102 protein-coding genes, 1 tRNA gene, 1 pseudogene and 1 riboswitch (2 of these 105 cut by a window edge) are annotated in these 114,927 nt (G+C 61.8%); of the genes and pseudogenes, 29 read left to right on the top strand and 75 right to left on the bottom strand.

All coding sequences use genetic code 11. From position 1 onward, the window contains the following. From NCG91_RS08410 to NCG91_RS08430, 5 genes are all read right to left on the bottom strand, one after another. Positions 1–314 carry the beginning of a ribose-phosphate pyrophosphokinase gene (locus tag NCG91_RS08410; RefSeq protein WP_034753270.1) on the bottom strand. The gene continues 637 nt to the left of window position 1, outside the view, so the window shows 314 of its 951 coding nt (coding positions 1–314); the start codon lies at positions 312–314; its stop codon lies beyond the left edge, outside the window. A 150-nt stretch (positions 315–464) separates the two neighbouring features. Beyond that, positions 465–541, bottom strand: a tRNA-Gln gene (locus tag NCG91_RS08415). Between the two features lie 78 nt (positions 542–619). After that, complete coding sequence (gene ispE / locus NCG91_RS08420; RefSeq protein WP_251349372.1) at positions 620–1,504, bottom strand: 4-(cytidine 5'-diphospho)-2-C-methyl-D-erythritol kinase; 885 nt, start codon at positions 1,502–1,504, stop codon at positions 620–622. Then, positions 1,501–2,139, bottom strand: a complete 639-nt coding sequence (locus NCG91_RS08425) for an outer membrane lipoprotein LolB (protein ID WP_251349373.1) — start codon at positions 2,137–2,139, stop codon at positions 1,501–1,503. Before NCG91_RS08425 ends, ispE begins: the two co-directional genes overlap by 4 nt. A 73-nt stretch (positions 2,140–2,212) precedes the next feature. Continuing rightward, a complete protein-coding gene (locus NCG91_RS08430; protein ID WP_251349374.1) occupies positions 2,213–3,997 on the bottom strand; it encodes a tetratricopeptide repeat protein in 1,785 nt (594 codons plus the stop codon). 167 nt (positions 3,998–4,164) lie between these two features. Here NCG91_RS08430 and mutM point away from each other — a divergent pair, with 167 nt between their 5' ends. Genes mutM through NCG91_RS08455 form a run of 5 tightly spaced genes read left to right on the top strand, consistent with a single transcriptional unit; the run spans position 4,165 to position 10,540 of the window. Beyond that, entirely contained in the window at positions 4,165–5,001 is an 837-nt protein-coding gene (mutM, locus tag NCG91_RS08435; RefSeq protein ID WP_099665715.1) for a bifunctional DNA-formamidopyrimidine glycosylase/DNA-(apurinic or apyrimidinic site) lyase, read from the top strand. 22 nt (positions 5,002–5,023) lie between these two features. Beyond that, the gene (locus NCG91_RS08440) at positions 5,024–6,925 is read left to right on the top strand and encodes a dynamin family protein (protein ID WP_251349375.1); all 1,902 of its coding nucleotides are present in this window, start codon (positions 5,024–5,026) and stop codon (positions 6,923–6,925) included. Between the two features lie 38 nt (positions 6,926–6,963). Beyond that, positions 6,964–8,127 carry an A/G-specific adenine glycosylase gene (gene mutY / locus NCG91_RS08445; protein WP_251349376.1) on the top strand — a complete coding sequence of 388 codons (1,164 nt, stop codon included), beginning with the start codon at positions 6,964–6,966 and terminating at the stop codon, positions 8,125–8,127. After that, on the top strand, positions 8,127–9,920 hold the full coding sequence (locus NCG91_RS08450) for a sensor histidine kinase (RefSeq protein ID WP_251349377.1): 1,794 nt from the start codon (positions 8,127–8,129) through the stop codon (positions 9,918–9,920). The genes mutY and NCG91_RS08450 overlap by 1 nt, the downstream gene beginning before the upstream one ends. After that, a complete protein-coding gene (locus NCG91_RS08455) occupies positions 9,917–10,540 on the top strand; it encodes a response regulator transcription factor (RefSeq protein ID WP_251349378.1) in 624 nt (207 codons plus the stop codon). Before NCG91_RS08450 ends, NCG91_RS08455 begins: the two co-directional genes overlap by 4 nt. 122 nt (positions 10,541–10,662) lie before the next feature. Here the strand turns inward: NCG91_RS08455 and NCG91_RS08460 are convergent, their stop codons facing one another. The 10 genes and pseudogenes from NCG91_RS08460 to pilM form a co-directional block, all read right to left on the bottom strand. After that, on the bottom strand, positions 10,663–13,884 hold the full coding sequence (locus NCG91_RS08460) for a molybdopterin dinucleotide binding domain-containing protein (RefSeq protein ID WP_251349379.1): 3,222 nt from the start codon (positions 13,882–13,884) through the stop codon (positions 10,663–10,665). A gap of 10 nt (positions 13,885–13,894) precedes the next feature. Continuing rightward, positions 13,895–15,007 (bottom strand): NrfD/PsrC family molybdoenzyme membrane anchor subunit, encoded by a 1,113-nt coding sequence (gene nrfD, locus NCG91_RS08465; protein ID WP_251349380.1) that lies wholly within the window; start codon positions 15,005–15,007, stop codon positions 13,895–13,897. 3 nt (positions 15,008–15,010) lie between these two features. After that, positions 15,011–15,721 carry a sulfate reduction electron transfer complex DsrMKJOP subunit DsrO gene (gene dsrO / locus NCG91_RS08470; protein WP_099665722.1) on the bottom strand — a complete coding sequence of 237 codons (711 nt, stop codon included), beginning with the start codon at positions 15,719–15,721 and terminating at the stop codon, positions 15,011–15,013. Positions 15,722–15,963: 242 nt separating this feature from the next. Then, positions 15,964–17,142: a deoxyguanosinetriphosphate triphosphohydrolase gene (locus NCG91_RS08475; protein WP_435526475.1), complete on the bottom strand. Its 1,179-nt coding sequence runs from the start codon at positions 17,140–17,142 to the stop codon at positions 15,964–15,966. After that, a complete protein-coding gene (gene aroKB / locus NCG91_RS08480; protein ID WP_251349708.1) occupies positions 17,102–18,721 on the bottom strand; it encodes a bifunctional shikimate kinase/3-dehydroquinate synthase AroKB in 1,620 nt (539 codons plus the stop codon). The genes NCG91_RS08475 and aroKB overlap by 41 nt, the downstream gene beginning before the upstream one ends. Before the next feature lie 102 nt (positions 18,722–18,823). Beyond that, positions 18,824–21,034, bottom strand: coding sequence for an Ig-like domain-containing protein (locus NCG91_RS08485; RefSeq protein ID WP_251349382.1), 2,211 nt, complete (start codon positions 21,032–21,034; stop codon positions 18,824–18,826). Between the two features lie 112 nt (positions 21,035–21,146). Next, a pseudogene (locus NCG91_RS08490) lies at positions 21,147–22,472 on the bottom strand (type IV pilus secretin PilQ); the annotation flags it as partial. Positions 22,473–22,564: 92 nt separating this feature from the next. Next, complete coding sequence (locus NCG91_RS08495; protein ID WP_251349383.1) at positions 22,565–23,596, bottom strand: pilus assembly protein PilP; 1,032 nt, start codon at positions 23,594–23,596, stop codon at positions 22,565–22,567. A 15-nt stretch (positions 23,597–23,611) separates the two neighbouring features. Then, positions 23,612–24,160, bottom strand: coding sequence for a PilN domain-containing protein (locus NCG91_RS28000; protein ID WP_285817089.1), 549 nt, complete (start codon positions 24,158–24,160; stop codon positions 23,612–23,614). Continuing rightward, complete coding sequence (gene pilM, locus NCG91_RS08505; protein WP_251349384.1) at positions 24,157–24,789, bottom strand: pilus assembly protein PilM; 633 nt, start codon at positions 24,787–24,789, stop codon at positions 24,157–24,159. Before pilM ends, NCG91_RS28000 begins: the two co-directional genes overlap by 4 nt. Before the next feature lie 301 nt (positions 24,790–25,090). On the opposite strand from pilM, the gene NCG91_RS08510 reads away from it, so the two are divergent. Then, positions 25,091–27,436 (top strand): penicillin-binding protein 1A, encoded by a 2,346-nt coding sequence (locus tag NCG91_RS08510; RefSeq protein WP_251349385.1) that lies wholly within the window; start codon positions 25,091–25,093, stop codon positions 27,434–27,436. A 66-nt stretch (positions 27,437–27,502) separates the two neighbouring features. Here NCG91_RS08510 and cyaY read toward each other — a convergent pair whose 3' ends face one another. Continuing rightward, positions 27,503–27,832 (bottom strand): iron donor protein CyaY, encoded by a 330-nt coding sequence (cyaY, locus tag NCG91_RS08515; protein ID WP_251349386.1) that lies wholly within the window; start codon positions 27,830–27,832, stop codon positions 27,503–27,505. Between cyaY and lptM the strand changes: the two genes are divergently transcribed. After that, complete coding sequence (gene lptM, locus NCG91_RS28005) at positions 27,831–28,055, top strand: LPS translocon maturation chaperone LptM (protein ID WP_099378447.1); 225 nt, start codon at positions 27,831–27,833, stop codon at positions 28,053–28,055. The genes cyaY and lptM overlap by 2 nt on opposite strands. Here the strand turns inward: lptM and msrQ are convergent. The 5 genes from msrQ to NCG91_RS08545 form a co-directional block, all read right to left on the bottom strand. Next, complete coding sequence (msrQ, locus tag NCG91_RS08525; protein WP_251349387.1) at positions 28,052–28,705, bottom strand: protein-methionine-sulfoxide reductase heme-binding subunit MsrQ; 654 nt, start codon at positions 28,703–28,705, stop codon at positions 28,052–28,054. The two genes, lptM and msrQ, sit on opposite strands and share 4 nt — an antisense overlap. Before the next feature lie 9 nt (positions 28,706–28,714). Then, the gene (gene msrP / locus NCG91_RS08530) at positions 28,715–29,692 is read right to left on the bottom strand and encodes a protein-methionine-sulfoxide reductase catalytic subunit MsrP (RefSeq protein ID WP_099665732.1); all 978 of its coding nucleotides are present in this window, start codon (positions 29,690–29,692) and stop codon (positions 28,715–28,717) included. A gap of 84 nt (positions 29,693–29,776) precedes the next feature. Then, positions 29,777–30,928: a c-type cytochrome biogenesis protein CcsB gene (gene ccsB, locus NCG91_RS08535; RefSeq protein WP_034753239.1), complete on the bottom strand. Its 1,152-nt coding sequence runs from the start codon at positions 30,926–30,928 to the stop codon at positions 29,777–29,779. Between the two features lie 49 nt (positions 30,929–30,977). Further along, positions 30,978–33,074 (bottom strand): cytochrome c biogenesis protein ResB, encoded by a 2,097-nt coding sequence (locus NCG91_RS08540; RefSeq protein ID WP_251349388.1) that lies wholly within the window; start codon positions 33,072–33,074, stop codon positions 30,978–30,980. A gap of 184 nt (positions 33,075–33,258) precedes the next feature. After that, positions 33,259–33,930 carry a c-type cytochrome gene (locus tag NCG91_RS08545; protein WP_251349389.1) on the bottom strand — a complete coding sequence of 224 codons (672 nt, stop codon included), beginning with the start codon at positions 33,928–33,930 and terminating at the stop codon, positions 33,259–33,261. A gap of 186 nt (positions 33,931–34,116) precedes the next feature. On the opposite strand from NCG91_RS08545, the gene yihA reads away from it, so the two are divergent. After that, positions 34,117–34,854, top strand: a complete 738-nt coding sequence (gene yihA, locus NCG91_RS08550) for a ribosome biogenesis GTP-binding protein YihA/YsxC (RefSeq protein ID WP_077398853.1) — start codon at positions 34,117–34,119, stop codon at positions 34,852–34,854. 79 nt (positions 34,855–34,933) lie between these two features. On the opposite strand, the gene NCG91_RS08555 is transcribed toward yihA, so the two are convergent. The 5 genes from NCG91_RS08555 to NCG91_RS08575 form a co-directional block, all read right to left on the bottom strand. Next, positions 34,934–35,821, bottom strand: a complete 888-nt coding sequence (locus tag NCG91_RS08555; RefSeq protein WP_251349390.1) for a hypothetical protein — start codon at positions 35,819–35,821, stop codon at positions 34,934–34,936. Positions 35,822–36,092: 271 nt separating this feature from the next. Continuing rightward, positions 36,093–39,203 carry an efflux RND transporter permease subunit gene (locus NCG91_RS08560; RefSeq protein WP_251349391.1) on the bottom strand — a complete coding sequence of 1,037 codons (3,111 nt, stop codon included), beginning with the start codon at positions 39,201–39,203 and terminating at the stop codon, positions 36,093–36,095. Beyond that, positions 39,200–40,372, bottom strand: a complete 1,173-nt coding sequence (locus NCG91_RS08565; protein WP_251349392.1) for an efflux RND transporter periplasmic adaptor subunit — start codon at positions 40,370–40,372, stop codon at positions 39,200–39,202. The genes NCG91_RS08560 and NCG91_RS08565 overlap by 4 nt, the downstream gene beginning before the upstream one ends. 87 nt (positions 40,373–40,459) lie before the next feature. Then, positions 40,460–41,818 carry an ATP-binding protein gene (locus NCG91_RS08570; RefSeq protein ID WP_099665736.1) on the bottom strand — a complete coding sequence of 453 codons (1,359 nt, stop codon included), beginning with the start codon at positions 41,816–41,818 and terminating at the stop codon, positions 40,460–40,462. Next, a complete protein-coding gene (locus NCG91_RS08575; RefSeq protein WP_251349393.1) occupies positions 41,815–42,543 on the bottom strand; it encodes a response regulator in 729 nt (242 codons plus the stop codon). Before NCG91_RS08575 ends, NCG91_RS08570 begins: the two co-directional genes overlap by 4 nt. A 186-nt stretch (positions 42,544–42,729) precedes the next feature. Here NCG91_RS08575 and NCG91_RS08580 point away from each other — a divergent pair, with 186 nt between their 5' ends. Then, positions 42,730–43,266, top strand: a complete 537-nt coding sequence (locus NCG91_RS08580; RefSeq protein WP_251349394.1) for a Spy/CpxP family protein refolding chaperone — start codon at positions 42,730–42,732, stop codon at positions 43,264–43,266. A gap of 71 nt (positions 43,267–43,337) precedes the next feature. Here NCG91_RS08580 and dsbD read toward each other — a convergent pair whose 3' ends face one another. From dsbD to creB, 33 genes are all read right to left on the bottom strand, one after another. Continuing rightward, on the bottom strand, positions 43,338–45,287 hold the full coding sequence (dsbD, locus tag NCG91_RS08585; protein WP_285817090.1) for a protein-disulfide reductase DsbD: 1,950 nt from the start codon (positions 45,285–45,287) through the stop codon (positions 43,338–43,340). A gap of 173 nt (positions 45,288–45,460) precedes the next feature. Continuing rightward, positions 45,461–45,853, bottom strand: a complete 393-nt coding sequence (gene rplQ, locus NCG91_RS08590) for a 50S ribosomal protein L17 (RefSeq protein WP_034753219.1) — start codon at positions 45,851–45,853, stop codon at positions 45,461–45,463. A 133-nt stretch (positions 45,854–45,986) separates the two neighbouring features. Further along, positions 45,987–46,964, bottom strand: coding sequence for a DNA-directed RNA polymerase subunit alpha (locus NCG91_RS08595; protein WP_008444343.1), 978 nt, complete (start codon positions 46,962–46,964; stop codon positions 45,987–45,989). 106 nt (positions 46,965–47,070) lie between these two features. Beyond that, the gene (gene rpsD, locus NCG91_RS08600) at positions 47,071–47,694 is read right to left on the bottom strand and encodes a 30S ribosomal protein S4 (RefSeq protein WP_010394478.1); all 624 of its coding nucleotides are present in this window, start codon (positions 47,692–47,694) and stop codon (positions 47,071–47,073) included. Positions 47,695–47,952: 258 nt separating this feature from the next. Beyond that, positions 47,953–48,357, bottom strand: a complete 405-nt coding sequence (gene rpsK / locus NCG91_RS08605; RefSeq protein ID WP_010394475.1) for a 30S ribosomal protein S11 — start codon at positions 48,355–48,357, stop codon at positions 47,953–47,955. Between the two features lie 17 nt (positions 48,358–48,374). Then, on the bottom strand, positions 48,375–48,740 hold the full coding sequence (gene rpsM / locus NCG91_RS08610) for a 30S ribosomal protein S13 (RefSeq protein ID WP_046681666.1): 366 nt from the start codon (positions 48,738–48,740) through the stop codon (positions 48,375–48,377). A gap of 14 nt (positions 48,741–48,754) precedes the next feature. Then, positions 48,755–48,868: a 50S ribosomal protein L36 gene (gene rpmJ, locus NCG91_RS08615; RefSeq protein ID WP_010394471.1), complete on the bottom strand. Its 114-nt coding sequence runs from the start codon at positions 48,866–48,868 to the stop codon at positions 48,755–48,757. A gap of 42 nt (positions 48,869–48,910) precedes the next feature. After that, complete coding sequence (gene infA / locus NCG91_RS08620) at positions 48,911–49,129, bottom strand: translation initiation factor IF-1 (protein WP_005663428.1); 219 nt, start codon at positions 49,127–49,129, stop codon at positions 48,911–48,913. 18 nt (positions 49,130–49,147) lie between these two features. After that, the gene (secY, locus tag NCG91_RS08625; protein ID WP_010394438.1) at positions 49,148–50,482 is read right to left on the bottom strand and encodes a preprotein translocase subunit SecY; all 1,335 of its coding nucleotides are present in this window, start codon (positions 50,480–50,482) and stop codon (positions 49,148–49,150) included. Between the two features lie 32 nt (positions 50,483–50,514). Then, on the bottom strand, positions 50,515–50,946 hold the full coding sequence (gene rplO, locus NCG91_RS08630) for a 50S ribosomal protein L15 (protein ID WP_034753211.1): 432 nt from the start codon (positions 50,944–50,946) through the stop codon (positions 50,515–50,517). Positions 50,947–50,976: 30 nt separating this feature from the next. Then, the gene (rpmD, locus tag NCG91_RS08635) at positions 50,977–51,156 is read right to left on the bottom strand and encodes a 50S ribosomal protein L30 (RefSeq protein WP_010394435.1); all 180 of its coding nucleotides are present in this window, start codon (positions 51,154–51,156) and stop codon (positions 50,977–50,979) included. Positions 51,157–51,166: 10 nt separating this feature from the next. Continuing rightward, on the bottom strand, positions 51,167–51,685 hold the full coding sequence (gene rpsE / locus NCG91_RS08640) for a 30S ribosomal protein S5 (RefSeq protein WP_010394433.1): 519 nt from the start codon (positions 51,683–51,685) through the stop codon (positions 51,167–51,169). A gap of 9 nt (positions 51,686–51,694) precedes the next feature. Continuing rightward, complete coding sequence (gene rplR, locus NCG91_RS08645) at positions 51,695–52,057, bottom strand: 50S ribosomal protein L18 (RefSeq protein ID WP_010394431.1); 363 nt, start codon at positions 52,055–52,057, stop codon at positions 51,695–51,697. A gap of 13 nt (positions 52,058–52,070) precedes the next feature. Beyond that, the gene (gene rplF / locus NCG91_RS08650) at positions 52,071–52,604 is read right to left on the bottom strand and encodes a 50S ribosomal protein L6 (protein ID WP_034778281.1); all 534 of its coding nucleotides are present in this window, start codon (positions 52,602–52,604) and stop codon (positions 52,071–52,073) included. Positions 52,605–52,614: 10 nt separating this feature from the next. Further along, positions 52,615–53,010, bottom strand: a complete 396-nt coding sequence (gene rpsH / locus NCG91_RS08655) for a 30S ribosomal protein S8 (protein WP_034753208.1) — start codon at positions 53,008–53,010, stop codon at positions 52,615–52,617. Positions 53,011–53,024: 14 nt separating this feature from the next. Then, positions 53,025–53,330, bottom strand: a complete 306-nt coding sequence (gene rpsN / locus NCG91_RS08660; RefSeq protein WP_010394423.1) for a 30S ribosomal protein S14 — start codon at positions 53,328–53,330, stop codon at positions 53,025–53,027. Positions 53,331–53,332: 2 nt separating this feature from the next. Beyond that, positions 53,333–53,872, bottom strand: a complete 540-nt coding sequence (rplE, locus tag NCG91_RS08665; protein ID WP_010394421.1) for a 50S ribosomal protein L5 — start codon at positions 53,870–53,872, stop codon at positions 53,333–53,335. 6 nt (positions 53,873–53,878) lie between these two features. Further along, positions 53,879–54,193, bottom strand: a complete 315-nt coding sequence (gene rplX, locus NCG91_RS08670) for a 50S ribosomal protein L24 (protein WP_034753204.1) — start codon at positions 54,191–54,193, stop codon at positions 53,879–53,881. Between the two features lie 9 nt (positions 54,194–54,202). Beyond that, on the bottom strand, positions 54,203–54,571 hold the full coding sequence (gene rplN / locus NCG91_RS08675; RefSeq protein WP_008444317.1) for a 50S ribosomal protein L14: 369 nt from the start codon (positions 54,569–54,571) through the stop codon (positions 54,203–54,205). Positions 54,572–54,824: 253 nt separating this feature from the next. Beyond that, on the bottom strand, positions 54,825–55,097 hold the full coding sequence (rpsQ, locus tag NCG91_RS08680; protein WP_010394415.1) for a 30S ribosomal protein S17: 273 nt from the start codon (positions 55,095–55,097) through the stop codon (positions 54,825–54,827). Then, on the bottom strand, positions 55,094–55,285 hold the full coding sequence (gene rpmC / locus NCG91_RS08685) for a 50S ribosomal protein L29 (RefSeq protein ID WP_010394412.1): 192 nt from the start codon (positions 55,283–55,285) through the stop codon (positions 55,094–55,096). Before rpmC ends, rpsQ begins: the two co-directional genes overlap by 4 nt. A 12-nt stretch (positions 55,286–55,297) precedes the next feature. Continuing rightward, positions 55,298–55,717, bottom strand: coding sequence for a 50S ribosomal protein L16 (gene rplP / locus NCG91_RS08690; RefSeq protein WP_034753201.1), 420 nt, complete (start codon positions 55,715–55,717; stop codon positions 55,298–55,300). Between the two features lie 2 nt (positions 55,718–55,719). Next, a complete protein-coding gene (gene rpsC, locus NCG91_RS08695; protein WP_034753199.1) occupies positions 55,720–56,544 on the bottom strand; it encodes a 30S ribosomal protein S3 in 825 nt (274 codons plus the stop codon). A gap of 9 nt (positions 56,545–56,553) precedes the next feature. Next, positions 56,554–56,886 carry a 50S ribosomal protein L22 gene (gene rplV / locus NCG91_RS08700; RefSeq protein WP_170840583.1) on the bottom strand — a complete coding sequence of 111 codons (333 nt, stop codon included), beginning with the start codon at positions 56,884–56,886 and terminating at the stop codon, positions 56,554–56,556. Next, complete coding sequence (gene rpsS, locus NCG91_RS08705) at positions 56,883–57,158, bottom strand: 30S ribosomal protein S19 (RefSeq protein WP_008444295.1); 276 nt, start codon at positions 57,156–57,158, stop codon at positions 56,883–56,885. The genes rplV and rpsS overlap by 4 nt, the downstream gene beginning before the upstream one ends. Before the next feature lie 10 nt (positions 57,159–57,168). Further along, positions 57,169–57,996: a 50S ribosomal protein L2 gene (rplB, locus tag NCG91_RS08710; protein ID WP_034753198.1), complete on the bottom strand. Its 828-nt coding sequence runs from the start codon at positions 57,994–57,996 to the stop codon at positions 57,169–57,171. Then, positions 57,996–58,313 (bottom strand): 50S ribosomal protein L23, encoded by a 318-nt coding sequence (gene rplW / locus NCG91_RS08715; RefSeq protein ID WP_010394398.1) that lies wholly within the window; start codon positions 58,311–58,313, stop codon positions 57,996–57,998. The genes rplB and rplW overlap by 1 nt, the downstream gene beginning before the upstream one ends. After that, entirely contained in the window at positions 58,310–58,930 is a 621-nt protein-coding gene (gene rplD / locus NCG91_RS08720; RefSeq protein WP_034753197.1) for a 50S ribosomal protein L4, read from the bottom strand. The genes rplW and rplD overlap by 4 nt, the downstream gene beginning before the upstream one ends. A 3-nt stretch (positions 58,931–58,933) precedes the next feature. Next, a complete protein-coding gene (gene rplC / locus NCG91_RS08725) occupies positions 58,934–59,590 on the bottom strand; it encodes a 50S ribosomal protein L3 (RefSeq protein WP_010394393.1) in 657 nt (218 codons plus the stop codon). 303 nt (positions 59,591–59,893) lie between these two features. Next, positions 59,894–60,088, bottom strand: a complete 195-nt coding sequence (locus NCG91_RS08730) for a hypothetical protein (protein WP_077398840.1) — start codon at positions 60,086–60,088, stop codon at positions 59,894–59,896. A 177-nt stretch (positions 60,089–60,265) separates the two neighbouring features. Continuing rightward, positions 60,266–61,693 carry a cell envelope integrity protein CreD gene (gene creD / locus NCG91_RS08735; RefSeq protein ID WP_251349395.1) on the bottom strand — a complete coding sequence of 476 codons (1,428 nt, stop codon included), beginning with the start codon at positions 61,691–61,693 and terminating at the stop codon, positions 60,266–60,268. A gap of 86 nt (positions 61,694–61,779) precedes the next feature. Next, on the bottom strand, positions 61,780–63,201 hold the full coding sequence (gene creC / locus NCG91_RS08740) for a two-component system sensor histidine kinase CreC (protein WP_251349396.1): 1,422 nt from the start codon (positions 63,199–63,201) through the stop codon (positions 61,780–61,782). Continuing rightward, complete coding sequence (gene creB / locus NCG91_RS08745) at positions 63,198–63,923, bottom strand: two-component system response regulator CreB (protein WP_251349397.1); 726 nt, start codon at positions 63,921–63,923, stop codon at positions 63,198–63,200. Before creB ends, creC begins: the two co-directional genes overlap by 4 nt. A 175-nt stretch (positions 63,924–64,098) precedes the next feature. On the opposite strand from creB, the gene NCG91_RS08750 reads away from it, so the two are divergent. Next, entirely contained in the window at positions 64,099–64,647 is a 549-nt protein-coding gene (locus NCG91_RS08750) for a tetratricopeptide repeat protein (protein ID WP_251349398.1), read from the top strand. Positions 64,648–64,666: 19 nt separating this feature from the next. On the opposite strand, the gene NCG91_RS08755 is transcribed toward NCG91_RS08750, so the two are convergent. From NCG91_RS08755 to rpsL, 6 genes are all read right to left on the bottom strand, one after another. After that, entirely contained in the window at positions 64,667–65,512 is an 846-nt protein-coding gene (locus tag NCG91_RS08755; protein ID WP_077398829.1) for a DUF817 domain-containing protein, read from the bottom strand. A 212-nt stretch (positions 65,513–65,724) separates the two neighbouring features. Then, positions 65,725–66,042: a 30S ribosomal protein S10 gene (gene rpsJ, locus NCG91_RS08760; RefSeq protein WP_010394389.1), complete on the bottom strand. Its 318-nt coding sequence runs from the start codon at positions 66,040–66,042 to the stop codon at positions 65,725–65,727. 178 nt (positions 66,043–66,220) lie between these two features. Continuing rightward, positions 66,221–67,411 (bottom strand): elongation factor Tu, encoded by a 1,191-nt coding sequence (gene tuf, locus NCG91_RS08765; protein WP_077398776.1) that lies wholly within the window; start codon positions 67,409–67,411, stop codon positions 66,221–66,223. Between the two features lie 72 nt (positions 67,412–67,483). Continuing rightward, positions 67,484–69,589, bottom strand: a complete 2,106-nt coding sequence (gene fusA, locus NCG91_RS08770) for an elongation factor G (protein ID WP_077398827.1) — start codon at positions 69,587–69,589, stop codon at positions 67,484–67,486. 108 nt (positions 69,590–69,697) lie between these two features. After that, positions 69,698–70,168 (bottom strand): 30S ribosomal protein S7, encoded by a 471-nt coding sequence (gene rpsG / locus NCG91_RS08775; RefSeq protein WP_010394377.1) that lies wholly within the window; start codon positions 70,166–70,168, stop codon positions 69,698–69,700. A gap of 152 nt (positions 70,169–70,320) precedes the next feature. Then, positions 70,321–70,704 (bottom strand): 30S ribosomal protein S12, encoded by a 384-nt coding sequence (rpsL, locus tag NCG91_RS08780; protein ID WP_010394376.1) that lies wholly within the window; start codon positions 70,702–70,704, stop codon positions 70,321–70,323. 425 nt (positions 70,705–71,129) lie between these two features. On the opposite strand from rpsL, the gene NCG91_RS08785 reads away from it, so the two are divergent. Continuing rightward, the gene (locus NCG91_RS08785; protein ID WP_251349399.1) at positions 71,130–73,055 is read left to right on the top strand and encodes a phosphoethanolamine transferase; all 1,926 of its coding nucleotides are present in this window, start codon (positions 71,130–71,132) and stop codon (positions 73,053–73,055) included. 10 nt (positions 73,056–73,065) lie between these two features. On the opposite strand, the gene NCG91_RS08790 is transcribed toward NCG91_RS08785, so the two are convergent. Continuing rightward, the gene (locus NCG91_RS08790; RefSeq protein WP_251349400.1) at positions 73,066–74,631 is read right to left on the bottom strand and encodes a MutS-related protein; all 1,566 of its coding nucleotides are present in this window, start codon (positions 74,629–74,631) and stop codon (positions 73,066–73,068) included. Positions 74,632–74,838: 207 nt separating this feature from the next. Between NCG91_RS08790 and NCG91_RS08795 the strand changes: the two genes are divergently transcribed. The 8 genes from NCG91_RS08795 to NCG91_RS08830 all read left to right on the top strand — a co-directional run bounded on the left by NCG91_RS08795 (position 74,839) and on the right by NCG91_RS08830 (position 83,754). Then, on the top strand, positions 74,839–76,104 hold the full coding sequence (locus NCG91_RS08795) for an efflux RND transporter periplasmic adaptor subunit (RefSeq protein ID WP_251349401.1): 1,266 nt from the start codon (positions 74,839–74,841) through the stop codon (positions 76,102–76,104). A gap of 24 nt (positions 76,105–76,128) precedes the next feature. Beyond that, positions 76,129–76,842 (top strand): ABC transporter ATP-binding protein, encoded by a 714-nt coding sequence (locus tag NCG91_RS08800; protein ID WP_251349402.1) that lies wholly within the window; start codon positions 76,129–76,131, stop codon positions 76,840–76,842. Between the two features lie 8 nt (positions 76,843–76,850). Beyond that, a complete protein-coding gene (locus NCG91_RS08805) occupies positions 76,851–78,173 on the top strand; it encodes an ABC transporter permease (protein ID WP_251349403.1) in 1,323 nt (440 codons plus the stop codon). A 28-nt stretch (positions 78,174–78,201) separates the two neighbouring features. Beyond that, a complete protein-coding gene (locus NCG91_RS08810; RefSeq protein ID WP_251349404.1) occupies positions 78,202–79,440 on the top strand; it encodes an ABC transporter permease in 1,239 nt (412 codons plus the stop codon). 28 nt (positions 79,441–79,468) lie between these two features. Then, a complete protein-coding gene (locus NCG91_RS08815; protein WP_251349405.1) occupies positions 79,469–80,821 on the top strand; it encodes a sigma-54-dependent transcriptional regulator in 1,353 nt (450 codons plus the stop codon). Next, positions 80,821–82,152, top strand: coding sequence for a sensor histidine kinase (locus NCG91_RS08820; RefSeq protein WP_435526476.1), 1,332 nt, complete (start codon positions 80,821–80,823; stop codon positions 82,150–82,152). The genes NCG91_RS08815 and NCG91_RS08820 overlap by 1 nt, the downstream gene beginning before the upstream one ends. Positions 82,153–82,390: 238 nt before the next feature. Next, positions 82,391–82,915, top strand: a complete 525-nt coding sequence (locus NCG91_RS08825; protein WP_099665750.1) for an FxDxF family PEP-CTERM protein — start codon at positions 82,391–82,393, stop codon at positions 82,913–82,915. A gap of 59 nt (positions 82,916–82,974) precedes the next feature. Beyond that, positions 82,975–83,754 (top strand): spermine/spermidine synthase domain-containing protein, encoded by a 780-nt coding sequence (locus NCG91_RS08830; RefSeq protein ID WP_251349407.1) that lies wholly within the window; start codon positions 82,975–82,977, stop codon positions 83,752–83,754. A gap of 10 nt (positions 83,755–83,764) precedes the next feature. Here NCG91_RS08830 and pdxR read toward each other — a convergent pair whose 3' ends face one another. Next, the gene (pdxR, locus tag NCG91_RS08835; protein WP_251349408.1) at positions 83,765–85,237 is read right to left on the bottom strand and encodes a MocR-like pyridoxine biosynthesis transcription factor PdxR; all 1,473 of its coding nucleotides are present in this window, start codon (positions 85,235–85,237) and stop codon (positions 83,765–83,767) included. A 148-nt stretch (positions 85,238–85,385) separates the two neighbouring features. Here pdxR and NCG91_RS08840 point away from each other — a divergent pair, with 148 nt between their 5' ends. Continuing rightward, positions 85,386–86,006 carry a pyridoxamine 5'-phosphate oxidase family protein gene (locus NCG91_RS08840; RefSeq protein ID WP_251349409.1) on the top strand — a complete coding sequence of 207 codons (621 nt, stop codon included), beginning with the start codon at positions 85,386–85,388 and terminating at the stop codon, positions 86,004–86,006. Positions 86,007–86,097: 91 nt separating this feature from the next. Next, on the top strand, positions 86,098–86,925 hold the full coding sequence (locus NCG91_RS08845) for a class I SAM-dependent methyltransferase (protein ID WP_251349410.1): 828 nt from the start codon (positions 86,098–86,100) through the stop codon (positions 86,923–86,925). A gap of 35 nt (positions 86,926–86,960) precedes the next feature. Here NCG91_RS08845 and NCG91_RS08850 read toward each other — a convergent pair whose 3' ends face one another. The 3 genes from NCG91_RS08850 to NCG91_RS08860 all read right to left on the bottom strand — a co-directional run bounded on the left by NCG91_RS08850 (position 86,961) and on the right by NCG91_RS08860 (position 92,992). After that, positions 86,961–88,598: a serine hydrolase gene (locus NCG91_RS08850; protein WP_251349411.1), complete on the bottom strand. Its 1,638-nt coding sequence runs from the start codon at positions 88,596–88,598 to the stop codon at positions 86,961–86,963. 22 nt (positions 88,599–88,620) lie between these two features. Next, entirely contained in the window at positions 88,621–90,480 is a 1,860-nt protein-coding gene (locus NCG91_RS08855; RefSeq protein WP_251349412.1) for a M1 family metallopeptidase, read from the bottom strand. Positions 90,481–90,598: 118 nt separating this feature from the next. After that, positions 90,599–92,992: a M1 family aminopeptidase gene (locus NCG91_RS08860; RefSeq protein ID WP_251349413.1), complete on the bottom strand. Its 2,394-nt coding sequence runs from the start codon at positions 92,990–92,992 to the stop codon at positions 90,599–90,601. Positions 92,993–93,137: 145 nt separating this feature from the next. Further along, positions 93,138–93,307, top strand: a riboswitch (yybP-ykoY riboswitch). A 21-nt stretch (positions 93,308–93,328) separates the two neighbouring features. Here NCG91_RS08860 and NCG91_RS08865 point away from each other — a divergent pair. Both NCG91_RS08865 and NCG91_RS08870 read left to right on the top strand, forming a co-directional pair. After that, positions 93,329–93,904, top strand: a complete 576-nt coding sequence (locus NCG91_RS08865; protein WP_251349414.1) for a TMEM165/GDT1 family protein — start codon at positions 93,329–93,331, stop codon at positions 93,902–93,904. Positions 93,905–94,017: 113 nt separating this feature from the next. Further along, the gene (locus NCG91_RS08870) at positions 94,018–94,233 is read left to right on the top strand and encodes a hypothetical protein (protein ID WP_251349415.1); all 216 of its coding nucleotides are present in this window, start codon (positions 94,018–94,020) and stop codon (positions 94,231–94,233) included. Here the strand turns inward: NCG91_RS08870 and NCG91_RS08875 are convergent. After that, positions 94,230–102,857, bottom strand: coding sequence for a glycoside hydrolase family 94 protein (locus tag NCG91_RS08875; RefSeq protein WP_435526480.1), 8,628 nt, complete (start codon positions 102,855–102,857; stop codon positions 94,230–94,232). The genes NCG91_RS08870 and NCG91_RS08875 overlap by 4 nt on opposite strands. 405 nt (positions 102,858–103,262) lie before the next feature. Beyond that, positions 103,263–105,290, bottom strand: a complete 2,028-nt coding sequence (locus tag NCG91_RS08880) for an aminotransferase class V-fold PLP-dependent enzyme (RefSeq protein ID WP_251349416.1) — start codon at positions 105,288–105,290, stop codon at positions 103,263–103,265. A 154-nt stretch (positions 105,291–105,444) separates the two neighbouring features. On the opposite strand from NCG91_RS08880, the gene NCG91_RS08885 reads away from it, so the two are divergent. Next, positions 105,445–105,942, top strand: a complete 498-nt coding sequence (locus NCG91_RS08885) for an Lrp/AsnC family transcriptional regulator (RefSeq protein WP_099665758.1) — start codon at positions 105,445–105,447, stop codon at positions 105,940–105,942. A 197-nt stretch (positions 105,943–106,139) separates the two neighbouring features. Further along, positions 106,140–108,134, top strand: a complete 1,995-nt coding sequence (locus NCG91_RS08890; protein WP_251349417.1) for a methyl-accepting chemotaxis protein — start codon at positions 106,140–106,142, stop codon at positions 108,132–108,134. A gap of 16 nt (positions 108,135–108,150) precedes the next feature. On the opposite strand, the gene NCG91_RS08895 is transcribed toward NCG91_RS08890, so the two are convergent. Continuing rightward, positions 108,151–108,663 carry a thioredoxin family protein gene (locus tag NCG91_RS08895; protein WP_218965289.1) on the bottom strand — a complete coding sequence of 171 codons (513 nt, stop codon included), beginning with the start codon at positions 108,661–108,663 and terminating at the stop codon, positions 108,151–108,153. 148 nt (positions 108,664–108,811) lie between these two features. Here NCG91_RS08895 and NCG91_RS08900 point away from each other — a divergent pair, with 148 nt between their 5' ends. From NCG91_RS08900 to NCG91_RS08915, 4 genes are all read left to right on the top strand, one after another. Further along, entirely contained in the window at positions 108,812–109,033 is a 222-nt protein-coding gene (locus NCG91_RS08900) for a DUF3349 domain-containing protein (RefSeq protein WP_251349418.1), read from the top strand. A gap of 79 nt (positions 109,034–109,112) precedes the next feature. Then, positions 109,113–110,279 carry an HPP family protein gene (locus NCG91_RS08905; protein ID WP_251349419.1) on the top strand — a complete coding sequence of 389 codons (1,167 nt, stop codon included), beginning with the start codon at positions 109,113–109,115 and terminating at the stop codon, positions 110,277–110,279. After that, on the top strand, positions 110,276–111,373 hold the full coding sequence (locus tag NCG91_RS08910) for a M48 family metallopeptidase (protein ID WP_251349420.1): 1,098 nt from the start codon (positions 110,276–110,278) through the stop codon (positions 111,371–111,373). Before NCG91_RS08905 ends, NCG91_RS08910 begins: the two co-directional genes overlap by 4 nt. A 260-nt stretch (positions 111,374–111,633) precedes the next feature. Then, entirely contained in the window at positions 111,634–113,445 is a 1,812-nt protein-coding gene (locus NCG91_RS08915) for a DUF885 domain-containing protein (RefSeq protein ID WP_251349421.1), read from the top strand. A 73-nt stretch (positions 113,446–113,518) separates the two neighbouring features. Here NCG91_RS08915 and NCG91_RS08920 read toward each other — a convergent pair whose 3' ends face one another. Next, a complete protein-coding gene (locus tag NCG91_RS08920) occupies positions 113,519–114,358 on the bottom strand; it encodes an HDOD domain-containing protein (protein ID WP_099668278.1) in 840 nt (279 codons plus the stop codon). 76 nt (positions 114,359–114,434) lie between these two features. Beyond that, positions 114,435–114,927: the 3' portion of an ArsR family transcriptional regulator gene (locus NCG91_RS08925; RefSeq protein WP_251349422.1), read on the bottom strand. 188 nt of this gene lie beyond the right edge of the window; only the last 493 of its 681 coding nucleotides appear in the window; its start codon lies beyond the right edge, outside the window; its stop codon occupies positions 114,435–114,437.

The raw sequence follows: 114,927 nt of genomic DNA on the forward strand, positions 1-114,927 counted from the left end.
GAGCGTGGACGACGGTCTTGGCGGGCGTAGCCGAAGTAAGGAATCGCGGCGGTGATGCGGCCAGCGGAAGCACGTTTCAAGGCATCAACCATCAGCATGATTTCCATCAGGCTGTCGTTGGTTGGAGCACAGGTGGATTGCAAAACAAAAACATCCTTGCCGCGTACGTTTTCGTTAATCTCGACCATTACTTCGCCGTCGGAGAATTTCGAAACGTTTGCTTTACCGAGAGGGATGCCGAGGTTTTTTGCGACCCCCTCTGCCAACGCTGGATTCGCGTTGCCGGTAAAAACCATCAGGTTTTCGTAAGCCATGGGAGTCCCAAGAGGTGATATAGAAGTCTTGAAAAGCACTAACCGGGCATAGGCCCGGTCAGTCATTGTTTAGAATATGCCGCGTGGCGACATATCTGCTTTTTCCCGTACTGGACGCCAACTTCGCATCGACAGACTACGGTGAAATGGTGGCAGGGGAAGAAGGATTCGAACCTTCGCATGCTGGAATCAAAATCCAGTGCCTTAACCAGCTTGGCGATTCCCCTACGTTACTGACTGCTTGCCGTCATGTTGGCCAGTATTATACCGACTATTTGACGCTAAGCAAAATCTTTTTTTGCTCTTCACAACACCGTGAGCATCGGGTGGCAATTCAGCGCTTTTGCCTTCCAGGCGATCCAGACTGGTGGCACATTGCTGAGCACCGCATCCGCTTCTTCCTGACTGCCAAACGCACTAAACACACAAGCACCGGAACCAGTCATCCTGGCCTCACCGTAAGCACCCAGCCATTCTACCGCATCTGCTACCGGCTTGAAAAGACTGCATGCCACTTGCTGTAAATCATTCTTACCAAACCCGCCCGCATCGTTCCCTTCTGCGAGGTGCCTGGAAAAGTCCGCTATTGTGACGGGTTCGGTATTTCTCGTCAAGCCTTCCGCGCAAAAAATTGCGGCGGTAGGTACTTGCACGCCCGGCTCGATCACCACATACCAGCATTCGGGCGTGGCGACGGGCTGCAGGGCCTCGCCCACGCCTTCGGCAAAGGCGTTTTCGCCAAAGATAAAAAATGGGATATCGGCGCCCAGCGGCAAGCCCAGCGCCATCAATTCCTCCCGGCTCAAGCCCGCTTGCCAGAGGCGGTTCAAGGCCATCAGGGCCGTGGCCGCATCGGACGAACCGCCCCCCAGGCCGCCGCCCATGGGCAGCACCTTGTCGATGGCGATATCGACGCCGCGCGGCAAGGCGCCCGTGCGGCGCAGCACTTCCGCCTGCAGCAGTTTCGCGGCGCGGATGATCAGGTCCTGCTCTTCCGGCACGCCGGCCAGCGCCGTCACGCGGCGGATCAGCGTGTCGTCGCGCAGCGCGAAGTGCAAGGTGTCGCCATGGTCGAGCAACTGGAACACCGTCTGCAGCAGATGGTAGCCATCGGCGCGGCGGCCGTTAACGTGCAGAAATAAGTTCAGTTTGGCGGGAGCCGGGCAATGATTCAAGGTCGTCAATGTCATGGTGCAGGTGTGGATGGGGCGGCATCGAGCACGATGCGCAGCGAGACGGCATCGGCCTGCGCGCTGGTGGTGCGTTCGGCATCGATACGCCGCGGTTGGGGCAAGGCGCCCGGTGTATTCTCAGCAGCATCTTGCCACGACACGTAGCGCAAGCGCCAGCCGTCTTTGGTTGTCACGCTGTCATTGGCCGGTGACGCGACGAAGCGCTTGCCATCGGCGCCCACGGCATAACCTTGCAGCCAGTCGCGCAAGCCCGACACGGGCAGGGACCAGCCCAGCATCTGCGCGCTCAGGGTATCGACATCGGGCGCGCTGCGCGGCGCCTTGCCGCTTTGCGTCAACACGGCCTGCTGCGGCGTGACGGCGATCGTCGCCAGGGTGCTGCCGACGGGCGTATACAGGGTCACATCCGTGCGCGCGGCCGTCTGCAGCCAGTTGAAATTGACGGTGGCCGATTCGGGCTTGTCATCTTTCTGGTACACGACGTTCAGGCGGCCCGTCAGCTCCACCTGTTCGCGGTAGGGCGCGACGGCTTCGCCCGATGGCGCGGCGCCGGATGAAAAGGGAGAAGTCAGGGTCGAGCAGGCCGAGAGGGCCAGGCACAGGACCGTCAGGGGCAGGAAATGTTTGGGCATGGGTTTGGACATGGGCACAAGGAAAAACCAGCGCCATGGCGCTGGTTTCTCATAGTTGAGTTAATCGGTTCAATCACAAACTGACATTCAAGCGCGCCAGGGTGCTTTTCAGCGCATCGTTTTTCGGATCCTTGCCTTGCGCCTCGCGCCACAGCTTTTGCGCTTCGGCCTTGTCGCCCTTCTGCCACAGCACTTCGCCCAGGTGGACGGCGATTTCCGGATCGCTGCGCACGGCATAGGCGCGGCGCAGCGCGTTTTCCGCGGCCGCCAGGTTGCCCATGCGGAACTGCACCCAGCCCATGCTGTCCATGATGAACGGGTCGCCCGGCGCCATCTGCAAGGCTTTTTCGATCAATGCATGGGCTTCCGGCAGGCGGATACCACGTTCGGCCAGCGAGTAACCGAGGGCGTTATACGCGTGCTGATTGTCGGGCGCCAGCGCCATCACACGGCGCAGGCTCGCTTCCATCAGCTCGAGTTTATCCAGGCGCTCGGCCAGCAAGGCATAGTCGTACAGCAGTTCCGGATTATCGGGGAAGCGCAGCAAGGCATTTTCCAGCACCGTATAGGCGCTTTGCACGTAGCCGGCATCGCGCAGGAATTGCGCATCGACCAGCAGCACCTGCGCCTGGCTTGCCGGATCGTCCGTTTCGATTTCCGTCAGCGCCTTGCGCGCCGCATCGAGATTGCCACCACGGGCGATCAGCTGGGCGCGGCGCAAACGCGCCTCGACATAACCGGCGGACGCGCTGTTGTCGATCTTGTCCAGCCAGGCGATGGCGCCGGCCGTGTCACCGCGCGTTTCGGCGATCTGCGACAGTATCATCAGGGCCTTGAACGGATCGCGCGCGTCGCCAGGGGATTTGTCGAGCACGGCCAGGAAGCGCTTGAAGTACTGCTCCGCGCCCTTGGTATCTTCCAGCTGCAACGCCACGATGCCGAGCGCATACAGGCCGCCCAGGTTGTCGGGCTGACTTTTCAGCAGCAGCAGGAATTGGTCGCGCGCCGGCTCCAGCTGTTTTTGCTCGACCAGCAGGCGCGCATACGCGCCGCGCACCTCGACAGCGTCCGGATTCTTTTGCAGGAAGGCGGCCAGCACCTTGCCTGCCGCCTCGGGTTCGCCCGTCACCTGCGCCAGGGTCAGCGCGGCCAGCTCGGAGTTCGGCTTGATCGCCAACGCCTTGTTCGCTTCGCCGATGGCGCGTTCACGCTCGCCTATCGACAAGGCGCCCTGCGCCAGCACCAGGTGGGCTTCGAACATGTCCAGGTAGGGCTGCACCAGGCGCGTCACCATCGAATAGGCATACAGCTTGTCATTCGAACGCGACAGGATTTGCTGCATCTGGAACAGGGCCACGCCGCGCGCGTCCGGCGGTGCATTGGCCAGGCGCTCGGCAAAAATCGGTTCCGCTTCTTCGATCTTGTCCGTCAAGACGACGAAGCCGAGGAAGAACTGGGTGGCCTCATCCGATTCGGGCGCCAGCTCGCGCCACAGGCGGATGGCCGCCAGCGCTTCGCCGCCCTGCTTGGCGGCCAGTGCCATTTCGGAGGCGCGGCGCGCCAGGCGCGGATCACGCGTCTGCTGCGCCGCCACCATCATCGTCACGTACGGCCCTTGCCACTGGCCGCTCTTGAATTCCATTTCAGCCTTGGTCAGCTTGTACAGCAAATCGCTGCTCAACTCGACCTTGGGCAGCTTCTCGCCCTTGGCGTCGTCGCCGGACTCGGTACCGGCCGCTTGCGGCGCAGCGGCCGCAGCGGGGCTGGCCGCCCCATCGGCGGGGGCAACAGGCGTCTGTGCCATGGCATGCGTGGCCATCAGGGCGGACAAGGTTACAATGGCGAAAGCGTTTTTCAAAGGCTGATCCTGGCTAAACGGCAAAGTTTGATTCTACGCCCAACGCGGCTATCGCGTACTTCACGTATGTAACGAAATATATACGTCGTGGCGGCGTAGCGTGCCCGGGCCAGCCATCGGCCGGCGACCCGCCTGTTTTTTACCCGGTTTTCCATCATTCGAGCCCTATGCCAGAATTGCCAGAAGTCGAAGTCACACGGCGCGGTGTCGCGCCCCACATCGAAGGGCGCGCCGTGCGTGCCGTCGTGCTGCGCCGCGACGGCCTGCGCTGGCCCTTCCCCCCTGCCCTGGGCGAACAATTGTCGGGGCAAACCATCGGCCTGACGGGGCGGCGCGGCAAATACCTGCTGATCCACTTCCGCCACGGCACCCTGATCATCCACCTGGGCATGTCGGGCCATTTGCGCGTGCTGCCCACTGGGACGGAGGCGCAAAAGCACGACCATTTCGACCTCGTCGTGGAAGACGCGGACGGCAGCAGCCAGGTGCTGCGCATGACGGATCCGCGCCGCTTCGGCGCCGTGCTGTGGCATGACGAGGCCGACGGCCCGCTGGATGGCCACGCGCTGCTGCGCGGTCTGGGCACGGAACCGCTGGAAGGCGGCTTCACTGGCCAGCTGCTGTTCGAGAAAACGCGCAACAAGGGCACCAACATCAAGCAGGTGCTGATGGCGGGCGACATCGTCGTCGGCGTGGGCAATATCTATTGTTCCGAAAGCCTGTTCCGCGCGGGGATCAACCCGAAGACGCCAGCCCGGCGCATCGGCCTGGCCCGCTATGAGAAACTGGCGCAATCGATCCGCGACGTGCTGGCCGAAGCCATCGTGCAGGGCGGCAGCACCCTGCGCGACTTCATCGGCGTCAACGGCCAGTCCGGCTACTTCCAGCAGACGTATTTCACGTACAACCGCGCGGGCAAGCCATGCCGCGTGTGCGGCGCGCCGATACGGCAAATCGTGCAGGGACAGCGTTCCACGTTTTACTGCGTGAATTGCCAGAAATAGCCACACTCACAGAGGGAGCCAGATGGTCAGAGACTTGGAACAATACAGCGCATGGCGGCAGGACGTGCAGGCCGCCTTGCAGGCATACCGGCAAGCCGCCAGCGCGGCGGGCCTGGTCGACGGCGCCTCCGCGCTGCGCCTGGCGCGCTGTGGCTCCCGTCTGACTGACGACCGCCTGTCCGTGGCCTTCGTGGCGGAATTCTCGCGCGGAAAATCCGAGCTGATCAACGCCATCTTCTTTGCCGGCTATGGCCAGCGCATCCTGCCCTCGGGCGCGGGCCGCACCACCATGTGCCCCACCGAGCTGCTGTACGACGCGGCCTGGCCGCCATCGATCCGGCTGCTGCCCATCGAGACGCGCGCCCAGAACCTGTCGACCAGCGACTACCGCGACCTGCCCGCCGCCTGGACCGTCCTGCCCCTGAACATCGAGGCGGGCGGCGACATGCAGGAAGCCATCCGCCAGGTCAGCCTGACGAAAAAAGTCAGCGTGGCAGAAGCGGCGCGCTACGGCCTGTACGATGCCGACGACGCGGACGCCCCCGCCATGCTCGACGAGGACGGCCAGGTGGAAATCTCCATGTGGCGCCACGCCATCATCAACTTTCCCCATCCGCTGCTGAAACAGGGCCTGGTGATTCTCGACACGCCCGGCCTGAACGCCATCGGCACGGAACCGGAACTGACCCTGAACCTGATCCCGAATGCGCACGCGGTGCTGTTCATCCTGGCGGCCGACACGGGCGTCACGCGCAGCGATATCGAAGTTTGGCGCAACCATATCGGCGCCGGCGCGGGGCGCCTGGTTGTGCTCAACAAGATCGACAGCATGTGGGACGAATTGCGCGGCGATGCCGAGGTGGCGCAAGCCATCGAACGCCAGCAGGCCAGCGTGGCGCATCTGTTGACGCTGGATGCGGGCCAGGTGTTTCCCGTCTCGGCGCAAAAGGCCCTGGTAGGCAAGATCAACCATGATGCGGCGCTGCTGGAAAAGAGCCGCTTGCTGCCGCTGGAGACGGCCCTGTTCGAGGAGCTGATCCCCGCGCGCAAGGACATCATCCGGCGCCAGCTGGCGTTCGACCTGGACGCCATCGAGGCGGCGCAGCAGGTGCAGGCGGCGGCCCGCGCGCGCGGCATCGCCGAGCAGCTGCACGAGCTGCACAGCCTGCGCGGCAAGAACCAGAGTGTGATCGCACACATGATGCGGCGTATCGATATCGAGAAGAAGGAATTCGACAGCAGCCTGTTCAAGCTGCAAGCGACGCGCGCCGTATTTACCCGCCTGTCGACGGAGCTGTACACGAGCCTGGGCATGGACATCGTGCGCGACGATATCGACGGCGTGCGCACGGCCATGCAGCGCAGCCGCTTTTTCACGGGCTTGCGCGAAGCCGTGCGCCAGTATTTCGAGCGCATCACCCGGAACCTGGACCGTTCGGAAGGCAAGACGGCCGAGATCACGGAAATGATGAACGTGATGTACCGCAAATTCGCCACCGAACATGGCCTGGCGCTGGCCTTGCCGATGCCGTTTTCGCTGGCCCGCTACCGCCAGGAGATCGCCGATATCGAAGCCGTGTATCACAAGCAGTTTGGCACGGCGACCTTGCTCACCACCAGCCGGGTCGTGCTGATGGAGAAATTCTTTGACACCATCGCCTCACGCGTGCGCCGCAGTTTCACCAACGCCAACGACGACGCCAGCGCCTGGCTGAAAGTCATCATGGCGCCCCTCGAAGCGCAGATCGTCGAGTACAAGGAGCAGCTGAAACTGCGCTTTGCCTCGATCCAGCGCATCCACGACGCCACGGGCAGCCTGGAACAGAAAATCGCCGGCTTCGAGGCCAGCCTGGCGGCGCTCGAACGCGACAAGGCGCAGCTGGCGCAATTGCTCGCTGCCTTGCGCACGGCCAGCGCCACATAAAACACGCAACAACACGCCACAAGATACTGGAACCCTGCATGAAACGTCTGCTGCATCCGCTCTCGCCCGCCACGGGCGTGGCCCCCATTGAAGATTATATCGACCCGACTTTTTCCGCCACCGTCATCGCCTGGCAAAAGCAGCATGGCCGCCATGCGCTGCCATGGCAAAACACGCGCGACGCCTACCTGATCTGGCTGTCCGAAATCATGCTGCAGCAAACGCAGGTCACTGCCGTGCTGAGCTACTACGCGCGCTTCCTCGAACGCTTCCCCACCCTGCGCGATTTGGCCAGCGCGCCGGTGGAAGACGTGATGGCGCAGTGGAGCGGCCTAGGTTACTACACGCGGGCGCGCAACCTGCACAAGTGCGCGCAGCGCGTGGTGGCCGAATACGACGGCGTCTTCCCCAGCGACCCGGCCTTGCTGGCCGACCTGCCCGGCATCGGCCGCTCGACGGCGGCCGCCATCTCCGCTTTTTCCAGCGGCACACGCGCAGCCATCATGGACGGCAACGTCAAACGCGTCTTCGCGCGCACCTTCGGCATCGATGCCTATCCCGGCGAAAAACGGGTCGAGGAAGCCATGTGGCGCCGTGCCGAAGCGCTGCTGCCAGAGACCGGTATCGAAGCCTACACGCAGGGCCTGATGGACTTCGGCGCCACCCTGTGCACGCGCAGCAGCCCCGATTGCGGCCGCTGCCCGCTGCAGCCGCGCTGCGTGGCCTACGCTACGGGCCGCACCAAGGATCTGCCGGTGCGCAAACCGAAGAAAACCAGCCCCGAAAAACACGCCGTCATGCTGGTCATCATCGACGATGGCCAGGTGCTGCTGGAACAGCGTCCCGGTTCCGGCATCTGGGGCGGCTTGCTGTCGCTGCCGGAACTCGATGGCCACGTGCTGGCCGGCGAGGACTGTCCGCGCGACATCGATCAGGAGCTGCTGGCGCACGCCGTGGCGCCGTTTGGCGCAATCGAAACGCAGGAACGACTGCTGCCCATCGTGCACGTGTTTACCCACTACAAACTGCACATCGTTCCCTGCCGCATCACCCTGGCGCGCCGCCTGGCGCTGGCCGGGGAAGCGACGCACGTCTGGTACGACGGTGCAAAAATTGCGGACGCGCCGCTGCCCGCGCCCATCAAGAAACTGCTGCTGGACCTGTTCGGCGATGCGCGTTCGGCGCAGCGCAGCATGTTCTAGTGCGGCATTTTGTACTGCTCGCGCTGGCGGCGCTGTGTCTGCACGGCGCCCACGCGGCGAACGACCTGCCCGAGGTAAGAATTGGCGTACTGGCCTACAAGGGCGGCGACGCCGTGCAGCAGGACTGGTCGTACGTGACGCGCCACCTGCAAGCGAGCATTCCCGGCATCCGTTTCATCCTGGCCGACTACGACCAGGCGGGCCTGACGCGCGCCGTGCAGTCGCAATCGATCGCCTTTGCCATCACCAGCAGCGGCCATTACGTGGCGCTCGAGCACAGCGATGGCGCCAGCCGCATCGCCACCCTGGAATCGCCATGGACGGAGTCGCCGCGCCAGGCCATCGGCTCGGCCATCGTCGTGCGCAGCGCGTCGCCACTGCATGACCTGGCCGACCTGGCTGGCAAGAACGTGATGGCCGTGGCGCCCGACGCCTTTGGCGGCTACCAGATCGCCGCGCGCGAACTGCGCGAAGCGGGCATCGATCCCGCGCATGATTTTGCCAGCCTGCGCTATAGCGGTTTTCCGTCGCAGCAGATCATCGACGCCGTGCGTGCGGGGCGCATGGATGCGGGCATCGTGCGCACCTGCCTGCTCGAACAGATGGTCGCGCGCGGGGAAGTGCGCGCCGAGGAACTGCGCGTGATCACCACGCGCCCGATTCCCGGTTTTCGCTGCGCCAGCTCGTCGCGGCTGTATCCGGACTGGCCCTTCGTGGCCCTGCGCCAGACGCCGCCCGCGCTGGCGAAAAAAGTGGCGCAAGCCCTGCTGGCCATGCCCCGCACGGAGGAAGGCTACAGCTGGACGGTACCCAGCGATTACCAGATCGTCGATGAACTGTTCCGCGACCTGCGCATCGGTCCCTACGCCTACCTGGACAAGCTGACGTTCGAAACGGCGCTGCGCCGCTACTGGGGCTGGATGCTGCTGGTGCTGGCCCTGCTGGTGGCCTGGGCCGTGCACACGGTGCGCGTGGAATACCTGGTCAGCCGGCGCACGGAGCAACTACGCGCCGCCCAGCACCAGCAGCGCGCGCTGGAAGAGCAGGCGCGCCAGCGCCAGGCCACGCTAGACCACACGGCGCGCCTGGCGATTCTGGGCGAAATGGCCAGCGCCATCGCGCATGAATTGAACCAGCCGCTGGCCGCCATCGGCAATTTCGCGCGCGGCATGGCGCGCCGCATCACAGCGGGTCGGCTCGATGCGGCGCCCCTGCTCGACGGCGCGCAGGAAATCGCCACGCAAAGCGAACGCGCGGGCGCCATCATCCGTCACATTCGCGCGATGGCGCAAAAGCGTCCCGCGCACAGCACCGCCTTCGCCCTGGCCGACGCCGTGGAGCAAGCCGTGGCCCTGTTCCGCGCAGCCCATCCGCAAGCCAATATCAGCTGGCGCCACGAGGCGGTCAGCGCGGCACCGCGCGTGCTGGCCGACCCGCAGCAAGTGCAGCAGGTGCTGCTCAATTTACTAAAAAATGCGCTCGATGCGCAGCTGGAAAACGGCAATCCGCAGCACCCCATCGGCGTGCTGCTGCACCGCGAAAACGGCGCCTGCACGGTGGCCGTGCGCGACGCCGGCTGCGGCCTGGAAGCGGCGCAGATGGCGCGCCTGTTCGAACCCTTCTTTACCACCAAGGCCGAAGGCCTGGGCCTGGGCATGTCGCTCAGCAAAAGCATCATCGAATCGTTCGGCGGCAGCCTGTCGGCGCACGCCAACGCCGATGCACCGGGCTTGACGGTCTGGTTCCGCCTGCCCGAAGATACTGGCCTGGGAGCCAACAAGGAAACACCATGAATGAAAGCGATGCGATCATCTTTGTCGTCGACGACGACGCCGCCATGCGCCGCTCGCTGGCCTATCTGTTCGATTCGGCCGGCTGGAAAGTCGAGACGTTCGAGTCGGCACGCGACTTCCTGCAGCGCTACGCTGGCCATGTGCCGGGCTGCCTGCTGCTCGACGTGCGCATGCCTTTGATGAGCGGACTGGAACTGCAACAGGAGTTGAACAACAGGACCGGCCACGCCATCTCCCTGCCCGTGATTTTCCTCAGCGGTCACGGCGACCTGGCCATGGCCGTGCAGACGATGAAGGCGGGCGCCTGCGATTTTTTGGAAAAGCCGTGCAAGGACCAGGTATTACTGGACGCCGTCAGCCGGGCCGTGGCCCGCAGCGTGGAAGAAAGCCGCAACGCCGCCAGCGCGAATACGGCGCAATCGGCGCTGGCCAGGCTCACCGCGCGCGAGCGCGAAGTGGCGTTGCTGATGGCCGAAGGCAAAGCCTCGAAAGTCATCGCCCGCGAGCTGGGCATCAGCGACAAGACAGTGCAGGTGCACCGCCATAACACGATGGAAAAACTGGGCCTGCATTCAGCAGCCGAGGTAGCCCGGCTGCTAATGGCCAGCGGCGAAATCTAGAACACCCAACCCAACCTACTGCGCGTCGTGATTTGCGGCCTGCGATGCTCACTGTGCATTCGCACAGCTACGCTTCTCGACCGCACCTCCCTTCCGCTCGCTACGGTTTTGTTGAGCGTTCGTTAAGCCCGCACGATGCGCGCCGGCAGCCCCTGCCGCACCGACGTGCCCGAGACGGGATCAACAAACACGTTCTTGTCGCCGCGGCTCGGGTCCGTCAATCCCAGGTCATTCAGGTTGATGCCGGCGCCGATGGCCGGTTCATCTGGCTGGCGCAGCTTGCCGATACGGTGGGCGCGCGCACCGTGCTCCTTGTGGCCGAAACCGTGTTCGACGGCGATCACGCCCCGCTGCACGCCATGGCGCAGCATCACCGTGGCCCTGGCCCTGCCTCCCGGCGTTTCCAGGTAAATGGCATCGCCATTTTCCAGCTTCAAGCGCGCCGCATCGTCGGGATGCACGGCGACCGGGTTGTCCGGATGGATGCCGCGCAAGCGCCGCGCACCGATGCTGTAGGAGTTCTGCAGCGCCGATTTAAAGCTGATCAACTCGAACGGCCACTCGCTGGCCGGATAGGTCTTGCGCACGGGCGTACCGTCGGCAAACGCCGCCACTCGCCACGCGGGCGTGCCGGGGAATCGCTTGCCGCTCAAGCTGTTCTTGCTCACGCCCAGGCCTTCGTTGTACAGCATCATCGGTTTCAGATAGCGGTGCGTGGACCAGTCCTGCGGATACGGCGTCTCGTCGATCACGGGTGCAGGCGCTGCCGGCGCCTTGGGATTCGCCGGTGGCGGCAGGCGCAGGCCGAACATTTCGCCATAGCTCTGGTAGCGCCCTCCCCGCGCCAGCATGAAGGCCACCTTGCGCCACTCTTCCGGCTTCAAGGTGCGCTCCAGTTCGGGGCGGATGCGGCCCACGCCGGACAAATCGATATCGTCGTCGCTGGCCTCCGGCACGGCCGTCTTGCCCTGCCAGGCGATGTTGGCGCCGCCGCGCAGATACCAGTCTTCCGCGCGCTGCAGGGGGAAGCGCTGGCCATCCATGTCCTGCAAGGCCTCCGGACCGAAACCGGGCAAGTCCATCGTTTTCGCCAGCGCGATGAAGAACGATTCCATGCAGATGGTCTGGCCGTCCGGCGTCTTTTGCACGCGCGGTTCGACCACGGGCCAGCGCGCCGTGCTCATTTTGACGGGCATGCCGCCCCAGGCGCCAGCCCAGCCCCAGCTTTCGTACAGCAAGGTGTCGGGCAACAGGTAGTCGGCAAACGCCGAGCTTTCATTGATGAAGGGGTCGATGGCGACGATCAGGGGAATCTTCTTCGGATCGGCCAGCTCTTTGCCGATCTGCGCGCGCAAGCCCGTGATGCCGTAGACGGGATTGCAGCTCCACAGAATCAGCGCCTTCAGGGTGTACGGGTAGCCGTTCATGGCGCTGGTCAGCCACTCGGTGGCCAGCGCGGGCGCATTCGGATACCACGGTGCCTTCGCCGGATACGCCTTGCCCGCTTCTTTCTTCAGCTTGAATTCCGAGGTTTTTTCATACGGCACATTGCGCCCAATGGGCATGCCGGCCGCCTTGATCTCGCCGTCGAAACTCTCGAGGTTATAGCGCGGACCGGGTCCCGCATCCTTGAAGCTGCCGCCGTTGACCAGGGTGCCGCCCTTGCGATTCAGGTTACCGATCAGGGTATTGAGCATGACCAGCGCATACGCGTTATAGAATCCCGCACCCGACATCATGCCGCCGTGCGCATTGACGGCGGCGCGCTTGCCATGGCTGGTGAGTTCCTGCGCCAGCCCTTCGATGATGTCGCGTGAAATGCCGCAGGCCGCCGCGTATTCATCCATGCTGTGGCGCTGCGCTTCCTCGTTGAGCATCGTCATGGCCGTCTTCAGGTGCAGTGGTGCACCCACCACGTCCAGCGGGCCGTCGAAGAACAGGCGCGCCTCAGCCTTGGCGGCATTGTGTGGCACGATCGCTTGCGTGGCGGAGTCGATCACGCAAAAGGCGTCGCCATCCTTGTAGCGCTCTTCTTCCGACAACTCCACCGCGCCCATATCCGACGCGCGCAGGTAGCGGCCATCGCGCGGATGGCCCTTCTCGTTGATGATCAAATGCGTGGCATTACACCAGGCTGCTTCGCCCGCCGCTTCCGCCACCTTCAGGTTCGGCTGCACGAGGAAGTTGCGGTCATAGCGTTCATGCTCGATGATCCAGCGGATCATGCCCATGGCCAGCGCGCCATCCGTGCCCGGCTTGATCGGCACCCAGCGGCTGCGGTCGCCCGCGGCCAGGCTGTCCGCGTTCGTCAGCACGGGGTCGACGACGACGTAGCTGAATTCGCGCTTGCCCGACCTTGCTTTCGCGATCAGGGTGCCCTGGCGCTTGAACGGGTTGCCCGCATTGCCCGGCGCCGTGCCAACGAATATACAAAATTCCGTATTTTCCAGGTCCACTTTCGCGTGCGGCATCTTCTTCATGTCGCCGAACATGGCACCCGAGCCGCTGCGGTAGGCGCCGCCGCAATACGAACCGTGGTTGACCAGGTTCAAACTGCCGTATGACTGCTTGAAAAAGCGCGTGCCGAACGCCAGACGGCCATCGTCGGTACTGCACATCAGGCCCACCTGGTTCACTTGCGGGCCCAGTTCCGGCTGCGTCGGATCGATCGGCTTTTCCAGCTCGCGCAAGGCGCGCAGCCCCTGCACGTGGCCTTCGCCAAACAGGTCGCCGCCTTCCGTCACTTCCTTCACCAACTGGTCGAAGGCGATCGGTTCCCACTGGCCGCCGCCGCGCGGTCCCACGCGCTTCATGGGCGCCAGCACGCGGAACGGCGACTCCATCTGTTCCAGCACGCCGTTGCCGCGGCCGCAAGCCGTCGAACGGCCCTTCAGCCCCTTTTCCTGGAAGCGCGACAGCGACACAAAGCTGTCGCGGATCGAGGTTTGATACGGCAGCGCCGGGTCGGCCGACAGGGGGCTGTAGGGATTGCCCGCCACGCGCAGCACCTTGCCGCTTTTTTTATCCAGGCGCACGCGCACGCCGCAAAACGTGGTGCAGCCCATGCACATGGTGTAGCTCACTTGCTGGTCGGGATTGACCGTCAGCTTGCCCGTGGCCGTATCGACGGAAAACTCGGGCGGCAGGGAATTGCCATGCAGTTTCTGCATGGGTTTATCCTTGCCCAGCGCATGGTCGACCATGCGGCCGGCCGTGGTGGAAAAGCTGGCGGCAAACGCGGCCAGGCCGCCGCCGATGGCGCCGTAGCGCAACAGCTTGCGGCGTTTTTCGTTTTCGTCGTCAGGGACGTCGTTGTGTGCGTTGTGGTGTATTTGATCGTTCATTTTTGACTCCTCAGTGCGTGGCCATGACGGGACGGCTGCGACCAGCGACGACGCGTCCCGCCCATGGCAAAAATTCCAGCATCAGCAACAGCAGCGCGATCCACAGGCCGGCCGTGCCAATAATGCCCAGCAAGCCATCGTTCCCCATCGGCAGGTGGTAGTCGTACAGGCCTGCGCCCGTCTTCGGAATCGTCTGGCCGCCGATAAAAATCGTCCAGCGCATCATCCAGGCGCTATGCAGCGCGATCAGGCCATTGGCCAGGCCACTCGTGGCCGGACGCCAGATGGCCAGCGCCATCGGCACGATGGCCGACAGCACGGCCCATACGGCCGTGAACTGCCATTGCGGCATGCCCGCCACCTGCGTAAAGGCCATGCTGTGGCTGGCGCTTACGCCGGAAAGACTGACGAACAGCCAGCCGCCGCCCAGTGCCAGCACCAGCGCCAGCGACAGGGCCAGCGCGCGGTTCAGCGATACTTCCAGCGCCTTGTCGCGGCCCGGCAGGAAGCGGTTGAACAGCAGCGCCAGGCCCACGGCCCCAACAAAGGCCGTGGCGGCAAATTGCGCCGGCAGGAAAGGCGTGAACCACAGGGGACGGGCACGCACCACCATCACTTCCATGCCCGTGTACAGGCCCACGACGAAGGCGGCCAACAAGGTGAAGGCAGCGGCGACGCGAATGGCCCGCAAGGATGTGGCGCCGCCGCACCCCAGCAAACGGTAGGCGAAGGCCAGGCGATCCTGGCCCTGTCCCCGTGTGGCGAAGTCCACGCGCAGCGCCAGCCACGCGTACAGCATCAAACAGCCCAGATACAGGGGGATGAAGAACGAGCCCCACGACATCCACGACTGCGGCTGGAAGTAAATATAGAAATGGTAGAAGCGGCCCGGCCCGTGCAAATCGGCCAGCAGCGCCACGGGCGCCGTCATGCCGCAGACGAGGGATGCCAGCAGCGCGATGCGTCCCAGGCGTTCATACGCCTTGCGGCCAAAGACGAAGTACGGCAGCGTCAGCATGAAACTGCCATAACTGAGGCCGATGAGGAAAAAATACTGCACCGCCCACGGCAGCCATGCCGCTTCGCGCGTGACGTTGAGAATTTCGGTGATGTGGCTGTCCATGGTTTATTTCCCGTGTTTGCTCGGTTGCCAAAGAGTCGCTTCGCCCTCGACGTGGCCGGCGAAGCGCGTGTCCAGTCCCAGGTAAAACACGTGGGGCTGGGTGCCCTGCTCGGGTTTCAGCACCTTCACCTTGTTCTCGGTCAGCAGCTGGTGCACCACGCTGTCCGGGTCATTCAGGTCGCCGAAGATACGCGCGCCGCCCACGCAGGTTTCCACGCAGGCAGGCAGCAAGCCTTCATCGACCCGGTGCGCGCAGAACGTGCATTTGTCGGCCTTGCCCGTTTCGTGGTTGATGAAGCGCGCGTCATACGGGCAGGCTTGCACGCAGTAGGCGCAGCCCACGCAGCGGTCGCCATCGACGACGACGACGCCATCCTTGCGCTGGAACGTGGCGCCGACGGGACAGACGGGAATGCAGGGGGGATTGGCGCAGTGGTTGCACAGGCGCGGCAGCATGTAGGTGCCGCAGCGGTTCTCCTCCTTGACTTCATAGGTCGAGACGACGGTGCGGAAGCTGTTTTCCGGCACGGCGTTTTCCATGATGCAGGAGACCGTGCAAGCCTGGCAGCCGATGCATTTCTGCACATCGACCACCATCGCCCAACGCTGGCCGCCTTCGCCCTTGGTGGCCGCCTTGCTGGGAAGCGGCGCGATGGCCGCCCCGATGGTTACGGCTGGCAAGGCGCGCAAGAAACTGCGGCGCGATTCAATCATGGCACTCTCCTTGACTATGGGCGGCAAACCCTTGTTGACTTGCTGCCATGATAGAAAAGAAGGCGCTACGGGGGTATTGGGATGATAGTGCGGGAGCCTAGATGATCATGCCGATTGACAGGAGCGAAAATGCGGAGTAGGTCGGATTAGCGGGGCCGCCGAGGCGCGCAAGCGCGTAATCCGACAACCTTGTTGGCAGGGATGGTGGTGGTGTCGGGTTACGCCGTTCCGGCTAACCCGACCTACAACTCATCCAGAGAATACAGCCTGCGGTGCTCGCGGATCGCGTAGCGGTCCGTCATGCCGGCGATGTAGTCGGCGATCTTGCGCGCCTGCTGCGTGACGTCGCCATCCCTGAGTTGATAGTCGGGCGGCAGCAGGGCCGGTTCGGCCATGAAGCTGTCGTACAGTTCGCGCACGATGCGGCTCGCCTTCACGCGCATGCGGTTGACCTGGTAGTGGCGGTACAGGTTCGCGCGCAGGAACCGCTTGAGCTCCGTCGCATCCTTGCGCATGGCGTCCGAAAAACGGATCAGCGGGGGACTGGCGCGCACTTCGCTGACGTCGCGCGGAGCGGCGTCCGCAATCAGGGAAGTCGACGTGACGATCAGATCGTCGGCCAGGGCCGTGATCAGGCGGCGCAGGGTTTCGTAGATGGCGCGCCGGCCCGACAGGCCGGGAAACGCCTGCTGCACGTCGCGCCACAGGCGGCCGAAGAATTCCACCTCTTCCAGCTGGGCGATGGTAATCAGGCCGGAGCGCAGGCCGTCGTCGATATCGTGGCTGTTGTAGGCGATTTCATCGGCCAGGTTGGTCAGCTGCGCTTCCAGGGTCGGTTGCGTGCGATCGATGAAGCGCTGGGCCACGGGGCCCAGTTCGCGCGCATGCGCCAGCGAGCAATGTTTCAGGATGCCTTCTCGCGTCTCGAACATCAGGTTCAAGCCATCGAAGGCGCCGTAGTGCTCTTCCAACGTGTCGACCACGCGCAGGCTTTGCAGGTTGTGCTCGAAGCCGCCGTGCGCCTGCATGCACTCATTGAGCACGTCCTGGCCCACGTGGCCGAACGGCGTGTGGCCCAGGTCATGCGCGAGCGCGATGGCTTCCACCAGGTCTTCGTTCAGGCGCAGGTTGCGCGCGATGGAGCGGCCCACCTGCGCCACTTCCAGGCTGTGCGTCAGGCGGGTGCGGAACAAATCTCCCTCGTGATTGAGGAACACCTGGGTCTTGTACTCGAGGCGGCGGAAGGCAGAGGAATGGATGATGCGGTCGCGGTCGCGCTGGAACTGGCTGCGCGAGGCGTGCGGCGCCTCGGCAAAGCGACGTCCCTGCCCCTGTGCCGAATGGGCTGCGTACGGGGCGAGGAAGTCTTCGGGCAGCATGTTATTGCACTCCGGCGGCCAGGGTGGCCAGCACCAGTTCATGCGGTGCGGACGTGATGTTCGGGCTGCCCAAGGGTTTCAACAGGATGAACTTGATGGCGCCGCCCTCGTTCTTCTTGTCCACCTCCATCAGTTCCAGCCAGCGCTCGACACCGAGGTCCGGCGCCTTCACCGGCAGGCCGGCGGCGGCGACCAGCGCGCGCACGCGCTCCACGGCCGCCTGGTCGATATAGCCCATGCGGCACGACAGGTCGGCCGCCATCACCATGCCGCAGCCGACGGCTTCGCCGTGCAGCCAGTGGCCGTAACCCAGGCCCGCCTCGATGGCGTGGCCGAAGGTGTGGCCGAAATTCAGAATGGCGCGCAAGCCGCCTTCGCGCTCGTCCTGGCGCACCACGTCGGCCTTGATCTCGCACGAGCGGGCGATGGCATAGGCCAGAGCGCCCTTGTCGCGCGCCATCAGCTTGGCCATGTTCGCCTCGATCCAGTCGAAAAACGCCGCATCGATGATGGCGCCATGCTTGATCACTTCGGCCAGGCCGGCCGACAGCTCGCGCGCCGGCAGGGTTTCCAGGGTCGAGGTGTCGGCGATCACGGCGCGCGGCTGGTAGAAGGCGCCGATCATGTTCTTGCCCAGCGGGTGGTTGATGCCCGTCTTGCCGCCGACGGAGGAATCGACCTGCGCCAGCAGGGTGGTGGGCACCTGCACGAAGCCGATGCCGCGCATGTAGCTGGCGGCCGCATAGCCGGTCAGGTCGCCGATCACGCCGCCGCCCAGCGCCACCAGGGTGGTCTTGCGGTCGCACTTGTTGGCCAGCAGCGCGTCGAAGATCTGCATCAGGCTGGCCCAGTTTTTATATTCTTCGCCGTCCGGCAGGACGATGCTGATCACCTCGCGGCCATCGCTGGCCAGCGCCGCCTGCAGGCGGCCCAGGTACAGGGGGGCGACGGTGGTATTGGTGACGATGGCCACCTTGTGGCCGCTGATATGGCGCAGCAGCGCGTCGGCGTCGGCCAGCAGGCCGGGACCGATGGCGATCGGATAACTGCGCTCGTCGAGGTCTACGCTCAACAACATTTTGGATTGCTCGTTCATCGAAGGCTCTGCATGAATGACGCAATTGGGCGAAGCCTCGCATTCGAGGCTGGCCAGCTGCATCAGGATGGTCTGAACCATCGATTGTACGTTAGGACGGCCCGTGTCGATCACAATGTCGGCCACTTCCATGTAATGGGGCTCGCGCTGGGACGTCAATTCTTCCAGCTTGCGGCGCGGGTCGGCCGTCTGCAGCAGCGGGCGGTTCTTGTCATGGCTGGTGCGCGCGAGGATGTTGCTGACGCTGGCGCGCAGGTACACGACCGTGCCCCGCTCCTTCAGATAGGCGCGGCTGTCGGCGTTGAGGATGGCCCCGCCGCCTGTGGCCATGACGATGCCTTCCTGGGCGCTCAGGTCACGGATGACCTCGGCCTCGCGCCGGCGAAAGCTGGCCTCGCCCTCGATTTCAAAGATCCACGGGATGGTCGCTCCCGTGCGTGCCTCGATTTCGTGGTCGGAATCGACAAAGCGCAAGCCCAGCTTGCGGGCCAAAATGCGCCCGATCGTGGTTTTGCCTGCGCCCATGAGGCCGACAAGAAAGATATTACTGTTGGAAATTTCGGACACTTTTTATATCAATCAGAAAATAAGCAGGCACCGCCTCTACGGCGCCCGTTTCCCCTTACGTCAAGGACAGGAGAATGTCAGTCTAAACGGGTAACTGGTGGCGTTACCCAGCGGCGTCGTCACTGTTACATTAAACGTGCTGACCACATTCGCTACACAATTTGTCGGCGTCAGGCTGTTAATTGTAACGGCATGCCGGCCTCCCTGGTTACCTTGAATGTTGCCTCCGGTACGGTCATCCACGCCAAGCGTGTTGTGCGGATAGATATTTTGTATGCTGTCCGGAGTGATGGATCCAACGCCATTGATCATATTCGTGATCGCGACCGTGGTCCCGGAAGGCATGGGGTTTTGATGCAAATCGCTGAATCTCAAGCTGAATTGACGCACTGCAGCGGCTGAAACGCTCCCAAGATCATAGGTGCTGCGATCCAGGCCGACCTGGGCCGACTGATCGAACAGCGTGACATTTTCGGGACGGCTGCCGCTCAGGAAGATGGCGATCTTCGCGAACAACGTCTTGCTGCCGTCCGAAGTGCTGGCGCAGACGGTGGCAAGACCGGGCCACAGGCTGTCGGCCGTGCCGCCATTGCTGGCATCATTGCAGGGCGTGACAGGTGGATTGGTGGCCACACGCGGGTTCTGGCTGCGGAAGTCGACCGAGCAGCCGCCGTTCATGGTAGTGCAGCCGCCCATGCTGGACGAGCCGATGGCGCCCAAATTGCTCTGAAATGCCACCGGCGTGCCGTCAGGAACAGGGTTGCCCGCTTGGTCTGCCAGCAAGATAGTGACGGTCGTGGCAGGGGTGCCTACGGGGCTGTCATACGACCAGCCTTCCACGCTGGACTTGACGGAGCTGAGCGAAAACGCCGTTTGCACAGGCAAACCCGTCGTTACCAGGATGGAATCGGACAAGGTGGAAATGCCAGAGGCCAGGCTGGCCTTGACGCGGAAGGTGGTCGGGGTGGTGCCGGAACTCACGGTGGTGATGACGTCACCATTGGCATCCGTGGTGTCTTTCACTTTATTGAGCGTCATGCCAGGGCCGTTCAACAACGAAAACGTCACTTCCTGGCCGACCAGCGGTTTGTTGAAAGTATCGAATACGCGGAAAGTGAGCGTAGCCATTTCCGTGCGCGCTATGCCGCCCTGCCCTTGAATCACGATCGATTTGCCTACCGGACTGACGCTGGAAAATTGTACCGATGCCGGCGCGACGCGGCCGATCGGCAGCGTCGCGTGATACATGGAAGCGCTGCCCGCCACTGTGGCATTGACCATATCGTAGTCATTGCAACCCAGGTCACGGAAAACAGCTGTGGCCTTGCCATTGACTACCGGCACGCCGCTGGTCACGCTAGCCTTGCCGGCCTGCACGCAAGTCGAACTGAAATTTACCGTCTGGCCTGAGCCGGTGTACAGGCCGGTGCCAGCCATGACATCAACCGTGACGTTGGTGGTGCCATAGGCCGGGATGCTGGCGGGCGAAAACCGCAGGTTCTCCGCACTCAGGTCGGTGGCACCCAGTACATAATTGATCTGGCTGCTGGCAACGACACCATTGACCGTCGTGGTCGCCCGCAACGTGGCGGCGCCGCTGGCCGACAGACTGAAAGGACGCAGCGTTACGCTGGCCGTACCTGTCGCATCGGTCAGTGCCGTCCCTACCGATGGTGACATCACTGCCATGGTATTGTCAGTCGAGAATGCCACCAACACGTCGCTGATCGGTTTTCCGTTCAAATCGGTCACCAACGCCTTGGCCGTCAGCGGCGCGGCGCTCGACAGCGCGTTACTGGCGCTGCCGCCGTTAAGCAGCGATAGCGTCATTTTGGCGCCCGATGCCTGGGCCGCCTTGATGTCATAGCTGGCCTCGCCGCTTACCGTGGCGGTGCCTGCCGCGACAGTGGCCGTCAGCTTGCCGGCACCGGTGACCGTCGCATTCAAGGCCGAGACGGTGATGCTGGCATAGCCCTTGGCGTCGGTCAGCGCCGTGCCGTTGGTTGACGACAACGATACCAGCGTGGCATCGGCTGAAAACGTGACCACGGCATTGCTGACAGGAACGCCATTTTTATCGTTGACGAGCGCCTTGGCCGTCAGCGGCGTCGTGCTGCTCAATGCATTGCTCGGCTGGCCAGCGGCGTTCAACAGGCTTACCGTGACCGTCGCGGCCACGCCGCCCGTCGTGCCGCCACTGCTGCCGCCATCGATGGTCGGATCACCGCCACCGCCGCCACAGGCGGCCAGCAAGGCGCCCAGCGCCAGCAAGACCAGCCAATTCGATACCCGACTCCAATAAGTGTTGCTCCAAGATACATTCCGCATAGTCGCCATCAGTCCGCTTTCGTTTGCATTGTTACTTAAACGTAAAGATGTGACATTAACGTGTTGCTGGCCGATCTGCCACTATTTTCGGCGTAATAAACACCATCAGTTCGGTTTTTTCTTGACTGCGGCCCGTGCTGCGGAAAAAAACACCAAGTACGGGGATGTCGCCCAGCAGCGGCACCTTGCTGTCCGTGCCCCGCTCGGATTGCTGATAAATGCCGCCCAGTACCACCGTGCCGCCATCTTCCACCATCACTTGCGTGCGCACGTGCTTGGTGTCGATGGCGAAGCCGGAGCGGGTTTCCTGGCCCACGCTATCCTTGTTGACATCCACTTCCAGCACCACGTTGCCGTCCGGCGTGATCTGCGGCGTCACTTCCAGGCGCAGATTCGCCTTGCGGAAGGTGATCGACGTGGCGCCGCTGCTGGTGGCCACCTGGTACGGCAGCTCGATGCCCTGTTCGATCAGCGCCAGCACCTTGTCGGCCGTCACCACGCGGGGGCTGGAAATGATCTTGCCCCTGCCGTCCGCTTCCAGCGCGGACAATTCCAGGTTCAGAAAACGGTTGGCGGCCGCCGAAAACAGGCTCAGGGCGAAACTGGCCGGCTGCAAGCCATTGATGCTGGCGGCCGGCAAGTTGACAAATTGCGTGTTCGGCACGAAGGCGCCGGCGCCGGCCACCGTTTGCCCCGTCGCCTCGCCCACGCCCTGGTAACTGCCGCCGATGGCCGCGCGGCGCCCGCTGCCGCCCAGGGAAAATCCGGGCACCTGGCCCGCCGCCAGGCGCTGGTCCGTAAAACCCAGGCGCGCGCCCAGGTTGCGGCTGAAACTGTCATTCGCCTCGACGATGCGCGCCTCGATCATCACCTGCCGCGTGGCAATATCTGTCTTGGCGATCAGCTGACGGATCTGTTCCAGGCGCGCCGGCACGTCGGTGACGAACAATTGATTCGTGCGCGGCTCGATCAGCACGCTGCCACGGCGCGACAGCAGGCGGCTGCGCCCTTCTCCCGCGTCCAGGGCGAACACCGTGCGGAACGCTTCGGCCTTCTGGTAATTGAGCTGGAAGATGGCTGACTGCAAGGGTTCCAGTTCGGCGATCTGCGCGCGCGTTTCGAGCTCCAGCTTTTCGCGCGCCAGCATTTCCTCGCGCGGCGCGATCCACAGCACGTTGCCATTGCGCCGCATGTCCAGTCCTTTCGCCTGCAGCAGCACGTCAAGCGCCTGGTCCCACGGCAAGTCGCGCAGGCGCAAGGTCACGTTGCCCGCCACGCTGTCGCTGGCGACGATATTTTGCCCCGACGCATCGGCCAGGATGTGCAGGGCCGCGCGCACGCCCACGTTCTGGAAGTCGACGGAGATTTTCTCGCCGGCATACAAACGCGGCGCCGACACGTGCACCACGGCTTCCTGGGCAAGGCTGCTGACGTGCAGACACAGCATGGCGGCCAGCAGCATGCGGTGCGGCCTCATGGCACCGCCTCGGGCAGGCTGGCCTTCGCAGCCGCCCCCGCCGCCTGCAAGGCCAGGCTGCCGCGCCGCTCGCGCCAGGGACCATCCGCCTCGCGCAGCAGTTCACGGTACTGCACCGCCTGTTCACTGATATCCGTCACCACGCCGTGGTCTTGCCCCAGATACTGGCCCACCGCCACCCGGTACACGCGCTGGCCCGCCAGCAGCAGCGCGCTCAGGCGCCCGTCCTGTTGCACGCTGCCGACCATGCTGATGGCCGGCAAAGCCACGCTTTCCAGCGGTTCGCGCACGCGCCGCGGGTCGGGCCCCGCCACGGCGCCCCGTTGCCCCGGCGCGCCGGCGGACGGCAAGGCGCCAAAAGGATCGGCCAGAGCGGCGGCCTCGTACGGCTGTGGCGCGACAGCGGCAAGCGGACGCCATGCGGCAACGGATGCGCCCGCCTTGGGCGCCAAGGCGGCTTGCGCCGCCCGTTCCGTCGCTGCGGGCAAGCGATACGCGTGCAGCACGGCATCGAGGGTCAGCAAGCGATCCTTGCCGAGGGTCAAGGCCAGCCCATGCACCGTGACGATGCGCGGCAGGCGTGCCAGGTCCGCCAGCAGCGCGCCCATGGCGTGGTAGCCGCCGCGCAACTGTATGGCGATCGGCAAGGCGACATACGGCGCTTGCGGCTGGGCCGCACCGGGCTTGAACAGGGAAAATTGCAACCCGCGCGACTGGCCTGCGGCATTGATCTGCGTCAACAGCAGCGCCATCGCCTGCTGGTCGGGTAGTTGCTGTTCCAGCAAGGCCAGCTCGGCGCCGGCCTGGCGTTGCTGTGCGCGCCAATGCGGCAACTGCTGCGCCCTGGCTTGCGCCGACTGATAAGCGGCGCGCAAGCGAACCTCCTCGCCTTGCCCCGCCTGCATGGCCGTAAACAGTCCATCCAGCCACGCAAGGTGCAGCAGGGCCGCCGCCAGCGTCGCGGCCAGGGCGGCGCAAGCGAGGCGCGCGGATAGCGGCCACAGCGACGCGATCTTCAAGCTCAGCATGATCAACCTCCAGGACTAGGGTGCCAAAGCCAGCCGTACCGTCCATTCCACGGCGCCATCGGCCGCGCCGCGCACTTCCACCAATTCCGGCCGGGACCAGGGCGCCGCCTGTTCCAGCCCCAGCAGCAATGCCGCGACCTTGTCCTGCGACGCAGCCTGCCCCTGCAAGCGCACCATCGTCGTTTCCTGGCGCACACTGTGCAAGGCCACGCCAGCCGGCATCGCCCGCGCCAGCGCGTCCAGCATGCGCACCCAGGCATTGCGTTGCTGTTGCAAACTGCCCATGGCTTGCTGGCGCAGCAGCAGCGCCGCCGTCTCGCCCTGCACCCGCTGACCCGCGACAAGCACGGCATCGACTTGCTGCATGGCACTGCGCCAGCCCTCCTGGCGGCGCAGTTGCGCGTCGAGCTGGTACCGCAGCCAGGCCCCCGTCGCCACGGCCAGCAGCAGTCCCAGCAGCGCCCCGCCCGCCAGTTGCCACAGCAACAGCTGAATACGCCTGCGCCGTGCCGCGGGGCGATACGGCAACAGGTTGATGCGCTGCACTTGCGCCCGGACCGTCATCGGGCGTACCTGTGCAGGGCCAGGCCCCAGGCCAGCTGGTAGGCCACGCCACCGTCGGGCAGGGCTTGCCAGCCACCCTGCGCGAGCGCCGCCTGCAAGGCCATTGCCTCGCTATCCATGACGACGGCCTGCAAGCCCGCCGCCGTGGCCGCATCGAGACGGCGCTGTACGCTGGCGCGCCGCGCCGCCACCAGCAGCACGTCGACCTCCTGGCCTGTTGCGCCAGCCAGCGGCGGCGCGGGGCCGAGTATGAAAAAATCCAGGCTGGCGTCTTCCAGCGCAAACGGCATGTATTGGGCCGCTTCCAGTTCCACGAGGATTTCCAGCTGTTCCTCCGGCAATCCGGCGGGCAGGCGGATCGCATGCGTGATCAGGGCCGTGGCCGGCATGGCCAGCGCCACCCGCGTGCAGGCGCTGCCACTGTCGCGGTGGGCCTGGCGCAAGGCATCGGCCAGGCCCTCCGTGTCCTCGACATTGCCTTCCAGTATCACGCCGGGCGTCAGCGCAGCGGCGCCGCAATGCCGGCACGACAGTCTTCCCCGCCGGCGCCTCAACTCGACCACGCGCACGGCATCGTCCGCGATGTCGACGCCCAGCAAGCCGATGCCAAGAAAATTGCTGATGGACATGTTTTTCATAGAGAAACGTCAGCGTGGGAGAGTTCCTGCCATCCGACAGCCTAGTCCCGGCGGCGCCGGCTTGTAAATGGATTTCAGGCCGGAGTCTGCGGCGCGCGACGCCTATCTGGCCGGGCCGTGATCTGGCGCAGAATAATTGTTACCAAATCCTGGTTGCCAGCGGGCCAATACACGCTTATATAGAGTATCGGCAAGTTTCAACACTCTCCCCCGGCCAGCGCCACGGCGCGCTGCCACCCCGGCAAGCTCGCTTATAATTGGCCGGCATAATTAACCGAAAGACATACGACGCATGACATCTTCAAAATCCGCTGGCCCCGCTGGCTCGAAGCCGCCCACCAAGGGCAGCAAACCCAAACGTTTCCTGCTGATGGCCCTGGTATCGCTGCTGGGCCTGGGCATCGTCGGCGTCTTGCTGGTGGTCTTTGGCCTGGCCATGGCATATCCGAACCTGCCGGCGCTCGATACCTTGACCGATTACAAGCCAAAGATGCCGCTGCGCGTGTTCACGTCCGACAGTGTGCTGATCGGCGAATTCGGCGAGGAACGGCGCAACATGGTGCACATCAAGGATATTCCCGATGTCATGAAGAAAGCCGTGCTGGCCATCGAGGATGACCGCTTCTATGAGCATGGCGGCGTCGATTACCTGGGCATCACGCGTGCGGCCCTGCACAACCTGACGGGCGGCGCCAAGCAAGGCGCCTCGACCATCACGCAGCAGGTGGCGCGCAATTTCTTCCTGTCCAGCGAACAGACCCTGAAACGCAAGGCGTATGAAGTCTTGCTGGCCTGGAAGATCGAGAAAAACCTCAGCAAGGATCAGATCCTCGAAGTGTATATGAACCAGATTTATCTGGGACAGCGTGCCTACGGCTTCGCCTCGGCCGCGCAAATCTATTTCGGCAAGAATATTCAGGATCTCACCGTGGCGGAAGCGGCCATGCTGGCCGGCTTGCCTAAGGCGCCGTCGGCCTACAACCCCGTCGTCAATCCGAAACGCGCGCGCATGCGCCAGCAATACATCCTGCAACGCATGGCCCAGCTGGGCTACATCACGCCGGCGCAATACGAAGAAGCGAAAAATGAAGAGCTGAAAGTGAAAACCGACAGCAGCGCCTTCGGCGTGCATGCGGAATATGTGTCGGAAATGGCGCGCCAGCTGGTCTACGAGCAATTCAAGGAAGATACCTATACGCGCGGCCTGAACGTCTACACCACCATCACCAAGGCCGACCAGGACGCCGCCTACATCGCCTTGCGCAAGGGCGTGATGGATTACGAGAAACGCCACGGCTACCGCGGCCCGGAAGCGTATATCGAGATTCCAAAAACCAAGGCCGAAGCCGATGACGCGATCGAGACGGAACTCGCCGACCATCCGGACAGCGACGACATCATCGCCGCCATGGTGCTGCAAGCGTCGCCCAAATCGTTGCAGGCAGTCACCTCGGCCGGCGAGGAAATCACGATTACCGGCCCCGGCCTGACGTTCGGCGCGGCCTGGCTGTCGGAAAAAGCGGCGCCGAACCGCCGCATCAAGCGCGGCGCCGTGATCCGCGTCATGCAGGAAGGCAATACCTGGGTCTTGACGCAGATGCCGGAAGTGCAATCGGCGTTCGTCTCGGCCAGCACCACGGACGGCGCCATCCGCGCCATGGTGGGCGGCTTCGACTACAACCGCAACAAGTTCAACCACGTCACGCAGGCGTGGCGCCAGCCCGGTTCGGCCTTCAAGCCCTTCATCTATTCCGCTTCGCTGGAACGGGGCCTGTCGCCGGCCACCATCATCAACGATGCGCCGATCTCGTTCGACGCGGGCCAGACGGGCGGCCAGGCATGGGAACCGAAGAACTACGACAGCAAGTACGATGGTCCGATGACCATGCGCAAGGGCTTGATGAAATCGAAGAACATGATTTCCATCCGCATCCTGCACAAGATCGGCGCCAAATATGGCCAGGAATACGCGACGCGCTTCGGCTTTGACGCGGACAAGAACCCGCCCTACCTGACCCTGGCCCTGGGCGCCGGCAACGTGACGCCGCTGCAGATGGCGGGCGCGTATGCCGTGTTCGCCAATGGCGGCTACAAGATCAACCCGTATCTGATCGCCAAGGTGACCGATAGCGACGGCAATGTCTTGTCGCAAGCCAAGCCGGACCTGGCAGGCGAGGAAGCCAACCGCGTCATCGACGAGCGCAATGCCTTCATGATGAACAGCATGCTCAACGACGTCGTGCGCTTCGGCACCGCGAACAAGGCCATGGCCTTGAAGCGCCCTGACCTGGCCGGCAAGACGGGCACGACCAACGATTCCATCGACGCCTGGTTCGCCGGCTACCAGGCCAAGCTGGTGGGCATCGCCTGGATCGGCTACGACCAGCCGCGCAACCTGGGCAACCGGGAAACGGGTGGCGGCCTGGCCTTGCCGATCTGGATCAGCTACATGGCGAAAGCCCTGAAAAGCATTCCCGTCGAGGAACGCGCCGTGCCGGAAGGCCTGATCCGCGTGGGCGACGAGTATTACTATGCGGAAAATCCGCCGGGCACGGGCGTAGGCAGCCTGGAAGGCGCGGCGCGCGGCACGCCGGAGGAAGAAAAGGCGAAAGAAGCCGTCAAGAACGAACTGTTTTAAGATCGTTTGATGCAAAAAGGGCAGCCTGAAGAGGCTGCCCTTTTTTATGACGCACGGCTAAGACAATTACTTCAATACGACTGCCGTGCCTGCCTGCTCACTGGCCATGGCCGACAGGGCCGCAAACAGTTCCGAGCCGTCGCGCGTGTTGCGCCATTCGCCATCCACGCGCTTGTAGTGGAAACCGCCGGAACGGGCCGCTACCCACATCTCGCGCATGGGGGCCTGGCTGTTGACGATGATTTTCGTGCCGTTATCGATGAATTCGATTTCCAGCACATTGCCGCTGCGGCTGCATTCGACGTCGAGCACGTCTTCATCGTTCAGCCGGTCCAGCGCCGCCTCGATCTGGGTCAGGGTGGCTTCGGCCAGGGCCAGGAATTCCGATTCGCTCATGCTACACTCCAAAGATCTTAATCAAACCGTGATTCTAATCGTGAAGTCATCCTCAGCGTTTTATATCGGCACCGCCATTGTGGTTTCTAGCGTCCTGGCCGGCTGCGGCCAGCCCGGCCCCCTATACCTGCCCAAGCCGCCAGCGGCCAAGGGCGCGCCGGCAAAAGGCCCGGTCGAACCGGCGCCCGTGCCGCCGCCACCGGTCATCGTGCCAGCCACCTAAACGGCACGCACCGGGGTGGCTGCGTTGGCCGCCCTGGCGCTTTTGACTCGCTTGCTCCAGGCGAAATACACGCGAATTAGCAGCAGTAGCGCGACGATGGAGCCGAACAGTATCGGTTGCGCGAAATTGTGCTTGCCCGCCTTCATCCACCAGAAGTGCAGGATGCCCAGCGGCGCGATGATGTAGATCAAGCGGTGCAGCCACTGCCAGCGCTTGCCCCCCAGGCGTTTCACCATGCCGTTCGTGCTCGTGACGGCCAGCGGGATCAGCAGTACGAAAGCGATGAAACCCACGGTGATGAACGGCCGCTTGAGTACATCCTTCCACATTTCCTGCACATCAAAAAAGTGATCGAACCATAAAAAGGTGGTGAAGTGCAGTGTCGCGTAGAAAAACGCGAACAGGCCCAGCATGCGCCGCAGCTTGATCAGCCAATTCCATTGCGTGAAGCGCCGCAAGGGCGTGACCGCCAGGCTGATGCACAGGAAATACAGGGTCCAGTCGCCCGTGCCGCGCGTGATGAATTCCAGCGGCTCCACCAGTTGCCCCGTGTACGTCAGCCAGACCATGCGGGCAAACGGCAGCAGCGCCAGCAAGAAGATCAGGCTTTTGAATAGCGACAATTGTCTCGGCGTGGGGTTGAGGGCCATGGTCTTTCCTTAAAAGAACTTCTTCAGGTCCATGCCCGCGTACAAGGAAGCGACATCGTTGTAGCCATTGAACATCAGGGTCTTGCGCTTGCGCGTGAGAAAGCCGTCTTCGCCGATGCGTCGCTCGGAAGCCTGCGACCAGCGCGGATGATCGACGTTCGGGTTCACATTCGAGTAAAAACCGTATTCGGACGGCGCCGACAGGTTCCAGGACGTGCGCGGCTGTTCCTTGACGAAACGGATCTTGACGATGGATTTGGCAGACTTGAAACCATATTTCCACGGCAACACCATACGCACGGGCGCGCCATTCTGGTTCGGCAAGGTTTCGCCATACATGCCCAGGGTCAGCAGCGCCAGCGGATGGTTCGCTTCATCGATGCGCAAACCTTCCGTATACGGCCATTGCAGCACGCGGCTGCCCACGCCCGGCATCTGTTTCTTGTCGGCCAGGGTGATGAATTCCACATACTTGGCATTGCCCGTCGGTTCGACCTTCTTGATGATTTCCGAGAAGGAATAACCGACCCACGGGATGACCATCGACCAGCCTTCCACGCAGCGCAGCCGGTAGACGCGCTCTTCCAGCGGCGCCAGCTTCAGCAGCGCATCCAGGTCCAGGGTCATGGGTTTCTTGACTTCGCCTTCGATGCTGACCGTCCACGGACGCGGGCGCAGGGTGCCCGCGTTTTGCGCCGGATCGCTCTTGTCCGTGCCGAATTCGTAGAAATTGTTGTAGCTGGTGGCGTCTTTATAGGCCGTCTGTTTTTCCAGCGCCGAATAGGCGGGATTCAGTTTGGCAGCCAGCTTGGGATTGGTGCCCTGCGCGAAGGCTTCGCGGCTGGCCATTTCCAGCAAGGCCGCGCTGGACATCGTGCCCAGCGCCACTTGCTTGATGAAACTGCGGCGCGATTCGAACACGGCGCGCGGCGTGATTTCGGAAGAATACGGCAACTCAATGCCGTTGGGACTGCGCTTGATCAACATGGCGGCTCCGGGAAAAGGTGATTATTTGTACCTTACACCAGTTTTCCCGGGCCGTTCATGACGCTTCTGTCATGCAAAAAACAATTAAAGCTTGCCGTAAGAATGCAAACCAGAAAGGAACATATTCACGCCCAGGAAGGCAAACGTCGTCACCAGCAAACCCACCAGCGCCCACCACGAGGCGACGCGGCCGCGCAAGCCTGTCATCAGGCGCATGTGCAGCCAGGCTGCATAGTTGAGCCAGACGATCAGCGCCCACGTTTCTTTCGGGTCCCACGACCAGTAGCCGCCCCATGCTTCGGCCGCCCACAGGGCGCCCAGGATGGTCGCTACCGTGAAGAAAGCGAAGCCCACGGAAATGGCCTTGTACATCACGTCGTCGAGCACTTCCAGCGACGGCAGGCGGTCGACCAGGTAGCCGCTCGATTTGAGCAGGTAAGCCGCCGCCACCATGGCCGACAGGGCGAAGGTACCGTAGCCGATGAAGTTGGCCGGCACGTGGATCTTCATCCACCAGCTTTGCAGGGCCGGCACCAGCGGCTGGATTTCGGCCGCGTCGCGCGTGACCGTGTACCACATCAGGAACACGACGGCCGCCGAAATGACCAGCATGACGAAGGCGCCCAACTGGCGCGTCGCGTAATGCTGCTCGTAATACAGGTAGAACATGGCCGTGATCAAGGAAAACAGGATGAACACTTCATACAGGTTCGACACGGGAATATGGCCCACGTCGGCGCCGATCAGGTAAGACTCGTACCAGCGCACCAGCATGCCCGTCAGGCCCAGCACCACGCCGGCCCAGCACAGCAGGGAGCCGACGGACGAGCCGAATTCCGAGCGCGCCACCAGGCCGATCCAGTAGAACAGGGTCGACAGCACGAACAGGGTGCCCATCCACAGGATGGCGGACTGGCTCGACAAGATGTATTTCAGGAAGAATTTCTGATTCGCCATCTCCAGGTGGCCGGCGTACAGCTCGATGGCGAACAGCGACAGCACGGCTGCCACGGGGATCAGCCAGCGCACGGGCTTCCAGTACCAGCCCAGCCACGCGAACGTGGGCGCCGCGGCCAGCAAGATGGCTTTTTCATAGATATCCATGAAGGCGCCAAAACGCATCAGGCCGAACAGGGAGGCTGCCAGCAAGCCGGCGCCGTACAGCCAATCGATCAGGCTCAGGCGCTTGAAAAATCCTGGTTCCTGCGTATATATTTGCTTGTTTGCCAATTCCATCATTTTCTCCATTCCCGGCGACGCGCAAGCGTCCCGGACACAGCGCAGCTTACGCCGATTGCGGCAGCTTTGCCTTCAAGTTCTCAAATTCTTTTTCAAAATCCAGGGTCTTGCGTTGCGTGCTCATGGCCATCAAGGCCTCGCTGCCGCCCTCGCCATCCTTGATCCACACCCACAGGCGGCGCTCGCGGATATAAAACATGGAAAATACGCCGATCACGAGGAACAGGCAACCGAGGTAGACAACGCTCTTGCCCGGCGACCGCGTCACTTGCAGCACGGACGCCTTGATTTCCGTAAAGTCGTCGAGTTGCAGATACACGGGCGCGCCATAGAAGAAGCTGTCGGACAGCGCATTCGTGGCCAGCTGCAGGAAGCGGCCGTGCTTGTCATCGGCCTCGATGGCCTTCAAGCCATCCTGGGCGCGCGCCGCCTGCCACAAGTCCCACAGGCTGCCATTCAAGATCTTCATGAAGATATCGGCCGCTTTTTCTTGCTCGGCGGCAGGAATTTTCTCCAGGAAACGTGAAATGGCGAGGAAACCGCCCTCTTGTCCATTGCCGGCAAAGATGCCCAGGCTCTTCGCCGCCGATTCCTGCAACTGGCTGCGCAAGGCTTCCGCGCCCGCCTGCGGCATGGCGCGCGCCGCATAGCGCGTGGCGGCTTGCTGGCGCAGCGCGGGATCCTGCAGCGCGGCACGCAAGCGCATCCATTCGTTCACGCTGTAATTGTCATCGGCGGGAATGCGCAGATAGCTGAACGGATCGCTGGGGTTGACGCGCATGCCTGCCAGAAACACCGTCGTGCCATCCACGGCGACCGGCTGCATATAGTTCTGGTATTCGCGCGCCTGGCCCGTCTTGTCGCGCAATTTGTATTGCACCGAGGGGCCCACGTTCTTGAGATCCTTGTTGTTCGCGTTCTTCGCGGCGGAACCGAGGCGCTTGTCCAGGCCGACGGCGAATTTATCGTTAAAACTTTCCGCCTTGTTGACGGCGCGCACATCCTGGCCCGCGCTGAGGTTTTCCACGTTGAAGGGACGGAAACCCGACCATTCCACCGTGTAGGAATTGCCATCGCTGCGCTCAAGCGGCGTGCTGCCGCCCACTTCGCCGCCGATATCGAAGCGTTTCGTCGTCTTGCCCGTCATCGGATAACCCGTCAACTTGAGCTTGCTGCCGCCATCCTCAAAGCTGGACTGGTACAGGGCCAGGCCCTTGTAAAGCAGCGGCTGGTTGACTTTGATAGTCGCAGGGAAACTTTCACCCGTTGCATGGTCGGTGATGACGACATCGCTGGCAAACAGCTTCGGCATGCCCGTGCTGTAAAAATCGATGTGGAATTTCTTCAACAAGATCGTGATGGGCAAATCCTGGATCAGCACGCCATCGGCCTGGGGAATGATGGCCGTGTTGCTCGACGAGCCTTCCGGGATCATGGTATTGCCGCGGAACGTGGGGTTCGACAGGCTCAGGCGGTGCTGGGCCGGAATGTCGGCGATCACGCCGCTGCCGGAAAACGGCGTCTTGCCAAAGAACCATTGCTGTACGCGGATCGGCATTTCCGAGTCGAGCAAGCCGCCCACGCAGATGATGACGATGGCGCCGTGGGCAAAGATATAGCCCCATTTATTGGCGGCGCCCCGCTTGGCCGCCACCAGGGTGGCGTTGTCCTTCTCGACCACCTTGGCACGGTAGCCGGCGTCTTTCAGGCGCATCACCATCTGCTGCGCCAGCACGGCGCGCGGCAGCGGCGCCTGCCATTCCAGCTTGTGGTGGAAATTGCGCAGGGATTGCTCGCGCACATTGTCACGCCAACTGCGCATATCCTTGAGCATCTTCGGTGCATTGCGCACGATGCACAGCGAGGTCGAGGCGACGAGGAAACCCATGATCACGAGGAACCACCAGGCCGAGTACACGGAATACAGGCTCAGCTTGTCGAAGACGGCGAACCAGAACGGACCGAACTGGTTCACATAATTGGGCATGGGCTCGTTTTGCTTGAGCACGGTGCCGATGATGGAGGCGACGGCAATCAGGGTCAGCAGGCTGATGGCAAAGCGCATCGACGAGACCAGCTCGACGAATTCAGCCAGGCTGCGGCGTTGGGTCTTTAACTCGATTCCGGTCGTGCCTGTGCTCATACGTGGATACTCATACGGGATATGCAATCTTCAAGAAAATGTGGCATGGAGCTGATAGTTTCTCCGCGCAAGGCGGCAGCATACTCCTGTTTGGCCCCTGCCATAAAAAAGGGCAGCCTGTTGAGACGGCCGCCCTCGTTCATGCGCGCTGGTGCGCCTGGCAATCTCTTGCCACTATGAAAACTTACTTCAGGCCGGCGATGTAATCGGCAACGGCGGCGATCTCGTCATCCGACATGCGGGCGGCGATGGTGTGCATTTGCGCGCTGTTCTTGCGGGCATCAGCCTTGGTGCTGCGGAACATGGTCAGCTGGGCCACCGTGTAATCCTGGTGCTGGCCGGCGATGCGCGGGTACTGGACGGGAATGCCATTGCCCGTCGCGCCATGACAGCTGGCGCAGGCGGCAACTTGCTTGGAAGCAATACCACCACGGTAGATTTTCTTGCCCAGGTCGATCGTATCCTTGTTTTTCGCGGCGCCCGGCTTGGACAGTTGCGCGCCCAGGTAGGCGGCGATATTCTTCTTGTCGGCGTCGCTGAGCATCTTCGCGTACGTCGTCATGACGGGCTGGCTGCGTTCCGGCGTGGTGAAGTCGACCAATTGCTTGTAGATATAGCTTTCGTGCTGACCGGCCAGTTTCGGATTGACCGTGATGGTCGAATTGCCGGCCGCGCCATGGCAGGAGACGCAGGCAGGCAAGCCGCGCGCCGCATCGCCATCGGCGTACAGGGTGGCGCCCTTGGCGGCGTCGGCCTTGACGGCCGGTTTCGCTGCTTCGACCGCGGAGGCAGTTGTCGATACAGCCAGCAATGCGAGCAGCATGGATTTGATAAACGGTGAAAACGCACGATTCATTCAGGCACCCTGAGACAGTGAGAAATTAGTGGTGGACATTGCCGCGCCCTGTGGATTTTTGCTTTATTTTCAGGGCCGCAAGCCGCATCGCTGCTACGCCGGCAACAATAAACAACCCCTTATTGTACAATAGCTTCTTGGCGTTATCGCTCCCTTATCGCTCCCTTTTGTTGCTTTACTACTCCCATGTCAAAACTCTGGCAAGCCCGCTTCTTTACGACCGTCAACCAATTGCGTGACCTGCCCGATACCACGGTGCCGGAAATCGCCTTTGCCGGCCGCTCCAATGCCGGTAAATCGACCGCCATCAACATCTTGTGTAATCAGAAAGGCTTGGCGTTCGCCTCCAAGACACCTGGCCGTACCCAGCACATCAACTACTTCTCCATCGGCGGCGCCCACGTGGCGCAGCACCGCAAGGATGCCACCATCGTCGAAGAGATCGAATGCCTGCTGGTCGACTTGCCGGGCTACGGCTACGCGGAAGTATCGGGCTCGGCCAAATTGCACTGGCAGCGCCTGCTGGGCGACTACGTGCAGCGCCGCGAGCAATTGGCGGGTTTGATCCTGATCATGGATTCGCGCCGCCCGTTCACCGACCTGGACATTCAAATGCTGGAATGGTTCGCCCCGACCGGCAAGCCGATCCACTGCATCCTGACCAAGGTCGATAAGCTGAACCGTAATGAATCCGTGAATGCCTTGCGCCAGGCGAAAGCCAAGCTCGACAGCTATGTGGATGAAGACGGCGTCGGCTTCCCGTTCACCGTGCAACTGTTCTCGGCCCTGAAACGCGTCGGCATCGACGAAGCCAACGACAAGATCATGGAACTGGCCGGCATCAGCGAAGACGGCGCGGCCCAGATGGTCGAATTGATCGACATGGAAGACGACGTCGAGCCTGAATCGGACAAACCGGCTTGATCGAGATCAACGCTGCGTAAAAAAAGGCTGCCCGTTCACACGGTGCAGCCTTTTTTATTGCCGTCAGTTTGACGGGCGCCTAGCGCCGTCCCGGCCCTGGCCGCTTCTCGGAAAAGAATTCCTGGCGCAGGAAAGCCATCAGCTCGGCCGTGTCTTCCACGCGGGCGCTGAGGTTGACGTTACGCCCCAGGCGACGCGATTCCCACACGAAGTCGCCCGGTTTTTCGGCACGGATCAGCTGGATCATCTTCTTCAGGATGGCCGTTTCGATATCGGGCTCATTGCCCAGCTCCACTTTTTCCTGCTTCAGCCAGTTGCGCTTGAAGTTGCCATTCCAGCCCTTGAACTTGACTTCCGCGCTGAACGAGGTCTGGTTGACGATGGAAAACACGCCGCCCGAATCCTCGCGGTCGCTGCCGGAATTGCGTCCCTGGGCGCCGGCGATATTCGCCTTGGCCACGCGCATGGCGCGGTCGTTTTCGCTTTCCTCGGCCGGCGGCGCGGGATTTTGCGCCTGACGCTGCTTGCGGCGCTGCTCGATCATCGAACTCATGTCTTCAGCGGGCGGCGGCGGCAACGGCACTTTCGACACCAGCGGCGGCGTGAAGGTTTCCAGTTTCGGCTTGTCGCGCGGCACGTCTTTCGTGACCACGCGCTTGCTCGGCGCCGGTGGCGGTTTGACCTTGGCCACTTTCGTGTCCTTCGGTTTCGGCGTGGGTTTCGGTTGCGGCTTCGGCTGCGGCTTGTCTTTCAGCGGCGCAATGTAGACCATCGCGCTTTCCTTCTTCGGCGGCGGGATCTTTTCGATCTTGTCGCTACGCAACAGGACATACGCCGCCAGCAGCACGTGCAGCAAGACGGACACGCCGAGCGCCACCTTGCGCATGGTGCTGGTCTTGGACCCGTAGGCCGGTGGTGGCTGGATGACTTGCCCGCAGGTGGGGCAAACATCGGAATCGGCAGCCATCAAATGGGTCGTGTCATGCAAAATGAATCGTGCTTTCTGTGTAGCGACAAAAGTAATCTTACAGGGCAGCCATAGTGCCAGAGTCCCTTGCTTTTGGGAACACTTCCTCGGCATTTCCAACCCGAAGCGTACAGGATAGCGACTTTCCTTGCAGCGGTATCAGCGTACCCTAGCCATCCCTTGACGGTTGTTACCGTATGTATCACGGCCCATACAAAACCGGCGCCGCATTCACTCAGGAACGGGGCGCCGGTGCTGGCCGTATGGCGGATCAGGCCTTGTTGTCGAGCGCCACCAATTGCTCGTCCGTCAACGGTCCCGTACCGCTGTACTTGTCCAGGAACAGATAAATCACGGGGGTGATGAACAGGGTAATCACTTGCGAAAAGAGCAATCCCCCGACCACGGCCAGGCCCAGCGGCTGGCGCAGCTCGGCGCCGGCGCCCAGGCCCAGGGCGATCGGCAAGGCGCCCATCAAGGCCGCCGCCGACGTCATCATGATGGGACGGAAACGCAGGATGCAAGCCTGGCGGATGGCCTCCGCCGGCGCCAGCCCGTCGTTGCGCTGCGCATGCAGGGCGAAGTCGATCATCATGATGGCGTTTTTCTTGACGATGCCGATCAGCATCAAAATGCCGATGATGGCGATCATGGTCAGGTCCATGCCGAACAAGCGCAAGGTCAATAGCGCCCCCACAGCTGCCGATGGCAAGCCGGCCAGGATGGTCAGCGGGTGGATATAGCTCTCATACAACACGCCGAGCAGCACGTAGATCACGGCCAGCGCGGCAATGATGAGGATGATCTGGCTGGACTGCGAGCTCTGGAACACGGCCGCGTCGCCGCCGTAGCGCGTGATGATGGAGGCCGGCAAGCTCATGTCCTTGGCCATCGCGTCGATCTTGCCCGTGGCGATGCCCAGCGGCACGTCCGGCGCCAGGTTGAAGGCGATGGTAACAGCCTGCAACTGCCCCTGGTGATTCACGGACGTGGGCCCGATCGTGCGTTCCACGTAGGCAATACTCGACAGTTTCACCAGTTCACCCGTCTTGCTGCGCACGGACACGCGCGTGAGCGCATCGTCGTACTGGCGGTCTGCCGTGGCCGCCTCCAGGATCACGTAATAGCTGGCTGCCGACGAATAGATGGTCGACACTTGTCGCTCGCCAAAAGCGCTGTACAGGGCCGTGCGGATATCGGACATTTGCACGCCCAGCAGATTGGCCTTGTCGCGGTCGATCCTGAGCGACGCCTGCAAGCCCTTGATCTGCGAATCGCTGGTAACGTCGCGGAAGGCCGGATCCGTGCGCATGCCGGCAATAAACTTTTCCGCCCAGTCATTCAAGGCGTCGGGACTGACGCTTTGCAAGGTGTACTGGTAGCGGCTCTTGCTCTGGCGTCCGCCCAGCTGCAAGTTTTGCACGGGCCGGAAATACACGGCCATGCCGGGCACGGTGCTCGTCGCGCGGCGCAGGTTTTCCAGCACCACCGGCATTTTCGGCCGCTCGTTGCGCGGTTTCAAGACCATGAACATGCGTCCCGTGTTGCCGCCGCCGACGAACGAGGTCACATCCTGCACGCTGGGGTCCGCCTTGAGCACGGCCGCCACGCGGGCTTGCAAATCCTGCAGTGCCGCCGAGGAAATGTCTTCCGACGCTTCCGTATTGACCTGGATCTGGCCCAGATCTTCTTCCGGGAAGAAACCTTTCGGTATCGTGGCGTACAACAGCACCGTCAGCGCAAAGGTACACACGGCAATGAACAGCACCACGTTGCGGTGCGCCAGGGCCTTGTCGAGCAGATGCACGTAACCGTTGCGCAACTTCGTGAAACCCGCTTCGAAATGGCGGCCGATGAAGGTTTTTTCGCCATGGCTGGGGTCGCTGTCATTATGCTCGCGCGAATCGGCCGGCAGGAAGCGGCTGGCCAGCATCGGCACCAGGGTCAGCGAGACGATGGCGGACACCAGCACGGCCAGCGAGACGACAACGGCGAATTCATGGAACAGCAAGCCGATCACGCCCGGCATGAAGAAGATGGGAATGAACACGGCCACCAGCGAGACGGAAATCGAGATGATGGTAAAGCCCATCTCTTTCGCCCCTTCCAGGGCCGCGCGTATCGGTTTCTTGCCCATCTCGATATGGCGCACGATGTTTTCCAGCACCACGATGGCATCGTCGACGACCAAGCCGACGGCCAGGGTAATGCCCAGCAGCGAGACGTTGTCGAGGCTGTAGCCGAGCCAGTACAGCAGGGCCAGGGCGCCCAGCAGGGAAATCGGCATGGTGACGGCAGGAATGAAGGTGGCGGCCGCGCGGTGCAGGAACAGGAAGATCACCAGCACCACCAGCACCACCGTCAGGGCCAAGGTCAAATTCACGTCGTGGATAGCTTCGCGTATCGACAGCGAACGGTCGTTAACCAGACTGATCTGTATCGATTGCGGCAATTGTTCCTTGAACCCAGGCAACAAACGGCGCACGCCATCGACCACTTGCACGGTGTTGGCATCCGGTTGGCGCTGCACCATCAGGCTGATCGAGCGCTCACCGTTGAAACTGCCGACGGCCTTGATCGATTGAAAGCTGTCTTCCACCTCGGCCACGTCTTTCAGGCGCACGGGCTGGCCATTGCGGCTGGCGACGATCAATTCAGCAAAATCGGCCGCTTTCATCATTTGCGGATTGCCCTGGATGGTCAGGGTCTGGCTCGGGCCGTCAAGGATGCCCAGCGGGGAATTCGTGTTCGACGTGCGCAAGGCGGTGGCCAGCTCGTCCATCGTCAGGTTGCGCGCATTCATCAGGTCGGCACGGGCGCGCACGCGCACGGCAAAGCGCTTCTGGCCATTCACGATCACCTGGGCCACGCCAGGCAGGGTCGACAGGCTCGGGGCGATCAGGTTTTCCGCATAATCGTTGAGATCCGACAAGTTCAGCGATGGCGACGTCATCTGGATGAACAGCACCGGCGCATCGGCCGGATTGACCTTGCGGTAGGATGGCAAGTCCGTCATTTCCGTCGGCAACTGGCGCTGCGCGCGCAGCAGCGCGGCTTGCACGTCGACGGCCGCCTCGTTGACATTGATGCTGGCGTCAAATTCCAGGGTCAGCGAGGTATTGCCCAGCGTGCTCGTGGACGTGATCAGGCTGAGGCCGGAAATGGTGGAAAATTGTTTTTCCAGCGGCAAGGCCACCGACGAGGCCATGGTTTCCGGGCTGGCGCCGGCCAGGTCGGCACTGACGTTGATGACGGGCGTGTTGTAGCTCGGCAAGGCCGCTACGGGAATTTGCAGGTAGGCCAGCACGCCGGCCAGGATGATGGAGAGGGACAGCAGCACCACCATGACGGGGCGGCGGATGCTCAGTTCGGACAGGTTCATGCTGGCTTGCCCTGCGGTGCGGCGGCGCCATCGGCGGCCTTGTGTTTTTCCGCCAGGCGCACCTTACTGCCTGGACGCAAGTTCTGCTTGCCATCGACGATGACTTTTTCATCGCCTGCCAGGCCCGTGACGACGGCGCTCGGCCCGAACGCGTACACGCGGGTAATCTTGCGCATCTTGGCCGTACTGTCCGCCTCCATCGAGTACACGAAGGTACCGGAAGTACTCGTGATGATGGCGTTTTGCGGGATCACCAGCGCATCCTTGAGGGTGCGCACGGTCAGCTGCGTATTCACGTACTGGCCTGGCCACAGGTCGGTGCCGCCATTATTGAAACGCGCCTTGATCCGGATCACACCGGTGGCGGAATCGACGGCATTGTCGATAAAGTTCAGTTTGCCGTCGAGCTGCTTGCCGCCCGCATCGGACAACAGCGCCGTGACAGGCACCTCGCCCGCCTTTTGCGCCGCCAGCAAGCCGGACAGGCTGCTTTCCGGCAAGGTGAACGACACGTCGATCGGGTCGAGCTGGGTGATGCTGGTGAGCGACGTGGTCGGCTGCACCAGGCTGCCCGCATAGACATTGATGGCCCCTACCCTGCCCGCCTGCGGCGCGCGCAGGACGGTGTAGCTGGAGTCCACCTGGGCGGCGCGCAAGGCGGCCTGGTCGGCAGCCAGCAAGGCGCGTGCCGCGTCGAGCTGGCTTTGCAGGGTATCGACGGCGCCTTGGGCAATAAAGTTCTTGCTCAGTAAATCCTGGCTGCGCTTGAGCTGGCGCTCGAGGTCCTGCACCGAGGCGCGGTCGCGCAAGACCTGCGCCTGCGCCTTGTCGACATTCGCGTGTTCGCTGCGCGCATCGAGAGTGAACATCAGCTCGCCCTGCTTGACGAACTGGCCTTCGCGGATATGCACCTTGGTAATCGTGCTGGTCGTCTGCGGGTGCAAGTCAACGCTGCTGATCGGCATCACGCTGCCATTGGCTTGCAGCACCATCGGCACATCCTGGCGCACCGGAACGACCACGCTCACCGTCGTCGGCGCCTGTCCGCCCTTGCCCCCTTTACCATCCTGCCCACCGCTCGCCGCGCCGGGCTGATGATTGAAATACCAGATGCCGCCGCCGATACACAGGGCCGCACCCACGAGGATTGCCAGACTAGTCTTTTTCATTGTTCTGTCACGCTGTCGCAGCGCAGGGCTGCTGGTTGAAGGTAGTTGCCAGGGGGCATAAAGCACAATATTGTCGCACGGAAATGCTCACTTTCCTGCGTAATACTCAGGCACGATGAGGGTGACTTCCAGTCCACCGTCGACATGATTGAGCAGTGAAACCGTGGCGCCATGCTGTTCGGCGATATTGCGCGCGATGGTCAGGCCCAAGCCCGTGCCGCCCGATTCGCGCGAACGCGAAGTCTCGATGCGGTAAAACGGTTCGAACACTTTAGCCAATTGATCTGGCGCAATGCCTGGCCCCCCGTCGCGGATGCGGATGCGCGCGGCACCCGGGATGCGCTCGACGGCAACCTGCGCGTACAGGCCATATTTGACGGCATTGTCGATCAAGTTCACCAGGCAGCGCCGCATGGCGATCGGGCGCGCCATCAAGGCCATGCCTGCCTGCCCGTTGAGGGTGACTTTCTGGCCGGCATCAGCCGCGTCGGAACAGACGCTATCCAACAGGGAATCGAGGTCGAGCGCCTGCATCGCTTCCGTGCTATCCATCGAGCGGGCCAGGTCCAGCCCTTCCTTGACCATGCTCTGCATGGCTGACAGGTCGCCCACCAGGCGATCATACAATTCCGTATCGGCCACTTTTTCCAGGCGCAGGCGCAAGCGCGTCAGCGGCGTCTGCAAGTCGTGCGTGATGGCCGCCAGCATTTGTGTCCGCTGGGAAATATGCTGGCGGATGCGCGCCTGCATGGCATTGAAGGCGGCGCTGGCCTGGCGGATCTCGCTGGCGCCCGACAGGGTCAGCGGCGGATGGTTGATGTCGTTGCCCAGGTCTTTCGCCGCCTGCGCCAGCTGCTTGAGCGGGCGCATGGTCATGCGCGTGACCAGGTAGGCGAGGATGGCGATGCTGATCAGGAAAGGCAGCAAGGTCATCCAGTCGTTGTGTTCATTGAACGGCGGCTGCTGGCGCGGCGGCAAGACCATCAGGCGCAGCACGTGGCCATCCTGCATGCGCACGTCGAGGTTTTCGCACGTGCCACCCCATGGCTTGGCGGCAAACATGCCCGGCGTCTGGCGCGGTTTGACGCAGGCGGCCGGACGTTCGGCCAGCGCGCTGACCTTGAAACCTTCACCCAGCTTGGCTTGCAGCGCGGTGGAAAACTCCGTCGGCGCGCCGGGCGTATGTTCCGTTTCGGGACGCAGTTCCAGGCGCACGCTGCCCTTGTTGGCCACTTTCAGGTAGGCGGCGCGCGAGGCCAGCGGCACCACGTCGGCCGCCATCACCAGCTGCTCGGCCCGCTCGACGGCGTGGTAGTCGCGGTATTGCTCGATGGCGCGCTGGCGCTCGCCCACGGCCAGCCACTGCGTCAGCGCGGCCGATGCGACGATGCCGATCAACAGGAACATGAAGACGCGGCCCGTCATCGACCCCAGGAAGGCCTTCACGCGTGGGGCTCCACATTGACCTGGCCGGCCAGCACGTAGCCGCCGTTGCGCACGGTCTTGATGATTTGCGGCAAGCGGGCATCTTCACCGAGCTTTTGCCGCAGGCGGCTGATCTGGATATCGATCGAGCGGTCGAACGGGTCAGCGTCGCGGCCCTGCGTTAGGTTCAGCAGCTGGTCGCGGTTGAGCACGCGGTTCGGGTGTTCCAGGAACACGCGCAGCAAGCGGAACTCCGCGCCCGACAGCATGATCACCAAGCCGCTGGGATTGACCAGGTGGCGCGCCGTCAAGTCCAGGGTCCAGCCGGAAAAGCGGATTTGCTGCGCCTTGTCCGATGGCACGTTCGACGGCATGGCATGGCTGCGGCGCAACACGCTGCGTATGCGCGCCAGCAATTCACGCGGTTCGAACGGTTTCGGCAAGTAATCGTCGGCGCCCATTTCCAGGCCCAGGATGCGGTCCAGCGGTTCATTGCGCGCCGTCAACATGATCACCGGCACCGTCGATTGGGCGCGCAGCTTGCGGCACAGGGTCAGGCCATCGTCGCCGGGCAGATTCAAGTCCAGCACGATCAGGTCGGGCCGCGTTTCGTCGAGGATTTTCCACATGGCCGTGCCATCTGCCGCGCCCAGGGTGCGGTAGGCGTTCGTTTCCAGGTAGTCCGCCAGCAAGCTGCGGATATCGCGGTCATCGTCGACGATGAGAATTGTAGAAGTGGGTTCCATGGTACGAATTATCCCCACTTCCCCCGGCCTTGCACAGCGCATTTGTATCGTCTTGTATATAGGAGACCCGAAGAAACATATAGATACAAACTGTCTGGCAGCGGACACTTCGGGGAAACATGGCGCGTCCAACATGGATTCATGTGCAGCAGCATGTACATCCCTCACTTTTACAAAGGAATCCAGATGAACGCCTCAATGACAACCTTGCGCAAGAATTTGATCATCGCCATGAGCGTACTCGGCATGGGTGCGGCATCGCTGACCGTCCACGCCCAGGAAGCGGCCGCCAGCGCGCCTGCCGCCAGTACCAAGATGCAACACGATGGCCAGCACCGCGGCGGCAACCCGGCCGAGCGCATGGCCAAGTACCAGGCCCGCCTGCACGACAAACTGAAGCTGACGGCCGCGCAGGAACCGGCCTGGGCCACTTTCACGGCCGCCAATGCGCCGAAAAAACCGATGGGCGACTGGAAAGCCAAGCACGAAGCGATGGCCAAGCTGTCGGCGCCGGAACGCATGGAGCAATGGATCGCCATGTCGAAGGAGCGCATCGCGAACCAGGAAAGCCGCCTGGCCTCGCTGAAAACCTTTTATGCCGTGCTGACACCGGAGCAAAAGAAAGTGTTTGACGACAGCGTGCCTGGCGGCAAGCACGGCGGCCACCGCGGTGGGCACCGTGGCGCTCACGACGGCATGCAGCAGCATCCCAAAGCCGGCTAAGTTGTAGCGGGTGTAAACACAGAAAAAGCCTGCAATGCAGGCTTTTTCTTATTGACGAGACAAGTGACCGCTTACTGCCCGTCGAGCTTGCGCAAGGAGGTCAGGAAGGTGGCGGCGTTCTGGAAACCGATCACGCGCGATTGGGCGATTTCCTGTCCTTGCGGGTTGAACATGATGATGCCCGGCGGGCCGAACAGCTGAAAACGTTTCAGCATGGCCTTGTCGTCGGCATCATTGGCCGTCACGTCCACTTGCAGCAGCACGGCTTGCCCCATCTTCTCGCGCACGGCGGGATCAACGAAGGTCAGTTTTTCCATTTCGATGCAGGACACGCACCAGTCCGCATAAAAGTCCAGCAGGGCCGGCTTGCCATTGAGCTGGGCCAACGCCGCATCGAGCTGCGCCACGGTCTTTACGCGCATAAACGGTTGCGCATGCACTTGCCCGCCGCCGAGGTGGGCCAGCGGCGCCAGCGGATCGCGGCCACCGCTGGCCACGCCCACCAGTTGCATCGCGCCCAGCACGGCAAATACGAGGCCGAAGGCCTTGGCGATCCAGGCATTCTTCGCGCCGCTCTTGCCCACCAGCAAATACATGCCATAGCCGACGAACAACACCGTCCAGCCCAGCATCTGCACGGCGCCCGGCAGAACGGGCGAGACCAGCCACCAGGCCACGCCCAGCTGCAGTACGCCAAAGAAGCGCTTGACGGCGTCCATCCAGGCGCCGGCGCGGGGCAGCAAGGTGCCGGCCGACACGCCCACCAGCAGCAGAGGCACGCTCATGCCCACCGCCATGGCAAACAAGGCGCTGCCGCCGATGACGACGTCGCGCGTCTGGCTGATGTACAGCAAGGCGCCGGCCAGCGGCGCGGCCACGCAGGGTCCCACGATCAGGGCGGAAATGGCGCCCATGACGAACACGCCCGCCAGGCGGCCAGATGATTGCTGGTTCGACACGGACGTCAGCTTGCCTTGCAGGAAAGCCGGCACTTGCAGCTCATACAAACCGAACATCGACAGCGCCAGGCCCGCCATCAGCAGGGCAAAGAAGCCCAGCACCCACGGATTTTGCAGCTGGGCCGCCAGGCCTTCGCCTGCCAGGCCGGCCGCCACGCCCAGCGCCGTGTAGACGATGGCCATGCCCAGCGCGTACGTCAGCGACAGCAGCAAGCCGCGCGAACGGCTGACCTTGGTGCCATCGCCGATGATGATCGACGACAAAATCGGCACCATCGGCAGCACGCACGGCGTAAATGCCAGGCCCAGGCCCAGCAGCATGAACAGGGGCACGATGACGAGCAGCTTGCCGCCCTTCAGGGCCGCTTCGATCTTGCCCGTCTCGCTTTGCGCGGGCGCAGGGCTGGCCGCCACGGGCGCTGCCGCTACCGGCTCGGGCGTGCTGGTGATATTGGCCTGGGGAATGCTCATGACGGACACGCCAGGCGACGCCTGCGCCTGCGGGCCGTTGACGGCGGCCGTGTCGACTGCCGGCGCGGCCGGCAAGGCGAATTTCGACGGCAAGCCGCCCGGCGCCATGCTCTGGCCGCCGCCACCGCCCACCAGCTGGGTCGTGGCATCCTGCGGCGCATAGCACAGGCCCTTGTCCGAGCAGCCCTGGCCCGTCGCCTTCAGGGTGAACGCGCCACCCGCCTCCACGGGAATGGTGATGGTGAGGGTCTGGCGGAAGGTTTCCACGTTCTTCTGGAAAGTGTCGTCGAACTTGACCTTGCCCTTCGGATACACGGGCGTACCCAGCTTGGCCCCCACGGCTTCGAACTTGAAGCGCTCGTGGTACATATAGTAGCCATCGGCAATCACATAGGTGACGGCGATGGTGGACGGGTCCTGCATGCGGGCGGAAAATTTAAACGCCAGCTCGGGGTCGAGGAATTCATCGTCGGCACGGGCCTGGGTGGCGCCAAAGACGGCCATGGCCAGCAGCATACAGGTAGCAAGCCAGATCAGCAGTTGATGTAGGGGAGCGGCGCGCGCGGTGGCGCTGGAAGGGAAACGGGACATGAACAACCTTTTTCTGCGGCATCAGCTGTGCCATTCGACAAGAGTCGCGCGGAGCAGGCAGCGCTTGTGCCGGGCCGGCGCGAAAGAAGAATAGTACACCGCAGCAAGGATAGCTGCAGCAGAAAACAAAAAAGCCAGGCTAGGCCTGGCTTTCTTAGATGCAATTACTGGGATTACTCGCCAGCAACTTCAACTGCTTCGGTCGTATCTGGACGATCCATCAGTTCAACGAACGCCATAGGAGCGTTATCGCCGACGCGGAAACCCATTTTCAGGATACGCACATAACCACCGTTACGGTTGGCGAAACGTGGGCCCAGTTCAGCGAACAGTTTGACGACCATTTCACGGTCGCGCAGGCGGTTGAAGGCCAGACGCTTGTTTGCCAGGGAGTCGGTTTTGCCCAGGGTCAGAATTGGCTCGACAACGCGGCGCAGTTCTTTTGCTTTTGGCAGGGTGGTTTTGATCGCTTCGTGACGCAGCAGCGATACTGTCATGTTGCGCAGCATTGCCAGACGGTGGGACGAGGTACGATTCAGTTTACGGAGGCCGTGACCGTGACGCATGATAAATCCTTTCGGTGAGTGTTTAAATTCCAGCTCTTCGATCAATGAGGCAGAAGCTTCATCGCGGGCCGGTTTGGTGCTACAAAATAAAAGCCTGGGACACCTGTCCCAGGCAGTTTGCTACAACTACGTATTACTTTTCCAGGCCGGCAGGCGGCCAGTTTTCCAGCTTCATGCCCAAGGTCAAGCCGCGCGATGCCAGCACTTCCTTGATTTCGTTCAGGGACTTGCGGCCCAGGTTTGGCGTTTTCAGCAGTTCGTTTTCCGAACGTTGGATCAGGTCGCCGATGTAGTAGATGTTTTCCGCTTTCAGGCAGTTCGCCGAACGCACGGTCAACTCCAGGTCGTCGACTGGACGCAACAGGATAGGATCGACCAGCGGAGCGCGCGATGGCGCTTCGGCGGCGGCTTCCGTGCCTTCCAGGGCAGCGAACACATTCAACTGGTCCACCAGGACGCGGGCCGACTGGCGGATCGCTTCTTCCGGCGAGATCACGCCGTTGGTTTCGATGTTGATGATCAGCTTGTCCAGGTCGGTACGCTGTTCAACGCGGGCCGATTCAACGAAGTACGATACACGGCGCACTGGCGAGAACGACGCATCCAGGATGATGCGGCCGATGGTCTTGTTCGTGTCTTCCGACAGGCGACGCACGTTACCAGGAACGTAGCCGCGGCCTTTTTCAACCTTGATCTGCATGTCCAGCTTGCCACCAGCGGTCAGGTGGGCGATCACGTGGTCAGGGTTGATCAGTTCGACGTCATGCGGCAGGTCGATGTCGGAGGCCAGGATCGCGCCTTCGCCTTCTTTTTTCAGGGTCAGGGTTACCGAATCGCGGTTGTGGACTTTGAAAACCACACCCTTCAAGTTCAGCAACAGATCGACGACGTCTTCTTGCACGCCATCGAGGGAGGAATATTCGTGGACGACGCCAGCGATCGTCACTTCGGTCGGCGCGTAGCCTACCATCGACGACAGCAGAACGCGGCGCAACGCGTTACCCAATGTGTGGCCATAGCCGCGCTCGAACGGTTCCATCACGACTTTGGCGTGACCTGCACCGAGAGCTTCAACATCGATAATACGTGGCTTCAACAAACTGTTTTGCATGAAATGTCCTTTTCAATACCCTCGGCTCATTACACCGATAAGGCTGATGGCATTAGTAAAACGCCCACTCAAGAAAGTGAGTGGGCGGGAGTCTTGCTAACTACTATTAACGCGAGTACAGCTCGACGATCAGCGATTCGTTGACGTCGTTAGCGATTTCGTTACGCTCTGGCAGGGACTTGAAGGTGCCTTCCATTTTCTTGGCATCAACCGAAACCCAGCTAGGCATACCAACTTGTTCAGCCAGCGACAGTGCTTCAACGATACGCACTTGCTTTTTCGATTTTTCACGAACAGCAACGATGTCGCCAACTTTGACTGCGTACGAAGCGATGTTCACAACGATACCGTTCACGGTGAACGCTTTGTGGCTGACCAATTGACGCGCTTCAGCGCGGGTCGAGCCAAAGCCCATGCGGTAGCAAACGTTGTCCAGACGCGTTTCCAGCAACTTCAACAGCGTTTCGCCGGTGTTGCCTTTACGACGGTCTGCTTCAGCGAAGTAGCGGCGGAATTGACGTTCCAGCACGCCGTACATGCGCTTGACTTTTTGCTTTTCGCGCAGTTGGTTACCGTAGTCCGAGGTGCGGGCGCCGGATTTGACACCGTGCTGGCCTGGCTTGACGTCCAGTTTGCACTTGCTGTCCAGCGAGCGACGTGCGCTCTTCAGGAACAGGTCTGTACCTTCACGGCGGGAAAGTTTTGCTTTAGGTCCGATATAACGTGCCACGATACTTCCTTTTTTTAAATGATAACGCCCCAGCCACATGCATGATCAAACACACTGATGCGGTTAGGCGCTAGTCTGATTTGGTTTCAATCAGACGGTGGCTGAAAACGAAAAACCCGTCAAACAGAATTTGACAGGCAAGAACAGCCGGGCAGTATAACCGTTTCCGGCTCCCTGCTCCAGCGTTTTCACACAACTGTACTGAGTTACAACAGACAGCAAAGCAGCTGGCGCCGAAGCGCCCTCTGCAACACTATCTTAGATACGACGACGTTTCGGTGGACGGCAACCGTTGTGCGGTACCGGCGTCACGTCCTGGATCTCGGTGATCTTGATGCCCAGGTTGTTCAGCGCGCGAACGGCGGATTCACGACCAGGACCTGGGCCCTTGATACGTACTTCCAGGTTCTTCACGCCACACTCAACAGCCACTTTACCAGCGGCTTCCGCGGCGACCTGCGCTGCGAATGGGGTCGATTTACGCGAACCCTTGAAGCCTGCACCGCCGGAGGTAGCCCACGACAAGGCATTGCCTTGACGATCGGTGATGGTAATGATGGTGTTATTGAACGAAGCGTGGACATGCGCGATGCCTTCAGCGACGTTCTTTTTAACTTTTTTACGCACGCGTGCTGATGCGGCGTTATTTTGCGACTTAGCCATAATTATTCCCTAGCGGATTATTTTTTCAGCGATTGAGCGGCTTTACGCGGTCCCTTGCGGGTACGTGCGTTCGTACGCGTACGCTGGCCACGGCAAGGCAGACCCTTACGATGACGCATGCCGCGGTAGCAACCCAGATCCATCAAACGCTTGATGTTCATGGACAGTTCACGACGCAGATCGCCTTCGACGATGAATTTACCTACTTCATCGCGCAGCTTTTCCAGTTCGCTGTCATCCAGATCTTTGATCTTTTTGTTGGTTGCTACACCGGTCGATGCACAGATTTTCTCTGCGCGTGGACGGCCCACACCGTAGATGGCCGTCAGGCCGATAACGGTATGCTGATGATTTGGGATATTAACCCCTGCAATACGTGCCATTTGTTATTCCTCGATTAACCTTGACGCTGCTTGTGACGTGGTTCCACGCAGATAACGCGGACTACGCCTTTGCGCTTGATGATCTTGCAGTTGCGGCAGATCCGCTTGACTGATGCGAGAACTTTCATTTTTGGGCTCTTTCTTTCGCTTCTTTGGTTTGATTCAGTGTGTTACTTGGTACGGAACACAATGCGGGCTCGGCTCAGGTCGTACGGCGTTAACTCCACCGTCACCTTGTCTCCAGGGAGAATGCGAATATAGTTCATCCGCATTTTACCTGAAATATGCCCGAGCACCACGTGTCCGTTCTCCAGCTTCACTCGAAATGTTGCATTTGGGAGATTCTCAAGAATCTCGCCCTGCATCTGTATGACGTCGTCTTTTGCCATTCGGTATGTTTACCGCGCTTAACGCGTCGGAATTCCGCCCTTGAAATTTGCTTTGCGCAGCAGTGAATCATATTGCTGCGACATCACGTAGTTCTGTACTTGCGCCATGAAATCCATGGTGACAACTACAATAATCAATAAAGAAGTACCGCCGAAATAGAATGGTACTTTCCACTGGGCTTGCATAAATTCCGGCAATAAACACACCAGGGTGATGTAGACTGCGCCGGCAAGTGTCAAGCGTGTCAGGATCTTGTCGATGTAACGGGCTGTCTGTTCGCCTGGACGGATCCCGGGAATGAACGCACCGCTTTTCTTCAAGTTATCCGCTGTTTCCTTGCTGTTAAAGACCAGCGCTGTATAGAAGAAACAGAAAAACACGATCGCCACTGCGTACAACAGCGCATGGATAGGCTCACCAGGCCCCATCGATGCTGCCAAATCTTTCAAGAACCGCACCGCAGGGTTAGCGTTGTCGGCGCCCTTTGAAAACCAGTCCACGATAGTGGCCGGGAACAAGATGATCGAAGAAGCAAAGATCGGCGGGATCACGCCGGCCATGTTCAGCTTCAACGGCAAATGGCTGGTTTGACCGCCATAAATCTTGTTGCCTACCTGGCGCTTCGCGTAATTGACCAATATTTTGCGCTGACCACGTTCGACGAATACGACGAAGTACGTTACCAGTGCTACCAGGATCACGATGAAAATCGCGCTGAAGCTGCCGATCGAACCATTCGACACCTGAGTGAACAAGCCACCCAACGCCGACGGCAGACCTGCTGCAATCCCGGCAAAAATGATGATCGAGATGCCATTCCCCAAGCCACGCTCGGTAATTTGCTCACCCAACCACATCAAAAACATTGTTCCGGTCAACAAAGTGACGACCGTCACGAAGCGGAATGCAAGACCAGGTTCCAACACCAGACCAGCTTGCGACTCCAGTGCGACTGCAATGCCTAACGCTTGGAACAGTGCCAGGGCAACCGTGAAATACCGGGTGTACTGGGTGATCTTGCGACGACCTGCTTCGCCTTCTTTTTTCAACGCTTCCATCTGCGGTGACACGATCGACAGCAATTGCATGATGATCGAGGCCGAGATATAAGGCATGATACCCAGCGCAAACACTGTAAAACGAGACAAGGCACCGCCCGAGAACATGTTGAACATGCCCAGGACGCCGCCTTCGTGCTCCTTGAACAGCGAGGCTAATTGTGTCGGGTCAATCCCGGGAACCGGGACGTGAGCACCGATACGATAAACCACCAATGCGCCAAGCAAAAACCAGAGCCGTCCCCAAGGGAAACCGGCCGCTGCACTTTTAGCAAGTTGTGGATTAGTCGCCAATTTTCGCTCCGATCAAGCTGTTAGCGGTCAACTCAGGCTACCGAGCCGCCGGCTGCTTCGATGGCTGCTTTCGCGCCAGCGGACACTTTCAAGCCCTTCAAATTCACCGCTTTGGTGATTTCGCCGGACAAGATCACGCGCACGTCACGGGCCAACACGCCCAGAACGCCAGCTTGCTTCAAGACCAGAATGTCGACATCGCCAACAGCCAGGTTGTTCAGATCGGACAGGCGCACTTCAGCTTTGAAGGTTGCGTGCATCGATTTGAAACCGCGCTTAGGCAGACGGCGTTGCAGAGGCATCTGACCGCCTTCGAAACCGACTTTATGAAAGCCGCCCGAACGCGATTTCTGACCTTTGTGACCACGACCCGAGGTTTTACCCAGGCCGGAGCCGATACCGCGACCGACGCGACGCTTGTAGTGCTTAGCGCCTTCGGCTGGTGCAATAGTATTCAATTCCATGATTTGCTCCGTTCGTGTAAGCCCGAAGGCTTACCCGACAACTTTAACGAGATACGATACTTTATTGATCATGCCGCGTACGGATGGGGTGTCTTGCAATTCGGAAACCGAATTTACACGACGCAGACCCAGACCGCGCACGGTAGCGCGATGCGATTCGCGCGTACCGATCAAGCCCTTGACCAATTGCACTTTGACTGTGTTTGTCATTTTGTCCACCTTAAGCCAGAATGTCTTCGACCGACTTGCCGCGTTTGGCAGCGATATCGGAAGCAGTGCTCATTTTCGACAGGCCGTCCAGCGTAGCGCGTACCAGGTTGTATGGGTTGTTCGAACCGGTGGATTTCGCCACCACGTCCGTCACGCCCATCACTTCGAAGATAGCGCGCATTGCGCCACCAGCGATAACGCCAGTACCAGGCTTAGCTGGGTTCATCAGGACCTTGGAGGCGCCGTGACGACCAACAACCGTGTGATGCAAGGTACCGTTTTTGAGCGGTACTTTGATCAGGTTGCGACGGGCTTCTTCCATTGCCTTCTGCACGCCAACTGGCACTTCTTTCGATTTGCCCTTGCCCATGCCGACGCGGCCATCGCCATCACCAACTACGGTCAGCGCGGCGAAACCCATGATACGACCACCCTTGACCACTTTGGTCACGCGGTTGATCGCGATCATTTTTTCGCGCATGCCATCATCCGGCTTGTCGCTTTGCATTTTTGCTTGCATTTTTGCCATGATTGATCCTTAGAACTTCAGACCGGCTTCGCGTGCGGCTTCTGCCAACGCTTTCACACGGCCGTGGTAACGGAAACCGGAGCGGTCAAACGCAACTTCGGTAATCCCTGCTTTCAACGCTTTTTCAGCGACGCGCTTGCCGATCAAGGCTGCAGCAGCGGCATTGCCGCCTTTGCCGGATTGGCCTGCCAGTTCAGCGCGAACTTCCGCTTCAGCCGTCGAGGCCGAAACCAGGACTTTAGCGTCCGGGCTGATCAGGTTGGCGTAAATGTGCAGGTTGGTGCGATGCACCGACAAGCGATTTACTTTCAATTCCGCAATCTTGATGCGGGTTTGGCGTCCGCGGCGAAGCCGTGATTCTTTCTTATCCATCGTCAGCCCCTAATTACTTCTTCTTGGTTTCTTTAAGCTTAACCACTTCGTCCGCATAGCGAACGCCCTTGCCTTTATAAGGCTCAGGAGCGCGGTAAGCACGAACTTCAGCGGCTACCTGGCCAACCTGTTGACGGTCGATACCTTTAATCAGGATCTCGGTCGGGGTTGGTGTTGCGCAGGTAACGCCAGCTGGCATGTCATGCACTACAGGGTGCGAGAAACCCAGGGACAGATTCAGCTTGTCGCCTTGAGCTTGCGCCTTGTAACCCACGCCTACCAGGTTCAGCTTTTTCTCGAAACCCTTGGTGACGCCAACAACCATGTTGTTGACCAGTGCGCGCAGCGTGCCGGACATGGCATTGGCTTCGCGGCTGTCGTTTGCCACGTCGAAACTCAGGGTTCCTGCATTGTTTTCCACTTTGACCTGGCCGGTGAGGGCCTGGGAAAGTACGCCCAGCGGGCCTTTTACGGTGATCGCTTGTGCGGAGATGGCGACTTCGGCGCCAGCTGGCACTACGATAGGCATTTTAGCTACTCGAGACATGTGTAACTCCTTAAGCCACGTAGCAAATAACTTCGCCGCCGACACCGGTAGCGCGTGCTTTGCGGTCAGTCATGACGCCTTGCGGAGTCGACACGATCGCCACACCCAAGCCATTCATCACAACAGGGATCTCGTCTTTACCCTTGTAGACGCGCAGACCCGGACGGGACACACGCTCCAAGCGCTCAATGACGGGACGGCCAACATAATACTTCAAACCGATTTTCAGTTCCGCTTTGCCACCAGCTTCGGCAACAGCGAAATCTTCAATGTAACCCTCGTCCTTCAGGACGCTGGCAATCGCAATTTTGACTTTCGACGATGGCATGGCCACGGTCGTCTTTTGCACGCCTTGTGCATTGCGAATGCGGGTCAGCATATCGGCGATAGGATCGCTCATACTCATTGCATATTCTCCTATTACCAGCTTGCTTTTGTCATACCCGGAATTTCACCACGCATGGCGAATTCACGGAGCTTGATACGACCCAGACCGAATTTACGGAATGTGCCGCGCGGACGACCAGTGATGGCGCAACGGTTACGTTGACGCGTCGGGTTCGAGTTACGTGGCAGCGCCTGCAATTTCAGGCGAGCTTCGTAGCGCTCTTCTTCCGATTTCGATTGGTCATCGACGATGGCCTTGAGAGCTTCGCGCTTAGGGGCGAATTTCGCCACCAGGTCAGCACGCTTGATCTCACGATTAATCAGTGACAGTTTGGCCATGATCAGTTCCTGAAAGGGAATTTAAAGGCGGCGAGCAAAGCTTTGGCTTCGTCATCGGTCTTAGCGGTTGTCGTGATGCTGATATTCATACCGCGCAACGCGTCAATCTTGTCGTATTCGATTTCAGGGAAAATGATCTGTTCCTTGACACCGATGTTGTAGTTGCCACGACCATCAAATGCACGGCCGTTCACACCACGGAAATCGCGTACGCGCGGCAGAGCCACGGTAATGAAGCGATCCAGGAACTCGTACATGCGAGCGCCGCGCAGGGTGACCATCGTACCGATCGGGTAACCTTCACGGATTTTGAAGCCTGCGATCGCTTTGCGGGACTTGGTGGTCACTGGCTTCTGGCCGGCGATCTTGGTCAAGTCAGCAACTGCGTGCTCGAGAACTTTTTTATCCGCGATAGCCTCACCAACACCCATGTTCAGGGTGATCTTGGTCAGGCGTGGAACTTCCATTACCGACTTGTAACCAAACTTGCTGGTCAGGTCGGCAACGACTTTTTCTTTATAGAATTCTTGGAGACGTGCCATGATTTCTTAAGCCTTCACTACTTCGCCGGAGGATTTAAAGATGCGAACTTTCTTGCCGTCCACTTCTTTGAAACCCACGCGATCTGCCTTGCCAGTCGCTGCATTAAACAATGCAACGTTGGACACGTGAATTGGCATGGTCTTATCGACGATACCACCAGTTACGCCAGTCATCGGGTTTGGCTTAGTCGCTTTTTTAGCGATGTTAATGCCGTCAACCACGATATGTTCAGCATCGATACGCTGCTGTACCACACCACGTTTGCCCTTGTCTTTCCCGGTCAGAACGATGACTTCGTCGTTTTTACGAATCTTATCCATTACGACTCCTTACAGGACTTCCGGTGCCAGGGACACGATTTTCATGAACTTCTCAGTGCGCAGTTCGCGCGTGACAGGTCCAAAAATACGGGTACCGATCGGTTCCAGCTTGGCGTTCAACAGAACGGCGGCGTTGCCGTCGAACTTCACCAGGGAACCGTCTTGGCGGCGAACACCTTTAGCGGTGCGCACAACCACGGCGTTATAAATTTCACCTTTTTTGACACGGCCACGTGGCGCAGCAACCTTAACGGTTACCTTGATCACATCGCCAATGCCAGCATAACGGCGCTTGGAGCCGCCCAATACCTTGATGCACATTACTTCTTTGGCACCGGTATTGTCAGCCACTTCGAGCCGGCTTTCAGTTTGAATCATAGTATTCTCTTTCCCAACTTAAGCCGAAGAATCCACACAATGTAGACCCACGGTCAGTCTTGGTCCCGCCAGAGCCGCCCTGCTGGGCTTCACTGTTTGGGTGCATGACCTTCATACATCAACTGACCGCGAATGCTACTGTCTGTGGCCAGACACTTTGCGGCGTTACATGAACGAAGCCCGCAAGTATTACATACAATTTGCGGGCCTGCAAGTACTAATTAAAAGCCACCGCCGAAACGGTGGTTTTTATTTAAACGGTTGGTGCGGCTTGAACCACACGTGTCACCGTCCATGCCTTCGTTTTGGAGATCGGGCGACCTTCCTGGATCTCGACCGTGTCACCGGCCTTGACTTGGTTGGTCTCGTCATGCGCGTGATACTTGTTCGAACGCATGATGATCTTGCCATACAAAGGATGTTTTACGTGGCGCTCGATCAGAACGGTAACGGTCTTGTCCATCTTGTCCGAAACCACTTTACCGATCAGCGTGCGCTTGAGCGACTGTTTCACTGGTTCGTTCATTTGGCTTCCTTCAGATTCATTACCGTCTTCACACGCGCGATATCGCGGCGTACCTTCTTGAGCTGCGAAGTGTTGCTCAGCTGCTGCGTAGCGATTTGCATGCGCAGGCCGAACTGTGCCTTCAACAGGTCATTCAGCTCTTTTTGCAGAGCTGGCTGGTCCTTGCCGCGGAGTTCAGATGCTTTCATATACAACTCCAATTATTGGCCGACTTGGCGGATGACAAACGTCGTCGCCAGTGGCAGTTTAGCGGCGGCAAGACGGAATGCTTCCCGTGCCAGCGCTTCATCAACGCCATCCATTTCGTACAGTACTTTACCTGGCTGAATTTCAGCGACGTAGTACTCAGGATTACCTTTACCGTTACCCATACGGACTTCAGCCGGTTTGTTCGAAATCGGTTTGTCCGGGAAAATACGGATCCAGATACGGCCACCGCGCTTGATGTGACGCGTCATTGCACGACGCGCCGCTTCAATTTGACGCGCAGTGATACGACCGCGCGCAACTGCCTTCAGACCGAATTCGCCAAACGACACGGCGGTGCCGCGGCTGTGCGAAATACCGGTATTACGGCCTTTCTGCTCTTTACGATACTTTCTGCGTGCTGGTTGCAGCATGATTATTCTCCTGCTTTCTCAGCTGGTGCTGCTGCGGCGGCCGGTTTAGCGGCGGTACGCACACGTGCACCTGGTGCTGTGGATGGTTTCGCACCGGCACCGGCTGGACGTGGACGGCCAGCTGGCTTGCCATCGTCACGGCGTGGGCCGCGGCTTTTCTTCTCGTCAGCTGGGGTATCGATGACTGGTGCATCGCCGTTAGGCGCGCGGTCACCTTTGTATACCCACACCTTGACACCGATGATGCCGTAGGTGGTCGACGCTTCGCTGGTACCGTAGTCGATATCGGCGCGCAGGGTATGCAGAGGCACGCGGCCTTCGCGGTACCACTCTTTACGTGCGATTTCGATACCGTTCAGACGGCCGGACGACATGATCTTGATACCGAGAGCACCCAGGCGCATTGCATTTTGCATTGCACGCTTCATGGCGCGGCGGAACATGATCCGTTTTTCCAGCTGCTGAGCGATCGAGTCGGCGATCAGTTGCGAGTCGATTTCTGGCTTGCGAATTTCTTCGATGTTCACGTGAACAGGTACGCCCATGATCTTGGTCAGCGCGGACTTCAGTACTTCGATGTCTTCGCCTTTTTTACCAATGACCACGCCTGGACGCGAGCTGTAGATCGTGAAGCGCGCGTTCTTGGCTGGGCGCTCGATAACGATGCGGCCAACGGAAGCGTTCTTCAGTTTCTTTTTCAGGTAAGCACGTGCTTTCAAGTCTTCGTTCAGCATGGCAGCGAAATTACCGTTGCCTGCATACCAGCGCGAAGCCCAGTTACGGGTGACCGCCAGACGGAAACCGGTTGGATGAATTTTCTGACCCATCGTGGCTCCTTAGTTACCGACAGTCACGTAAACGTGACAGGATTGTTTCGAAATACGGTCGCCACGGCCTTTTGCACGCGCGGTGAAGCGCTTCAGGACGGGGCCCTTTTCGACGTAGATCGTTTTCACGAACAATTCGTCGATGTCCGCGCCATCATTGTGCTCGGCATTCGCAATAGCGGATTCCAGAACGCGTTTGATGATCGCAGCACCTTTTTTCGGGCTGAATTGCAAGATGTTGAGTGCAGCGTCAACTTTCTTGCCACGGATCAGGTCAGCAACCAGGCGGCCCTTTTGGTCCGACAGGCGCACACCTTTGAGGATAGCTTTAGTTTCCATTATTTCTTAGCCTTTTTGTCAGCTGCATGGCCCTTGAACGTACGGGTCAGTGCGAATTCGCCGAGCTTGTGACCAACCATGTTTTCGGAAACATAAACCGGCACGTGCAGCTTGCCGTTATGCACCGCGATCGTCAGGCCGATGAAGTCAGGCATGATTGTCGAACGACGCGACCAGGTTTTGATTGGCTTTTTGTCTTTGGCTGCTTGCGCGGCTTCAACTTTTTTCACCAGGTGGGCGTCACAGAACGGCCCTTTTTTCAATGAACGTGTCATGTGCTACCCCTTATTTCTTGCCGCGGCGCGAGACGATCATGGAAGTAGTACGCTTGTTGCTGCGTGTCTTCTTACCCTTAGTCTGTTGGCCCCAAGGCGAAACTGGATGACGACCAGCTGCTGTTTTACCTTCACCACCACCGTGCGGGTGATCGACCGGGTTCATGACCACACCGCGAACGGTAGGACGAACACCGCGCCAGCGCATCGCACCAGCTTTACCGATTTTACGCAGGCTGTGCTCGGCATTGCCGACTTCACCAACCGTTGCACGGCACTCGATGTGCACGCGACGTACTTCACCCGAGCGCAGACGCACTTGAGCGTAGGTACCTTCACGTGCCATCAGCACAACGCCAGCGCCGGCGGTACGTGCCATTTGAGCACCTTTACCTGGCAGCATTTCGACGCAATGCATCACGGTACCGACTGGGATGTTACGGATTGGCAAGCAGTTACCCGATTTGATCGGTGCTTCCGAACCGTTCATCACGCTGTCGCCAACGGCCATGCCTTTGGTTGCGATGATGTAGTGACGTTCGCCGTCGGCGTAGCACAACAGAGCGATATTCGCGGTGCGGTTTGGATCGTATTCGATACGTTCCACTTTCGCTGGAATACCATCTTTGGTGCGCTTGAAGTCGATCAAGCGATAGTGTTGCTTATGACCACCACCGATATGACGGGTGGTGATGTGACCGTTGTTGTTACGACCAGCGGTCTTGGATTTCTTTTCAACCAGGGCAGCGAACGGACGACCTTTGTACAGGTCGGCATTCACCACCTTTACCATGCCGCGACGGCCTGGCGAGGTTGGTTTCATCTTAACGAGTGCCATTATGCAGCCTCCTCGGAGAAGTTGATTTCCTGGCCAGGCTTCAGGCACACGAAAGCACGCTTGGTATGGTTACGACGACCGTTGAACTTGCCGGTGCGCTTTTGCTTACCTTCGCGGTTTGCAGTTTGCACGGACAGAACTTCAACCTTGAACAGCAGTTCGACCGCTGCCTTGATTTCAGGCTTGGTTGCATCCGGCAGTACGCGGAATACAATTTGCTCGTTCTTTTCCGCGACCATGGTGGCCTTTTCGGAAATCACGGGCGCCAACAGCACCTTCATCAAGCGTTCTTCGCTATGTTTCAAAATCGCGCTCATGCCAGCATCTCCTCAATCTTGGCCAATGCAGCTTTGGTGACCAGGATCTTCTTGTAGAACACCAGGGACATCGGGTCTGCGTGACGTGGCTCAACGACGAGTACGTTAGGCAGGTTGCGCGATGCCAGTTCCAGGTTTTCGTTCAGAACGTCGGTGATGATCAGAACCGAATCAAAGCCCAGGCCGTTCAATTTTTGCGACAGCAGCTTGGTTTTTGGCGCGTCGATCGTCAGATCGTCGATGACGATCAGGCGCTCTTCGCGAGCCAGCTGCGACAGGATCGAGCAGATACCTGCGCGATACATTTTTTTGTTCACTTTGTGGGTGAAGTTTTCGTCAGGCGAGTTCGGGAAAATCCGACCACCGCCGCGCCACAGTGGCGACGACGACATACCAGCACGCGCGCGGCCGGTACCTTTTTGGCGCCATGGCTTTTTCGTCGTGTGGTGAACTTCTTCACGGTCTTTTTGCTTGCGGTTACCACTACGTGCATTCGCTTGATAAGCGATGACGACTTGGTGGATCAGCGCTTCATTGTAGTCACGGCCGAAAATCGTATCGGCTGCAGCAACGTTCGAGGCGGCTTGACCTTGCGCATTCAGAAGCTTGAGTTCCATCGTTTAAGCTCCCTTCTTGGCTTTGGTTTTGATGGCTGGCGAGACAACTACCTGGCCATTTTTCGCACCTGGAATCGCGCCTTTGACCAGCAACAGCTGACGGTCGGCATCGATACGGGCGATCACGAGGTTCTGGATAGTACGGTTAACGTCACCCAGATGACCGGTCATGCGCTTACCAGGGAAAACGCGACCTGGATCTTGTGCCATACCGATGGAACCTGGAACGTTATGCGAACGCGAGTTACCGTGCGTTGCACGGCCAGAAGCGAAGTGGTAACGTTTGATAACGCCTGCATAGCCTTTACCGATGGTAACGCCTTGCACGTCGATCTTTTGACCGACTTCGAACAGGGAAGCAGCGACAACATCGCCAGCTTTCAGTTCAGCGGCTTTAGCAGCGTCAACGCGGAACTCTTTCAACAGAGTACCGGCTTCAACACCAGCTTTAGCGTGATGACCAGCAACAGCTTTGGTCACGCGGGAAGCGCGACGTTGACCGAATGCGACCTGAACAGCGGAGTAACCATCTGTTTCAGGGGTTTTGATTTGCGCAACACGGTTGTTCGATACGTCCAACACGGTGACAGGAATCGAATCCCCTTCATCCGTGAAAATGCGCATCATACCAACCTTGCGACCGAGAAGGCCTAGGCTCATTTTTTCTCCATTCCCACCTGCGATTGGGCGGGGCTTGTTTAACTACAAAGTAACGTAGGACTCAAAAAAGACGAATCCATACCGAAGCCGGCTAGTATATAGCACAAAAACCCTTGACGCAACAAGTTAACACGAGGTATGTCAAAGTGTTGCGCGACGCCCCTGCAGGAGTTGTCGAACACCTCCCGCAATTGTCGCAGCGCCTCGTCAAAATGAGCATCCATGCGCCCTGACGCCACAAAAAGAAGGGCGCGGACCAGGCCTGTGCCCCGTCCGCGCCCATGCGTCATGCGAGTCGCTGGTCTAGCCGTTGCAGCGCTCCAGGCAATGTTGGAGCAGGTCACGGCAAATCGGGCTGCCGCCCAATGAACCGGTGCAGCCAACATAGCTGCTGTCGCAGCGCGAACGGCATTGCCAGACATCCTCACTCGCCGCGGCATACGCGTAACCGGCACTCAGGCCACAGGCGAAGAGGAAAAAAGCCAGTTTCTTGATCATGGTGCTGTCTCCAGATTGTTATGTTGGAATGAAAGGAACTGCCCGGTGGCGGCAAGCCATCCTTCCTGCCGCCCGCTATTACTCCCGCAAACCGCAACACACAATACCGTGCTGCCCGGAAAGCAATACCAAAGACTACCGTAAACAATACCAACTTAAAACCAATTATTTTCCAAATCAGCAATCTTTTTCATGCCTCACTGGAGCAGGCTCTGACGATTGCTGCCCTCCCCTGCCTACCTGATACCAGTCCACCTTGCGCGTCGCCACCATGATGGCGGCCAACACGGCGAACAGCAGGATGCTGCCCATCAACAGCGCATTGTTTTCCGAGCTCAGCAAGCCATACAGGGCGCCATACAGCACGGTCAGCGCCACGCCGAAGCCGATGCCGCGCCAGGCGTTGTGCAGCACGTGCACCAGGTAAAAGCTGGTCAGCACGATGCACGCGGCGCTGGCGATCAGATAGGCGGCCAGGAAGGCGATATGCTCGGCCAGGCCCACCAGCAGCAGGAAGAAGATCACCAGCGACAGGCCCACCAGCAAATATTGCACCGGGTGGATCGGCAGGCTTTTCAGGATTTCAAAGATGAAGAAGGCGGCAAAGGTCAGTGCCACGAACAGCAAGCCATATTTCGTGGCCCGGTCCGACTGCGAATACACGTTCACCGGCTCGATGAAGCCCACGCTGAAGCGGTCGATCTGGCCCAGCGGGGCGCTGTCGGGCACCTTGAATTCCCCTTCGATCGTGCTCAGTTGCGTTTGCGCATTGGTGGCCAGCGACGAGATATTCCACGCTACATTGAAGCCCTGGGCATCGATCTGGCGATTCTTCGGCGACGGCAGGAAGCGCCCGCCAAACTGCGGATGGGGCCAGTTCGACTTGATCTGGATCTGACTGTTCTTGGCCACCGGCACGAAATGCTGGCGTTCGATGCCATCGAGGCCCAGGTCAAAGCTGAAGCGCACCTGTTGCGGCGCCGCCAGAGGCATGGCGCCCAGCGGCGCATGCAAGCCGCTGCGGAAGGCAAGCAGGTCGGTACCCTGCTCGAACTCGATCTTTTGTCCGCCCCAGTCGATTTTCGGAATATTGCGGATGCCGCGCACGTCCTCGATGGAGAGGGCGACGAAAGGCTGGCCCAGGGTCACGCGCGAGTCCGGCGACTTGCGCGGCAGTTGGCTGCTGGCCGGCACCGTGAAGTCGCCCTTGAAGGCATGCTGGCCGCTGTAGACCAGCACCTGGTGGATGCCGCGGTAACGGCGATCCGTCTCGATGTTGCCGTTGATCTGCAGATCGTTCGGGTACACGAGCAGGCGACGCTGCACCAAGCGGCGCAGCAACTCCGTGCGCGCAGGCGCTTTCGCTTCCTTGTCATCACCCTTGGCCACTTCCACGCGCTCTTCGTACTGCTCCGTGTAGGGAATCACGAGGATGGGGCCGATGATGGTTTGTTCGCGCACCGAATCGGCGGCGATGCTGTTGACGGCTTCCTGGCGGAACTCCATCCGCTCCTTGATCGTTTCCTGAATCATCAGCAAAGGCAAGCCGATTAACAACATCAGGCCGAACACGATCATCGCTTTGACTAAGAGAGTTTTTTGCATGGCGCATCCTTGAAGTAAGGCGGCCAGTGTAGGAAAGCTGTATGCGCTGACGATGCAGTCTGTGTGAAGCCTGTAAATATAGTGCGCTAAGCCAGCGGCAGACACAGGCACGCGCAGGCACCGCCTTCCGCATGATTGAGCACCTCGACCGTGCCGCCATGCAGGGAAGCGACCTCGCGCACGAAAGGCAGGCCCAGGCCCGTGCTTTTACCGGCGCTCGGGCGCGGCAAGGAGTAGAAGCGCTCGAAGACGCGTTCGAGCGCATATGCGGGGATGCCCGCGCCGCGGTCACGCACGGCAATTTCCACCTGGCTACCCTGGCGCCGCGCCGTCAGGTCGATGCAGCTGCCGGGCGGGGCAAAGCCGGCCGCGTTATCGAGCAAGTTGCCCAGCGCCTGGCGCAGCAACAGGAGGTCGCCCGCCACGCTCGCCTCGTCGTGCTGCAGTTGCAGACGCACGCCGCGCGCCGCCAAGGTGGCAGCCGCATCCTGCGCCACTTGCGCCAGCAAGGGCGCCAGCGCGATGCGCTCGGGATGATCCAGGCGCTGCTGCTTTTCCACGCGCACCAGGGCCAGCAGCTTGTCGATCAGTTGCCGCTGGCGCGCATTCTGCTCCAGGATGCTGGCGAGAAACTGGCGACGTTCGGCCGGCGGCATGTCTTCCTGCAGCAACTCGGCCGAGGCCTGGATGGCGGCGATCGGGCTCTTCAATTCATGCGCCAGCGTGTGCATCAGCTGCTCCACATACTCCTTGCCCTCCAGGCGCGTGCGCATCGCCTCCAGCGCCCGCCCCAGCGTGCCGATCTCATTCTGGCCCAGTGTCGGCAGCGCCACCTTGCGCCCGGCTTCCACATCGCCGATGTAATGCATCAGTTTGCCCAGCGCATGGTGCAGCCACCAGGCGAATGCCAGGCCGATCAGCAGCGACAGCAGCAACAGCACGGCGCCGCGCTGCAATATCTTGCGCTGGCTGCGCTCGACAAACGCTTGCACGCTGGCATTCGGCTTGGCCACCGTCAGCACACCGATCACCTCGTTACCGTCACGAATCGGCGCGGCCACGTGCATGACCGTCGACATCTCGTCGTCTGGCCGGCTGCGCGTGCTGCGCGCGCCATACTTGCCCTGCAAGGTGAGGTACACGTCATTCCAGCGCGAATAGTCGCGGCCCACGTCGCGCCCGCTGGAATCGAACAGCACGATGCCATGCCGGTCCGTGATGGTGATGCGGTAATCGAGCGTGCGCTTTCGCACGCCATTGATATTGACGTCCACACCATGGCGCGCGTAATCCTGCATGCGTTCGGCCACGGGCGACTGCGCCAGGCTGCCCGCCTTCACGTCGGGCGCCACCAGGCTGGCCAGCAGCTGCGAAGTATCAACCAGGGTGTCTTCCAGGGTCGAGCGCACACCGGGCTTGACCTGCTCCATGAAGACGTTCAGCAGGAACCATGCGGCCAGCCCGACGATCAGGAAGTAGCCGAGCAGGATGCGCAGGCCGATCTTCATGCGCCGGCCAGGCTGTAGCCGAGGCCACGGTGGGTGTGGATGGGGTCGACTTGCGCATCGATGGCGCGCAGCTTGGCGCGCAGCGATTTGACGTGCGCGTCGACGGTACGCTCGAGCGTGTCCGGCGCCCCGCTCCACACGCGCTCCATCAGCTGCGCGCGCGACAGCACGTGGCCGGGATGCGCGAGCAGGGTTTTCAGCAACAGGTATTCATAACGGGTCAGGTCCAGCGGCTGGCCGTGAAAGAGCACCTTCGCCTCCAGCGCGCGCAATTCGAAGCGCGCCGACGCGGCGACAGGCGCGACTATCGTCATGCCAGTCTCGCGGGGAGCTTGCGCGACACCTGCGCGGCGCAGGATGACGCGGATGCGCGCCACCAGTTCGCGTGGCGAAAACGGTTTCGTGACGTAATCGTCGGCGCCGATTTCCAGGCCGACGATACGGTCGATCTCATCGCTGCGGGCCGTCAGGAAGATCACCGGCACCTCGGAAAACTGGCGCAGCCGGCGGCACACTTCCAGCCCGCTCATGTCGGGCAAGCCCACGTCGAGCACCACCAGAACGGGCATCTGCGCGGCTTCGCCGGGCGTTGGGCGCAACGCGGCCAGGGCTTGCTCGCCCAACATCACATGGCGCGGCGCAAAGCCGTCCGTGCGCAAGGCATAGGCGATGCTGTCGGCAATCGCCTGTTCATCTTCCACGATCAGGACAGTCTTGGACATGGCGGCGGCACGCAGTAGTGGACAGACCCGGAGTATCCCTGAAGCACGCAAGCGGCGTCAATCGCGCGCCTTGCGGTGCGCCGGCAAAAAGCCACCCACCCTAAAAAACTTATAGTATATTTATCGCAGCATGACTCCACTGATACACCGTGTCCAACACCCGTCCGAGGAGACTATGAAGAACCATACCATCAGCCTGCTATGCGCTGTCAGCCTGCTGGCCGCCTGCGCGGCGCCAGCGACGATCACCACCTCCAACGCACAACAAGACGCCTGCAACGCGGCCGAACTCAAGGGCCAGTTTGGCGAAGCGGAACTGGCTTGCGTACAGGCGCTGCGCAACGCCGAGCAGGCTGGGGCCAGCGCGGACATCCTCTCGCAGCGCCAGTACAACCTCGGCCGCATCAAGCGCTTGCAAGGCAAGAATGCCGAAGCGGAGCAGCTGTACCGGCAAGCCCTGGCCACGGAAGAAGCGGCGCAGCCACGCAGCGATGCGCGCGTTGGCCGCCGCATGGTGGAACTGGCGTCGGCCCTGGCCGCGCAAGGCAAGTGGCAGGAAGGCACAGGCTATCTGGAACGCGTGCTGCCGTTGCTGCCGAAGCTGTCATCCGCGTCGCGCACGTATTCGGCGGAAGTGTTGCGCCAGTACGCCAGGCAGCTGCAAGGCGGTCCGCAGGCGGCACTGGGCGCGCGCTTCGACGCGGTGGCGGCCAGCCTGCAATAAGAGACGCCCGGAGCCCGGCCTACGGCTGGGCGACGTGGATGCTGGCCTTGATGTGCTTGAGGTGGGCCACGATGGTGAACGTCATCACCACCAGCAGCGACCAGGAGCTCCATTTGCTGACATGCACTACCGACCAGGCGCCAAGCTGGTTCGGATAGCGCCACACGCCCCAGAAAGTGCTGATGTTTTCAGCCAGCCAGATGAAGAAGCCGACCAGCACGAAACCGAGCAGCAAGGGCATGCTGCGGTCGCGGTCGAGCGGACGGAACACCACGGTGGTGCGCGCATACAAGCCCAGCGCGCAGGCGGCCAGGTACCAGCGATAGTCGCCGATGTAATGATGAGTAAAGAAGTTGGCGTAGATCAGAACAGCGATCAGCACCGCCATCCAGTACGGCGGATGATGGCGAATCCGCATGTCGAGCAGGCGCCAGGTCTGGATGATGTAGCTGCCGACCGCCGCATACATGAAGCCGGAAAACAGGGGAACGCCGAACACTTTGGTATAGGCAAAGTCGGGATAGCTCCACGACTGGATCGTCCCCGATACCTTGAATACTTCCAGCGCAAAGCCCACCGCATGGAACAGGCAAATGGCTTTCAGCTCATCCCACGTTTCCAGTCCGCTCCAGACCATCGCCGCCTGGATCGCCAGCGCCACCAGCAGCAGCACGTCATAGCGCGGCAGGCCGAACAGGCCGGCGCGCGGCACCAGGAACACGGCAGCAAAAAACAGCCCCACAAACAGGCATGACCTCGCCTCCTTGATGCCGAAATACAGGAATTCGGTCAGGAAGCGCGGCCAGCCGCGCAAGCGCTGGCGTGGAGTCGCATTTAACAGGTGGGTATCGAGGGCATTGAGCATGCAGCAACTTTATCGATGGGCTGCAGCACTGTAAAGCGATTTTGCACGCAGATAGGTGGCGCCAGTACTGGGCAGCACCAATAGCAATGGGGCCGGGCGCACTCACGATCGTGAGCAGGCCCGGCCCCATCATCAGGCAGCGGGACACCCCGCCGGCCTGGAACAGCTGTCAATACCTGATGCTACGGTATTGTCAGCTGCCCTGAAAACTCTTATTGCAGTTTGATTTCGACATCAACACCAGCTGGCAGGTCCAGCTTCATCAGCGCGTCAACGGTTTTGTCCGTTGGGTCAACGATGTCCATCAGGCGTTGGTGCGTACGGATCTCGAACTGATCGCGCGAAGTTTTGTTGACGTGCGGGGAACGCAGCACATCGAAACGTTGAATACGGGTAGGCAGTGGTACTGGGCCTTTGACGACAGCGCCGGTGCGCTTCGCGGTTTCAACGATTTCCAGAGCGGACTGGTCGATCAGCTTGTAATCGAAAGCCTTCAGGCGGATACGGATTTTTTGGTTTGGTGCCGACATGATATTTCCTTAAAAGAACGAACCGCGCAGTCTGCACGGCAATGAGGTCATACGGGAATTTCTGACGCTACAACCGTCAGGGTCGACATGATAGCACCAAAATGCTTGCCAACCCCGGCAGTTGAATAAAAAGAAGGGCGCCGGGCGACGACGCGTCTTCTTTTCTATCGCTTAATAATTAGGCGATGATTTTTGCAACAACACCAGCGCCGACGGTACGGCCGCCTTCGCGGATAGCGAAGCGCAGACCTTCTTCCATCGCGATCGGGTTGATCAGCTTGACGGTGATCGACACGTTATCGCCTGGCATGACCATTTCTTTGTCTGCTGGCAACTCGATCGAACCGGTTACGTCCGTCGTACGGAAGTAGAACTGTGGACGATAGTTGTTGAAGAATGGCGTATGACGGCCGCCTTCGTCTTTCGACAGAACATAGATCTCGCCGGTGAAGTGAGCATGCGGCTTGATCGAGCCTGGTTTTGCCAGAACTTGACCACGTTGCACGTCTTCACGCTTGGTGCCGCGCAGCAGCAGACCAACGTTGTCGCCTGCTTGACCTTGGTCCAGCAGTTTGCGGAACATTTCCACGCCGGTGCAAGTCGTTTTGACGGTATCGGTGATACCGACGATTTCGATCTCTTCGCCGACTTTAACAATGCCGCGCTCGATACGACCGGTCACAACGGTACCGCGACCCGAGATCGAGAACACGTCTTCTACTGGCATCAGGAAGGCACCGTCAACAGCGCGCTCTGGCGTTGGGATGTAAGCATCCAGCGCATCGGCCAGACGCAGCACTGCGTCAACGCCCATTTCGCCTTCTTTGCCTTCCAGCGCCATACGTGCCGAACCTTTGATGATTGGCAGGTCGTCGCCTGGGAATTCGTACTTCGACAACAGCTCGCGCACTTCCATTTCAACCAGTTCCAGCAGCTCTGCGTCGTCGACCAGGTCGCACTTGTTCAGGAACACGATGATGTATGGAACGCCAACTTGGCGGGCCAGCAGGATGTGTTCGCGGGTCTGTGGCATTGGGCCGTCAGCTGCGGAGCACACCAGGATCGCGCCGTCCATCTGGGCAGCACCGGTAATCATGTTTTTGATGTAATCGGCGTGGCCTGGGCAGTCAACGTGCGCGTAGTGACGCGTTTCCGTTTCGTACTCGACGTGGGCGGTGTTAATCGTGATACCGCGCGCTTTTTCTTCTGGAGCTGCATCGATCTGGTCGTATGCTTTAGCTTCGCCGCCGAATTTCTTCGACAGAACCGTTGCGATTGCAGCGGTCAGCGTGGTTTTACCGTGGTCGACGTGGCCGATGGTGCCGACGTTGACGTGCGGCTTGGTCCGTTCGAATTTACCTTTTGCCATTTTATTCTTCCTTAGAACAATGATTTAAATGTAGGGACCGGCATTCTCGTGAAAGCCGGCCCGGAACTTCTATTACTTAGCTTTCGAGCTTACGATTGCTTCAGTCACATGCTTAGGTGCTTCAGCATAGTGCTTGAATTCCATCGTGTAAGTCGCACGACCTTGGGTCGACGAACGCAACGACGTAGCGTAGCCGAACATTTCCGACAGAGGCACTTCGGCCTTGATGATCTTGCCGCCACCGCCAGCAATTTCATCCATACCTTGCACCATGCCGCGACGCGACGACAGATCGCCCATCACGGTACCGGCGTAGTCTTCCGGCGTTTCCACTTCCACGGCCATCATCGGCTCCAGGATGACTGGCGATGCTTTGCGGCAGCCATCTTTGAATGCCATCGAAGCGGCCATGCGGAATGCATTTTCGTTCGAGTCAACATCATGGTACGAACCGAAGAACAGCGTGACTTTCACGTCAACGACTGGGTAGCCAGCCATCACGCCCGAAGTCAGCGTGTCGCGCACACCTTTTTCAACTGCAGGGATGTATTCGCGAGGAACGGTACCGCCCTTGATCGCGTCAACGAATTCAAAGCCCTTGCCCGGCTCTTGCGGTTCGATCTTCAGAACCACGTGGCCGTATTGACCACGACCACCCGATTGCTTGACGAATTTGCCTTCCGACTCTTCGCACACTTTACGGATCGTTTCGCGGTAAGCCACTTGTGGCTTGCCGACGGTGGCTTCAACGTTGAATTCGCGCTTCATGCGGTCAACGATGATGTCCAGATGCAACTCGCCCATACCGGCGATGATGGTCTGGCCCGATTCTTCATCGGTACGCACGCGGAACGATGGATCTTCTGCTGCCAGACGGTTCAGCGCCAAGCCCATTTTTTCCTGGTCGGCCTTGGTTTTTGGCTCAACCGCTTGCGAAATCACTGGCTCAGGGAAGACCATGCGCTCCAGAACCACGCTTGCCTTGTCGTCGCAAAGCGTATCGCCAGTGGTGGTGTCTTTCAGACCCACAACGGCGGCGATGTCGCCAGCGCGCATTTCCTTGATTTCTTCGCGTTCGTTCGCTTGCATCTGCACGATACGGCCGATACGCTCTTTCTTCTGCTTCACGGAGTTCAACACCGAGTCGCCCGAATTCAGGGTACCCGAGTAGCAACGGATGAAGCACAGCTGACCCACGAACGGATCGGTTGCGATCTTGAACGCCAGCGCCGAGAATTTCTCGTCGTCGTCAGCTTTACGCTCGACAGGCTGTTCATCTTCATCCAGACCAGGTACTGGCGGAATGTCGATTGGCGATGGCAGGTACTCGATGACCGCGTCCAGCATGGCTTGCACGCCTTTGTTTTTAAAGGCGGTACCGCACAGCATTGGAACGATTTCGCTGGCGATGGTACGTTGACGCAGAGCAGCCTTGATCTCGGCTTCCGACAGGTCGCCTTCTTCCAGGTACTTGTTCATCAGGTCTTCCGACGCTTCAGCAGCGGCTTCAACCATGTTCTCGCGCCACTTGGCAGCATCAGCGGCCAGGTGCGCAGGAATGTCTTCGTATTCAAACTTCATGCCTTGCGAAGCGTCGTCCCAGATAACCGCTTTCATCTTGACCAGATCGATAACACCGGTGAAGACGTCTTCAGCGCCGATAGGCATCTGAATAGGTACTGGGTTGGCTTTCAGACGCGAACGCATCTGATCGTAGACCTTGAAGAAGTTGGCACCGGTACGGTCCATCTTGTTCACGAAGGCCAGACGTGGCACTTTGTACTTGTTAGCCTGACGCCATACCGTTTCCGATTGTGGCTGCACGCCGCCGACTGCACAGTAAACCATGCAGGCGCCATCCAACACGCGCATCGAACGTTCCACTTCAATGGTGAAGTCAACGTGGCCTGGGGTGTCGATGATGTTGATGTGGTGAGCTGGGAAGTTGTTAGCCATGCCTTTCCAGAAGCACGTAACAGCAGCCGAGGTAATCGTGATACCGCGCTCTTGCTCCTGTGCCATCCAGTCGGTGGTGGCAGCGCCATCATGGACTTCGCCCAGCTTGTGGTTCACGCCTGTGTAGAACAGGACGCGCTCGGTCGTGGTCGTCTTACCTGCATCGATGTGAGCGGAGATACCGATATTACGATAGCGCTCAATGGGGGTCTTGCGGGCCATAATTAATCCTAAATGAATGGACAAAACCGAGCAGCATTTTTTTGCAAAAATGAGCCCGGCCTCGAACAACAGATGCTTGACAGCCGCCTTGCGGTAGCTGGCTTTATATTAGAAGCGGAAATGCGAGAACGCTTTGTTCGCTTCAGCCATACGATGGACTTCGTCGCGTTTTTTCATCGCGCCGCCGCGGCTTTCAGCCGCTTCCATCAGCTCACCGCCGAGGCGTTGTGGCATCGATTTTTCGCTGCGCTTGTTAGCAGCTTCACGCAACCAACGCATGGACAGAGCCATACGACGGACTGGGCGAACTTCGACCGGCACCTGGTAGTTTGCACCACCGACGCGACGGGATTTCACCTCAACCAACGGCTTGGCGTTGTTGATTGCGGTAGCAAAAACTTCGAGTGGATCTTTACCCGATTTTGCTGCGATGTGCTCGAAAGCACCGTAGATGATGTTTTCTGCAACCGATTTCTTACCGGACAGCATCAGCACGTTTACAAATTTAGCGACATCAGTGTTGCCGAATTTTGGATCTGGCAAAATTTCGCGCTTGGGTACTTCACGACGACGTGGCATATCAATTCCTTTCAATCTTCAGTTGAGCGCGCGTTCTTCGCACACTCGCGGACGACCATCATAGTCCTCCACTTACTCGACCAGATGCGGTCGACTACATTCACTTAGCTAGTTGCCACTGAGCGAAACTTGGGTTTGCTGCGTACAACCTATTACTTCTTGCCTGCTTTAGCGCGCTTGGTACCGTACTTCGAACGCGATTGCTTACGGTCTTTAACGCCTTGGGTATCCAGGGCACCGCGAACCATGTGGTAACGCACACCCGGCAAATCCTTAACGCGACCGCCGCGCAACAGCACAACACTATGCTCTTGCAGGTTATGGCCTTCACCGCCAATGTACGAAATGACTTCGAAACCATTGGTCAGACGAACTTTAGCGACTTTACGCAGAGCCGAGTTAGGCTTCTTTGGAGTCGTGGTGTAAACACGTGTGCAGACGCCACGTTTTTGCGGGCTGTTTTCCAGCGCCGGCGATTTGCTCTTCACGGTCAAAGCGACGCGTGGATTGCGAATCAATTGATTGATGGTTGGCATCGTTATAAATCCAACAAAAAACTACGATTAATAACCCGGGCAAGATGCCCGGCGACTAAAACCTCGTCCCGCTTTCATCTACTGCGCACCGGAGGCGCCCGCAGCCACTCGATAAGGAGCGGCCATGAAATGCCAAGCAATACGTAAACGATGAGCAGAATAAAATCGAGAACTCGCTAGTTTAGACCTTGTGTTACAGGGGGTCAATCAGTTTACCGCTTTTTGCTATAAAAAAAGGCAAAAAAGCGGCATTTTTGTGGCATTTTGACTAATCTTTGGGGGCGGCGTGCGGGTGCCGGCACCTCGCAGCGCTTGATGATTTGGCATTCTTTCTCTACAACCAAGCGTCGGGGCCGCACATTCTTGTATGACCGCAAGACAACAAAAGGATTGATAATAGCGGACATTTTTCGCTGCCCTCCTTTATGCGCCCCTTGCTTCGCCCCGCCAATCTGTTCCTGCTGCTGACCTACGCCTTGCTGACGGCCGTGCCCTTCATCCCCGCGCTGCTGGGACGTGCACTCGAGCATCCCTGGCAGATGCTCACGTTCGAACTGCTGGCCTGGCTGGCCGTCTGGAGCGTGTTCAAGCGCCCCGCATATTTCCACTGGCTGCTGGTGCCCGCCTTCCTGGCCCTGCCGACGGAAATCTACCTGTTCATCTTCTATGGCCAGGGCATTTCCACGCACCACCTGGGTATCATCTTCGAAACCAGCCCCAAGGAAGCGATGGAATTCCTCGGGCAGAAAGTATGGCTGATGGGCGCCGTCATGCTCGGCGTGATCGCCTGGTGCGCTGCCAGCTGGTTTGCGGCCGCGCGCACGCGCGACCTCGACTGGCGCGGCAAGACGCGCCCAGCCGCCTTCGTGCTGTTGCTCCTGCTGGGCGGTTTCTGGTGGTATGGCTACGAATTCGGTTTCGACGCCAAAGTCCTGCACAGCGCCCCAGCATCGGCCAAGGCCGGCAACTCGGCGGCCAGCGGCAAGGCGGGCGCCTCCGGCTTCGGCGACGCCAGCTCGGCCGATGACGAAACGGCCGAGGAAGACGAGGAAAGCAGCAAGCCGGAAAACGCCAGCATCGCCGGCGCCGATGAGACGGGCCTGGGCTGGCCCAGCCTGCCCCACTGGGCGCGCCTGCCCTACGCCTTCGACACCGTCAGCAATTCCTGGCCCTTCGGCCTGGCTGCGCGCGGCTTCGATTTCTACAAGGAGCGCAAATACCTGGCCGAACTGGGACAGAAAAGCAGCAGCTTCCGTTTCGGCGCGCACCAGCAACAGCCCGATCCCCATCCGGAAGTGGTGGTCATGGTGATCGGCGAATCGTCGCGCTACGACCGCTGGAGCCTGAACGGCTATGAGCGCGACACGAATCCCCTGCTGAAACAGGAAAGCAACCTGGTGCCGCTGGCCGACGTCATCACGGCCGTTTCCGCCACGCGCCTGTCCGTGCCCGTCATCATCTCGCGCAAGCCGGCCACGCAAAGCCTCAAGGATGGCTTCTCGGAAAAATCCTTCCTCACCGCCTACAAGGAAGCGGGCTTCAAGACCTACTGGCTGTCGAACCAGATCTCGTTCGGCCAGTTCGACACGCCCGTGTCCGTGTTTGCCAAGGAAGCGGACGTGGTGCAATTTCTGAACCTGGGCGGCTTTACCAACAATTCGAACTTCGACCAGATCCTGTTCGATCCGTTCAAGAACGCGCTGGCCGACCCGGCGCCGAAAAAACTCATCGTGCTGCACACGCTGGGCAGCCACTGGAACTACAGCCAGCGCTATCCGAAGTCCTTCGACAAGTGGCAGCCGTCGCTGTTCGGCGTCGACAAGCCCGTCTACACGGACACGGCCATCAAGCCGCAGCTGAACAACAGCTACGACAGCTCCATCCTGTACACGGACTGGTTCCTGTCGAACGTGATCGGCATGCTGAAGGACGATGGCCAGCGCACCGCCCTGCGCAGTTCTCTCGTCTACGTGGCCGATCACGGCCAGACCCTGTACGACGGCACCTGCCGCCTGGCCTTCCATGGCCACAACACGCAGTTCGAATTCCACGTGCCCGCCTTCGTCTGGTATTCGCCGCAATTCCAGCAGCACTATCCGGACAAGGTGACGCAGCTGCGGCGCCATCAAAAGGCGCGCCTGTCGACGGAAAACATGTTCCACACCCTGCTCGACCTGGGCGACATCCGTTTTGCCGGCGAACAGCCCGAATGGAGCATCGCCAGCCCCCGCTTCAAACAGCACAAGCGCTACGTCGACAGCTATGGCTGGACCAACTACGACAACGCCATCATCCGCGGCGATTGCCGCGAAGTGATCGACAAGAGCACACCGGAAAAGCAGGACAAGTAACAACCGGCCGTCAGGCCCGTTCGAGCACGCCGCCGCAATCGGCCGGTTGCGCCATGTGCGTGCTGAGCCAATCGAAGACGCGCCCCGCCTTGTCCACGATGCCGGCGTCAAAACCGCGCTGCGCCAGCAGGGCGATGCCATTTGTGGCCCGCAGCACGCCGGGCGCCAGCAACAGCGCGCCGGCGTCATCGCGGCGCACGCACCACGGCGCCAGGCAATCTTCCAGCAAGGGTCCCAGCACCAGGTTGTGCGACGAGACGATCACCAGGTGCTGCGCGGCCAGGGAATGCAGCACGGCGGCAGCCGCCGCCACCGATTCCAGATGGTTCGTGCCGCGGAAAATCTCGTCGATCAGAAACAGCGCCGGCGCGCCGCCCTCGGCCAGCGCCAGCAATTCGCGCGCGCGCCGCAATTCGGCGATATATAAACTTTCGCCGCCATCGAGCGAGTCTTCATTCTGCATGCTCGAATGCAGGGGCAGCATGGGCACCCGGGCCGCCTGCGCATAGCAAAAGCCGAAGGCGCGCGCACTGATCAGATTGAGCCCCACGCCGCGCAACAAAGTACTTTTGCCCACCGCATTCTGCCCCGAAATGAAGGCGCCGCGGCCATCGAGCCGCAGCGACAGGGGCTTGGCGCCGTCCAGCAGCGGATGCACCATGGCATCGAGCGATAACTGCCGCGCATCGCTTTCCTGCGCCCAGCAAAACTGCGCGCGGCCGCGCAGGTGGCGCGCCAGGGCCAGGTCTGCTTCCAGCTGGGCCACCCGGGTAAAGCTGTCGCGCAAAAAGGGCAGCTGCTGCGCCACCAGCTGGCGCGTGCGGAAATAGCGCTTGACGTTTTTCAGCAGGAGCCAGTCGCCATATTCGACCAGTATCGTATCGATGAAGGGCACGTAATGCAGAAGCGAACGCTCGATGGCGCGCGTCAGTTTTGCCGCCTGCGCGCCCTCCGCAGCCAATGGCAAGGCTGCCGGCACATCGAGCCGCGCCAGCGCGGCACGGGTTTTCAGCAGGTACCGCAAGGTATCGAGCGTGCGCTCCCACGCCTTGGCGCTTTCGTAAAAACGCGCCTGCACGGTCATCAGCGCCACGCAGGCGGCCACCACGCCGAACAGGGCCGGCCACCCCGTCAGCCAGGTAGCGGCGATGGCCAGCAACAAGGCCAGCGGCACCAGCCAGAGCCAGGCGCGCCACCAGGGCGCCGGCGCCGGCGCCGCACCAAACAGGGTTGCGCACACTTCCGTATCAGCCTGACGCAAGGGCAGGCAGGCGCGCTGCAGGCTGGCCGCCTGGGCCGGATCGTCCAGCAATTGCCGGACGCGCGCAATGGAGGCAGGATCAGCCTGGCCGCCGCTCAGACGCCGGTGCAGCTCCTGCTGGCCGAAGATGCTGGTCTCGCGCGCCAACTGCGCCGCATACTGGTCGAGCAGCAGCTCGTCCCAGGTCTGCTCATCCAGCGCTGGCGCCTCGCCCGCCAGCCGCTGCAGCATTGCCACGTCGCTGCGCGCAAAAGGATAATCGAGCGCCGGCGCGAAGACGCGGGCAGGGAAAAGTTGCTGGAGGAACGGATGCATGGCGCCTGTGGAGGAGTCTATGAAAGGTATGTTCCCGCAGATGCAGGCGATTGCCAATTTATCAAGTGCAACCTGCGCGGACGGACATGCTGGACAACGCGGACACGGCGGACAGCCGGACGCCAAATCTTTTCCCCATTCAAATCAACGACTTAACAATTGGCACGGATCGTGCATTGAGAAAGGTATCCTTCACGAGACCTGACCATGATCCGCGATACTTCCTCCCAAGACGCCGTACTGTCCGCCCCGCCGGGCCAGCGCCACAAGCAACGCGCCCTGCTGCTGGCCGGCGCCGCCGTCGTCATCGGCGCCGCCATCGCTGCCGTTGCGGGCTGGCGCAACAGCGAACATTCCGTCAATGCCGACCGCCTGCGCATCGCCGACGTCACGCGCGGTACCCTGATCCGCGACGCCGCCGTGAACGGACGCGTGGTCGCCGCCATCAGCCCGACCCTGTACTCGACCACGGTGGCCACCGTCACGCTGAAAGCGAAGGCCGGCGACACCGTCAAGAAGGGCGACATCCTGGCCGTACTGGAGTCGCCCGACCTGTCGGACGCGCTGAAACGCGAGCAGTCGAGCGTGCAGCAGCTGGAAGCGGAAGTGGCGCGCCAGCAGATCCTGGCCAAGAAACAGAAACTGCTGGCCCGGCGCGAAGCGGACACGGCGGAAATCGAGCGCCTGTCCGCCCAGCGCACGCTGGAGCGCTATGAAAGCGTGGCGCAGGTGGGCATCATCGCCAAGATCGATTACCAGAAGGCCAAGGATGCCTTGAATTCCGCCGAGATCCGCAGCAAGCACGCTTCGCAGGCGGCGGGCCTGGAAGGCGAGGACGTGACCCTGGCGCTGAAGACCCGGGTCAACGAACTGGAACGCCAGCGCCTGAGCCGCGACAACGCCCAGCGCAGGGTCGACGAGCTGACCGTGCGCGCGCCCGTCAATGGCTTCATCGGCACACTGTCGGTGGCCAACCGCAGCGTGGTGCAGGCCAACACGGCCCTGATGACCCTGGTCGACCTGTCGCAGCTGGAAGTGGAGCTGGAAGTACCGGAAACGTATGTGGCCGACATCGGCCTGGGCATGAGCGCCGAGATCGAAACGGGCGCCATCCGCGCCTCCGGCAAGCTGTCGGCGCTGTCGCCCGAAGTGGTCAAGAACCAAGTGCTGGCGCGCGTGCGCTTCAACGGCGAACAGCCGGCCGGCCTGCGCCAGAACCAGCGCGTCTCGGCACGCCTGCTGATCGACGAGCGGCCCAATGTGCTGATGCTGGCGCGCGGCTCCTTCGTCGAAGCCGAAGGCGGACGCTTTGCCTACGTGGTGCGCGATGGCGTGGCCGTCCGCACGCCCATCAAGCTGGGCGCCACCAGCATCTCGGCCGTCGAGATTCTGGGGGGCCTGAAGCTGGGCGACAAGGTGGTGGTCGCCGGTACGGAAAATTTCGCGAACGCGGCCCGCGTCGCACTCAATTAATTTCAGTCAACAAGGAGGCTTCCCATGCTGCGCATGCAAAACCTGAGCAAGATCTACCGCACCCACATGATCGAAACGCACGCGCTGCGCGGCTTCGAGATCCACGTTCGCCAGGGCGAATTCGTCACCGTCACGGGACCGTCCGGCTCCGGCAAGACGAGCTTCCTGAACATCGCCGGGCTGCTCGAGGAATTCACCGACGGCGAATACATCCTTGACGGCGTCAACGTCAGGGGCATGGATGACAATGCCCGCTCGCGCCTGCGCAATGAAAAACTGGGCTTCATCTTCCAGGGTTTCAACCTGATTCCCGACCTGTCGCTGTTCGACAACGTCGACGTGCCGCTGCGCTACCGCGGCTTCAACAGCGCCGAGCGCCGCGAACGCATCGAGGATGCGCTGGCCAAGGTGGGACTGGCCTCGCGCATGAAGCATTATCCGGCCGAACTGTCGGGCGGGCAGCAACAACGCGTGGCGATCGCACGCGCACTGGCCGGCTCGCCGAAACTGCTGCTGGCCGATGAACCGACGGGCAACCTGGACACGCAGATGGCGCGCGGCGTGATGGAACTGCTGGAGGATATCAACGCGCAAGGCACGACCATCCTGATGGTGACGCACGATCCCGAACTGGCGCTGCGTTCGCAACGCAACGTGCACATCATCGACGGCCAGGTGTCGGACCTGGTGCAGCATGGCGCCACGCTGTCGGCCAGGCCACAGCACGCGACCGCCTAGGAGCCGCCATGTTCCACTACTATTTCAAGCTGGGCCTGCGCAACCTGCGCCGCAATCCCGCCCTGACGGCATTGATGGTGCTGACCCTGGCTGTCGGCGTGGCCGCCAGCGTGGCCACCGTGACCATCCTGCACGCCATGTCGGGCGACCCCTTGCCGCACAAGAGCGACCGCATGTTCGTGCCGATGATCGACGTAGTTCCCTTGAAAGGCTATACGCCGGGCACCAAGCCCAGCTTCGGCCAGGCACAACTCGCCTATACCGATGCGAAGAACTTCATGGCCAGCAAGATAGGCATCCGCCGCAGCGTCATGTACGGCGTGGCCGGCCCCGTGGAACCGGCGCGCAGGGACCTCGGCGCCTTCCGGGCCCAGGGCCTGGCTCCCACACGCGATTTCTTTGCCATGTTTGAAGTGCCCTTCCTGTATGGCCAGCCATGGAGCGAGGCCGACGACGACAGCGGCGCCGACGTCATCGTCCTGAGCCGCGCCCTGGCGGAAAAGCTGCTGGGCACAGTCAATCCCGTGGGCCAGCGCGTGACGGTGCTGGGACGTCCCTATCTGGTCAGCGGCGTGCTCGCTCAGTGGGACCCCGTGCCGCGCGTGCACCGCATCATCGGCAGCAAGGGTGCTTTCGGCACGGAGGATGAATTCTTCATTCCGTTTGCCAGCGCCATTCGCCACGAAACGGGGCATGACGGCGGCATGGCCTGCAGCGGCGTCGAGCGCAGCCCCGGTTACCAGGGCATCCTTGCATCGGACTGCACCTGGCTGCAATTCTGGTTCGAAATGGCCAGCGCCGGCGAACGCAGCGAGCTGCAGGCTTATCTCGACAGCTATGCGGCCGAACAGCGCAAGCTGGGCCGCATGCCGCGCCATGCGCCCAACATGCTGTACGACGTCAGGCAGTGGCTCGATTTCCTGAACGTTGTCGACAACGACAACAAGCTGGCCGCCTGGCTGGCCTTCGGCTTCCTGCTGCTCTGCCTGGTCAACACCATCGGCCTGCTGCTGGCCAAGTTCTCCGTGCGGGCGGCGGAAGTCGGCATCCGCCGCGCGCTGGGCGCCACGCAGCGCGACATCTTCCGCCAGTTCCTCATTGAGACAGGCGTCATCGGGCTGGCCGGCGGCGTGCTGGGCCTGTTGCTGGCCTATGCCGCCCTGGCCGTGGTGAGTTCACAGTCGAAAGAGCTGGGCACCGTGGCGCACCTGGATGTCCCGATGCTGCTGCTGACGTTTGCCGTTTCCGTACTGGCGGCCTTGCTCGCAGGGCTGTTGCCCACCTGGCGCGCCTGCCAGGTCACGCCGGCCATGCAGCTCAAATCCCAATGACACCCACCTTTTCACAATGAGGCCCAACATGGAAATCCGCCCCATCCTGTCGGCGCTGATGCGCAACAAGACCGGCGCCGTGCTCGTCGCCGTGCAAGTCGCCATCAGCCTCGCCATCCTGGCCAACGCCTTGTACATCGTCAACCTGCGCCAGGCCATCGCCGCCCGTCCCACCGGCGTGGTAGCCGAAAACGACATCTTCTATGTCAAAGTCCAGAGCATGGACAAAGGCAGCCCGCAACGCCAGATAGCCGAGCAGAAGCGCCAGGCCGCGATACTGCGCGCCCTGCCGGGCGTGGTCTCCGTGGCGCAAACCACGCAGGCGGTTCTGTCGCGCTCCGGCAGCAGCACCAACGTCGCGGCCAAACGCGGACAGGCCGCGGCCAGCGCCAGCACCTCGATGTACGTCACGCCCGATTCGCTGGTCAAGACATATGGATTGAAGCTGGTGGAAGGGCGCGATTTCCATGCCGACGAGGTCCCGGAAATCAATGAAGACGTCGATGAAAGCTTCCCCAAGGTGGTGATCGTGACGCGCGCCGCGGCGCAAAAGATCTGGCCCGGCGAAACCAGCTTTGTCGGCAAACCCCTGTTCAATGGCACCGGCGACAACGATGACGAGATGCGCGTGATCGGCGTGGTGGAACGGCTGCAGACCCAGGTCGGCCAGGTCGGCGCCCAGGGCGAGTATTCGATCATCCTGCCGGCGCGCCTGACGGGCGGGCGCGATTCGCTGCTATTTGCCGTGCGGGCAGAACCAGGCCAGCGCGACCGCCTGATGAAAGAGGCGGAACAAGCGATCCGCAAGTCCAGCAGCGAGCGCCTGCTGGTGCGCACGGATACCCTGGAACAGCACCGAAAATCACGTTATCTGGCCGACCGGGGCTTGTCCTGGATGCTCATCGCCGTCAGCACCCTGCTGCTGCTGGTGACGGCCAGCGGCATCGTCGGCATCGCCAGCCTGTGGGTCTCGCAGCGGCGCAAGCAGATCGGCGTGCGGCGCGCGCTCGGCGCGCGCCGCATCGACATCCTGCGCTATTTCCTGACCGAGAATTTCATGATCACCAGCGTCGGCGTGGCATGCGGCGTGCTGCTGGCCCTGGGCCTGAATCAGCTGCTGGTAAGCCAGCTGGAAATGGCGCGCCTGCCGCCCGGCTATCTGCTGGCCGGCGCGCTGGTGTTCTGGCTGCTGGGCGTGGGCGCCGTGTACGGCCCGGCATGGCGCGCGGCCAGTATTTCGCCGGCCACTGCCACCCGCAGTACCTGAGCCGGCACCTGAGTGATATGCTGCGCGCATGCCTACCGTACTGATTATTGACGACAATGCCGCCGTGGCCATCGCGCTCGACGTGCTGTTCTCCCTGCACGAGATCGACGCCGTGCGCGCCGCCTCGCCCGAGGAAGGCCTGCAGCTGCTCGAACGCCACGCCATCGACCTGGTGGTGCAGGACATGAACTTCACGGCCGACACCACCTCGGGCGAAGAAGGCAGCGCGCTGTTCCACGCCATCCGCGCGCGCTACCCGGACCTGCCCGTGGTCCTGCTGACAGCCTGGACGCAGCTCGACGCGGCCGTCGACCTGATCAAGTCCGGCGCGGCCGACTACCTGGCCAAGCCATGGGACGACCGGCGCCTGATCGCCAGCGTGCAGAACCTGCTGGAACTGGGACAAGCCAACCGCGCGCTGCGCCAGCGCGTGGTGGCCGAGCAGCGCCAGCGCCACGCCCTGGAACACGACTTCGACCTGCGCGGCATGGTGTGGCAAGACCCGGCCACCGAACGCGTGGTGCACCTGGCGTGCCAGGTGGCGCGCGCCGACGTGCCCGTGCTCATTTCGGGGCCGAACGGCAGCGGCAAGGAACGCATCGCCGCCATCGTGCAAGCCAATTCCCAGGTCGCCAGCGGTCCTTTCGTGGTGCTCAATTGCGGCGCCGTGCCGGTGGACCTGATCGAGGCGGAACTGTTCGGTGCCGAGGCCGGCGCGTACACGGGCATCACCCGCGCGCGCGACGGCAAGTTCGATGCGGCCGACGGCGGCACGCTGTTCCTCGACGAGATAGGCAACCTGCCGCTGGCCGGGCAAATGAAGCTGCTGCGCGTGCTGGAAACGGGACGCTTCGAGCGCCTCGGCTCGAACCGCGAGCGGCAGGTGAAAGTGCGCGTCATCAGCGCCAGCAACGCCGACCTGCCGGCGATGATCAAGGCCGGCACGTTCCGCGAAGACCTGTTTTACCGCCTGAACGTGATCGAACTGCGCCTGCCGCCGCTGGCTCAGCGCCCGCTTGACATCCTGGTACTGGCGCGGCATTTCCTGGGCAGCGAGAAAACGCTCGATGCGCAGGCGCAGGCGACCCTGCTGGCCCATGGCTGGCCGGGCAATGTGCGCGAACTGAAAAACGTCATGCAGCGCGCCAGCCTGCTGACGGCAGGTCCCGTGATCCGCTCGCAGGAGACGGGCTTGCCGCTGGCAGGCGCGCCATCGCTGCGCGCGCCGCAGGATGGCGCCGCGACGGAGCCGGACCGCGACAGCGTCACCGCGGCGCTGGCGCGCGCGCAAGGCGTGGTGGCGCAGGCGGCGCAGGAACTGGGGCTGTCGCGCCAGGCGCTGTACCGGCGCATGGAACGCCTGGGCATCGCGCGCGGCTGATGGCAAACCGCCCCATGCGCCTCTCCCTGCTCACGCGCTGGACGGCGCTGATCGTTACCTTGCTGGTGCTGGGCATCGTCATCGCCCTGCTGCTCGCGCATTTTTTACCCGACCAGCCGCTGCTGGTGCTGGCAGGTACCCTGCTGTGCGTGTTGCCGGTCGCCGTCATTACCATCCGCGCGCAGCTGCAGGCGATGCTGTCGCTGTTTCGCGCCCTGAGCGGCACGGTCGCCAGCTACCAGGACGGCGACTTCGGCTTCAGCTTGCGCTGGCCGCAAAACGATGAACTGGCCGACCTGGTGGCGGCCCACAATGCGCTCGGCGACGTGCTGCGCAAGCAGCGCCTGGACCTGGTGCAGCGCGAACTGCTGCTCGACACCATGGTGCAAAACACGCCGGTGGCCATGCTGCTGGTGGCCGAGGGCAGCGCCATCGTCTACGCCAACCTGGCCGCGCGCCAGCTGCTGCATCACGGCCGCCGGCTCGAAGGGCGCCACCTGCCGGACATCGTGCGCGAAGCGACGCCGGCCCTGGCCGAGGCGCTGGCGCGCCGCAACGACGGCCTGTTTACCAGCGGCGAAGGGGAACAGGAAGAGGTGTATCACCTGGCGCGGCGCAGCTTCAGCCTGAACGGACGCAAGCATGAACTGCTGCTGTTGCGCCAGCTGACCCTGGAACTGCGGCGCCAGGAAGTGCAGACGTGGAAAAAAGTCATCCGCGTCATCAGCCATGAGCTCAACAACTCGCTGGCGCCGCTGGCCTCGCTGGCCCATTCCGGTGCCGAACTGGTACGCCGCGGCCAGACGGAACGCCTGCCGCAAATCCTCGCCACCATCGAAGAGCGCACGCGCCACCTGGAAACCTTCATCCTCGGCTATGCGCGCTTTGCCAAGCTGCCCGCGCCGCGCCTGGCGCCGTGCGAGTGGCAGCCTTTCCTCGATGGCCTGGCCTCGCAGGCGGCCTTCAGGCTCGACTGCCCGCCGCCCGCGCAGGCGGCCGTGTTCGATGCGGCGCAAATGCAGCAGGCACTGCTCAACCTGCTCAAGAATGCGCTGGAATCGGGCTCGCGGGAGGAGCACATCGGCCTGCACGTCAGCCTGGCGCAAGGGCAGTTGCGCATCGAAGTGCGCGACCGCGGGCCGGGCATGAGCGGCGCCGTGCTGGAAAACGCGCTGGTGCCGTTTTATTCCACCAAGCGCAGCGGCACGGGACTTGGCCTGGCGCTGGCGCGCGAAATCGCCGAAGCCCATGGCGGGCGCATCACGCTGGCCAACCGCGAGGACGGCGGCCTGGCGGTAACTCTAATTCTTCCCTTGCTGGACAGAAATTAGTTACTGGCGCAACGATTTTTCCATCACATGCTGCGCAATTATTTTTCAGTATTATATTGATAATTAGAGTTTTTAATATTGCAACATAACGAGCGCTATGCCCGTGTATTAGAAATAAGCTATTTAAGTTTGCATAATGATATAAAAATAGCTAATTGACAATGAAATGTCCTGGCGATAATTTATCTGAGCGGTACGGTTTTTTTGAAACATTAATCGTTTTTTCGCGGGGATAAAAATGAAACTGAAATCACTCATCGCAGTAGCACTCTTGAGCGCGGCTTCCATCGGCGTAGCGCAGGCGACAGCGTACAACGTGGACCTGATCAACACCACCGGCAACCTGTGGACGGGCGGCTTCAACGCCACGCCCGATCCGCTCGGCGCCTTTACCGACACCTTCACCTTCACGCCCGACGCCACGTTCGGTTCGACCGCGCAAGCCTTCCTGGCCAACCTGTCGGTCACGGGCAGCGATGCTTCGTCCATCAACTTCAGCAGTGCCAACCTGAACGGCATCGCCCTGACGGGCTTTGGCGGACCCACCGTCTTCGGCTATGCCCAGGGCGAAGTGCTAGCGCCAACCAACCTGCTGTTCAACGGCCCGATGGTTCTCACCGTGATGGGCAACAGCAATGGCGGCAGCTATGGCGGCACCTTCAACCTGAACCTGGCCCCCGTTCCTGAACCAGAAACCTATGGCATGCTGCTGGCCGGCCTGGGCGTACTGGGCTTCCTGGCACGACGCCGCAAGCAATCTTGAGCTCCCCACCAAAAAGACGCTGCGGCGTCTTTTTTTCAGCCGGCTGCTAAACTGGCGCCATGACGACCGACTTCACCTCCACCAGCCATACCGCTTTCAGCCACCCGGGCCACCCGCCTGCCACCACCACAGAACACCGCGGCATCCGCTACCTGCACCTGGGGACCAAGTGGGTGCAGGGCGCCATGTGCCTGGACAAACCCGACGCCATCGAGCTCGAATACGTGCAGATGATGATGATGTGGATGCTGTTCAAGACGCAGCCCAAACGCATCGTGCAGCTGGGCCTGGGCAGCGCCGCGCTGACCAAATTCAGCTACCGCCGCTTCCCCGACGCCACGGTCACGGCCATCGAACTCAATCCGAACGTGATCGCCATCTGCGGCGCCCAGTTCGCGCTGCCGCCGAATGACGCGCACCTCGACGTGCGCGAAATGAATGCGCTCGACTTCGTGCTCGATCCGGCCAACCACGGCACCGTCGATGCGCTGCAAGTGGACCTGTACGACGAAGACGCGCGCGGCCCCGTGCTCGACACGCCCGAGTTCTACCAGGCTTGCTTCGACTGCCTGACGGACGACGGCATCATGTGCACGAATGTCTTCGGCGACTTCCCCAACTACGACAAGAATCTGCAGGCGATGGAGCTGGTTTTCGACGCCGTCGTCTGGGTGCCGGAAATGGAAGATGAAAACATCGTCGTGCTGGCCTTCAAAAAATCGCCGTCGCTCGACTTCAGCGATTTATACGAACGCGCCGCCACCATCAAGAAGCAGTTCAACCTGCCCGCCAAGAACTGGGTCAACGGCTTGAAGCAGTGGATGCAGGACCAGCAATAAGGTAGCTGCATCACGCCGGCAGCAGTCCACCCAGGCGGCGCGCCAGGCCATCCATGTTCTCGGCCGGCACCTGGGCATAACCGAGCAGGAAACCATTCCAGCCCACTCCTTCTCCCGTGCCATGCGCGGACAGGGCCAGCGCCACGATGCCGTCCTGCGCGGCGCTGCGGCTCAGCGCCAGGTCATCCCATGCGCCATCATGGAAACGCAGCGCCAGGTGCATGCCGGCCGTGCCGCCATGGATGGATGCGCCCGCGCACGCATGGCGCTGCAGCGCCTCGCTCAAGGCATCGCGGCGCTGGCGATACAGCCGGCGCATGCGCCGCACGTGGCGCGCAAACAGGCCGCTGCGCAGGAACTCGGCCAGCGCCAGCTGTTCCGCCACCCTCCCCCGCGCGGCACCCTGCGCCTGCATCTGTGCGAAGGCCCCGGCCAGCGCGGCCGGCACGACGATAAAGGCGATGCGCAAGGCGGGAAACATGGTCTTGCTGAAGGTCCCCAGGTACACGACGGGCGCGTCGGCCACCAGTCCCTGCATCGCGGCCAGAGGTGGGCCGCCATGGCGAAACTCGCTGTCGTAATCGTCTTCGATAATCAGGGCGCCGGCCACGCGGGCGCGTTCGAGCAGCGCCATGCGGCGCGCGGGACTGAGCACGCTGCCCGTCGGATACTGGTGCGACGGCGTGGTGTAGATGAGGCGCGGCGGCGTGTCGCGCCAGTCGTCATCCGTCGGTGCGATGCCGTCCATGTCGACCGCGATACCGGTCACCTGCAAGCCCGCGCCACGGCCCGCCGCCAGCGCGCCGCCATAGCCTGGATGCTCGATCCACAAGGTGTCGCCCTGGTCGGCAAAGGCGCGCAGGCAGACATCGAGGCTGCTTTGCGTGCCGTCCGTGATGAACACCTGGCCCGCATCGCAGACGACGCCGCGCGCGGCGCGCAAATGCTCGGCAATGGCCATGCGCAACGACGGCTCGCCGGCCGGGTCGCCGTAATTGAGCTGGCGCGGCGTCAGCGCGCGCCAGGCGCGGTCCAGCATGCGCCGCCACTGCGCCAGCGGAAACTCATCGAGCGCCGGTACGCCAGGCGCAAACGCGCCCATGGCGTCGGCGGGAAACACGACCGACGCATTCACATCCTGTCCCGCCACGCCGCGCAAATGCCGCGCGCGGCGGGACAAGCCACCGTTGCCCCCTGCCGCAGGCGCGGCCACCGGCACGCCAGCGCTGCCGGCGACGACGGTGCCGCGCCGGTCCGGCAAGACAAATCCTTCGCTGGCCAGCTGCTCGTAGGCGTACAGCACGGTATTGCGCGCCAGTCCCAGTTCGGCCGCCAGCACGCGCGTGGCGGCCAGCCGCGTGCCGGGCGCCAGCTGGCCACCGCGGATCGCCGCGCGCAGGCATTCATGCAGCAGGCGCTGGCGCGACCAGCCCCGCCCGCAGTGCGTGCGCTCGAACGCATTCAGCAGCAAAGCGAAGTCCATGCTTCCCCTTCATTGTGGCTCTAAATTATTTATCGGTTCTGGATCTTTTTTCAGGTCCAGATGCCGATTATAGTGCGACCTGCTTCTTCAACCAACGGGACTTCCACCATGACCGCTACCGCCCTGCCCCCCCAGCCCCCGCACCCGCGTGCGCCGCGTCGCCGAACTGGCCAGCTATGAACAGACCACCCTGCACGCCATCCTCGATGCCGCCTATCTGTGCCATATCGCCTTCCGCGACGACAAGGGCAGCCATTGCATCCCGACCGCCTGCTGGCGCATCGGTGGCCACCTGTACATCCATGGCTCGAACGGCAGCCGCATGCTCAAGCAGCTCTTGCTCGACGGCGACGCGTGCGTGACGGTCAGCCATCTCGACGGCCTGGTGCTGGCGCGCTCCGCCTTCAATCACACCATGAACTACCGCTCGGCGATGGTGTATGGGCAGTTTGAGAAAGTCAGCGACATCGGCCAGCAGCATGCGGCCATGGACGCGCTGATGGAGAAGCTGGCGCCGGGACGCCTGGCGCACGTGCGCGGCGGCAGCGCCAAGGAGTACGCGGCCACCACCGTGCTGCGCATCGCGCTCGACGAATGCGCCGTCAAGCAGCGCACGGGCGGCCCGCTCGACGATGCGGGCGACATGGCGCATGCCGTCTGGACGGGCGAACTGCCCTTTACGCACGGCCGTGGCGCGGCCATCGCCGATGCGCTCAACACCTGCGACATGCCCGCGTATGCCGTCGCCTGGGGTACGGAATCCGCTTGACCGGCCAGCGTGCTTGCCCGATGATCGGCGTTGATGGCGATCGCCACCAATTGACCAACCGATCCAATCACGCATGGAGCATATGATGATGATGAAGCGAGTATCCCTGGCCGCGGCCCTGACGGTCATGCTGACCTGTGGCGGCAGCGGCGCGGCGCTGGCTGCCGATGCGGGCGACGCAGCCCTGAAGGCCACCATCGCCGGCAGTGCGCGCACGCCGGCCAACGCGCTGCGCGACAGCGCCCGCCACCCGTATGAAACGCTGGCGTTTTTCGGCATCAAGCCGACCATGACGGTGGTGGAGCTGGCACCCGGCGGCGGCTGGTACACGGAAATCCTGGCGCCCTACCTGCGCGACCACGGCAAGCTGATCGCCGCCGGCAACGACCCGCAGTCAAGCAGCGAAGGCGCACGCCGTGGCGCGGCGCGCTTCCAGCAAAAACTCGACGCCAACCCGAGCGCTTTCGGCAAGGTGGAACTCGGCGCCTTCGCGCCCCCCACCACCTACCGCATCGCGCCCAAGGGCACGGCCGACATGGTGCTCACCTTCCGCAATATCCACAACTGGATACCGATCGGCGAAGAGGGCATGAAAAACCTGTTCAAGGAAGTGTATGACAGCCTGAAACCGGGCGGCGTGTTCGGCGTCGTCGAACACCGCCTACCGGCGAACAAGGCGCAGGATGCCACGGCCAGCAGCGGCTACATGCACGAAGCGTATGTGATCAAGCTGGCCGAAAGCGCAGGCTTCAAACTGGCGGCCAAATCGGAAATCAACGCCAATCCCAAGGATACGGCGGACCATGAGGGCGGCGTCTGGGCACTGCCGCCCACCTACGCCAACAAGGATGTGGAGCGCGCCAAGTACACGGCCATCGGCGAGAGCGACCGCATGACCCTGAAGTTCGTCAAGCCATAGCGTAAAAAAGGCCACCTTGCGGTGGCCTTCTGCTTTTACTTCTTGCCTTCCTTCGCCTTCACCGGCACCAGGCTCAAGTCCTGGAAGTCATAGCTGAAATCCGTCTCGGCCGACACGGGCGCCATCTTCACGCGGTCGATGCTGCCATCGGGATTGAGCGAAAACGTCACGTACGCATCGGCGTTGAAATTGCGCTCTTTCCAGCGCACGATGAAGGTGTCGTGCTGCCAGTGTTCCAGCTCGCCCATCAGGTCCGGCGTGCGCGTGAAGCTGAGGATGTGTTTTTTTCCTTCCGGCTTGATCACGACCTTGCCATACCAGGCATCCTCGTACTCGCCGTCGTACGCCGCCAGCGACAGCGACGGCTGCGATTTGGCTGCGCGCGCGCTCGACGCCTTGCCCTGCTTTTTGACTTCCTCCGCATGCTGGTCCTGCTCCACCTTGGCCACCAGCGCCAGCCAGTCCGACGGCGCCGCCTGCAGGTAATGGTCGAGGATGCGCCATTGCAGCGCCGTCATGGAACCGCCATTTTCCGCATTGGTCAGAATGGCCACGCCCAGTTTTGCTTCCGGCACCATCACCACGCGCGAATAAAATCCCTGCAGCGCGCCACCGTGCATGGCCACTTTCATGCCCTTGTAGTCGCGCAGCTGGAAGCCCAGGCCATATGCGCTGAAGTTCGGTTTCGTCGCGGCCAGCGCCGGCTTCGGCTCGGAAATCTTGATCGGCGTTTGCGCCGTCCACATTTCGCGGCCCTGCTTTTCGCTGAACAACCGCGCTTCCTTGCCGTCCTTGTCCTTCACGCCGGCGATCTTGCCGCCGTCGAGCAGCACCATCATCCACTTGGCGATATCTTCCGCATTCGTGTTGATGCCGACGGCGCCCACGGCGTTCGGCACAGGCATGGACTTAACGGCGGTGATCTTGCCGTCGATCTTGCTGTGCGCACTGGCGACGTCGGGCTTGCCCGCGTTTTCAAGCAGGCTGGTGGTGGTGCCCGTCATGCCCAGCGGCGCCAGGATGCGCTCATGCATGGCCTCGCCCCAGCTCTTGCCCGCCTTGTCGGCGATGATCTTGCCGGCCACGATATACAGCAGGTTATCGTAGGCATAGCTGTTGCGAAAACTCGTGGCCGGGCGGATGTAGCGCAGCTTCTCGATGATCTCGTCGGTGCTGAAGGTGGTGGTCGGCCACCACAGCAAGTCGCCCGCGCCCAGACCCAGGCCGCTGCGGTGCGTCAGCAGGTCGCGCACGGTCATGGCGCCCGTCACGTAGGAATCGTGCATCTGGAAGCCGGGCAGGTGCTTGGTGACGGGATCGTCCCAGGCCAGCTTGCCATCGTCGACCAGCATGGCCAGCGCGGCGGCCGTGAAGCCCTTCGAGTTCGATGCTACCTCGAACAGGGTCTGCGCATCGACAGCGGCCGGCTCGCCGAGTTTACGCACGCCAAAGCCCCTGGCGGTGATGACCTTGCCGTCCTTGACGATGGCGATCGCCATGCCGGGCACGTCGAACACTTTCAGTGCGGTGGCGACGTCGCGGTCAAGGTCGAAGGCGGGCGCCGGCGCGGATGCGGCGGCAGCGACAGGTACGGCATCGGCTGCCAGCACCGGCACGGTGATGCCGGAAAACGCCAGCACGATGGCGGCGGCGAGACGGTTCATGGTATGCATGGTCAGGATGTCCAAAGAAGGTTCAATGCGCTTGCGCGGCCATCAATTTATCGACGCTTTCCTGCGTCACCGGGTGGTAGCGTTCGCGCGCCTGCGCATACACGTCCTTGGCCCAGGCATGGCCCTGCGGCGTCTTCATCAAGGCGCTGTACAGGGGCACGACGAACTTCTGACGGCCCACGCTCATCAGGAACGCCTGCAAGGGCTGGCGCACGTCATAGCCGGCGTTCACGGAGGCCAGATAAAAGCGGTAGGCCACTTCATTGTTGCCGCTCTTGCCCACGCCGTAGACCTGGTCCAGCTCACGCAATTGCGCCGCGCTGGCCTTGTTGTTGATATCGTTCAGGAAGTGCATCGATTCGATGGCGATCCACTTGTCCATGCCCAGGTCCTTCGTCGCCAGCTCGCCTTTCAGCCAGGCGTCGCGGTGCTGGTCGAGCAGCGCCAGGCGCGGCGAGACGACGCGCTGCGCGCTGGCCGGCACGCCGGTGCCATACAGCCATTCATCGAGTTCCGCTTCCGGCATGACGTCCGGATGCTGCGCCAGCAGGTTCTTGCGCAGGTAGGAGATGAACTGCTCCGTCGTCACGCTCTGGAACGCGTGCTGGTCGAACCAGCCGCGCAGGAAGGGGTCGAATACGGCGCGGCCGGCACGGCGCTCCATGGTCGCCAGGAACCAGGCGCCTTTCGGGTAGATGATGCCGTCGTCCGTGTACGTTTCCGCCGGATTGGCGTCCGCATCGCGCGTGATCAATGCCGTTTTCGCTGCCGGCAATTCCTTGATCGAGGCCGCCAGTTCTTCCTGGTCGACCTGCACGCCCATCTGCGCCACTTCGCTGCCATACAGCTGTTCGACGATGCGCGTCGTGACGTAGGTGGTAAAGCCTTCGTTGAGCCACATGTGCTTCCACGACGCGTTGGTGACCAGATTGCCCGACCACGAGTGGGCCAGTTCATGCGCGATCAGGTCGACCAGGCTGCGGTCGCCCGCAATCATGGTCGGTGTGAGGAAGGTCAGGCGCGGGTTTTCCATGCCGCCGTAGGGGAACGATGGCGGCAGCACGATCATGTCGTAGCGGCCCCAGCCATACGGGCCATACAGGGCCTCGGCGGCCTGGATCATCTTTTCCGTGTCGGCCAGCTCGTATTCGGCGGCCTTGATGCGCGGAGGTTCCGCATACACGGCCGAGCGGGGGCCGAGTTTACGCACTTCCAGTTCGCCGATGGCGATGGCCAGCAGGTACGAAGGAATCGGCTGCGGCATCCTGAATTTCCAGCCGCCCTTGCCCGTCGCCTTTTCGTCATTCTCGGCGCTCATCACGACGCGCATGCCCGCTGGAGCATCGATGCGTGCGCTATAGGTAAAACGCACGGCCGGCGTATCCTGCGACGGCACCCACGAACGGGCATTGATGCTTTGCGACTGGCTGAACATGAAAGGCAGCTTGCCCGACATGGTCTGCTGCGGCGTGAGCCACTGCAGCGCGATGGCATTGGGGGCCGTGTGATAGTAGACGCGCACTTTGCCCGGCTGGCCCGTGGTAGTGATGCGCAGCGCCTGGCCCTTTTCCGGGTCGGCCTTGTCCAGCTGGTACGGCGCCATCTGCCATGCGCCACGCTTGTCCTGTACCTGCACCTTCGCGATCGACAGGTCGCGCGTATCGAGCACCAGGGTGCGCGCCGCCGGGTCGATCCAGTTCAAGGACAGCTCGGCATAGCCGCTCAAGGTCTTTTGCTTGAAATCCGCTTTCAGGTCCAGCTGCAGGTCGCGCGTGCGCACCTGGTCGTAGCGCGCGTAGCTGAGGGGGTCGGCGTGCGCGGCCAGGGTCACCTGGCAAAGTAGCGCACAGCCCAGCGCGCGCAGGAAGGTCAAAGTTTGCATGGTCGTCTTTTGAATGATTTGCGAAAGCCCCGGTCCGTGTGCGCCGGGGCGTCGCGCAGAATAGCACTTCCAGCGCGGACCTGGCAGAAAAAGCGCCGGACTGGCCGGCGCTGTTTCCCTATTTTGCTTCCGGCCTGGCTTCGGCCTTGGCCTCGGGTGCCTTCAGCGGCACATTAACATCCTTCATCAGGTTGTTCTTGTCGCGGTCCTGCTTGAACAGCTCCAGGCGCGATGGCGTGATTTTTCTCGGCCAGGCGTTATTGCTGATGTCGATGTCGGCCGTCTCCCAGTACGGGTCCTGCACCAGCCCCACCATCGGCTCGTCCGTGATGATGACCTTGCTGATCTTGTGCGGCGAGTAGCGCCACACTTCGGCCGGCACGCGCTCGACAATCTTCTTGCCGCTTTTCAGTTCGATTTCCAGGATCAGCGGCATCACCAGGCCGCCGAGATTCGATAAATCGACCAGGTACAGATGCTTTCCCATGTTGTGCTGTTCCAGCAGCTTTCTCTCCCATGGCTCCAGCGTTTCCTGTTCCTCCGCATAGCTGTTGCGGTCCTTGTTGGTGACCGTGAATTCATCGTGCCGGTTATAGAAATCCTTCAGCGCAGGATCGAGGTCGATCTTCTTCGGCAGCGCCTTGTTGCGCTGGTCCGAGATCGATATGGGCTGCGCGGCCTTCTGCGCCTTCTTCCACGCTTTTTCGATTTCCGGATTCTTCGTGCTCACGCCATATTCGCTGATGCCGTCGATGCTGATGTCGACCGCGTCAGTGGTATAAAACCAGCCGCGCCAGAACCAGTCCAGGTCTGTGCCGGAAGCGTCTTCCATGGTGCGGAAAAAGTCGGCGGGAGTTGGACGCTTGAACTTCCAGCGCAAGGCGTACTGCTTGAAGGCGAAGTCGAACAGTTCGCGCCCGAGGATGGTCTCGCGCAGGATGTTGAGGGCCGTGGCCGGCTTGTCGTAGGCGTTCGCCGTGAACTGCAACAAGGACTCGGAGTTGGTCATGATGGGCACCTGGTTCTGGCTGCGCATGTAGTCGACGATCTTGCGCGGCTCGCCATTCCAGGACGGAAAATGCTCTTCCCACGCCTGCTCGGCCAGGTACTGCAGGAAGGAATTCAAACCCTCGTCCATCCACGTCCACTGGCGCTCGTCCGAGTTGACGATCATGGGAAAATAATTATGGCCCACTTCGTGGATGATCACGCCGATCAAGTCATATTTGGTCGTCTTTGAATACGTGCGTTCCCCCGTTTTCTTGTCCTTCACGGGGCGCCCACCATTGAACGAAATCATCGGATACTCCATGCCGCCCACGGCGCCGTTGACGGACATCGCGTTCGGATACGGATAGTCGAAACTGTACTTGTTGTACTGCTCGATCGCGTGCACGACGGCGCGCGTGCTGTACTGCTGCCACAGCGGATTGCCCTCGTTCGGATAGTAGGACATGGCCATCACGCGCTTGCCGCCGCTATTCAAACCCTGCGCATCCCAGATGAACTTGCGGCTCGACGCCCACGCCACGTCGCGCACATTGGCCGCCTTGAAGTGCCAGGTTTTCATGCCCGTGGCTTTGCCCTTTTCCGCCGCCATCGCCTCTTCCGGCGTGATCACCAGCAGCGGCGTATCGCTGTTTTTCGCCCGCGCCAAGCGCTCGCGCTGCGCCGCGCTCAACACGGCGGCAGGATTTTGCAGCTCGCCCGTGGCGGCCACCACATGGTCGCCCGGCACCGTCAGATACAGCTCGTAATCGCCAAACTCCAGCGTGAATTCCCCTGAGCCGAGGAATTGCTTGTGCTGCCAGCCGACGGCGTCGTAATACGCGGCCATGCGCGGAAACCACTGCGCGATCTGGAAAATCGCGTTCTTGTCATCTTCAAAATATTCATAGCCGGAGCGTTCGACCAGCACCTTCTGGTCATTGATCTGATACGACCAGTCGATGTTGAACGTGATGCTCTGGCCGGGCGCCAGCGCCACCGGCAAATCGATACGCAGCATGGTCTGGTTGACCACATACGGCAGCGGCTTGCCACTGGCCGCTTTCACGGCGGTGAGCTTGAAGCCGCCGTCAAATTCGCGGCCCGCATGGATGGCGCGCAAGTCCTCGAATTTCAGCGCCTCCTCTTCACTGCTGCTGAGCCAGGCCTGGCGCGACGGCGCGCTCAGGACGCGGCGCTGGTCGGCGTCCTTGCGCAAGCCATTCTGGTCCAGCTGCAGCCACAGATACGCAAGGCTGTCGGGCGAGCGGTTGTGATAGGTGATCTGCTCGCTGGCCGTGATTTCGCGGCGCGCTTCGTCCAGGGTAGCGCGGATTACGTAATCGGCGCGCTGCTGCCAGTAGGCGTGGCCAGGCGCGCCGGACGCCGTGCGGTAGGCATTCGGCGTGGGTAGCAATTCTTCGAGCTGGCGGAACTTGTCGTCGAAAGGCGCGGCGGCGCACAGGCCGGACAAGGGAGCAAACAAGGTCAAACACAAGGCAAGCAAGCGGACAAGGACCGGCATGGCGCATTCCATCTGGGAGTCGTGGACAGACTGCATTCTAAGTCGAGTCTGTTTGCAAATCGATCATTGTTGTCGAAGTCCCACACACCAGGCCGCAGTATCCCCCGCCGGCACTGGCGCCGGCGCGGGCATTGGCGTATGATGCGCCTCGAACATTGGGGAGTAGTCGTCCTGCGGTCCTGCCGCAGGAACCTGTATCAACATAATTGGCCCGCAGGCCATGGTGCAGGTGGTTGCAAAACTTGACGAGACCATTGATCTAGGGCGGCCGCATGGGCCGGAGTCGCCCGTGGATCATTGGTTAATTCGTCCGGCCCGCGTACCTCTTGCAATCTCATGGAAGCATTCCTCATCTCCACCGGCATCGTCGGTCTCGCTGAAATCGGCGACAAAACCCAACTCCTGGCCTTTTTGCTGGCCGCCAAATTCCGCAAGCCCTTGCCCATCGTGCTGGCGATTTTCGTCGCCACCATCGCCAACCACGCGTTTGCCGCCGCCGTCGGCGCCTGGATCACCAGCATGCTGGGGCCCGACGTGCTGCGCTGGGTACTGGGCGTCTCCTTCCTGGCGATGGCTGCCTGGACCCTGATCCCCGACAAGCTCGATGAAGACGAAACCAAATTGGCCAAGTACGGCGTCTTCCTGACCACCCTGATCGCCTTCTTCATGGCGGAAATGGGAGACAAGACGCAGGTCGCCACGGTGGCGCTGGCGGCGCGCTACCACGACATCTACTCCGTCGTGCTGGGCACCACCTTCGGCATGATGCTGGCCAACGTGCCGGCCGTCTACCTGGGTGACAAGATCGCCAACCGCGTCCCGCTGCGCCTCGTGCATGGCATCGCGGCGCTGGTGTTTGCCGTGCTGGGTGTGGCCACCCTGCTGGGCGCGGGCGCGGCCCTGGGTTTTTGACTCAATCTTAAATAATTTCTCATTTACAATGTTCATGTCTATAATTACAATATCGCCGACATGAACACTGGCGCGGTGCCACCTGGTGGTCACCGCGCTTTCTTGAGGAATCTATGCATTTGAATGGAAAGATGGCGGCGCTGTGCCTGGCCGCCTGCGCAAGCCAGTTGCCCGCTGCCACGGCGGCACCTACGCCCCCTCAGCTCGCAACGCAATCCGAGCCCGCCGTACGCACGCGCGACCTGCTGTTGCTGGGCGCCGGCCTGATCCTGCTGCTTGGCAGGCGCCGGCCCGAATACGATACGTGGCAGGTACGGCGGCAGGACTAAACCAGCAGTAGCACCACGTACTCGCGGCTCTCGTCGCGCAGGGCGATGCTGTTGCCCCCCTGCGCCACGCCATCGAGCGACAAGCCCGCAGGCCGCCCCTGCGCCTGTTCCACCGTGATGGCATAGCTGCTGGCGCCGAAGCGGTAATGCAGCTTGAAGCTGTCCCACTCTGCCGGCATGACCGGCACCACGCGCAGCACGTCCGCTTCGCGCGTCAAACCGAGCAGGGATTCGACGATCAGCCGGTACAGCCAGCCCGACGATCCCGTGTACCAGCTCCAGCCACCGCGTCCCACGTGGGGCGCCACGGCATACACGTCGGCCGTCACCACGTAGGGCTCGACCTTGTAGCGCTGCACCGCCTGCGCGTCAACGCCGTGGCGCACGGGATTGATCATGCGCAGCAGTTCCCACGCTTTTTCGCCATCGCCCAGGCGGGCAAACGCCATCGCCGTCCAGATGGCCGCATGCGTGTACTGGCCGCCGTTCTCGCGCACGCCCGGCACGTAGCCGCGGATGTAGCCGGGGTTCAGGCTGGATTTGTCGAATGGTGGATCGAGCAGCTGGATCACGCCGGAATCACGGCGCACCAGGCGTGCATCGACCTGGCGCATGGCGCCGGCGACCCGTTCCCTGTTGGCCGCGCCCGACAGTACACCCCAGCTCTGCGAAATCGAATCGATCTGGCATTCCTCGTTCATGTGCGAGCCGAGTGGCGTGCCGTCGTCGAAATACGCGCGCCGGTACCACTCGCCATCCCACGCATGCTCCTCGACATTCGCCGCCAGTTTCGCCGCTTCATCGCGGCAGAACTGGGCAAACGCGGCATCGCCGCGCAGCACGGCCACTTCGGCGAAACGCTGCAGCACTTCGTACAGGAAGAACGCCAGCCACACGCTCTCGCCCTTGCCATGTTCGCCCACCTTGTCCATGCCGTCGTTCCAGTCGCAGGAGCCCATCAGAGGCAAGCCGTGCACACCCAGGCGCAAGCCATGGCGGATGGCGCGCACGCAGTGCTCGTACAGGTCGGCCGACTCGCCCGAACGCACGGGCAGGTCGTAATACGAATCCTCTTCCAGCTTGACGGCGCGCCCCTCGATGAAGGGCGCCACTTCCGACAGCACGTTGACGTCGCCCGTGGCGATCACGTAACGGCAAGTAGCCAGCGGCAGCCACAGATAGTCGTCGGAACAGTGCGTGCGCACGCCCCGGTCCGACGGTGGATGCCACCAGTGCTGCACGTCGCCCTCGACAAACTGGTGCGCCGCGCACAGCAGCAAGTGCTTGCGCAGCAGCTGCGGCGCCGTATGGATCATGGCCATCGCATCTTGCAGCTGGTCGCGGAAGCCGTAGGCGCCACCCGACTGGTAATAGCCGCTGCGCGCCCACAGGCGGCAGGCGATGGTCTGGTACATCAGCCAACCATTGGCGATCACATCGAGCGATGGATCGGGCGTCTCGATGCGCACGGCGCCCAGGGTGTTTTCCCAGTGCGCACGCACCGCGTCGAGCGCCATGCGGGCCGCTTCCTTGCCTGCATGGCGCTGCACCATGGTGCTGGCGTCCGCATTGCGGCGCCCGCCCACGCCGAGCAGGAAGACAATTTCGCGCTCCTGCCCCGGCTGCAGCTCGAACGGCACCTGGATCGCCGCGCACGGGTCCAATCCCGTGCCCGCCTTGCCGGACAGGCGCACGCGGCGCAAGGCGGCTGGCTGCGCCAGACTGCCATTGCGGCCGATGAATTCATTGCGGTCGCAAGTGATGGAACGGATGCTGGCATCCGTATTAAAAAAGCCGACCCGGCCCGAAAATTCCGTGTTGTAGTTATTGCGCGCAAACAGGGCGCCGCTGATCGTGTCGACTTCGGTGGCCACGTGCATGCCGGACTTGGCGCGCAGGTCGGCCATCACCCATTCCACATAGCCCGTGACGGACAGGCGGCGCGGCACGCCGCTGTCGTTGCGCACCTTGATGACAGAGTATTTGACGGCCGCATCGAGCGCCACATAGGTGCACAATTCCGTGGCGATGCCGCCTTCGCTGTGCTCGAACACGCTATAGCCGAAGCCGTGGCGCGTGACGTAGTCGCCGCTGCCGCGCGCGGGCAGGGACGACGGCGACCAGAACTGGCCGCTCTGCTCATCGCGCACATAGAATGCTTCGCCGGACAGGTCGGAGACTGGGTCGTTCTGCCATGGCGTGAGGCGGAAATCATGCGCATTTTCGCTCCACGTATACGCCTGGCCGGCTTCGGACACCACGGTGCCGAATTGCGCATTGGCCAGCACGTTCGACCAGGGCGCCGGCGTCTGTTTATTCTCTCCCGTGGTGATCACATATTCGCGCCCGTCGGGCGTGAAACCGCCCAGGCCATTTTCCAGGATCAGCTCGCGCTTTGGCGCCCGGTGCGGCACGCCGCCATGGTCGCGGGCCGGGTCCTGCAGCAGCGGCGGCATGCGCAGCACAGGGCTGGGCGGACGCTTGACCTGCTCGGCCAGGGTGCCGCGCAAGTCGCTGATGATGGCGCGCGCCACCGATTGCAGCAAGATGCGGTCTTCATTGGCGATCTGCTCGGCCAGGCGCACGAAAATGCCGCCCGGGCGGTCGATCGCCTGCGCATCGATGCCCGAGGCGATCAGGCCCATGATCTGGTCGTGCAGCAGCTGCCGGTAGCCCGACTGCTCCTCGTACCAGATCACCAGGTCCACCACCAGCCCTTTCAGGCGCCAGTAGGCATGCGCCTGCACCATCTGGCGCGCCAGTTCGATATTGGCCGAATCGCGTATCTGCAGCAGCACGATGGGCAGGTCGCCGGAAATGGCATACGCCCACAGACCGGACTGGCCGCGCTGGTTCTTGATCAGGATGCTGGCCTCGGCACGCAGGGCCGCATTCGGATAGATCACGGCATTGGCCAGGCGCGCATACAGCTGCGCGTCCGCTTCACTGGCATTCAACTGGCGCAGCACCACCTGGCTGTGCGTCCAGGCCAGTTCGAACACGCGGTCGGCCAGATGGCGGTCCTGGTATTTGTCGATCAGGTGCAGCGCCGCCTCGCGCTGCTCCATCATGCCCGTCACGCTGTCGATCGTCACGGCCTGGTCGGGGGCTAGCGTGATGACGTAGCGGATCGCCACGATGGGGTCGAGTACGGAACCGTGGCCGCCGCTCAATGGACCGCTTTCCTGCAGCGCCTGCGGCAGCTGCGCCGTGTTGCCGCGGCCGATGAAGCGCGCGCGGTCCGTCTCGAACGAGACTTCGTAGCGCTCGATATCGTGCACGGTCATCACATGCAGCAGCCACGGCATCTGCTCGTCCTTCGAGCGGGGCCGGCGCGTGCATAAAATCGCATTTTCATGCGCGAGGATTTCCGTCTGCACGAACAGCTTGCTGAACGCGGGGTGGGCCGCATCGGCGGCCGCCGGCGCCATCACCACTTCGGCGAAACTGGTGATCTCGATGCGCCGCTGGCGGTTCGAATTATTGCTGATGCGCGTGCGCCGGATTTCAATGTCGTCCTCGGGCGAGACGACGATTTCCGTGTACAGGTCCAGGCCATGGTCGGCGCGGCGGAACTCGGCCCGCCCTTCCGAAAAAATCACTTCGTATTTCTTCGGCTCGGCCAGGGTCGGCTGGTACATGGTGGACCAGACGGCACCGTCGTCGAGGTCGCGCAGATAGCAGAAATTGCCCCAGTTATCGCGCGTGCTGTCTTCGCGCCAGCGCGTCACGGACAGGTCTTTCCAGCGGCTGTAGCTGCCGCCCGCATTGCTCACCATGACGTGGTAGCGGCCATTCGACAGCAGCTGCGTTTCCGGCACGGCGCTGTTGGCTTGCGTGAGGATGCGCATCGGCATGGCCTGTTCGGGGACGCCGCTGCGCAGCACCGCCAGTTCGGCCGTGTTCGAGTAAAACGCGCCGGCCTGCGGCGTGCGTTCCTGCAGCACCAGCAAGGCCGATTGCAGCAGCGGATCGGACTCGAAACGGCGCTGCATCGGGCGGTCGTGCAGCAGGTAACTGAGGGCCAAAAATCCCATGCCCTGGTGGTGCACCATGAAGGAGCGGATGATGGCGCTGCCCTGCCCGCGCGGCAGGCGCGCCGTGGTGAAATCGATGGCTTCAAAGAAGCCGTAGCGGCCCATATAGCCGGCCGCCTGCATGCGCTGCAGGTTCTGGCACGCCGCTTCCGGCTGCACCATCAAGCCCATCATGCTGGCGTACGGCGCCACCACCAGGTCGTCGGCCAGGCCCCGCTTCAAACCCAGCCCCGGCACACCAAACGCGCGGTACTGGTAATTCAGGCTGGCGTCGACCGTGTTGTAGCCGGACTCGGAAATCCCCCACGGCACATCGCGCTGGCGTCCGTAATCGATCTGCGCCTCGATGACGGAGTGGTACGTCTGGTCGAGCAAGGTGTTCGGATAATTCGGCATCACCAGCAGCGGCATCAGGTACTCGAACATCGAGCCGCTCCACGACAGCAGCACGGGCTGGCCCGCCACCATGCACAACTGGCGGCCCAGAGCGAACCAGTGCTCCTGCGGCAGCTGCCCCTGGGCGATGGCGATGAAGCTGGCCAGGCGCACTTCGGAGGCCAATAAATCGTAGTAGCTGGGGTCCAGGCGCCGTTCGCTGACGTTGTAGCCGATGGCCAGCAGTTTTGTCGACGGGTTGTACAGGAACGCGTATTCGATCTGCGCAAAGTCGCGCGCTTGGCCCGCCGCATGGGCGATGTCGCGCATGTGGCGTCCCGCCTGGTCGCGGCCCTGCGCCAGCAAGGCGGCCAGCTCGGCAGGCAGGCCTTCCGGCGTTTCCAGGTTGGCCAGTTCGCGCAGGGTCGGCACGCGCAACCACGCAGGATCCACGCCCGCCTGCGCCGCCCATGGCGCCAGTTGCAGCAACTCGGCCAGCGCCGCGCGGCACTGGCGCGCCAGCGCACCGCACCACATGGACAGCTCGCCATCCTCGCTTTGCAAGGTCAGCGACAGCAGCGCGTCGGCAGCGCCATTCGCGGCGGTGAGATAGGCATGCCATTCGGCCAGGCTGGCGGGCGCGGCCTGCGCCTGCAGCAGGCTCATGCTCTCGCGCATGGCCTTGCCCTCGCCTTCGGCGGCGATGAATTCCTGCAGTACCTGCGCCGTCGTGCGGATGCCCTGCACCACCTGCGCGCCGATGATGGGGGCGTCGTACAGTTCCACCAGTCCCGGCTGCAAGGTCAGCAGATGGCCGGCCAGGTTGCCGCTGTCGACCGTCGAGATGTACATCGGCTGCAGCGCCTTGAGCGTTTGCGTGTCGTACCAGTTATAGAAGTGGCCCTGGAAGCGTTCCAGTTCGCCCATGCTGTGCAGGGTGGCGCGGCTGCGCTCGATCAACTGCCCCAGGGTGAGGTAACCGAAATCGTAGGCCGTCAAATTCGCCAGCAGCGCCAGGCCGATATTCGTCGGCGAGGTGCGGTGCGCCACCACCAGGTTCGGATGCTCCTGCATGTTATCGGGCGGCAGCCAGTGGTCATCGGGACCGACGAAGGTATCGAAATACGCCCAGGTCTTGCGCGCCACGCCGTGCAGGAAGCGTCCCTGCTCGGCCGACAGGCGCGCCACGGCCCGCTCGATGGGGCGGCTGATCCACCAGGCGATGGCGGGTGCGGCCAGCCACAGCAGCAGTACCACGGCGGCGGCCGGCAAGGCTTGCGGGCGCCAGGCCAGCAAGGCGCCGAAGGTAGCCAGCGCCAGCGCGGGCGAGCACCACATGGCGCGCCAGCTGTCGGCCTGCGAGCCGGAAGAACTGTGCAAATTCGAGGCGCGCCAGTCGAGCAAATGCTTGTGCGAGACGCCCAGGCGCCACAGGGTGCGCGCGATGGCGTCCAGGCTGATCCACGCTTCGTACGGCAGGAAGACAAGCGTCAGCATGGCGTGCGAAAACTGCACGCCGCAGCGACGCTCGAACGCGGCCAGGTGCTGGCGCCACAGGGTGTCGCGCGGTTTGCGCAGCAAATCGTACAGGGCGGAAAATACGGGCGGCAGGAAGATGATGGCCAGGACCGCTGCGCTCCAGAAGGCCACGTGCGGCAAAAAGCCCCACACCAGCAGCAGCGACAAGGTGGTGGCCGGCGCCACGACGCTGCGGCGCAGGTTGTCGAACAGCTTCCAGCGCGACAGCATCGACAGGGGATTGCGTTCGCGCTTGCCGGCGCGGCCCGGCACCCGGCCCAGCAGCCAGCCGAGCAGCTGCCAGTCGCCGCGTATCCAGCGCTGGCGGCGGCTCACGTCGGCGTCATAGCGGGCCGGATATTCCTCGTACAGTTGCGAGTCGCTGAGCAGCCCGGCGCGCAGGTAACAGCCTTCCAATAAATCGTGGCTGAGGATTTTATTGTCGGGCAGGCGCTGGCCCAGCACGCGCTCGAACATGTCGAGGTCATAGATGCCCTTGCCGATGAAGGAGCCTTCATAAAACACGTCCTGGTACAGGTCCGACACGGTGCGCGTGTAGGGGTCGATGCCCGGCTCACCGCCGCACAGCAGCTCGTAGCGCGAAGCGTTCGCGCTGGGCAGCGCCACGGCCACGCGCGGCTGCAGGATGCCGTAACCGGCCACCACGCGCGTGCCGGCCGCGTCCAGCACGGGGCGGTTCAGCGGGTGCATCATGGTGGCGATGAATTCGCGCGCCGCATCGCGCGGCAACTGCGTATCCGTGTCGAGCGTGATCACGTATTTGATCGTGCGCAGGCCGCGCAACTCGCCTTCCACCAGCGAGAATTTGTCGCGCGCGCCGCCGCGCAAAAACGCGTGCAGGTCGGACAATTTGCCGCGCTTGCGCTCCTGCCCCATCCACGTATTCTGCTGCGAATTCCACAGGCGCGGACGGTGCAGCAGCAGGAACGGCCCCACATGGCCCAGCTCCTCGTGGCCGGCCGGATCGCCGTTTTCCTTGAACGCGACACCCTCCACGCGGTATTTCTCGTTCAAGCCGCGGATGATGTCCTGCGCCTGGCGCAGCAGAGCGTCGTCGCCCGGCATCGTTTGCGCCTGCGCGTCGACAAAGTCCGTCAGCAGGCAAAAGCGCAGGTTCGGGTCGCGGTTGGCGAGATAGCGCACTTCCAGCGCCTCGCACAGAGCCGCCACGTTGTCCTCGCTGTAGATCAGGGTCGGCACGACGACGATGCCGCGCGCATCCGACGGAATGCCGGCCTGGTAATCCATGCGCGGCAGCGGATGCGGCGACGTCATCAGGGTCGCCAGCCAGTTCACCACGGCCACGGCCAGCTGGCTGCTGCCCAGCAGTGCCAGCGCGCCCAGCGCCGCCAGGGGCCAGCCCTGCACGCCATGGCGCACGGCGCGCTCAAGCAGCAAGGCGCTCGTCGCCAGGGTCAGGAACGAGATCGCGCCCAGGTAGACGGCCAGCGGCGCCGCGCGCGCCGTATGCTGCAGCGCCTCGATGAAGGGCAGCTTCGCGCCGGCCTGCTTTTCCAGCACCAGCACGCCGCGCCCCACCAGGTAAAAGCCGATGTGGCCGCGGCGCGCGTCATTGCCGTTGCCGTGCGTGTGCGCCAGCTGCACCACCATCTCGGCCACTTCCACTTCGCTGCGCGCGCTGCGCCTGGCGATGCGTTCGATGGCGTGGCGGTAGCTGTCGCGCGTGGCGAAATCCATCAAGCCATAGGTGCCGGCCGGATCGAGGCGCAAGGTCTGCTCAACCACGCTCATGGTCTCGACGAATTCCTGCCAATCCATGGTGCCGAGAAAACGCAGGCTGCCGATGCTGTTGGCGATCGACACCTGGTCGGCCGCCTGTTGCCCGATTTCGGACTGTATCTGCTGCTCGATCGTGAGGCCCGACTCGGCCAGCTTATGCGTCAGCCACGACAGCGCCAGGGTCAGTGACGAACTTTGTCCCTGCAGGCGGCGCGACAATTCGGCCACGAAGGCGCTGGTCATGGGCGGGTTCGAACGGGCCATGTCGGCCACCAGCAGGATCAAGCCGCTGGGATTGCGCTCGGCGATCTCCGTCATCTGGTCGGCCCAGGTATTGGCCAGGTCGCGCTGCATGCGGTCGTCGGCCACGCGCGCGGCGACGCGGCGCAGGTTTTCGATCAGGGCCAGGCGCAGCATGATGGGCACGGCCCACAGTTCACCCAGGGTCAAGGTGGCCACGTCCTGATAAGCCTCGACGAAGTGGCACAGGTTTTCCAGGTCGACGCGGCCATCGCCGTGCGAGATGATTTCCAGCGCGATCTTGTACACGCGCGGGCAGCCCGCGTCCGCGCCGGAAGTCAGGCGTGGCAACTCCTTGCTGTAGTTCTTCGGCAGGTGGCGCCGCGTGGTGCGGATCTGCTCTTCGATCAGATAGAAATTATCGAGCAGCCATTCCGAGGCGGGCGTGACCTGGCGCCCGCTTTTGACGGTCGCCGTCAGCTCGTTGACGGTGGCCGTGATCAGGGCCGCATTGTCGGCCAGGCGCGCCAGCAGGCGGTCGCGCCCATGGTGTCGTCCCACCGCATGGCCGGCAGCCACGTGCTTGCCGTGGGCGGCCATCTGCATGGCGCTGAATAATTCGGAACGCAAGGGCAAGGCATCGTCGCGCGCGGCGTCGAAGGTTTCCGGTGCAAGGGAATGGTCGCGGAAGATTTCTTTAACTTTGGAAATCTGTTCCTTGATCTGCTGCGTGACAACTGCTGTGTACTCTTTCAACTTGGCCTCGCTAGGTGCGCGCAGGCAGCCAGCGGCCGCCGTCACGCTGGCCCAGTCTGGAAGAACACGATCGGACACTGGCGAAGACGGAAAGCGAAGCGCCGGAGCGTTGCGACGAATCTCAGGGTGTAGGGAGATTTTCTCAACTTCATCGTAGGGGCGCCCTGCGCGCAAGACCGTGCGCTAGCGTACATACCCGGCGCTTTAGGGGCGTGCCGGCAAAGAAATCAGCGAGTGAAACGGGAGAAAGATTCCTGGAGGAAATGAATAGAGGGAAAGGAGTAGCGGCACCGTGCCAATGATGACACGGTGCAATATTTCAAGGAGGAAAGTTCAAGCCGCTCAGGCAGCGATGGCCAGCGGGTGACGCATCGCCTCCGCCATCGCCATGCCGCCGTTGAGCTGCCACGCCGCGCCGTGACCGAGGCGGCGCAGGCAGACGGCGGCGCGCGCGCTGCGGTTGCCGCTGCGGCAGAAAAAGACCAACGGACGCTGCGGCTGCTGCAACCATTCAGCCACCTGTCCCGCCAGGCGGCTCAGCGGTACGCTGCGCACGGCGCAACCCTCGAATACCGTGCCGGCGCACGCCGCGTGTTCATACGCTTCGCGCACGTCGACGAGGATGGCGTCGGGATGCTGGCGCAGGAAGGCGGGCAAAGCGGCCGCATCGAGCTGCAGTTCGGCGCTCGGCACGATACCGTCCCGTACGGTGCGCACGGTACCGCAAATGCCGCCATCGTCGCTTGACGCGCACAGCACGGTGTCTTGCGTCACCAGCGCCGCATCCAGCAAGGGCGTCAACGCCTCGGGCGCCAGCGCGCCGATGAAGGCAAAGCGCTGCTCCAGCAGATACACATGGTTTTCGCCACACTCGACGCGTCGCAGGCGCTGCTGGCCCAGTGCCAGCTCACCGTCGATATCGATGCGGCCCACCTGTTCGATGGCGAGTTCCTGCAGCAAGGCCAGGCGCGCCACGCCATGGTCGGCCGGGGCGGCCGTGTGCACGATGGCGCGCAAGGCCAGGTGCTGGCAGCGGATGTAGGCGGCCAGGCGCGGCACCAGGGCGGCGACGGGATCAATGACGACGCAACTGGCGCTGGCAGCGTCGCTGAGCAGCCAGGTGCACTGGCCATCGACGCTCAACTGGATTATGCCGTCCTGCGGCGATGGCGCCAGCGCCGATGGCAGCAAACAGCTGCTGCGCAGCGCTTCGCCGCAACGCTCGATGCGCGCACAGGCGGCCGTCACCGTCGCCGCGTCGATCAGGGGGCCGAACGACAAACGGATGGCCGAGCTGGCGCGCCATTGCGGCACGCGCATCGCTTCCAGCACATAGCTGGGGAGCGCCTTGGCGGCGGAACAGGCGCTGCCCGAGCTGACGCGCACGCGCGCCGCGTCGAACAGGTCCAGCAGCTCTTTCGACGACAAACCGGGCACGGAAAAATTGAGCGTCGTCGGCAAGGACAAGTCGAACGGCATATTGAACACGATGCCAGGGAAAGCGCGTTCCAGGCTGGCCACCAGCTGCTCGCGGAAGGCAGCCAGGTCGGCGTGGCTGCGGAAGGTCTTGCCATCGTCGAGCGCGGCCAGCACGGCGCCCAGCGCGGCGATGCCGGCCATGTTTTCCGTGCCCGAGCGCAGGCCCGCTTCCTGGCCGCCGCCCATCATCAGGGGGGTGAACGGCGCGCCGGCGCGCACATACAGCATGCCGATGCCCTTGGGCGCATACAGCTTGTGGCCGGAAAACGGCGCGTAGTCGATGCGCGTGGCGGCCAGGTTCAGCTTCAGCTTGCCCAGCGCCTGCACGCAATCGACCATCCAGTAGGCATCGGCACCCCGTTCCTGCAGCAGCTGGGCGATGGCGGACAAGTCGCTGACGACGCCCGTTTCATTATTCGCCGCCATCGTGCACAGCATGGCCGCGTCGCCGATCAGCGCATCGAGCGCCTGCAAATCGTGGCGTCCCTGCGCATCGACGGGCAGCTTGCGCACTTCCAGGTTCAGGCCCAGGAGCCGGTTCCAGTGCGCCAGGCTTTCCGGCACGGCCTTGTGCTCGGTCGCGCCATACAGCAGCAGGCTGCCGATGCGCTTGCCTGCGTCGCGCCGTTCGCGCAGCGCGCACAGGGCCGACAGCACGGCCGTCTGGATGCCTTCGGTGGCGCCGCTGTTGAACATCAACCGGCCGTCGCCCACGCCCAGCAGGCCGCTGGCGCGCTGGCGCACGCCATCCATCATGGCCTTGGCCTGCAATCCCGTCGCGTGGGTGCTGCTGGGATTGCCATAGCCCTGCTCCATCGCTTGCCGGGCGGCGGCAACGGCGGCGGGCAGCACGCAGGTGGTGGCATTGCTGTCGAGGTAGATTTCTTTCATGATGGCAGTCTGGGGATTCTATAAATAAAGGGGCAGCACTGGCGGCTGGAACGTATGAACAGTCTACCGGCCCCCGCCCGTGAAGATATGCCAAAAGACACTGCAAACACGGTAATATGCAGCATGTTCATGCTATAAAGACAGGAATAGTGAAATGCATTCACCAAACACTCCGCTCGACAAATTCGACTGCGCCATCCTGGCCGCCCTGCAGCAGGATGGCACCTTGTCGATCGCCGCCCTCAGCGAGAAGATCGGCTTGTCGAGCACGCCGTGCTGGAAGCGGGTCAAGCGCCTGGAGGAAGAGGGCTATATCGAGAGCCGCGTGGCCATCGTCAACCGGCAAAAAGTGGGTTTGCCCGTGACCGTCTTCGTCAGCGTGCGCACTGGCCAGCACGATGAAAAATGGCTGCGCCGCTTCGCCGCCGCCGTCATCGTCTTGCCCGAGGTGCAGGAATTTCACCGCATGAGCGGCGATATCGACTACCTGCTGAAAGTCGTTACCACCGACATCAAGGGCTACGACACCTTCTATAAAAAGCTCATCAAAGCGGTGCAGCTGACGGGCGTGTCGTCCGCCTTCTCCATGGAACAAATCAAGTGCAGCACGGAATTGCCGCTGGAATTGATCGCCCACGGCTTGCCTGCCTGAACGTTTTTCCGCGCAGCATGGGGACACATGAAAACTGCGCATGTTTACACCCAGCCATCGTTGCCATACGGCAACACATCTACATCAAATACGGGATTCCTCCCCTATATTCTCCCTATCCGTCGCTATACTGCGCACTTGCCTGTGCATGTTTGGCAACCTCTGCCAGTCGCGCAGGCCCATTCCCAGGGTCGTCCATGCATCTGCTTCGCCACCTTTCCATCCAGAAAAAATTGATGTTCAGCATGGGTTTGTGCCTGCTGCTGTTCATGGGCATTTCATCGTTCCTCAGCGTGCGCATGAGCAGCGATTATGTGCGCGAGCGCGTCGTCGGCCAGGAGCTGCCGGCCCAGGTGGGCGAAATCCGCAACGACGTGCTGCGACAGATCAGCCAGCCGCTGTCCGTGGTACAGACGATGGCGAATGATGTCTTTCTGCAAGATTGGGAAGACGCGGAGCTGGCCGACAGCGGCATGGCCACTTTCCAGCGCTACGCCAGGATGCTCAAGGAAAAAAACAAGGCGGCCGTCGTCAGCTGGAGTTCACAAGCTGCATCCAGGTACATGACCGATGCGGGCCTGATCCGCACGCTGGACAAGCAGTTGCCAGCCGATCACTGGTTCTTCAGCATGCTCGGCGAAAACAAACAGCACACGATCAATCTGGATCGCGATCCGGCCTCGGGCAGTTTCATGCTGTTCCTGAATGCGCGCGGCCAGACGGCCGGCGGCAAGGCCGTCATTGCAGGCATGGGCTTGAGCGTCGACGCGATGGCCGAGACCATCCGCAGCTACAAGGTCGGCCAGACGGGCCATGTCTACCTGGTACGCGCCGACGGCAACCTGCTGATCCACCGCGATCCGGCCTTGGCCGACGGCAAGCATCAGTTGAAGGACTTGCCCGGCTTTAGCGAAGCACTAAGCAAGGCTCTGCTGACCAGCAACAAATACACCTATGCCAGTTATGCGGCGCCGACCGGCAAGCAGCTCGTCGCCGCCTCCTTTGTGCCGGAATTGAATCTGTATGTGATGGCCGAAGTGCCGGAAGCGGAAGTGCTGGGCAACGTCACGCGTTCGGCCCTGATCGCCGCCCTGATCGCCGGCCTGGTCGGTGGCGGCATCGCCCTGCTCATCATTTATGTCATCAGCCGCGCCATCGCCGCCCCCGTCGCGCGCGCGGCCGACATGCTCAGCGAGATCGCCAGCGGGAATGGCGACCTGAGCCGCCGCATGCCCGTCGAATCCGAAGACGAGGTCGGCGCCCTGGCCGCCGCCTTCAACCGCTTCGTCGCGTCGCTGAATGTGACGATACGTGAAGTTCGCGACAGTACCGGGGCGATTGCCAGCGCATCGAGCCAGATCGCGTCGGGCAACATGGACCTCTCGGCGCGTACGGAAGCCCAGGCGTCAAGTCTGGAAGAGACGGCGGCGGCCATGGAAGAGCTGACATCGACCGTGAAACAGAACGCGGACAACGCGCGTCAGGCCAACCAGTTGGTGGTGTCGGCTTCAAGCCACGCCGTCAAGGGCGGCGAAGTAGTCGGACAAGTCGTGCAAACGATGGGCGCAATTACGGAGAGTTCGCGCAAGATCGCAGATATTATCAGCGTGATCGACGGCATTGCCTTCCAAACCAATATCCTCGCGCTGAACGCAGCGGTCGAGGCGGCGCGCGCGGGCGAACAGGGACGCGGCTTTGCCGTGGTGGCAACCGAGGTGCGCAACCTGGCGCAGAGGTCAAGCCAGGCGGCGAAGGAAATCAAGGACTTGATCGTCGACTCGGGCAGCAAGGTGGACGCGGGCAGCAAGCTGGTCGACTCGGCCGGCGCTACCATGCAGGACATCGTCGTCTCCGTGCAAAGAGTCGCCGACCTGATGGGAGAAATCGCTTCGGCCAGCCAGGAGCAAAGCCAGGGCATCGCGCAAGTCAATGCCACGGTCACGCAGATGGATGACGCCACCCAGCAAAATGCGGCGCTGGTGGAAGAAGCGGCGGCGGCAGCCCAGTCCCTGCAGGATCAGGCCGGGCGGCTGGCGCAGGTGGTCAGCGTCTTCAAGCTGGAAGAAACCGGGCATGCCGCGCAGCAGCCGGCCGGCAAGCCGGCGCTGCCCAAGCCGGCCCGTCCAGCACTGGCCAAGGCAGCAGCAGCGCGCCCGACAGCGCCGGCCAGCGATGCGTGGGAAGAATTTTAAGGGTGCTGGAAAACGCTTAAATCGCCGGCGCTTTCACGCTTGCCGCTTGCTTGAAGAAATCATAAATGCCGCTCTCGCTCATGCGGCGGGCATTCGCCAGTTCGCCGCCCTTGGTGGCGTACAGCACCTGGTTGTTGTCGCTCGATACGAGCACGGCGGCGGGGATGCCTTTCTTGAGCGGATTGCCATAGGCTTGCGCCACGTCAAGGTTATGGTCGAAGTTACCCACGTCGACCTTGACGACCTTGAACTGCTGTTGCATCAGCTCGGCATTCTTGCCTTCCTTCAAGGCCTTGTCGAGCGCGCGGCAATCCTCGCACCAGTTGGCGCCAAAGATCAGCAGGACTGGCACGTGCGCCGCCTTGGCCTCGGCCAGCGCGCGGGCCACGTCGGCCTTGGCATCGGCCGCCGCGTTATACGGCAAATGCGGCGTGGCGACGGGGTTGGCCGGCGTCGGGGCGGCGGCAACGGCGGTGCCGGAAAGCAGCAGGCTGGCAAAGAAAAGGGAAACGAAACGGGAAACGCGCATGCGGGACTCCTGAGAGAGATCGTGAAGCCAGCTGAACAGCTGCCAGCGGGCGTGATTGTCTAGAATATGCGTACCTGTAGGAAATATCCACCATTTAATTGCACTGTGCTTATGCGAAAAACGTATAAGCACGCCAAGGATAAGCCACTTGAACATGCCAGACAGCCTGCCCCCAACGCTATCCGGCGCCGCGCGCATGCTGTGCAGCGCCTATCCCGGCGGCATGCCAGACTCGGCGTACTTCGCCGTGCTGGACCTGTTGTATGAACACTTTTCCGACCGCAACCTGGCCGAGCTGATGGCCGCCATCGCGGCCGTCGGGAACTTGCTGGCGCGGCACGGCCTGCACGCCGTCTGCGCCGGGGATTAATGCCCGCAGGCAGCGAAATGGAACGCATGGGATAATATCGGGCTCACACAGAGCAACGCGGCCCGAACGCGCCCTCCCCATGACGACTTCTTTCCTGGCACGCTGGCTGCCGCAACCAAACAACGGCAGCCGCCGCGAACAATTGCGCGCCTGCGCGGGCGCCATCTGCGGTCTGTTGCTCACTGGACTCATCTGCCACTTCCTGCTGGCCCCCGACAGCGCCAGTGTCTACCTGATCGCGCCCATGGGCGCCTCTGCCGTGCTGCTGTTCTGCCTACCGGCCAGCCCGCTGGCGCAACCGTGGTCCGTGGTGGGCGGCAACGTCGTCTCCGGCCTGGTGGGCATGGCTTGCGTGAAGTGGCTGGGATCGAGCGTGGGCGTTGCGGCCCTGGCCGCCTGCCTGGCCATCGGCGCCATGTTTGCCCTGCGCTGTTTGCATCCGCCGGGCGGGGCCGTGGCGCTCACCACCGTGGTCGGCGGCGCCAGCGTGCATGCGGCCGGCTTTGAGTTCGTCTTCATCACCGTGCTGTTCAATTCCGCCGTGCTGGTCGCTTGCGCCGTGCTGTACAACAACCTGACGGGGCGTCGCTACCCGCACATCCAGCAACTGGTGGCACCGCATCCGCACGCCACCCGGGATGACGTGCCCAGCAACCGCCTGGGCTTTTCGCCGGACGACCTCGATGCCGTCTTGCGCCAGCACAGCGAAGTGCTCGACATCAGCCGCGACGATTTGCAAGCCATCTTCCTGCAAACGGAAATGCGCGCCTACCAGCGCCGTTTCGGCGTCGTCACCTGCGCCGACATCATGTCGAAGGATGTGCTCAGCGTGGAATTCGGCACGCCGCTCGATGCTGCCTGGCGTACCATGCGCGAGCACGAGGTGGGCGCCCTGCCCGTGCTGAACCGGGCGCGCCGCGTCATCGGCATCATCACGCAGACGGATTTCCTGCGCCATGGCGGCCTCGACGATTATCAAGGCATGCGCCAGCGCCTGCGCGGCTTGCTGCAGCGCAGCGGCCTGTCCCACGGCGACAAGCCGGAAGTGGTAGGCCAGCTGATGACGCCGTCGCCGCACACGGCCCGCCTGGGCACGCCCATCATCGACCTCGTGCCCCTGATGGCCGACGCCGGCTACCACCATATTCCCATCCTCGACGAGGATGAACGCCTGGCCGGCATCATCAGCCAGTCCGACCTGATGGCGGCCCTGTACGAAAGTCGCTTTGCCGAGGCCGCCGCATGACGCCCTTCCAGGCACTGCTGACCGGTCCCGATGGCGGCCCGGCTGGCACGCCCGTCAGCGCACATTTCTTTGGCACCCAACTGGCCATCGATGCGCCCGGCCATGGTGTCGACGTGGCGCAGCTGGTCGTCAGCGTGGGCGGCGTCGACGGGCCGGAACTGTTCCTGAACTGGCTCGACGAACAAGGACGACAAGCGTCGCTGAAACCGCTCGGCGCGGAGGACATCGCCATCGTCTTGCGCGAAGCGCCGGCGGCGCTGCAGCCGCCACTGCAGCGTTTGTGGGGCGAGCGCCAGCGCAACCGGCGGCAGGTGTCGGGCTGGCTGCTCGGTTTGACGGGCGCCACCGTCGTCGCCACGGCCCTGCTGTGGTGGCAAGGCGGCCATGCCGTCGGCGCGCTGGCGGGGCTGATTCCCCTGTCCACGGAAAAGCAGCTGGGCGAACTGGCCCTGGCGCAAGTACGCGCGCAAGGCGGCATCAGCGAGAGCGGCGTGGCGCAGCAAACAGTGCAGGAAATCGGCCGCCAGCTGACGACCGGTTCGCGCTACCAGTACCGCTGGCTCGTCAAGCAGGACGACACGGTCAACGCGTTTGCCATGCCGGGCGGCATCATCGTCGTGCATACGGGCTTGCTGCGCCAGGCGGGGGATCCGGGCGAGCTGGCCGGCGTGCTGGCGCATGAAGTGCAGCACGTGGAGCAGCGCCATTCGTTGCGACAAATGATCAGCAGCCTGGGCTGGGGCGCCCTGATGGGCGTGACCATCGGCGACATCAGCGCCGTGGCCGCCATGCTGGCGCACCAGGCCGGCACCCTGTATTTCAGCCGCGACATGGAAGAAGAGGCGGATCGCCTGGGTTTGCTGGCCTTGCAGCGCGCGCGAATCCGCCCGGACGGCATGCTGCGCTTTTTCCAGAAGCTCGACGACAAGGACAAGGCCAGCGTACCGGGATGGATTTCCTCACACCCGCAAACGGCGGCACGCGCGCAGCAGATCCGCAGCCTGATCGCTGCCACGCCCTGTCCTGCCTGCGTCCCCTTGGTCAGCCAGCACTGGCAGGCGATGAAAGCCCTGGTCGCGCCAGCGGACAAATAGCAACATTTCTCCCGCACAATTTATCCAAACGCACTGGGCAATGGCGTATGCTTACGCCCCGGCTGTTCCATCTTGAACGGCCACCCCGACCCCGCCAAGAACGCCTATCAAAACCTACTGCGCGTCGTAATTTGCGGTCTGCGATGCTCACTGTACCTTCGTACAGTTGCGCTTCTCGACCACAACTTCCTTCCGCTCGCTACGGTTTTATTAGGCGTTGTAAGCCTCCGTTCATTCCCTCCTTACAAAGGATCTCGCGCATGAAGCATCGTTTTGCCGCCGGCACCCTCGGCACCCTGGCCATCTCCCTGTTGCTCGCCCATGCGCCCATGGCGCAAGCGGCCCAGCCCGCAGCCAAAACCGTGGCCGTCAGCGCGCCCAAAGCGAAGCGGCAGCTGCAAGTGCTGGCCGACCAATACTACGATGCGCTGGCCCGTTTCGAGCCGATCAATGCCACCGAGAGCGGCGACAACCGTTTCGACGACCAGATCGGTTCAGCCATCGTGCCCGCCGCGCGTGCAAAACAATTCGCCCTGTACCGCCAGTACCAGAAGACCCTGCGCAGCATTGCCCGCGCGCAGCTGTCGCACCAGGACCAGATCAATTACGATATCCTCGACTATGAACTGGCCACGGCGCTGAGCTTCGAGCGCTTCCCCGAATACCTGTTGCCCTTGAACCAGATGGACAGCATGCCCGTCACCCTGGCCAATTATGCGGGCGGAGAGGCATCGCAGCCTTTGACCACGGTCAAAGAGTATGACGCTTACCTGAGCCGTATTGGCCAGTTGCCGGGCTGGATAGACCAGGCCATCGCCAATATGCGGGTCGGCATGCAAAAAGGCATCGTGCTGCCGAAGGCGCTGACGGAATCGGCCTTGCCGCAATTCAAGAAACTCGTCAGCGCCACGCCGCAGGACAGCGTCTATTACACGCCCATCAAGAACTTGCCGGCCAGCTTTTCCGACGCGGACAAGGCGCGCCTGACGCAAACCTACACCGTCATCATCGAGGCCAAGCTGATGCCTGCGCTGCAGCGTCTGTCCACCTTCATGGAACGCGATTACCTGCCGGCCGGCCGCACGAGCAGCGGCTGGAGCGCCCTGCCCGATGGCGCCAGCTGGTACCAGGCGCGCGTGGCCAGCAGCACCACCACGGATTTGAAGCCGGAGCAAATTCACGCCATCGGCTTGAAGGAAGTGGCGCGCATCCAGGAACAATACGCGATCGTGGGCCCGAAGATGGGCTACAACGGCCCTGCGGCCGGCTTGCCCGTGTGGGTGTCGGAACAGGCGAAATACCGCCCGTTCAAGACGGAGCAGGAAGTGCTCGACGTCTACCGCAAGCTGAACGTGCTGCTGGACAGCAAATTGCCAGCCCTGTTCACTCTGGTGCCGAAGGCGCCGCTGGACTTGCGCCTGGAACCTGAACTGAGCCGCGACACGGCCGCCGACCACTACACGGCGCCGGCTGCCGACGGTTCGCGCCCGGGCGTGTTCTGGTCCGTCGTCACGGATCCGAAACTGTATGGCGACACAGGCATGACCACCCTGTTCCTGCACGAAGGCAAGCCAGGCCACCATTTCCACCTGGCGCTGGTGCAAGAGATGGACTTGCCGAACTTCCGCCGTTTCGGCGGCAACAATGCCTTCACGGAAGGCTGGGCCCTGTATGCGGAAACCCTGGGCAAGGAAATGGGCCTGTTCGAGGATCCGGCCCAGTATTTCGGCCACCTGAACGACGAGATGCTGCGCGCCGTGCGCCTGGTGGTCGACACGGGCTTGCACACCAAGGGCTGGACGCGCGAGCAGACGATCAAGTACATGCGCGACACCCTCGGCTATGACGCCGTGGCGAAAAGCGAAACGGAACGCTACATGGCATGGCCGGGCCAGGCGCTGGGCTACAAGATCGGTTCGCTGAAAATCGTCGAACTGCGCCAGCGCGCGCAGCAAGCGCTGGGAGACAAATTCAGCCTGCCGAAGTTCCACGAAGTGGTACTCGGCGACGGCACCCTGCCCCTGAAGCTGCTGGAAGCCAAGGTCGACCGTTGGATCGCGCAGCAGAAGTAAGCGGCAGCGCCTGAAAACAAAACGGCAGCACCTCGATGGCGCTGCCGTTTTTTTTCGCCGCCGGCGTTTCCAGCTACACCAGCAGCGCGGCGCTCATCGAGTGTACTTCCTCGGCCGATTCGGCCAGGATGCTTTGCAGGGTCTCGTTGTCGATAATGAAATCGATGACGGAATCGGAGGGCGTGAGCATTTCCACGTACGTCAGCTGCAAGGGCGACGGCACGGGTGACAGTTGCTTGGCCAACAACAAGGTATCGAGCAGGGAGTCGGGCGGGATGGATAGCAAGCCATCGCGCAAGCCTTCGATGGCTTCGCTCACGGCCAGCGGGATCAGCAGCTTCTTCATGACTTCGCGGGAAATGATCTCTTCAGCGGACTCCATCCAGTGATCCGTATCATCGTCGAGCAAGCCGGGGAACTCGTCGGCACGCGACAGCAAATAGAAGCCGCCCACCTCATGCACGATACCGGCGAACAGCGCCGTGTCGGCATCGACGTGCGTCACGCGGCGGGCCAGCACGTGCGCCAGCGCCGCCACGTGGGCCGTGTGCTCCCATAGCTGGGTCGCCTTCTGGCGCAGGACGGGGTCGATGATCTTGCTGCCGAACTGGCGCACCACCATGGCCGCCACCAGCGCATACAGATTGCGGTACCCCATGCGCATCACGGCGGCGCGCACGCTGGTCACGGGCGCCGCATCGCCGCGGCTGTACACGGCCGAGTTGGCCAGCGCGACCGTGCGCGCCGCCAGCAAGGGTTCGCCCAGAACCAGCTTGATCGCATGGTCGATATGGCAGTCCGGTTCAGCCAGGGCCAATTGCAATTGCAATGCGGAATTCACACTCGTGGGAAACGTTAATTCTCCCCGCACTGCCTGGGAAACAATTAAACCGAAAGCCTGTAGTTTATTCATCATACGATCAATCCGCCTCAGATATTTTTCCAGCCAAAAATTTCATATGTCAGAAATTGAATGCCAGGCCCGGCCTTTAGAATACAGATGGCGTGTCATTCGCCTGCATGGAAGAATCTGGCAATGCCAGCGCATGCAATAGCGATTCATCGCCAATAACAAACAACTTCGGCTGCTGTAATACCTGCAGCAGAAATGGCTGGCCTTCACGCAGACGCCGGCGATAATCGGCCAGCGTATATAAGTTGGGATTGATTTTACGCCTCAAGGTTCGCTCGGCCGGCGCCAATCCCGTCAACAGATCGCCATAATTGGCTTCTTCGCCCACCAGCAGCAAATCGATGGCGCTGCCAGGCATGTCCTGTCCCTTCGCCGTGGCACCCGACACGAATGCCAGGTGCAACTGGGCACGCAAGGGCGCCAGAGTCATGCTGAGGACGCCAACGATGCCGAAAGTTTTCTGCACCAGTCCGCTCAATTCCGGATACACGAGGCTTTCCTTGTTGGGCCAGAAGCGCCGCACATTGCCGATCCGCTCCGACGTGATCAGGCCGGACTCATGCAAGCGG

The sequence above is a fragment of the Janthinobacterium kumbetense genome (assembly GCF_023703445.1).
GTDB classification, from domain to species: domain Bacteria; phylum Pseudomonadota; class Gammaproteobacteria; order Burkholderiales; family Burkholderiaceae_D; genus Janthinobacterium; species Janthinobacterium kumbetense.

Bases quoted from the DNA above. Each gene is read 5' to 3' on its own strand.
- rplF (WP_034778281.1), bottom strand. From the start codon at position 52,604: ATGTCTCGAGTAGCTAAAATGCCTATCGTAGTGCCAGCTGGCGCCGAA.
- rplO (WP_034753211.1), bottom strand. From the start codon at position 50,946: ATGGAATTGAATACTATTGCACCAGCCGAAGGCGCTAAGCACTACAAG.
- NCG91_RS08580 (WP_251349394.1), top strand. From the start codon at position 42,730: ATGAACGCCTCAATGACAACCTTGCGCAAGAATTTGATCATCGCCATG.
- rpsE (WP_010394433.1), bottom strand. From the start codon at position 51,685: ATGGCAAAAATGCAAGCAAAAATGCAAAGCGACAAGCCGGATGATGGC.
- rpsK (WP_010394475.1), bottom strand. From the start codon at position 48,357: ATGGCTAAGTCGCAAAATAACGCCGCATCAGCACGCGTGCGTAAAAAA.
- rplC (WP_010394393.1), bottom strand. From the start codon at position 59,590: ATGAGCCTAGGCCTTCTCGGTCGCAAGGTTGGTATGATGCGCATTTTC.
- rpsH (WP_034753208.1), bottom strand. From the start codon at position 53,010: ATGAGTATGAGCGATCCTATCGCCGATATGCTGACCCGCATTCGCAAT.
- NCG91_RS08910 (WP_251349420.1), top strand. From the start codon at position 110,276: ATGACGCCCTTCCAGGCACTGCTGACCGGTCCCGATGGCGGCCCGGCT.
- NCG91_RS08885 (WP_099665758.1), top strand. From the start codon at position 105,445: ATGCATTCACCAAACACTCCGCTCGACAAATTCGACTGCGCCATCCTG.
- NCG91_RS08905 (WP_251349419.1), top strand. From the start codon at position 109,113: ATGACGACTTCTTTCCTGGCACGCTGGCTGCCGCAACCAAACAACGGC.
- NCG91_RS08810 (WP_251349404.1), top strand. From the start codon at position 78,202: ATGGAAATCCGCCCCATCCTGTCGGCGCTGATGCGCAACAAGACCGGC.
- NCG91_RS08890 (WP_251349417.1), top strand. From the start codon at position 106,140: ATGCATCTGCTTCGCCACCTTTCCATCCAGAAAAAATTGATGTTCAGC.
- rpsM (WP_046681666.1), bottom strand. From the start codon at position 48,740: ATGGCACGTATTGCAGGGGTTAATATCCCAAATCATCAGCATACCGTT.
- NCG91_RS08785 (WP_251349399.1), top strand. From the start codon at position 71,130: ATGCGCCCCTTGCTTCGCCCCGCCAATCTGTTCCTGCTGCTGACCTAC.
- aroKB (WP_251349708.1), bottom strand. From the start codon at position 18,721: ATGGGCGCAGGCAAAACCACGATCGGGCGCATTTTGGCCCGCAAGCTG.
- NCG91_RS08850 (WP_251349411.1), bottom strand. From the start codon at position 88,598: ATGCATACCATGAACCGTCTCGCCGCCGCCATCGTGCTGGCGTTTTCC.
- tuf (WP_077398776.1), bottom strand. From the start codon at position 67,411: ATGGCAAAAGGTAAATTCGAACGGACCAAGCCGCACGTCAACGTCGGC.
- NCG91_RS08895 (WP_218965289.1), bottom strand. From the start codon at position 108,663: ATGCGCGTTTCCCGTTTCGTTTCCCTTTTCTTTGCCAGCCTGCTGCTT.
- NCG91_RS08795 (WP_251349401.1), top strand. From the start codon at position 74,839: ATGATCCGCGATACTTCCTCCCAAGACGCCGTACTGTCCGCCCCGCCG.
- NCG91_RS08865 (WP_251349414.1), top strand. From the start codon at position 93,329: ATGGAAGCATTCCTCATCTCCACCGGCATCGTCGGTCTCGCTGAAATC.
- lptM (WP_099378447.1), top strand. From the start codon at position 27,831: ATGCTACACTCCAAAGATCTTAATCAAACCGTGATTCTAATCGTGAAG.
- fusA (WP_077398827.1), bottom strand. From the start codon at position 69,589: ATGGCCCGCAAGACCCCCATTGAGCGCTATCGTAATATCGGTATCTCC.
- NCG91_RS08560 (WP_251349391.1), bottom strand. From the start codon at position 39,203: ATGAACCTGTCCGAACTGAGCATCCGCCGCCCCGTCATGGTGGTGCTG.
- NCG91_RS08510 (WP_251349385.1), top strand. From the start codon at position 25,091: ATGACATCTTCAAAATCCGCTGGCCCCGCTGGCTCGAAGCCGCCCACC.
- NCG91_RS08805 (WP_251349403.1), top strand. From the start codon at position 76,851: ATGTTCCACTACTATTTCAAGCTGGGCCTGCGCAACCTGCGCCGCAAT.
- NCG91_RS08555 (WP_251349390.1), bottom strand. From the start codon at position 35,821: ATGGCTGCCGATTCCGATGTTTGCCCCACCTGCGGGCAAGTCATCCAG.
- rplQ (WP_034753219.1), bottom strand. From the start codon at position 45,853: ATGCGTCACGGTCACGGCCTCCGTAAACTGAATCGTACCTCGTCCCAC.
- rpsC (WP_034753199.1), bottom strand. From the start codon at position 56,544: ATGGGTCAGAAAATTCATCCAACCGGTTTCCGTCTGGCGGTCACCCGT.
- msrQ (WP_251349387.1), bottom strand. From the start codon at position 28,705: ATGGCCCTCAACCCCACGCCGAGACAATTGTCGCTATTCAAAAGCCTG.
- NCG91_RS08845 (WP_251349410.1), top strand. From the start codon at position 86,098: ATGAAGCGAGTATCCCTGGCCGCGGCCCTGACGGTCATGCTGACCTGT.
- NCG91_RS08880 (WP_251349416.1), bottom strand. From the start codon at position 105,290: ATGAAAGAAATCTACCTCGACAGCAATGCCACCACCTGCGTGCTGCCC.
- nrfD (WP_251349380.1), bottom strand. From the start codon at position 15,007: ATGGACAGCCACATCACCGAAATTCTCAACGTCACGCGCGAAGCGGCA.
- rpmC (WP_010394412.1), bottom strand. From the start codon at position 55,285: ATGAAAGCATCTGAACTCCGCGGCAAGGACCAGCCAGCTCTGCAAAAA.
- NCG91_RS08790 (WP_251349400.1), bottom strand. From the start codon at position 74,631: ATGCATCCGTTCCTCCAGCAACTTTTCCCTGCCCGCGTCTTCGCGCCG.
- pilM (WP_251349384.1), bottom strand. From the start codon at position 24,789: ATGTCCATCAGCAATTTTCTTGGCATCGGCTTGCTGGGCGTCGACATC.
- rpsJ (WP_010394389.1), bottom strand. From the start codon at position 66,042: ATGTCGGCACCAAACCAAAAAATCCGTATCCGCCTGAAGGCTTTCGAT.
- rplP (WP_034753201.1), bottom strand. From the start codon at position 55,717: ATGCTGCAACCAGCACGCAGAAAGTATCGTAAAGAGCAGAAAGGCCGT.
- creB (WP_251349397.1), bottom strand. From the start codon at position 63,923: ATGTCCAAGACTGTCCTGATCGTGGAAGATGAACAGGCGATTGCCGAC.
- NCG91_RS08575 (WP_251349393.1), bottom strand. From the start codon at position 42,543: ATGGAACCCACTTCTACAATTCTCATCGTCGACGATGACCGCGATATC.
- NCG91_RS08455 (WP_251349378.1), top strand. From the start codon at position 9,917: ATGAATGAAAGCGATGCGATCATCTTTGTCGTCGACGACGACGCCGCC.
- mutY (WP_251349376.1), top strand. From the start codon at position 6,964: ATGAAACGTCTGCTGCATCCGCTCTCGCCCGCCACGGGCGTGGCCCCC.
- NCG91_RS28000 (WP_285817089.1), bottom strand. From the start codon at position 24,160: ATGACGGTCCGGGCGCAAGTGCAGCGCATCAACCTGTTGCCGTATCGC.
- NCG91_RS08540 (WP_251349388.1), bottom strand. From the start codon at position 33,074: ATGAGCACAGGCACGACCGGAATCGAGTTAAAGACCCAACGCCGCAGC.
- NCG91_RS08860 (WP_251349413.1), bottom strand. From the start codon at position 92,992: ATGCCGGTCCTTGTCCGCTTGCTTGCCTTGTGTTTGACCTTGTTTGCT.
- ccsB (WP_034753239.1), bottom strand. From the start codon at position 30,928: ATGGAATTGGCAAACAAGCAAATATATACGCAGGAACCAGGATTTTTC.
- NCG91_RS08755 (WP_077398829.1), bottom strand. From the start codon at position 65,512: ATGCTCAATGCCCTCGATACCCACCTGTTAAATGCGACTCCACGCCAG.
- rpsS (WP_008444295.1), bottom strand. From the start codon at position 57,158: ATGACACGTTCATTGAAAAAAGGGCCGTTCTGTGACGCCCACCTGGTG.
- rplW (WP_010394398.1), bottom strand. From the start codon at position 58,313: ATGAGCGCGATTTTGAAACATAGCGAAGAACGCTTGATGAAGGTGCTG.
- NCG91_RS08425 (WP_251349373.1), bottom strand. From the start codon at position 2,139: ATGCCCAAACATTTCCTGCCCCTGACGGTCCTGTGCCTGGCCCTCTCG.
- rpsL (WP_010394376.1), bottom strand. From the start codon at position 70,704: ATGCCAACCATCAATCAATTGATTCGCAATCCACGCGTCGCTTTGACC.
- yihA (WP_077398853.1), top strand. From the start codon at position 34,117: ATGTCAAAACTCTGGCAAGCCCGCTTCTTTACGACCGTCAACCAATTG.
- infA (WP_005663428.1), bottom strand. From the start codon at position 49,129: ATGGCAAAAGACGACGTCATACAGATGCAGGGCGAGATTCTTGAGAAT.
- NCG91_RS08800 (WP_251349402.1), top strand. From the start codon at position 76,129: ATGCTGCGCATGCAAAACCTGAGCAAGATCTACCGCACCCACATGATC.
- rplD (WP_034753197.1), bottom strand. From the start codon at position 58,930: ATGGAACTCAAGCTTCTGAATGCGCAAGGTCAAGCCGCCTCGAACGTT.
- msrP (WP_099665732.1), bottom strand. From the start codon at position 29,692: ATGTTGATCAAGCGCAGTCCCAACGGCATTGAGTTGCCGTATTCTTCC.
- rpmJ (WP_010394471.1), bottom strand. From the start codon at position 48,868: ATGAAAGTTCTCGCATCAGTCAAGCGGATCTGCCGCAACTGCAAGATC.
- NCG91_RS08920 (WP_099668278.1), bottom strand. From the start codon at position 114,358: ATGAATAAACTACAGGCTTTCGGTTTAATTGTTTCCCAGGCAGTGCGG.
- rplX (WP_034753204.1), bottom strand. From the start codon at position 54,193: ATGGATAAGATTCGTAAAAACGACGAAGTCATCGTTCTGACCGGGAAA.
- NCG91_RS08595 (WP_008444343.1), bottom strand. From the start codon at position 46,964: ATGCAAAACAGTTTGTTGAAGCCACGTATTATCGATGTTGAAGCTCTC.
- NCG91_RS08825 (WP_099665750.1), top strand. From the start codon at position 82,391: ATGAAACTGAAATCACTCATCGCAGTAGCACTCTTGAGCGCGGCTTCC.
- NCG91_RS08915 (WP_251349421.1), top strand. From the start codon at position 111,634: ATGAAGCATCGTTTTGCCGCCGGCACCCTCGGCACCCTGGCCATCTCC.
- dsrO (WP_099665722.1), bottom strand. From the start codon at position 15,721: ATGATTGAATCGCGCCGCAGTTTCTTGCGCGCCTTGCCAGCCGTAACC.
- mutM (WP_099665715.1), top strand. From the start codon at position 4,165: ATGCCAGAATTGCCAGAAGTCGAAGTCACACGGCGCGGTGTCGCGCCC.
- NCG91_RS08830 (WP_251349407.1), top strand. From the start codon at position 82,975: ATGACGACCGACTTCACCTCCACCAGCCATACCGCTTTCAGCCACCCG.
- rpsN (WP_010394423.1), bottom strand. From the start codon at position 53,330: ATGGCCAAACTGTCACTGATTAATCGTGAGATCAAGCGTGCTGACCTG.
- NCG91_RS08460 (WP_251349379.1), bottom strand. From the start codon at position 13,884: ATGAACGATCAAATACACCACAACGCACACAACGACGTCCCTGACGAC.
- NCG91_RS08545 (WP_251349389.1), bottom strand. From the start codon at position 33,930: ATGAATCGTGCGTTTTCACCGTTTATCAAATCCATGCTGCTCGCATTG.
- rplB (WP_034753198.1), bottom strand. From the start codon at position 57,996: ATGGCACTCGTTAAGATGAAACCAACCTCGCCAGGCCGTCGCGGCATG.
- rplN (WP_008444317.1), bottom strand. From the start codon at position 54,571: ATGATTCAAACTGAAAGCCGGCTCGAAGTGGCTGACAATACCGGTGCC.
- NCG91_RS08870 (WP_251349415.1), top strand. From the start codon at position 94,018: ATGCATTTGAATGGAAAGATGGCGGCGCTGTGCCTGGCCGCCTGCGCA.
- rpmD (WP_010394435.1), bottom strand. From the start codon at position 51,156: ATGACAAACACAGTCAAAGTGCAATTGGTCAAGGGCTTGATCGGTACG.
- creD (WP_251349395.1), bottom strand. From the start codon at position 61,693: ATGCAAAAAACTCTCTTAGTCAAAGCGATGATCGTGTTCGGCCTGATG.
- NCG91_RS08495 (WP_251349383.1), bottom strand. From the start codon at position 23,596: ATGCTGAGCTTGAAGATCGCGTCGCTGTGGCCGCTATCCGCGCGCCTC.
- rplR (WP_010394431.1), bottom strand. From the start codon at position 52,057: ATGGATAAGAAAGAATCACGGCTTCGCCGCGGACGCCAAACCCGCATC.
- NCG91_RS08565 (WP_251349392.1), bottom strand. From the start codon at position 40,372: ATGAAAAAGACTAGTCTGGCAATCCTCGTGGGTGCGGCCCTGTGTATC.
- NCG91_RS08475 (WP_435526475.1), bottom strand. From the start codon at position 17,142: ATGAACTGGTGCTGGCCACCCTGGCCGCCGGAGTGCAATAACATGCTG.
- NCG91_RS08730 (WP_077398840.1), bottom strand. From the start codon at position 60,088: ATGATCAAGAAACTGGCTTTTTTCCTCTTCGCCTGTGGCCTGAGTGCC.
- pdxR (WP_251349408.1), bottom strand. From the start codon at position 85,237: ATGGACTTCGCTTTGCTGCTGAATGCGTTCGAGCGCACGCACTGCGGG.
- ispE (WP_251349372.1), bottom strand. From the start codon at position 1,504: ATGACATTGACGACCTTGAATCATTGCCCGGCTCCCGCCAAACTGAAC.
- rpsQ (WP_010394415.1), bottom strand. From the start codon at position 55,097: ATGAACGAACCAGTGAAACAGTCGCTCAAGCGCACGCTGATCGGTAAA.
- rplE (WP_010394421.1), bottom strand. From the start codon at position 53,872: ATGGCACGTCTCCAAGAATTCTATAAAGAAAAAGTCGTTGCCGACCTG.
- NCG91_RS08440 (WP_251349375.1), top strand. From the start codon at position 5,024: ATGGTCAGAGACTTGGAACAATACAGCGCATGGCGGCAGGACGTGCAG.
- NCG91_RS08750 (WP_251349398.1), top strand. From the start codon at position 64,099: ATGAAGAACCATACCATCAGCCTGCTATGCGCTGTCAGCCTGCTGGCC.
- NCG91_RS08815 (WP_251349405.1), top strand. From the start codon at position 79,469: ATGCCTACCGTACTGATTATTGACGACAATGCCGCCGTGGCCATCGCG.
- NCG91_RS08855 (WP_251349412.1), bottom strand. From the start codon at position 90,480: ATGCAAACTTTGACCTTCCTGCGCGCGCTGGGCTGTGCGCTACTTTGC.
- creC (WP_251349396.1), bottom strand. From the start codon at position 63,201: ATGAAGATCGGCCTGCGCATCCTGCTCGGCTACTTCCTGATCGTCGGG.
- cyaY (WP_251349386.1), bottom strand. From the start codon at position 27,832: ATGAGCGAATCGGAATTCCTGGCCCTGGCCGAAGCCACCCTGACCCAG.
- NCG91_RS08820 (WP_435526476.1), top strand. From the start codon at position 80,821: ATGGCAAACCGCCCCATGCGCCTCTCCCTGCTCACGCGCTGGACGGCG.
- dsbD (WP_285817090.1), bottom strand. From the start codon at position 45,287: ATGTCCCGTTTCCCTTCCAGCGCCACCGCGCGCGCCGCTCCCCTACAT.
- rpsG (WP_010394377.1), bottom strand. From the start codon at position 70,168: ATGCCACGTCGTCGTGAAGTACCCAAGCGCGAAATTTTGCCAGATCCA.